Annotated in this window: 112 protein-coding genes, 1 tRNA gene and 1 pseudogene (2 of these 114 running past the window's edge); 65 read left to right on the top strand and 49 right to left on the bottom strand. The window is 67.5% G+C overall.

Features of this window, described 5'->3' with window-relative positions:
• Together ACW173_RS07150 and ACW173_RS07145 are read left to right on the top strand one after the other, a co-directional pair.
• On the top strand, positions 1–532 hold the 3' portion of the coding sequence (locus ACW173_RS07150) for an endonuclease/exonuclease/phosphatase family protein (RefSeq protein WP_492084192.1). Its footprint begins 404 nt before the window's first position; the window shows 532 of its 936 coding nt (coding positions 405–936); the start codon falls outside the window, past its left edge; its stop codon occupies positions 530–532.
• A gap of 4 nt (positions 533–536) precedes the next feature.
• Positions 537–1,043: a GFA family protein gene (locus ACW173_RS07145; protein WP_492084190.1), complete on the top strand. Its 507-nt coding sequence runs from the start codon at positions 537–539 to the stop codon at positions 1,041–1,043.
• Between the two features lie 29 nt (positions 1,044–1,072).
• Here ACW173_RS07145 and ACW173_RS07140 read toward each other — a convergent pair whose 3' ends face one another.
• The gene (locus tag ACW173_RS07140; protein ID WP_492084189.1) at positions 1,073–1,729 is read right to left on the bottom strand and encodes a trimeric intracellular cation channel family protein; all 657 of its coding nucleotides are present in this window, start codon (positions 1,727–1,729) and stop codon (positions 1,073–1,075) included.
• A 91-nt stretch (positions 1,730–1,820) separates the two neighbouring features.
• Here ACW173_RS07140 and ftsY point away from each other — a divergent pair, with 91 nt between their 5' ends.
• The 3 genes from ftsY to ACW173_RS07125 all read left to right on the top strand — a co-directional run bounded on the left by ftsY (position 1,821) and on the right by ACW173_RS07125 (position 4,066).
• The gene (gene ftsY / locus ACW173_RS07135; RefSeq protein ID WP_492084187.1) at positions 1,821–2,762 is read left to right on the top strand and encodes a signal recognition particle-docking protein FtsY; all 942 of its coding nucleotides are present in this window, start codon (positions 1,821–1,823) and stop codon (positions 2,760–2,762) included.
• Positions 2,763–2,765: 3 nt separating this feature from the next.
• Positions 2,766–3,389 (top strand): inner membrane-spanning protein YciB, encoded by a 624-nt coding sequence (locus ACW173_RS07130; RefSeq protein ID WP_492084186.1) that lies wholly within the window; start codon positions 2,766–2,768, stop codon positions 3,387–3,389.
• Positions 3,390–3,505: 116 nt separating this feature from the next.
• Positions 3,506–4,066, top strand: a complete 561-nt coding sequence (locus tag ACW173_RS07125; RefSeq protein WP_492084184.1) for a MarR family winged helix-turn-helix transcriptional regulator — start codon at positions 3,506–3,508, stop codon at positions 4,064–4,066.
• An 8-nt stretch (positions 4,067–4,074) separates the two neighbouring features.
• Here the strand turns inward: ACW173_RS07125 and ACW173_RS07120 are convergent, their stop codons facing one another.
• Positions 4,075–4,350, bottom strand: a complete 276-nt coding sequence (locus ACW173_RS07120; protein ID WP_492084183.1) for a hypothetical protein — start codon at positions 4,348–4,350, stop codon at positions 4,075–4,077.
• A 118-nt stretch (positions 4,351–4,468) separates the two neighbouring features.
• Between ACW173_RS07120 and ACW173_RS07115 the strand changes: the two genes are divergently transcribed.
• Entirely contained in the window at positions 4,469–4,861 is a 393-nt protein-coding gene (locus tag ACW173_RS07115) for a hypothetical protein (protein ID WP_492084182.1), read from the top strand.
• On the opposite strand, the gene ACW173_RS07110 is transcribed toward ACW173_RS07115, so the two are convergent.
• The 4 genes from ACW173_RS07110 to ACW173_RS07095 all read right to left on the bottom strand — a co-directional run bounded on the left by ACW173_RS07110 (position 4,858) and on the right by ACW173_RS07095 (position 7,010).
• On the bottom strand, positions 4,858–5,370 hold the full coding sequence (locus ACW173_RS07110) for a DsbE family thiol:disulfide interchange protein (RefSeq protein ID WP_492084181.1): 513 nt from the start codon (positions 5,368–5,370) through the stop codon (positions 4,858–4,860). The genes ACW173_RS07115 and ACW173_RS07110 overlap by 4 nt on opposite strands.
• A complete protein-coding gene (gene ccmD / locus ACW173_RS07105) occupies positions 5,367–5,549 on the bottom strand; it encodes a heme exporter protein CcmD (RefSeq protein ID WP_492084179.1) in 183 nt (60 codons plus the stop codon). The genes ACW173_RS07110 and ccmD overlap by 4 nt, the downstream gene beginning before the upstream one ends.
• Complete coding sequence (gene ccmC / locus ACW173_RS07100; RefSeq protein WP_492084178.1) at positions 5,546–6,289, bottom strand: heme ABC transporter permease CcmC; 744 nt, start codon at positions 6,287–6,289, stop codon at positions 5,546–5,548. The genes ccmD and ccmC overlap by 4 nt, the downstream gene beginning before the upstream one ends.
• Positions 6,290–6,416: 127 nt before the next feature.
• A complete protein-coding gene (locus ACW173_RS07095; protein WP_492084177.1) occupies positions 6,417–7,010 on the bottom strand; it encodes a Spy/CpxP family protein refolding chaperone in 594 nt (197 codons plus the stop codon).
• Positions 7,011–7,247: 237 nt separating this feature from the next.
• On the opposite strand from ACW173_RS07095, the gene ACW173_RS07090 reads away from it, so the two are divergent.
• Positions 7,248–8,141 carry a DMT family transporter gene (locus ACW173_RS07090; RefSeq protein WP_492084176.1) on the top strand — a complete coding sequence of 298 codons (894 nt, stop codon included), beginning with the start codon at positions 7,248–7,250 and terminating at the stop codon, positions 8,139–8,141.
• Here ACW173_RS07090 and ccmB read toward each other — a convergent pair.
• Positions 8,138–8,803 (bottom strand): heme exporter protein CcmB, encoded by a 666-nt coding sequence (ccmB, locus tag ACW173_RS07085; protein WP_492084174.1) that lies wholly within the window; start codon positions 8,801–8,803, stop codon positions 8,138–8,140. The genes ACW173_RS07090 and ccmB overlap by 4 nt on opposite strands.
• Positions 8,800–9,414 (bottom strand): heme ABC exporter ATP-binding protein CcmA, encoded by a 615-nt coding sequence (ccmA, locus tag ACW173_RS07080; RefSeq protein ID WP_492084173.1) that lies wholly within the window; start codon positions 9,412–9,414, stop codon positions 8,800–8,802. The genes ccmB and ccmA overlap by 4 nt, the downstream gene beginning before the upstream one ends.
• A 182-nt stretch (positions 9,415–9,596) precedes the next feature.
• Between ccmA and acnA the strand changes: the two genes are divergently transcribed.
• The 3 genes from acnA to ACW173_RS07065 all read left to right on the top strand — a co-directional run bounded on the left by acnA (position 9,597) and on the right by ACW173_RS07065 (position 14,108).
• Positions 9,597–12,287, top strand: coding sequence for an aconitate hydratase AcnA (gene acnA, locus ACW173_RS07075; protein WP_492084171.1), 2,691 nt, complete (start codon positions 9,597–9,599; stop codon positions 12,285–12,287).
• A gap of 159 nt (positions 12,288–12,446) precedes the next feature.
• Positions 12,447–13,169 carry a DUF1223 domain-containing protein gene (locus tag ACW173_RS07070; protein ID WP_492084170.1) on the top strand — a complete coding sequence of 241 codons (723 nt, stop codon included), beginning with the start codon at positions 12,447–12,449 and terminating at the stop codon, positions 13,167–13,169.
• A 579-nt stretch (positions 13,170–13,748) separates the two neighbouring features.
• Positions 13,749–14,108, top strand: coding sequence for a DUF2794 domain-containing protein (locus ACW173_RS07065; RefSeq protein WP_492084169.1), 360 nt, complete (start codon positions 13,749–13,751; stop codon positions 14,106–14,108).
• 53 nt (positions 14,109–14,161) lie between these two features.
• Here the strand turns inward: ACW173_RS07065 and ACW173_RS07060 are convergent, their stop codons facing one another.
• Together ACW173_RS07060 and ACW173_RS07055 are read right to left on the bottom strand one after the other, a co-directional pair.
• Positions 14,162–14,503 (bottom strand): hypothetical protein, encoded by a 342-nt coding sequence (locus ACW173_RS07060; RefSeq protein ID WP_492084167.1) that lies wholly within the window; start codon positions 14,501–14,503, stop codon positions 14,162–14,164.
• Positions 14,504–14,601: 98 nt separating this feature from the next.
• Entirely contained in the window at positions 14,602–15,354 is a 753-nt protein-coding gene (locus ACW173_RS07055) for a Bax inhibitor-1/YccA family protein (RefSeq protein ID WP_492084166.1), read from the bottom strand.
• A gap of 199 nt (positions 15,355–15,553) precedes the next feature.
• On the opposite strand from ACW173_RS07055, the gene ACW173_RS07050 reads away from it, so the two are divergent.
• Complete coding sequence (locus tag ACW173_RS07050; protein WP_492084165.1) at positions 15,554–16,606, top strand: aldo/keto reductase; 1,053 nt, start codon at positions 15,554–15,556, stop codon at positions 16,604–16,606.
• A gap of 14 nt (positions 16,607–16,620) precedes the next feature.
• Positions 16,621–17,160 (top strand): RNA 2',3'-cyclic phosphodiesterase, encoded by a 540-nt coding sequence (gene thpR, locus ACW173_RS07045; RefSeq protein WP_492084163.1) that lies wholly within the window; start codon positions 16,621–16,623, stop codon positions 17,158–17,160.
• 8 nt (positions 17,161–17,168) lie between these two features.
• On the opposite strand, the gene ACW173_RS07040 is transcribed toward thpR, so the two are convergent.
• Positions 17,169–17,549 carry a DUF2237 family protein gene (locus ACW173_RS07040; RefSeq protein ID WP_492084161.1) on the bottom strand — a complete coding sequence of 127 codons (381 nt, stop codon included), beginning with the start codon at positions 17,547–17,549 and terminating at the stop codon, positions 17,169–17,171.
• 90 nt (positions 17,550–17,639) lie between these two features.
• Here ACW173_RS07040 and ACW173_RS07035 point away from each other — a divergent pair, with 90 nt between their 5' ends.
• Together ACW173_RS07035 and ACW173_RS07030 are read left to right on the top strand one after the other, a co-directional pair.
• Positions 17,640–18,524 carry an HpcH/HpaI aldolase/citrate lyase family protein gene (locus ACW173_RS07035; protein ID WP_492084159.1) on the top strand — a complete coding sequence of 295 codons (885 nt, stop codon included), beginning with the start codon at positions 17,640–17,642 and terminating at the stop codon, positions 18,522–18,524.
• A gap of 20 nt (positions 18,525–18,544) precedes the next feature.
• Positions 18,545–19,525 carry a hypothetical protein gene (locus ACW173_RS07030; protein WP_492084158.1) on the top strand — a complete coding sequence of 327 codons (981 nt, stop codon included), beginning with the start codon at positions 18,545–18,547 and terminating at the stop codon, positions 19,523–19,525.
• On the opposite strand, the gene ACW173_RS07025 is transcribed toward ACW173_RS07030, so the two are convergent.
• Together ACW173_RS07025 and ACW173_RS07020 are read right to left on the bottom strand one after the other, a co-directional pair.
• Positions 19,522–19,947 carry an HIT domain-containing protein gene (locus tag ACW173_RS07025; protein WP_492084157.1) on the bottom strand — a complete coding sequence of 142 codons (426 nt, stop codon included), beginning with the start codon at positions 19,945–19,947 and terminating at the stop codon, positions 19,522–19,524. The genes ACW173_RS07030 and ACW173_RS07025 overlap by 4 nt on opposite strands.
• Positions 19,940–20,986, bottom strand: coding sequence for a MaoC family dehydratase (locus ACW173_RS07020; protein WP_492084155.1), 1,047 nt, complete (start codon positions 20,984–20,986; stop codon positions 19,940–19,942). The genes ACW173_RS07025 and ACW173_RS07020 overlap by 8 nt, the downstream gene beginning before the upstream one ends.
• A 135-nt stretch (positions 20,987–21,121) precedes the next feature.
• Here ACW173_RS07020 and mdh point away from each other — a divergent pair, with 135 nt between their 5' ends.
• The gene (mdh, locus tag ACW173_RS07015) at positions 21,122–22,084 is read left to right on the top strand and encodes a malate dehydrogenase (RefSeq protein ID WP_492084154.1); all 963 of its coding nucleotides are present in this window, start codon (positions 21,122–21,124) and stop codon (positions 22,082–22,084) included.
• A gap of 67 nt (positions 22,085–22,151) precedes the next feature.
• Here mdh and ACW173_RS07010 read toward each other — a convergent pair whose 3' ends face one another.
• On the bottom strand, positions 22,152–22,583 hold the full coding sequence (locus ACW173_RS07010; RefSeq protein ID WP_492084152.1) for a CBS domain-containing protein: 432 nt from the start codon (positions 22,581–22,583) through the stop codon (positions 22,152–22,154).
• A gap of 118 nt (positions 22,584–22,701) precedes the next feature.
• Between ACW173_RS07010 and ACW173_RS07005 the strand changes: the two genes are divergently transcribed.
• From ACW173_RS07005 to ACW173_RS06980, 6 genes are all read left to right on the top strand, one after another.
• Positions 22,702–23,208, top strand: coding sequence for a DUF1993 domain-containing protein (locus ACW173_RS07005; RefSeq protein WP_492084150.1), 507 nt, complete (start codon positions 22,702–22,704; stop codon positions 23,206–23,208).
• 342 nt (positions 23,209–23,550) lie between these two features.
• On the top strand, positions 23,551–25,080 hold the full coding sequence (ffh, locus tag ACW173_RS07000; RefSeq protein ID WP_492084149.1) for a signal recognition particle protein: 1,530 nt from the start codon (positions 23,551–23,553) through the stop codon (positions 25,078–25,080).
• A gap of 24 nt (positions 25,081–25,104) precedes the next feature.
• Positions 25,105–25,653, top strand: coding sequence for a 30S ribosomal protein S16 (gene rpsP, locus ACW173_RS06995; RefSeq protein WP_492084148.1), 549 nt, complete (start codon positions 25,105–25,107; stop codon positions 25,651–25,653).
• A gap of 113 nt (positions 25,654–25,766) precedes the next feature.
• On the top strand, positions 25,767–26,348 hold the full coding sequence (rimM, locus tag ACW173_RS06990) for a ribosome maturation factor RimM (protein ID WP_492084147.1): 582 nt from the start codon (positions 25,767–25,769) through the stop codon (positions 26,346–26,348).
• Between the two features lie 22 nt (positions 26,349–26,370).
• Positions 26,371–26,973 carry an NUDIX hydrolase gene (locus tag ACW173_RS06985; RefSeq protein ID WP_492084145.1) on the top strand — a complete coding sequence of 201 codons (603 nt, stop codon included), beginning with the start codon at positions 26,371–26,373 and terminating at the stop codon, positions 26,971–26,973.
• 55 nt (positions 26,974–27,028) lie between these two features.
• The gene (locus tag ACW173_RS06980) at positions 27,029–28,075 is read left to right on the top strand and encodes a S41 family peptidase (protein WP_492084144.1); all 1,047 of its coding nucleotides are present in this window, start codon (positions 27,029–27,031) and stop codon (positions 28,073–28,075) included.
• 55 nt (positions 28,076–28,130) lie between these two features.
• On the opposite strand, the gene ACW173_RS06975 is transcribed toward ACW173_RS06980, so the two are convergent.
• Positions 28,131–28,985, bottom strand: a complete 855-nt coding sequence (locus tag ACW173_RS06975; RefSeq protein WP_492084143.1) for an acyl-CoA thioesterase — start codon at positions 28,983–28,985, stop codon at positions 28,131–28,133.
• An 81-nt stretch (positions 28,986–29,066) separates the two neighbouring features.
• On the opposite strand from ACW173_RS06975, the gene ACW173_RS06970 reads away from it, so the two are divergent.
• A complete protein-coding gene (locus ACW173_RS06970; RefSeq protein ID WP_492084141.1) occupies positions 29,067–29,981 on the top strand; it encodes a histone deacetylase family protein in 915 nt (304 codons plus the stop codon).
• 83 nt (positions 29,982–30,064) lie between these two features.
• Here the strand turns inward: ACW173_RS06970 and ACW173_RS06965 are convergent, their stop codons facing one another.
• The 3 genes from ACW173_RS06965 to ACW173_RS06955 form a co-directional block, all read right to left on the bottom strand.
• Entirely contained in the window at positions 30,065–30,163 is a 99-nt protein-coding gene (locus tag ACW173_RS06965) for a hypothetical protein (RefSeq protein WP_492084139.1), read from the bottom strand.
• A 271-nt stretch (positions 30,164–30,434) separates the two neighbouring features.
• On the bottom strand, positions 30,435–30,854 hold the full coding sequence (locus ACW173_RS06960; RefSeq protein ID WP_492084138.1) for a PaaI family thioesterase: 420 nt from the start codon (positions 30,852–30,854) through the stop codon (positions 30,435–30,437).
• Positions 30,851–31,351, bottom strand: coding sequence for a PaaI family thioesterase (locus tag ACW173_RS06955; protein WP_492084136.1), 501 nt, complete (start codon positions 31,349–31,351; stop codon positions 30,851–30,853). The genes ACW173_RS06960 and ACW173_RS06955 overlap by 4 nt, the downstream gene beginning before the upstream one ends.
• Before the next feature lie 39 nt (positions 31,352–31,390).
• On the opposite strand from ACW173_RS06955, the gene ACW173_RS06950 reads away from it, so the two are divergent.
• A complete protein-coding gene (locus ACW173_RS06950; protein WP_492084135.1) occupies positions 31,391–32,419 on the top strand; it encodes a ligase-associated DNA damage response exonuclease in 1,029 nt (342 codons plus the stop codon).
• On the opposite strand, the gene ACW173_RS06945 is transcribed toward ACW173_RS06950, so the two are convergent.
• Positions 32,395–33,567 carry a citrate/2-methylcitrate synthase gene (locus tag ACW173_RS06945; protein WP_492084133.1) on the bottom strand — a complete coding sequence of 391 codons (1,173 nt, stop codon included), beginning with the start codon at positions 33,565–33,567 and terminating at the stop codon, positions 32,395–32,397. The genes ACW173_RS06950 and ACW173_RS06945 overlap by 25 nt on opposite strands.
• Positions 33,568–33,698: 131 nt before the next feature.
• On the opposite strand from ACW173_RS06945, the gene ACW173_RS06940 reads away from it, so the two are divergent.
• The 5 genes from ACW173_RS06940 (at position 33,699) to queG (ending at position 39,151) form a co-directional block, all read left to right on the top strand.
• Positions 33,699–34,784 (top strand): citrate synthase/methylcitrate synthase, encoded by a 1,086-nt coding sequence (locus ACW173_RS06940; RefSeq protein ID WP_492084131.1) that lies wholly within the window; start codon positions 33,699–33,701, stop codon positions 34,782–34,784.
• A gap of 31 nt (positions 34,785–34,815) precedes the next feature.
• A complete protein-coding gene (locus ACW173_RS06935; RefSeq protein ID WP_492084130.1) occupies positions 34,816–35,733 on the top strand; it encodes a cation diffusion facilitator family transporter in 918 nt (305 codons plus the stop codon).
• A 33-nt stretch (positions 35,734–35,766) separates the two neighbouring features.
• The gene (rfaE1, locus tag ACW173_RS06930; protein ID WP_492084128.1) at positions 35,767–37,218 is read left to right on the top strand and encodes a D-glycero-beta-D-manno-heptose-7-phosphate kinase; all 1,452 of its coding nucleotides are present in this window, start codon (positions 35,767–35,769) and stop codon (positions 37,216–37,218) included.
• A gap of 150 nt (positions 37,219–37,368) precedes the next feature.
• Positions 37,369–38,055 (top strand): FtsZ-binding protein FzlA, encoded by a 687-nt coding sequence (fzlA, locus tag ACW173_RS06925; protein WP_492084126.1) that lies wholly within the window; start codon positions 37,369–37,371, stop codon positions 38,053–38,055.
• Positions 38,036–39,151 carry a tRNA epoxyqueuosine(34) reductase QueG gene (gene queG, locus ACW173_RS06920; protein ID WP_492084125.1) on the top strand — a complete coding sequence of 372 codons (1,116 nt, stop codon included), beginning with the start codon at positions 38,036–38,038 and terminating at the stop codon, positions 39,149–39,151. The genes fzlA and queG overlap by 20 nt, the downstream gene beginning before the upstream one ends.
• A gap of 122 nt (positions 39,152–39,273) precedes the next feature.
• On the opposite strand, the gene ACW173_RS06915 is transcribed toward queG, so the two are convergent.
• Positions 39,274–40,149 (bottom strand): UTP--glucose-1-phosphate uridylyltransferase, encoded by an 876-nt coding sequence (locus tag ACW173_RS06915; RefSeq protein ID WP_492084123.1) that lies wholly within the window; start codon positions 40,147–40,149, stop codon positions 39,274–39,276.
• Between the two features lie 162 nt (positions 40,150–40,311).
• Here ACW173_RS06915 and bamJ point away from each other — a divergent pair, with 162 nt between their 5' ends.
• Entirely contained in the window at positions 40,312–40,809 is a 498-nt protein-coding gene (gene bamJ, locus ACW173_RS06910; protein ID WP_492084122.1) for a BamJ family beta-barrel-assembly machinery protein, read from the top strand.
• Between the two features lie 121 nt (positions 40,810–40,930).
• Here the strand turns inward: bamJ and ACW173_RS06905 are convergent, their stop codons facing one another.
• From ACW173_RS06905 to rfbC, 3 genes are all read right to left on the bottom strand, one after another.
• Entirely contained in the window at positions 40,931–42,133 is a 1,203-nt protein-coding gene (locus ACW173_RS06905) for a threonine ammonia-lyase (protein WP_492084120.1), read from the bottom strand.
• 91 nt (positions 42,134–42,224) lie between these two features.
• The gene (locus ACW173_RS06900) at positions 42,225–43,124 is read right to left on the bottom strand and encodes an alpha/beta fold hydrolase (protein ID WP_492084118.1); all 900 of its coding nucleotides are present in this window, start codon (positions 43,122–43,124) and stop codon (positions 42,225–42,227) included.
• 2 nt (positions 43,125–43,126) lie between these two features.
• Positions 43,127–43,690 carry a dTDP-4-dehydrorhamnose 3,5-epimerase gene (gene rfbC, locus ACW173_RS06895; protein ID WP_492084117.1) on the bottom strand — a complete coding sequence of 188 codons (564 nt, stop codon included), beginning with the start codon at positions 43,688–43,690 and terminating at the stop codon, positions 43,127–43,129.
• Positions 43,691–43,722: 32 nt separating this feature from the next.
• Here rfbC and ACW173_RS06890 point away from each other — a divergent pair, with 32 nt between their 5' ends.
• Positions 43,723–44,745 (top strand): glycosyltransferase family 2 protein, encoded by a 1,023-nt coding sequence (locus ACW173_RS06890; RefSeq protein ID WP_492084116.1) that lies wholly within the window; start codon positions 43,723–43,725, stop codon positions 44,743–44,745.
• Here ACW173_RS06890 and argE read toward each other — a convergent pair.
• Positions 44,742–45,917 carry an acetylornithine deacetylase gene (gene argE / locus ACW173_RS06885; protein ID WP_492084114.1) on the bottom strand — a complete coding sequence of 392 codons (1,176 nt, stop codon included), beginning with the start codon at positions 45,915–45,917 and terminating at the stop codon, positions 44,742–44,744. The two genes, ACW173_RS06890 and argE, sit on opposite strands and share 4 nt — an antisense overlap.
• A 99-nt stretch (positions 45,918–46,016) precedes the next feature.
• On the opposite strand from argE, the gene ACW173_RS06880 reads away from it, so the two are divergent.
• The 4 genes from ACW173_RS06880 (at position 46,017) to ACW173_RS06865 (ending at position 50,146) form a co-directional block, all read left to right on the top strand.
• Positions 46,017–46,652 (top strand): glutathione S-transferase N-terminal domain-containing protein, encoded by a 636-nt coding sequence (locus tag ACW173_RS06880; protein WP_492084112.1) that lies wholly within the window; start codon positions 46,017–46,019, stop codon positions 46,650–46,652.
• A gap of 90 nt (positions 46,653–46,742) precedes the next feature.
• Positions 46,743–47,585, top strand: a complete 843-nt coding sequence (gene purU, locus ACW173_RS06875) for a formyltetrahydrofolate deformylase (protein ID WP_492084110.1) — start codon at positions 46,743–46,745, stop codon at positions 47,583–47,585.
• Between the two features lie 118 nt (positions 47,586–47,703).
• Complete coding sequence (gene rfbB / locus ACW173_RS06870; protein ID WP_492084108.1) at positions 47,704–48,768, top strand: dTDP-glucose 4,6-dehydratase; 1,065 nt, start codon at positions 47,704–47,706, stop codon at positions 48,766–48,768.
• A 100-nt stretch (positions 48,769–48,868) separates the two neighbouring features.
• Entirely contained in the window at positions 48,869–50,146 is a 1,278-nt protein-coding gene (locus ACW173_RS06865) for a serine hydrolase domain-containing protein (RefSeq protein WP_492084106.1), read from the top strand.
• Here ACW173_RS06865 and ACW173_RS06860 read toward each other — a convergent pair.
• Positions 50,143–50,580 carry a COG3650 family protein gene (locus ACW173_RS06860; RefSeq protein ID WP_492084105.1) on the bottom strand — a complete coding sequence of 146 codons (438 nt, stop codon included), beginning with the start codon at positions 50,578–50,580 and terminating at the stop codon, positions 50,143–50,145. The genes ACW173_RS06865 and ACW173_RS06860 overlap by 4 nt on opposite strands.
• 159 nt (positions 50,581–50,739) lie before the next feature.
• On the opposite strand from ACW173_RS06860, the gene ACW173_RS06855 reads away from it, so the two are divergent.
• The 4 genes from ACW173_RS06855 to ACW173_RS06840 all read left to right on the top strand — a co-directional run bounded on the left by ACW173_RS06855 (position 50,740) and on the right by ACW173_RS06840 (position 54,598).
• Positions 50,740–51,879, top strand: coding sequence for a DNA cytosine methyltransferase (locus tag ACW173_RS06855; protein ID WP_492084104.1), 1,140 nt, complete (start codon positions 50,740–50,742; stop codon positions 51,877–51,879).
• A 63-nt stretch (positions 51,880–51,942) separates the two neighbouring features.
• Positions 51,943–52,929, top strand: a complete 987-nt coding sequence (gene cysK, locus ACW173_RS06850; RefSeq protein WP_492084103.1) for a cysteine synthase A — start codon at positions 51,943–51,945, stop codon at positions 52,927–52,929.
• A complete protein-coding gene (locus ACW173_RS06845) occupies positions 52,926–54,134 on the top strand; it encodes an FAD-dependent oxidoreductase (protein ID WP_492085936.1) in 1,209 nt (402 codons plus the stop codon). The genes cysK and ACW173_RS06845 overlap by 4 nt, the downstream gene beginning before the upstream one ends.
• Entirely contained in the window at positions 54,131–54,598 is a 468-nt protein-coding gene (locus ACW173_RS06840) for a very short patch repair endonuclease (RefSeq protein WP_492084102.1), read from the top strand. The genes ACW173_RS06845 and ACW173_RS06840 overlap by 4 nt, the downstream gene beginning before the upstream one ends.
• Here the strand turns inward: ACW173_RS06840 and ACW173_RS06835 are convergent.
• From ACW173_RS06835 to ACW173_RS06825, 3 genes are all read right to left on the bottom strand, one after another.
• Complete coding sequence (locus ACW173_RS06835; protein ID WP_492084101.1) at positions 54,550–56,283, bottom strand: ATP-binding protein; 1,734 nt, start codon at positions 56,281–56,283, stop codon at positions 54,550–54,552. The two genes, ACW173_RS06840 and ACW173_RS06835, sit on opposite strands and share 49 nt — an antisense overlap.
• Positions 56,284–56,466: 183 nt before the next feature.
• Positions 56,467–56,751: a DUF167 family protein gene (locus ACW173_RS06830; protein WP_492084100.1), complete on the bottom strand. Its 285-nt coding sequence runs from the start codon at positions 56,749–56,751 to the stop codon at positions 56,467–56,469.
• Positions 56,744–57,058: a YggT family protein gene (locus tag ACW173_RS06825; protein ID WP_492084099.1), complete on the bottom strand. Its 315-nt coding sequence runs from the start codon at positions 57,056–57,058 to the stop codon at positions 56,744–56,746. The genes ACW173_RS06830 and ACW173_RS06825 overlap by 8 nt, the downstream gene beginning before the upstream one ends.
• A 112-nt stretch (positions 57,059–57,170) precedes the next feature.
• Between ACW173_RS06825 and ACW173_RS06820 the strand changes: the two genes are divergently transcribed.
• The 3 genes from ACW173_RS06820 to ACW173_RS06810 all read left to right on the top strand — a co-directional run bounded on the left by ACW173_RS06820 (position 57,171) and on the right by ACW173_RS06810 (position 59,498).
• Positions 57,171–57,246, top strand: a tRNA-Ala gene (locus tag ACW173_RS06820).
• 311 nt (positions 57,247–57,557) lie between these two features.
• On the top strand, positions 57,558–59,012 hold the full coding sequence (locus ACW173_RS06815) for an EAL domain-containing protein (protein WP_492084098.1): 1,455 nt from the start codon (positions 57,558–57,560) through the stop codon (positions 59,010–59,012).
• Between the two features lie 42 nt (positions 59,013–59,054).
• The gene (locus ACW173_RS06810) at positions 59,055–59,498 is read left to right on the top strand and encodes a response regulator (RefSeq protein WP_492084097.1); all 444 of its coding nucleotides are present in this window, start codon (positions 59,055–59,057) and stop codon (positions 59,496–59,498) included.
• Position 59,499: 1 nt separating this feature from the next.
• Here ACW173_RS06810 and ACW173_RS06805 read toward each other — a convergent pair whose 3' ends face one another.
• Positions 59,500–61,047, bottom strand: coding sequence for a ShlB/FhaC/HecB family hemolysin secretion/activation protein (locus ACW173_RS06805; protein ID WP_492084096.1), 1,548 nt, complete (start codon positions 61,045–61,047; stop codon positions 59,500–59,502).
• Positions 61,048–61,248: 201 nt separating this feature from the next.
• Here ACW173_RS06805 and ACW173_RS06800 point away from each other — a divergent pair, with 201 nt between their 5' ends.
• From ACW173_RS06800 to ACW173_RS06790, 3 genes are read left to right on the top strand one after another with little or no spacing between them, the layout of a single operon-like run.
• Positions 61,249–63,135, top strand: a complete 1,887-nt coding sequence (locus tag ACW173_RS06800) for a FecR domain-containing protein (protein WP_492084095.1) — start codon at positions 61,249–61,251, stop codon at positions 63,133–63,135.
• 3 nt (positions 63,136–63,138) lie between these two features.
• Positions 63,139–65,442 carry a CHASE2 domain-containing protein gene (locus ACW173_RS06795; RefSeq protein ID WP_492084094.1) on the top strand — a complete coding sequence of 768 codons (2,304 nt, stop codon included), beginning with the start codon at positions 63,139–63,141 and terminating at the stop codon, positions 65,440–65,442.
• Between the two features lie 13 nt (positions 65,443–65,455).
• The gene (locus tag ACW173_RS06790; protein WP_492084093.1) at positions 65,456–65,848 is read left to right on the top strand and encodes a response regulator; all 393 of its coding nucleotides are present in this window, start codon (positions 65,456–65,458) and stop codon (positions 65,846–65,848) included.
• 21 nt (positions 65,849–65,869) lie between these two features.
• Here the strand turns inward: ACW173_RS06790 and traA are convergent, their stop codons facing one another.
• Positions 65,870–68,728 (bottom strand): Ti-type conjugative transfer relaxase TraA, encoded by a 2,859-nt coding sequence (gene traA / locus ACW173_RS06785; protein WP_492084092.1) that lies wholly within the window; start codon positions 68,726–68,728, stop codon positions 65,870–65,872.
• A 172-nt stretch (positions 68,729–68,900) separates the two neighbouring features.
• On the opposite strand from traA, the gene ACW173_RS06780 reads away from it, so the two are divergent.
• A complete protein-coding gene (locus tag ACW173_RS06780) occupies positions 68,901–69,167 on the top strand; it encodes a conjugal transfer protein TraD (RefSeq protein ID WP_492084091.1) in 267 nt (88 codons plus the stop codon).
• A 76-nt stretch (positions 69,168–69,243) separates the two neighbouring features.
• Positions 69,244–69,471, top strand: coding sequence for a conjugal transfer protein TraD (locus ACW173_RS06775; protein ID WP_492084090.1), 228 nt, complete (start codon positions 69,244–69,246; stop codon positions 69,469–69,471).
• 7 nt (positions 69,472–69,478) lie between these two features.
• Here ACW173_RS06775 and ACW173_RS06770 read toward each other — a convergent pair whose 3' ends face one another.
• A complete protein-coding gene (locus tag ACW173_RS06770; RefSeq protein ID WP_492084089.1) occupies positions 69,479–69,907 on the bottom strand; it encodes a helix-turn-helix domain-containing protein in 429 nt (142 codons plus the stop codon).
• A gap of 156 nt (positions 69,908–70,063) precedes the next feature.
• On the opposite strand from ACW173_RS06770, the gene ACW173_RS06765 reads away from it, so the two are divergent.
• Positions 70,064–70,312, top strand: coding sequence for a DUF7662 domain-containing protein (locus tag ACW173_RS06765; RefSeq protein WP_492084088.1), 249 nt, complete (start codon positions 70,064–70,066; stop codon positions 70,310–70,312).
• Between the two features lie 290 nt (positions 70,313–70,602).
• On the opposite strand, the gene ACW173_RS06760 is transcribed toward ACW173_RS06765, so the two are convergent.
• The 4 genes from ACW173_RS06760 to ACW173_RS06745 all read right to left on the bottom strand — a co-directional run bounded on the left by ACW173_RS06760 (position 70,603) and on the right by ACW173_RS06745 (position 72,290).
• Complete coding sequence (locus ACW173_RS06760) at positions 70,603–71,097, bottom strand: hypothetical protein (protein ID WP_492084087.1); 495 nt, start codon at positions 71,095–71,097, stop codon at positions 70,603–70,605.
• Complete coding sequence (locus ACW173_RS06755) at positions 71,090–71,428, bottom strand: sigma factor-like helix-turn-helix DNA-binding protein (protein WP_492084086.1); 339 nt, start codon at positions 71,426–71,428, stop codon at positions 71,090–71,092. Before ACW173_RS06755 ends, ACW173_RS06760 begins: the two co-directional genes overlap by 8 nt.
• Positions 71,428–71,787 carry a HEPN domain-containing protein gene (locus ACW173_RS06750; protein ID WP_492084085.1) on the bottom strand — a complete coding sequence of 120 codons (360 nt, stop codon included), beginning with the start codon at positions 71,785–71,787 and terminating at the stop codon, positions 71,428–71,430. Before ACW173_RS06750 ends, ACW173_RS06755 begins: the two co-directional genes overlap by 1 nt.
• Positions 71,788–71,882: 95 nt before the next feature.
• Complete coding sequence (locus ACW173_RS06745; RefSeq protein WP_492084084.1) at positions 71,883–72,290, bottom strand: hypothetical protein; 408 nt, start codon at positions 72,288–72,290, stop codon at positions 71,883–71,885.
• A gap of 48 nt (positions 72,291–72,338) precedes the next feature.
• Here ACW173_RS06745 and ACW173_RS06740 point away from each other — a divergent pair, with 48 nt between their 5' ends.
• Both ACW173_RS06740 and ACW173_RS06735 read left to right on the top strand, forming a co-directional pair.
• A complete protein-coding gene (locus tag ACW173_RS06740) occupies positions 72,339–72,659 on the top strand; it encodes a YlcI/YnfO family protein (protein WP_492084083.1) in 321 nt (106 codons plus the stop codon).
• Positions 72,660–72,861: 202 nt separating this feature from the next.
• A complete protein-coding gene (locus ACW173_RS06735; protein WP_492084082.1) occupies positions 72,862–73,074 on the top strand; it encodes a helix-turn-helix transcriptional regulator in 213 nt (70 codons plus the stop codon).
• Between the two features lie 119 nt (positions 73,075–73,193).
• Here ACW173_RS06735 and fixJ read toward each other — a convergent pair whose 3' ends face one another.
• Positions 73,194–73,826, bottom strand: coding sequence for a response regulator FixJ (gene fixJ, locus ACW173_RS06730; RefSeq protein ID WP_492084081.1), 633 nt, complete (start codon positions 73,824–73,826; stop codon positions 73,194–73,196).
• Positions 73,816–75,312: a PAS domain-containing sensor histidine kinase gene (locus ACW173_RS06725; protein ID WP_492084080.1), complete on the bottom strand. Its 1,497-nt coding sequence runs from the start codon at positions 75,310–75,312 to the stop codon at positions 73,816–73,818. The genes fixJ and ACW173_RS06725 overlap by 11 nt, the downstream gene beginning before the upstream one ends.
• A 127-nt stretch (positions 75,313–75,439) precedes the next feature.
• Between ACW173_RS06725 and ACW173_RS06720 the strand changes: the two genes are divergently transcribed.
• Positions 75,440–76,129 carry an alternative oxidase gene (locus tag ACW173_RS06720; protein WP_492084079.1) on the top strand — a complete coding sequence of 230 codons (690 nt, stop codon included), beginning with the start codon at positions 75,440–75,442 and terminating at the stop codon, positions 76,127–76,129.
• Positions 76,130–76,202: 73 nt separating this feature from the next.
• Positions 76,203–76,658: a response regulator transcription factor gene (locus ACW173_RS06715; protein WP_492084078.1), complete on the top strand. Its 456-nt coding sequence runs from the start codon at positions 76,203–76,205 to the stop codon at positions 76,656–76,658.
• A gap of 160 nt (positions 76,659–76,818) precedes the next feature.
• Here ACW173_RS06715 and ACW173_RS06710 read toward each other — a convergent pair whose 3' ends face one another.
• Positions 76,819–77,265 (bottom strand): YybH family protein, encoded by a 447-nt coding sequence (locus ACW173_RS06710; protein WP_492084077.1) that lies wholly within the window; start codon positions 77,263–77,265, stop codon positions 76,819–76,821.
• An 851-nt stretch (positions 77,266–78,116) separates the two neighbouring features.
• Here ACW173_RS06710 and ACW173_RS06705 point away from each other — a divergent pair.
• Together ACW173_RS06705 and ACW173_RS06700 are read left to right on the top strand one after the other, a co-directional pair.
• Positions 78,117–79,085, top strand: a complete 969-nt coding sequence (locus ACW173_RS06705) for an alpha/beta hydrolase family protein (protein ID WP_198576810.1) — start codon at positions 78,117–78,119, stop codon at positions 79,083–79,085.
• A gap of 143 nt (positions 79,086–79,228) precedes the next feature.
• Positions 79,229–80,194 (top strand): AraC family transcriptional regulator, encoded by a 966-nt coding sequence (locus ACW173_RS06700; protein ID WP_492084076.1) that lies wholly within the window; start codon positions 79,229–79,231, stop codon positions 80,192–80,194.
• A gap of 326 nt (positions 80,195–80,520) precedes the next feature.
• On the opposite strand, the gene ACW173_RS06695 is transcribed toward ACW173_RS06700, so the two are convergent.
• The 3 genes and pseudogenes from ACW173_RS06695 to ACW173_RS06685 form a co-directional block, all read right to left on the bottom strand.
• Complete coding sequence (locus ACW173_RS06695; protein ID WP_492080530.1) at positions 80,521–81,594, bottom strand: IS3 family transposase; 1,074 nt, start codon at positions 81,592–81,594, stop codon at positions 80,521–80,523.
• Positions 81,561–81,713, bottom strand: a pseudogene (locus tag ACW173_RS06690) (transposase); the annotation flags it as partial. The pseudogene ACW173_RS06690 and the gene ACW173_RS06695, both read right to left, overlap by 34 nt.
• A 56-nt stretch (positions 81,714–81,769) precedes the next feature.
• Positions 81,770–82,798 (bottom strand): tyrosine-type recombinase/integrase, encoded by a 1,029-nt coding sequence (locus tag ACW173_RS06685; protein ID WP_492084075.1) that lies wholly within the window; start codon positions 82,796–82,798, stop codon positions 81,770–81,772.
• A 415-nt stretch (positions 82,799–83,213) separates the two neighbouring features.
• Between ACW173_RS06685 and ACW173_RS06680 the strand changes: the two genes are divergently transcribed.
• Positions 83,214–84,401, top strand: coding sequence for a carbohydrate porin (locus ACW173_RS06680; RefSeq protein ID WP_492084074.1), 1,188 nt, complete (start codon positions 83,214–83,216; stop codon positions 84,399–84,401).
• Between the two features lie 22 nt (positions 84,402–84,423).
• Here the strand turns inward: ACW173_RS06680 and tkt are convergent, their stop codons facing one another.
• Positions 84,424–86,385, bottom strand: a complete 1,962-nt coding sequence (tkt, locus tag ACW173_RS06675) for a transketolase (RefSeq protein ID WP_492084073.1) — start codon at positions 86,383–86,385, stop codon at positions 84,424–84,426.
• Between the two features lie 188 nt (positions 86,386–86,573).
• Between tkt and ACW173_RS06670 the strand changes: the two genes are divergently transcribed.
• Together ACW173_RS06670 and ACW173_RS06665 are read left to right on the top strand one after the other, a co-directional pair.
• On the top strand, positions 86,574–88,613 hold the full coding sequence (locus tag ACW173_RS06670) for an NAD(+) synthase (protein ID WP_492084072.1): 2,040 nt from the start codon (positions 86,574–86,576) through the stop codon (positions 88,611–88,613).
• A 72-nt stretch (positions 88,614–88,685) separates the two neighbouring features.
• Positions 88,686–89,996, top strand: coding sequence for a mannose-1-phosphate guanylyltransferase/mannose-6-phosphate isomerase (locus ACW173_RS06665; protein WP_492084071.1), 1,311 nt, complete (start codon positions 88,686–88,688; stop codon positions 89,994–89,996).
• Here ACW173_RS06665 and ACW173_RS06660 read toward each other — a convergent pair.
• Positions 89,980–91,134 (bottom strand): AGE family epimerase/isomerase, encoded by a 1,155-nt coding sequence (locus tag ACW173_RS06660; protein WP_492084070.1) that lies wholly within the window; start codon positions 91,132–91,134, stop codon positions 89,980–89,982. The two genes, ACW173_RS06665 and ACW173_RS06660, sit on opposite strands and share 17 nt — an antisense overlap.
• 98 nt (positions 91,135–91,232) lie before the next feature.
• On the opposite strand from ACW173_RS06660, the gene ACW173_RS06655 reads away from it, so the two are divergent.
• The 6 genes from ACW173_RS06655 to ACW173_RS06630 all read left to right on the top strand — a co-directional run bounded on the left by ACW173_RS06655 (position 91,233) and on the right by ACW173_RS06630 (position 96,385).
• Complete coding sequence (locus tag ACW173_RS06655; protein ID WP_492084069.1) at positions 91,233–91,778, top strand: D-glycero-alpha-D-manno-heptose-1,7-bisphosphate 7-phosphatase; 546 nt, start codon at positions 91,233–91,235, stop codon at positions 91,776–91,778.
• The gene (rfbD, locus tag ACW173_RS06650; protein WP_492084068.1) at positions 91,775–92,638 is read left to right on the top strand and encodes a dTDP-4-dehydrorhamnose reductase; all 864 of its coding nucleotides are present in this window, start codon (positions 91,775–91,777) and stop codon (positions 92,636–92,638) included. Before ACW173_RS06655 ends, rfbD begins: the two co-directional genes overlap by 4 nt.
• Before the next feature lie 59 nt (positions 92,639–92,697).
• Complete coding sequence (gene fsa / locus ACW173_RS06645; protein WP_492084067.1) at positions 92,698–93,351, top strand: fructose-6-phosphate aldolase; 654 nt, start codon at positions 92,698–92,700, stop codon at positions 93,349–93,351.
• A 103-nt stretch (positions 93,352–93,454) separates the two neighbouring features.
• Positions 93,455–93,736: a hypothetical protein gene (locus tag ACW173_RS06640; protein WP_492084066.1), complete on the top strand. Its 282-nt coding sequence runs from the start codon at positions 93,455–93,457 to the stop codon at positions 93,734–93,736.
• 68 nt (positions 93,737–93,804) lie between these two features.
• The gene (locus ACW173_RS06635; RefSeq protein ID WP_492084065.1) at positions 93,805–95,199 is read left to right on the top strand and encodes a pyridoxal-phosphate dependent enzyme; all 1,395 of its coding nucleotides are present in this window, start codon (positions 93,805–93,807) and stop codon (positions 95,197–95,199) included.
• A 10-nt stretch (positions 95,200–95,209) separates the two neighbouring features.
• Positions 95,210–96,385, top strand: coding sequence for a trans-sulfuration enzyme family protein (locus ACW173_RS06630; protein ID WP_492084064.1), 1,176 nt, complete (start codon positions 95,210–95,212; stop codon positions 96,383–96,385).
• On the opposite strand, the gene ACW173_RS06625 is transcribed toward ACW173_RS06630, so the two are convergent.
• Positions 96,315–97,304 carry a mechanosensitive ion channel family protein gene (locus ACW173_RS06625; protein WP_492084063.1) on the bottom strand — a complete coding sequence of 330 codons (990 nt, stop codon included), beginning with the start codon at positions 97,302–97,304 and terminating at the stop codon, positions 96,315–96,317. The two genes, ACW173_RS06630 and ACW173_RS06625, sit on opposite strands and share 71 nt — an antisense overlap.
• Positions 97,305–97,448: 144 nt before the next feature.
• On the opposite strand from ACW173_RS06625, the gene ACW173_RS06620 reads away from it, so the two are divergent.
• Entirely contained in the window at positions 97,449–98,609 is a 1,161-nt protein-coding gene (locus ACW173_RS06620) for a DegT/DnrJ/EryC1/StrS family aminotransferase (protein WP_492084062.1), read from the top strand.
• Here the strand turns inward: ACW173_RS06620 and ACW173_RS06615 are convergent.
• Complete coding sequence (locus ACW173_RS06615; RefSeq protein WP_492084061.1) at positions 98,606–99,787, bottom strand: MFS transporter; 1,182 nt, start codon at positions 99,785–99,787, stop codon at positions 98,606–98,608. The genes ACW173_RS06620 and ACW173_RS06615 overlap by 4 nt on opposite strands.
• A gap of 137 nt (positions 99,788–99,924) precedes the next feature.
• Here ACW173_RS06615 and ACW173_RS06610 point away from each other — a divergent pair, with 137 nt between their 5' ends.
• Positions 99,925–101,175: a multidrug effflux MFS transporter gene (locus tag ACW173_RS06610; RefSeq protein WP_492084060.1), complete on the top strand. Its 1,251-nt coding sequence runs from the start codon at positions 99,925–99,927 to the stop codon at positions 101,173–101,175.
• Here the strand turns inward: ACW173_RS06610 and ACW173_RS06605 are convergent.
• Both ACW173_RS06605 and ACW173_RS06600 read right to left on the bottom strand, forming a co-directional pair.
• Positions 101,172–102,782 (bottom strand): cisplatin damage response ATP-dependent DNA ligase, encoded by a 1,611-nt coding sequence (locus tag ACW173_RS06605; protein ID WP_492084059.1) that lies wholly within the window; start codon positions 102,780–102,782, stop codon positions 101,172–101,174. The genes ACW173_RS06610 and ACW173_RS06605 overlap by 4 nt on opposite strands.
• A gap of 19 nt (positions 102,783–102,801) precedes the next feature.
• Positions 102,802–103,533 carry a hypothetical protein gene (locus ACW173_RS06600; RefSeq protein WP_492084058.1) on the bottom strand — a complete coding sequence of 244 codons (732 nt, stop codon included), beginning with the start codon at positions 103,531–103,533 and terminating at the stop codon, positions 102,802–102,804.
• 105 nt (positions 103,534–103,638) lie between these two features.
• On the opposite strand from ACW173_RS06600, the gene ACW173_RS06595 reads away from it, so the two are divergent.
• Positions 103,639–104,070 (top strand): PaaI family thioesterase, encoded by a 432-nt coding sequence (locus ACW173_RS06595; protein ID WP_492084057.1) that lies wholly within the window; start codon positions 103,639–103,641, stop codon positions 104,068–104,070.
• Here the strand turns inward: ACW173_RS06595 and gltB are convergent.
• Positions 104,067–108,590 carry a glutamate synthase large subunit gene (gene gltB, locus ACW173_RS06590; protein ID WP_492084056.1) on the bottom strand — a complete coding sequence of 1,508 codons (4,524 nt, stop codon included), beginning with the start codon at positions 108,588–108,590 and terminating at the stop codon, positions 104,067–104,069. The genes ACW173_RS06595 and gltB overlap by 4 nt on opposite strands.
• A 19-nt stretch (positions 108,591–108,609) precedes the next feature.
• Positions 108,610–109,346: the 3' portion of an NAD(P)-dependent oxidoreductase gene (locus ACW173_RS06585; RefSeq protein WP_492084055.1), read on the bottom strand. The gene runs 712 nt beyond the window's last position; only the last 737 of its 1,449 coding nucleotides appear in the window; the start codon falls outside the window, past its right edge — the gene reads right to left on this strand; it ends in the stop codon at positions 108,610–108,612.

Here is a 109,346-nt window from a genome sequence, read left to right as displayed (position 1 = left end):
GCACGCCTACCGCTATTGCGCGGGCCTGGACTGCCTGGCCAACAAGGGCGTGATGCTGGTGTCGATCACCGTGCCGGGTCTGCCGGTTCCGGTCGAGATCGCAGACACCCACCTCAATTCCAAGGGCGCCTCGGGCGTGCCGCGCAAGCGGGCCACGGCCGCTCATCACCTGCAGGCCGATGAACTGAAGCGCTTCATGCAGGTCGACCGCGCGCCCGGCGCGCCGCTGATCGTCGGCGGCGACTTCAACGTCATGCACTCGCCCGAACGCTTCGACCACGTGATGAGCGACTATCCGTTCGAGGTGGTCAGCCGCTGGTGTCACGAGCGGCCAGGCGTGTGCGACACGCAGATCTCCTATGACGGCGACGCTCCGTGGCTGGACACCCAGGATCTGATTGGCTTCCTCGGTGGCGACGCGGTCGCGGTGACCCCGGTCGCGGTCGAGGCCACCTTCGACGGCGCCAGCGAGCCGGTGTTGTCGGACCACGACGGCTACAAGGTGACCTTCAAACTGACGCCGAAAGGATAGGGCGATGGGCCAAGATCGAAGCGGATTGACCGGCGGCTGCCAGTGCGGCGCGGTGCGGTTCCGGGCCGAGGGCGAAATCGGTCGCTCGTCGATCTGCTGGTGCCGCATGTGCCAGAAGGCGTTCGGCGGCCCGTTCGGGGCGCTGGTGACGGTGAAGATCGCGGACCTGACGTGGACGCGGGGCGAGCGCTCGACCTTTCAGAGCTCGGACGCGATCAAGCGCGGCTTCTGCGCGGCGTGTGGGACGCCGCTGACTTACGAATACAGCGACGAAAAGATCGACCTGGCGGTGTTCGCCTTCGACGATCCGCTGGCGGTGGAGCCGGTGGTGCAGCTGGCGATCGAGAACCGGCCGGCGTGGATGGAACACCTGGCGAAGATGCCGGTGCGGTCGCCGGTGGGCGGATCCAGCGTGGCGGTGGTGTCGAGGCAGCACCCGGATCACGACACGCCCCCACCTGATCGCTTCGCGATCGTCCGCCCCCAAAGGCGGGCGGAAGGTTGGTGCTGACCTTCTTCCCCCTCCGGGGGAGGAGCGCGTCAGCGTGGAGGGGGCGAGTGATCATTCTCATCGCCTCCCATGAACCCCGGCAGGCTCCACCCGAACCTGATCGCGCAAGCCCGCAGCCCGAACGCCGCCGTGAACCCCGCGATCCCCGCCGGCCAGAACGGCGCGCCCAGGAGCTGCGACACCGCGAACACCGCCGCCCCCAGCAGCGCCGCGGTGATGTAGATCTCCCGCCGCAGCAGCAGGTTCGGCTCCTCGGCCAGCACGTCGCGGATCACGCCGCCGAAGGCGGTGGTCAGCACCCCCATGACCACGGCGCTGAACGGATGCACGCCCAGGCTCAGCGCCTTGGCCGTGCCCACGACCGCGTAGGCGGCCATCCCTAAGGCGTCCAGCCACAGCAGGGCGCGGAACCGCCAGCCGCGCTTGCCCAGCAGCCAGACCACCGTGGCGGCGGCCAGGCAGGCCAAGATGTAGCCCGGCCGCTGCACCCAGAACACCGGCGCGCCGATCAGGAGGTCGCGCAGGGTGCCGCCGCCCACCCCCGTGATCGCCGCGAAGAATCCGAAGGTGATGATGTCGTGTTTCCGTCGGGCGGCCGCGAGGGCGCCGGTTGCCCCGAAAACCGCCACGGCGGCGTAGTCGAGCCAGAAAAGCGCGGTCCCGAGGGGGTCTAGGTGCACGTCCATGCCCCCTCATGCCATGACGAGCCGGGCGTCGTGAACCATGTGGCGGTAATATCCGATTTACACTTTCGCCCGTTCCCCTAAAGGAGCGCGGATGAGCGATAAGCCCGAGCAGAAAAAAGGCTGGTTCCAGCGCCTGACGTCAGGCCTGACCCGGTCTTCCCAGCAGATGACCGACCAGGTCACCGGGGTCTTCACCAAGAAGCCCCTGGACCAGGAACAGCTGGACGCGCTGGAAGAGATGCTGATCGAAGCCGACCTTGGCCCGCAGATCGCCGCCCGCATCACCGAGGCCTTCGGCAAGGCGCGGTTTGGCAAGTCGTCGACCGACGACGAGGTCAAGGAGGCCCTGGCCGAGCTGATCGCCGCCGAGCTGGCCGATCGCCAGGGCGACTTCGACCCGCTGTCCGGGCCGCGTCCCTATGTGGTGCTGTTCATCGGCGTCAACGGCTCGGGGAAGACCACCACCCTGGGCAAGATCGCCGCCGACCTGAGCGAGAAGGGCGCCCGTGTCCTGATCGCCGCCGGCGACACCTTCCGCGCCGCCGCCGTCGAGCAGCTGAAGGTCTGGGCCGACCGGGCCGGGGCCGACTTCATGTCCAAGCCCACGGGGGCCGACGCCGCCGCCCTGGCCTATGAGGCCGTCGAGCGCGCCAAGGCCGAACACTACGACGTCGTGCTGATCGACACCGCCGGCCGCCTGCAGAACAAGCAGGGCCTGATGGACGAGTTGCTGAAGGTCATCCGCGTGGTGAAGAAGGTCGATCCCGACTATCCGCACGAGACCCTGCTGGTGCTGGACGCCACCGTGGGCCGCAACGCCCTGGCTCAAGAGAAGATCTTCGGCAACCAGGTCGGCGTGTCCGGGATTGTCATGACCAAGCTGGACGGCACCGCGCGCGGCGGGGTGCTGGTGCCGGTGGCCCGCGCCTCCGACAGCCCGATCAAGCTGATCGGGGTGGGCGAGGGGGTCGAGGACCTGCAACCCTTCGACGCCCGCGCCTTCTCGCGCTCCCTCGTCGGCCTGAAGGACTGATCCGTGAGCGAAGCGTCGCCTAAGGATAATCAAGGGACTGCCGCGAAGAAGAACGGCTGGGTTCGGACCGTCGTCGACTATGGCGCGGCCCTGGCGTTCGGCGCGGCCTATTTCATCACCAAGGACTTCCAGACCGCGACCTGGGTGCTGGTGGCCGCCTCGGCCGCGGCCCTGGCCATCGGCTTCGCGGTCGAGCGGCGCCTGGCTTTGCTGCCGCTGTTCTTCGGCGGCATGGCCCTGATTTTCGGCGCCCTGGGCCTGATCTTCCACTCCGACGTCTTCGTGAAGATCAAGGTCACGGTGATCAACCTGGCCCTGGCCGCCTTCCTGTTCGGCGGCGTGTTCGCGAAGCGTCAGCCGCTGAAGCTGATCATGGGCGAGGCCCTGCACCTGCCCGACGCGGCGTGGCGGACCCTGACCCTGCGCTACGGCGGCTATTTCGCGGTGGTCGCCTTGCTGAACGAGATCGTCCGCAATACCCAAGGCACCGACACCTGGGTGAAGTTCCGTCTCGGCCTGCTGCCCCTGGCCCTGGTGTTCGTCGCCACCCAGGTGCCGTTCATGATGAAGCATATGGCCAAGGGCGACGAGCCGACGTCGGCCGAACCGCCGGACGCCGGTTTCTAGGAAACGCCAGCTTCCAGGTATCCACCGTCCACGGACCGTTGTCGTCAAATCGACGTGTTAGGATGTTAGCGTTCGTCCGTCGGCCGAAAAAGGCCGTGCGCAATGGGGACGCGAGCATGGCCAAGAGCAAGGGCGACAAGACGGTCGGGGGTCTCCTGGAGCGCTCGCCCAGCCACCTGCTTCACCGGGTCCTGCAACTGGCGCTCGACATCTATGCCGAGGAATGTGGCGAGGCTGGGGTCACCCAGCGCCAGTTCGCCGTGCTGGCCGCCGTGGCCGAGAACGAGGGCGTCACCCAGACGGCCCTGGTCCGCGCCACCGGCATCGACCGCTCGACCCTGGCCGACATGGTCGCCCGCATGATCACCAAGGGCCATCTTGAACGTCAAAGGTCGAGCGAGGACGCCCGCGCCAACAGCGTCCGCCTGACCGAGGCCGGCCGCGAGGCGCTGGAAACCATCCGCCCGATGGTCGGCATGGCCGACGCCCGCATCCTGGCCCTGCTGAAGCCCGGCAAGCGCGAGGGTTTCCTTGACCTGCTGTCCGACATGGCCGGCGCCGAGCTGCACCCGACCGAGTCGGAGCCCAAGGCCAAGAAGCCGAAGGCGCCGAAAGCCGAGAAGGTGAAGAAAGAAAAGAAGCCCAAGAAGGACAAGGCCGCGAAGAAGGCGGCCTAGCGTCTGGCTTAGACCACGATATTCAGCAGCGAGCCCGGGCGCAGCGTTCTCTGCGGCTGGGTTTCCGGCTGCACGAACGGCTTGGCCGGCGCGGGGCGCTGTTGCGGCTGGGCCATGGTCTGCATCTGCACCGTCGATGGCGCGGCGACCGGACGGGTAGGAGCCGCATCGCCCAGGGCTTGCTGGAAGAACGCCGCGCGCGTCTGAGCCGCCGGACCCGAAGTGGGGGCGGAAGCGGGTTGTGACGGGACGGACGGCCAACCGGCGGGACGAACGTTGCTCATGACGCTGACTGTAACATGGTTAATGGAAGTTGGGCGAGTATAGTCAACGCCGCGTTAACGCGATAGCTCCGCGACCTGTGAGCGCACCCCCGTGTGCGCGCCTTCGTCTGGAGACCCCGTGAACACCCAAAAGATCGTCTTCGTGGTCGTCCTGGCGGCGGTCGGCCTGTTCATCGCCTCGATCGCGACCTCGATGCTGCCGGCCAAGCAGACCCTGCCCAACGGCTACCAGATCTCGGTGGGCGGCAAGGGCGAGACCTGGGTCCGATCGCCGGAACGTCAGGTGCTGGTGACGGACGTGACCTCGGTGTGGTCGTCGGCCGACCGGATGCTGGTCGAGCGTCATACGGTCGACGACAAGCCGCCCTTCAAGCTTCTCGATTGCGACTATCAAGTCGCCGAGGGGAAGGGCGCCCTGAAAGCGATCTCGAAGGCGGACGCGCACGCCATGATCGCCGGCATGACGCGCGAAACCGCCTCGTCCAAGACCTGCGTTCCGGTTAGGGGCTAGCGGGCCTTCTTCAGCAGGTCCTCGGCCGCGTCGGGGGTCAACGGGCCGGTGTGCTTGGCGATGATCACGCCGTCGGAGCCGACGAGATAGGTCTCGGGCACGCCGGTGACGCCGAACTCCAGCCCCGCGCGGCCGTCGCGGTCGACCAGGCGCTCGGCGAAGGGGTCGCCCAGCCGGCCCAGGAACGCCTGGGTGTTGGCTGGGGCGTCCTTGTAGGCGATGCCGACCACCTTCACGCCCTGGGCCTTCAGGGCCATCAGCTGCGGGTGCTCGACCTCGCAGGGGGCGCACCACGAGGCGAAGAAATTGACCAGGATCGGACCGTCGGCCGGTGCGCGGATCGGGGCCGCGCGGCCACTGGCCAGCTCGGGCAGCGGCGGGGTCGGCATCGGCTTGCCGACCAGGGCTTGCGGCTGCACATGCGGGTCACGCTTCAGGGCGTAGCCCGCGAACAGAGCCGCCAGAGCGATCAGCACCAACAGCGGCGTGAAGGCCAGCCAGCGCTTCATCGCCCGAAATCCTTGGGACGGGTCTCGTCCAGCTCGGCCCGCAGGCGTTCGGCCTGGCGCTTCCAGCGGCGGGCGCCGGCCACGCTGTCGGCGATCAGCCAGGCGAAGGCCACGGCCGAGATGGCGAAGGCCGGCCAGAGGTAGGCGGCGTACTTGCCGGCGTCGAAGTCGAAGCTCATCGCGCGCCCTCGGCCAGCTTCATGGACAGGCCGCGGGCCTTGCGCCGCCAGACGAGCGCGCGGATGCGGACCAGCCACAGCGCGCCGAACCCGCCCAGATAGGCCAGGCCCATCAGGATGGCGGGCCAGGCATAGACCGCCGGCAGGCCATCGCCGCGCTTGGCCATGAAGGTCGAGGAGCCCTGGTGCAGGGTGTTCCACCAGTCGACCGAGAACTTGACGATCGGCAGGTTGATCAGCCCGACCAAGGCGAGGATCGCGGCGGCGCGCGCGGCCTTCTGTTCGTCTTCCAGCGACCCGCGCAGGGCCATGTAGCCGAGATAGAACAGCAGCAGCACCAGAACCGAGGTCAGGCGCGCGTCCCACACCCACCAGGTTCCCCACATCGGCTTGCCCCACAGCGCGCCGGTGATCAGGGCGAGGGCCGTATAGACCGCGCCGATCGGGGCGCAGGCCTGGGCGGCCAGGTCGGCCAGGGCCTGGCGAAAGACCAGGGCCAGGAAACTGGCGACCCCCAGGCAGACATAGATGAAGATCGACAGCGAGGCGGCCGGGATGTGGATGAACATCATCCGCACCGTGTCGCCCTGCTGATAATCCTCGGGGACCAGGAAGGTCAGGGCCAGGCCCGCGATGGCGGCGACCGCCGACAGTCCGCCCAATAGCGGCGCGGCCCATCGCGAGAAGGCCATGAACCGCTCGGGATTGGTCAGGAAATCGAACGTGTGGCGCGCGTCCATGATCACGCTCTAGAGCGGCGCGTCGGCGCGGGCAATGGTCGTGTCGACCCTTAAGAGCAGGAAAGACTTGGGAAGAGGAGAAGACGCGGCGGTTACAGGCCCGCCGCGCCTTCACGCTCGATCGGGGTCAGCCGACCTTGCGTTGGATGATGACTTTCCGATCACCGCTCTTGAAGACGTCCGGACCGCGCGTGTCGAGGCGGTGGATGTGGAAGCCGCCGCCGTCGCGGCCGCCGTCCATGCCTAGGACGTCGAAGGTCTTCTGCTGGCTGGGGGTCAGGGCCAGGTAGAAGGCGCGGGTGGCTTCGGCGCGGGCCTTCATGGCGTCGGCGGCCTTCGTCATGTGGTCCAGGCGTTCCAGCGTGGTCGGCGGTTCGTCCTCGCGGTCGGCGCTGGCCGCTTCTTTCTTGATCGTCGTGATCTTGGGCGAGGTGGCCTCGACATAGGCCTTGAGGGCGCGGTCCTGGTCGGGGCGGAGCTGAAGCACGTCCCGCAGGCGCTGGGCGCGCTTTTCCGGATCGGGGGCGCGGAAGTGGTGGCCCATCATGGCCATGTCCGGACCCATCGCCATCAAGGCGTCCAGGGGCGGCAGCGGCGGGGCCGGGGGCGCCGGCGGGGCGGGCGGAGGCGGCGGCGCGGGGATCTGGGCCACGGCCACACTGGCGGTCAGGGCGGTGACGGCGACGCCCGCGAGCGCCAGGCGAACAAACGATTTACGCATGGTTGTGAGCTCCCTCTGGTGTTGATGGCGGAGAGCTTGGCCATCGGGATATGGCGCGAAAATGTCGAGCTTCATGAACAATGTTACAGGATTGGCGGGCAGCGGAGATGAAGCTCTCCTTGCGCTCAAGCCGACGGACGTTATGTCAGCTGCCATATCCGGGACACGTCATCCTCTAGACACCGCGCACGGGCCGCCTTGCGTCGCGTCCCCGTTCATCCCCGGCGCGGAGTTTCCATGAAATCGCTCGCTTTCGTCGCCCTGGCCGTCGCGGGGATTTCCTGGGGTCTTGGCTTTCCGACGGGCAAGCTGATCCTGACGGAGATCGACGCGGCCCACATGGTGCTGCTGCGCTTCGTGGTCGCCGCCCTGGCCGCCGCGCCGTTCGCCCTGCGCTCGCCGGAAGTCCGCGCCCTGTTCAAGTCGCCGGTCGTGCTGCTGGCCGGCGTGCTCTATGGCGTGGCCTTCATGGTCCAGTTCGAGGGCCTGGCGCATGTGTCGGTCACGGTCGCGGCGCTCCTCGTCGGCGCCATGCCGGCCCTGATCGCGGTCAGCGCCAAGCTGTTGGGCGAGAAGGTCTCGCGGATGTCGTGGGCTGGGGTCGCGGGCGCGACCCTGGGCGCGGCCCTGATCGCCGGCAAGCCGGACGGGGCGAGTTCGCCGTGGGGCGTGGCCCTGTCGATCGGGGCGCTGTTCCTGTTCCTGGCCTGGCTGTTGACTTTGAGAAGGGCGCCGCCGGCCCCGAACGCCATGGCCATCCCGGCGGTGTCGATCATCGTGGCGGCCGCGACCGTGCTGCCGATCGCCTTGGTCATGCACGGTCCGCCGAAGCTGGATCTGTCCGCGTCCGTCTGGACCGCGATCCTGGCCCAGGGTGTGCTGGCGACCCTCCTGGCCACCGCCGCCTGGCAATATGGCGCGGCCCGCGTCGGGGCGGCGAGCGCCGGGGTGTTCATCAATATCGAGCCGCTGATCGGCGCGGCCTGCGGCGTGCTGTTGTTCGGCGACCAACTGACCGCGGCGTTGCTGGCCGGCGGGCTGCTGATCATCGGCGGCAGCTTGCTGGTGGTGCTGGGAGAGAAGAAGGCGGCGCTGGGAGATGTGCGGGCGACGGTGGCGCCGGCGGCCTAATCCAGCGCGTTCCGGCACGCCGCGCCCATGGCCAGCGGCGACAGGGCCACGGCCCCCGCGCAATAGGCTAGCAGCAGCAGCAGCCCGCTCGTCCACGGCAGGCCGGCCGAATAGCCGTCCAGCGCGCCGGCCCCGAAGATCACCGGCGGCGCGAACAGCGGCAGGACGATCACCGCCACCAGAAGCCCGCCGCGCTTGGACCCCAAGGCCAGGGCCGCGCCCAGCCCGCCCAGGAAGGCGAAGGCCAGGCCGCCGGCCAGGGCGCACAGCACCAGCAGCGGCATGACCTTGAGCTCGGCGCCCAGCATCAGGGCCGCGACCGGGGCGGCCAGGGCCAGGGGCGCGCCGGTGGCCAGCCACTGGGCCAGGCACTTGGCGACGGCGACGGCCTCCAGCGGCGCGGGCCCCAGGGCCAGCAGGTCCAGGGTCCCGTCCTCGTAGTCGCGCTCGAACAGACGCTCGAGGGAGAGCAGCGCCGCCAGGGCCAGGGCCAGCCAGGCGATGCCCGGCGCGATGGCGGCCAGGCGTTCGGGCGCGCGACCCGAGGCCATCGGCAGCAGCACCACGACGCAGGCGTAGAAGGTCAGGGCCAGCAGCGGGCCGCCGCCCCGGCCCCAGGCCAGGGCCAGCTCTCGCCGCAGGAGGACGCCGAACGCCTTCATGCGCCAACCTCCACGTCTCGAGCGGGAATGGGCAGCGGGTCGTGCACCGAGGCCAGGATCATGCCGCCGCCGGCCAGATGTTCGGCCATCATCGCGCCGAACGCCGCGCGCTGGGCCGTGTCCAGCGGGGCCATCGGCTCGTCCAGCAGCCACAGCGACCGGGGACTGGCCGCCAGTCGGGCCAGGGCCAGGCGTCGGCGCTGGCCGGCCGACAGCCGGCGCACCTCCAGGTCCAGCAGGCGGTTGAGGTCGAAGCGTTTGGCCGCCGCGCGGGCGCTGTCTTCGGTCCCACCCGTCCACAGGGTCTGGAAGCGCAGTTCCTCCCAGGCGGTGCGGCTGGACTTCAGCCCGTCCTGGTGGCCCAGCAGATGCAGGTGCTCGGCCCGCGCCGTCTCGGTCTCGATCGGTCCGCTCTGGCCTTCGAACGTCACGCCGCCCTCGACCGGTCGCAGCAGACCGGCCACGGCCCGCAGCAGGCTGGTTTTCCCCGCCCCGTTGCGCCCGACCAGGGCCGCGGCCTGACCCGCCTCGAGCGTCAGATCCAGCCCCGAAAACAGCCGTCTTTCGCCCCGCGTTATCGCCAGATCCTTAATGAGAACAACTCTCAACATGCCAAGACCCCGCGCGCGACATGGACGTTGAGCGGAGGTGGCGCTAAGAAGCGCGCGGTCGCCCCCCTCCAGTCGTTCAGGGTGGTACGCGGCGCGGAGGCGGAACCTGTGCGTCCCTTCCGATTAGCGCGTGATCCCGGGAGAGGTTTTCGGGCGGCCGTGGACAGAGAAGGATCCTTAGAATGGCGTCTGTGGACAGCCTGAAAGCCCGCCGGGAAATCAAGGTCGGCAACAAGTCTTACGTCTATTACAGCCTTCGCGCCGCCGAGGAAGCCGGTCTTGCCGGAACTTCGTCGCTGCCGGTCTCGATGAAGGTGCTGCTGGAAAACCTGCTGCGCAACGAAGACGGCGTCTCGGTCAACGAGGCCGATCTGAAGGCGGTGGCCGCGTGGCTGGACAACAAGGGCTCGGTCGAGCACGAGATCAGCTTCCGTCCGGCGCGCGTGCTGATGCAGGACTTCACCGGCGTTCCCGCCGTCGTCGACCTGGCCGCGATGCGCGACGCCATGGTCGCCCTGGGCGCCAACCCGGCCAAGATCAACCCGCTGAACCCGGTCGACCTGGTGATCGACCACTCGGTGATGGTCGACAACTTCGGTAACCCGAAGGCCTATGACGACAACGTCAAGCGCGAGTACGAACGCAACATCGAGCGCTACCGCTTCCTGCGTTGGGGCTCGTCGGCGTTCAACAACTTCCGCGTCGTCCCGCCCGGCACCGGCATCTGCCACCAGGTGAACCTGGAATATCTGGCCCAGACCGTCTGGACCAACGAAGTCGACGGCGCCGAAGTCGCCTATCCCGACACCGTCGTCGGCACCGACAGCCACACGACCATGGTCAACGGCCTGGCCGTCCTGGGCTGGGGCGTCGGCGGCATCGAGGCGGAAGCGGCCATGCTGGGCCAGCCGATCCCGATGCTGATCCCGGAAGTCATCGGCTTCAAGCTCACCGGCGCCATGCCGGAAGGCGCGACCGCGACCGATCTGGTTCTGACCGTCACCCAGATGCTGCGCAAGAAGGGCGTGGTCGGCAAGTTCGTCGAATTCTACGGCGACGCCCTGGCCAACCTGACCTTGGAAGACCAGGCGACGATCGCCAACATGGCGCCGGAATACGGCGCGACCTGCGGCTTCTTCCCGATCTCGGCCTCGACCGTGGCCTATCTGAAGGGCACCGGCCGTTCGGCCGAGCGCGTCGCCCTGGTGGAAGCCTACGCCAAGGAACAAGGCCTGTGGTGGGAGCCCGGCGTCGCCGAGCCGACCTTCACCGACAGCCTGGAACTGGACCTGTCGTCGGTTCAGCCGTCGCTGGCCGGTCCGAAGCGTCCGCAGGACCGCGTCCTGCTGGCCGACGCCTCGGTCAAGTTCGCCGAGTCGCTGGCTGGTGAGTTCGGCAAGGCCGACCAGACCGACCTGCGCGCCCCGGTGGAAGGCGAGAACTTCGACGTCGGCCACGGCGACGTGGTCATCGCCGCCATCACCTCGTGCACCAACACCAGCAACCCCTCGGTCCTGATCGCCGCTGGCCTGCTGGCCAAGAACGCGGTCGCCAAGGGCCTGAAGACCAAGCCGTGGGTGAAGACCTCGCTGGCGCCTGGTTCGCAGGTGGTCACCGACTACCTGGCCAAGGCCGGCCTGACCAAGCACCTCGATGCTCTCGGCTTCAACCTCGTGGGTTATGGCTGCACCACCTGCATCGGCAATTCGGGCCCGCTGCCGGAAGCCATCAGCAAGACCATCAACGACGCCGACCTGGTGGCGTGCTCGGTTCTGTCGGGCAACCGCAACTTCGAAGGCCGCGTGAACCCGGACGTGCGCGCCAACTACCTGGCCTCGCCGCCGCTGGTGGTGGCCTACGCCCTGGCCGGCTCGCTGAAGATCGACCTGGCCACCCAGCCGCTCGGCCAGGACAAGAAGGGCAACGACGTCTTCCTGAAGGACATCTGGCCTTCGAACGAAGACATCGCCGCCCTGCAGCGCAAGGCCATCAACGAGAAGATGTTCGCCACCCGCTACGGCGACGTCTTCAAGGGCGACAAGAACTGGCAGGGCATCAAGGTGACCGGCGGCCAGACCTACGCGTGGGAAGGCGACTCGACCTACGTCCAGAACCCGCCCTACTTCCCGAACATGTCGATGACCCCCGCTCCGGTCACCGACATCGTGGAAGCCCGTATCCTGGCCGTCTTCGGTGACTCGATCACGACGGACCACATCAGCCCGGCCGGTTCGATCAAGACCAGCAGCCCGGCCGGTCAGTACCTGATCGACCAAGGCGTCGAGCCGGTGGACTTCAACGGCTACGGCGCGCGTCGCGGCAATCACCAGGTGATGATGCGCGGCACGTTCGCCAACATCCGCATCCGCAACAAGATCACGCCGGAAATCGAAGGCGGGGTGACCAAGCACTTCCCGACCGGCGAGACGATGTCGATCTACGACGCCGCGATGAAGTACCAGGCCGAAGGCCGTCCGGCGGTCGTGTTCGGCGGCAAGGAATACGGCACCGGCTCGTCGCGTGACTGGGCCGCCAAGGGCACCAAGCTCCTGGGCGTCCGCGCGGTGATCTGCGAAAGCTTCGAGCGCATCCACCGCTCGAACCTCGTCGGCATGGGCGTTCTGCCGCTGCAGTTCGTCCAGGACGGCTGGCAGAAGCTGGAGCTGACCGGCGAGGAGATCGTCTCGATCCGCGGCCTGACCGACCTGGCGCCGCGCAAGCAGCTGATCGTCGAGCTCTACCGCCCGACCGACGGCCGCATCGCCCGCTTCCCGGTGCGTTGCCGCATCGATACGCCGACCGAGCTCGAGTATTTCAAGAACGGTGGCGTTCTGAACTACGTGCTGCGCAACCTGGCCAAGTCGGCCGTCTGAGCCTCGGGTTCGGACCTGTGAGAAAAGGCGGCTGGCTCCCTTGGGGGCCGGCCGTTTTTCTTCGGGGCAGACGGTGACAACGTTTTCTCCCCATGGACTGGCGTCTTTCACGGTCTCGTGAACGGCTATCCGGGACGTTCTTGGCTTAAGTGACCCGCAATGCGTAAGGCCGTCCTCCCCCTGCTCGCCCTGGCCCTGTCCGGCGTCTTTGTTCCCGCCGCCTGGGCCGCGAAGCCTCCGGTGGTGGTCGAGCTGTTCACGGCCCAGGGCTGCTCGTCCTGCGGCAAGGCCAACCAGGTCGCGGCGGACCTGGCCAAGGAAGACGGCGTCCTCACCTTGACCTATTCGGTCGACTACTGGGACTACCTCGGCTGGAAGGACACCTTCGCCAAGACCGCCTTCGCCGACCGCCAGCGCGCCTACGCCAAGAAGTTCGCCCTGCGGGACGTACCCACGCCCCAGGTGGTGGTCGGCGGCCGCGTCCAGGCCTCGGGCGCCAAGGCCGAGGCGGCGCCCGACCTGGTCAAGACCGCCATGCGCTCGCCGATCAACGCGCCGGACATGCAGGTCATGGGCAAGACCCGCGTCGCTGTCGGCTCCGGCCCCGCCCCGCGTGGGGGCGGCGAAGTGTGGCTGGTCCGTTACGACCCGCGTGAACAGGACATCGCCGTCAAGCGCGGCGACAACAAGGGCCAGACCCTGGTCCACCGCAATGTGGTGCGCGAGCTGGTCAAGCTGGGCTCCTGGGCCGGGCGACCCAAACTCTACCGCCTGCCGACCGCCATCGGCGCCGACCCGGACCTGGAGACGGTGATCCTGGTGCAGGGCGCCAAGGGCGGCCGCATCCTGGGCGTGCTGGAAACCACCAAGACCGAGCGCTAGCCGCCGACTTTCCCAACCTTCGGCCAAAAGAAAAACCCGCGTGGCCGGAGGGGACGGGCCACGCGGGTTCCTTTTGCATGCCGACGAGAAGCGTCTCGTGACCGGGCGGGCTGGGGGGCTGGACAGGAACCCGGTCCGCTCTTCGTCGACACGTCCTTTATCGCGGCCGCATCGGGCGACGGATCGACCAAACCAAGGTCGTTTCTGGGCGGAGCGTGGCCTCTATACGGCGGCCTTCCGAAACGCGGACGGCAAAAAGCCCGCGCGGTGGGGGGAGGATCCGCGCGGGCTCATTTGGGGGAGGGGATATAGAGTTTGTCGGCTGACCGGCCCGCGATCTGGGGGGCTGGGGGGGCTGTTCAGGATCCGAGACCTTGGGATGTCCGATCAGCCGACGATGTTGTTATCAACCCGCAAACAGGCGGGCGAAGGACCGAAATAAGGTCATATCGGGGCGCACCGTGACCATGCCGTGTCATTTTCGCCGGGCGTGACCGTCGCGACACGGATCGGTTCGCGTCGGCGAAACCCTGGGCGGCGGGCTGTTCCATTCGGCCGATTTGGGCTTAGATTCACCAGATGGCCCTGGATTCCCATCCCACCGCGCCCGTCGGCGGCCCCAATGGCAGCCCCAATGGCGGCGTCGTGTTCTTCGAGCGACGCGAGCTGGACCAGCTGATGCGACTGTACGGCCGGATGGTCGCGGCTGGCGAGTGGCGCGACTACGGCATAGCGGGGCTGTCGGACCGGGCGGTGTTCTCGATCTTCCGCCACGCCGCCGAGGCCCCGCTCTATCGCGTCGAGAAGCATCCGGCCCTGGCCCGTAAGCAGGGCGCCTGGGCGGTGTTCGGCCAGGGCGGCCAGATTCTCAAGCGCGGCCATGAGCTGGCGCTGGTGCTGCGGGTGTTCGAGAAGGGCAAGTTCTCGGTGGTCGACTAAGCGCGTCAGGCGCGGTGTCAGCGGTTTCGCCGCCCGACGCGCGCCAGCCTAATCTAGAACGAGAAGCCCAGCTTGGCGCCGACGAAACGTCCATCGTTGTCGTAGCCGCGCGCCGTGCCGACGCCGCTGGTGTCCGCGCTGGGCTGGATACCGCACAGCACGCCGACCCCTCCGGAGATCGCGCCGTCCCGGCGTTCGATCGCCGTTCGGGCGACGCCCCTGGGCAGCGGGGCTGGAGCCTGGGCGTAGCGCAGCTCCACCGGCCCGACCGGCTTCAGGTTCAGGGGCGTGGAGAGGTTCGGCGGCTTGGCCATGCGCGGATAGGCGGGGATCGTCTCGGCGTGCGCGCTGGCGGCGGCCATCAGGGCGGCGGTGAGGGCGAGGGTTCGGATCATCGTCGTCTCCATGCTCGCCAATGTGGGCGCGAACCGCCCGAAGAAAAAGCCCCGGCGGTTTCCCGCCGGGGCTTCGTCGTCCGGAACTTCGGGCCGTCCTAGCGACGGGCGCCCAGGAGGCTGAGCAGGAAGCTGAACAGGTTGTAGAAGTTCAGATACAGGTTCAGCGCGCCGTAGTTGGTGGCCACGGCCATCGATTGGCGGTCGCCGCCCATCTCGTAGTAGGTCATCTTCAGACGCTGGGTGTCGTAGGCGATCAGGCCCGCGAAGATGAACACGCCCAGGATGCTGATGATGAATGACAGGCCCGGCAGGTTCAGGAACATCTGCACCAGCGAGGCCAGCACCAGGCCGATCAGGCCCATGATCAGGAAGCTGCCGAAGCCCGACAGGTCCTTCTTGGTCGTGTAGCCGACCAGGCTGAGGCCGCCGAAGGCGATGGCGGTGATCAGGAAGGTCGAGGCCACCGAGGCGCCGGTATAGGCCAGCAGCCACACGCCCGCGCCCGCGCCGATCGAGGCGACCAGCGCCCAATACAGGATGCCCGACGAACGCGACGTCGGATTACGCATGGCGAACATCGACACCAGCAGCATGGCCAGCGGCGCGAAGCGGATGATGGTGCCCAGCATGGTGAAGCCGGCCAGGCGGCCGTCGGGGGTCAGCACGTACAGCTGGCTGGCGACCGGCGTATAGGCGCTGGTCAGGAAGGCCAGGCCCGCCGACAGCAGGAGACCCAGCGCCACCTTGTTGTAGACGCCGAGCATGAAACTACGCAGGCCGGCGTCAACCGACATGTCGGCGCGATCCGCCGGGATCGAGCGCGCGTAGTCGCGGTTGAAGTCGTTCATCGAATTAAGCCCTTGAGCTAGAGCGTCCACGGTGGACGCCCGTTGAATATCGGGTGTCCTGGCCCGTCGCGCAATCCCCCTCCGCGATGCGTTCATGGTATGCGTTCGCGAAAGCGGCTGAACGCGGGCCCGCCTTGCGGCGCGACAGCGGACACCCTTAGAAAGCTTGCCGGACAAGGCAGAAGAAGGGCGCTCGCCGATGGACTACGCCAAGCTGGGTCGCACGGACGTGTCCGTCTCGCGCTGCTGCCTGGGGACCATGACCTGGGGCTCGCAGAACAGCGAGGCCGAGGCTCACGAGCAGATGGACTACGCCCTGGGGCGCGGGGTCAATTTCTGGGACACGGCCGAGATGTACGCCAGCCCGCCCAACGCCGAGACGCAAGGGCGGACCGAACGCTATATCGGCTCGTGGCTGGAGAGGACCGGCAAGCGTCACGAGGTCGTGCTGGCCTCCAAGGTGGCCGGCCAGGGCGCGGCGTTCGGCGGCCTGTCCTGGATGCGCGAGGACGGCGCGGTCACCCGCCAGACCAAGGCCCAGATCGACGAGGCCGTCGAGGGCTCGCTGCGTCGTCTGAAGACCGACTATCTGGATCTCTACCAGCTGCATTGGCCTGATCGGAAGGTGCGGGTGTTCGGCGGCCAGGCCTATAGGGACTACGACCAGGACTTCGAGGCGTTCGGCGACATCCTCGAGGCGCTGGACACTCACGTGAAGAAGGGCTCGATCCGCCATCTCGGCGTTTCCAACGAGTTCCCCTGGGGCGTCATGCGCTTCCTGGCCGAAAGCGAGACGAAAGGCCTGCCGCGCATCGCCTCGATCCAGAACGCCTACCATCTGGCCAACCGCACTTTTGAATACGGCCTGGCCGAGATCGCCATGCGCGAGCAGGTCGGCCTGCTGGCCTATTCCCCGCTGGCCCAGGGGCAGCTGACGGGCAAGTATCTGGACGGCGCCCTGCCGGCGGGCTCGCGCAAGGCGCTCTACAACCGCATGCAGCGCTATGAGGGGCCCGGCTCGCAGGAGGCGTTCCGCGCCTATGTGGACTTGGCCAAGGCCAACGGCCTGGATCCGGCCCAGCTGGCGCTGAAGTTCTGCGACACCCGCCCGTTCGTGACCGCCACCATCATCGGCGCCACGTCGATGGACCAGCTGAAGACCGCCATCGACGCCTTCGATCTGGCCTGGACCGACGACCTGGAGACGGCGGTCAACACCATCCACGCCCAGCACCCCAACCCCTGTCCGTAAATGTTATCCCGCCGATGATCCGTCTCTTCACCGCCATCGCCATTCCGCCGGACATCGGCCAGGGCCTTCTCTCGCGCCAGCACGGGATCGAGGGCGCGCGGTGGCGGCCGCTGGAGGCGTTCCACATCACCCTGCGCTTCATCGGCGACGCGCAGGAGCCCGTGGCCGCCGATCTGGACGAGGCGCTGGCGCGGATCACCGCGCCGGCCTTCGACCTGACCCTGGCCGGTGTAGGCCATTTCGGCGAGGGCCCCGACATCCACGCCGTCTGGGCCGGGGTCGAGGACAGCGCGCCGCTGCGCCGCCTGCAGAAGGCCAACGAGAGCGCCGCCCGCGCGGCCGAACTGAAGCCCGAGAGCCGGCTCTACACGCCCCACGTCACCCTGGCCTATCTGAAGCGCGCCGCCGTTCCCGAGGTCGGCGCCTGGATCCAGGCCAACAACCTGCTCCATTCGCCCAGCTTCCCTGTCGACCGTTTCGGCCTCTATTCCAGCTGGCGGACCAGCGAGGGCTCGGCCTACCGACTCGAGCAAGAATACCCGCTGGCGGGCTGATTCCGCCCTCAAGCCACCGCGTGGTCCTTCAGCACCCCCAGGGTGACGATGGCCAGCATCTCCTCGTGGGTGGCTTCCAGCACCACCTGGGGCGCCATGCCGGCGTCGAGGGCTTCCTTCCAGCGACCGGCGCACACGCACCAACGGTCGCCGGCCTTCAGGCCCGCGAAGGCCAGTTCGGGGCGCGGCGTCGAGAGATCGTTGCCCTGGGCCTTGGAGAAGGCCAGGAAATCGTCGGTCATCACCGCGCAGACGGTGTGCAGGCCCAGGTCGTGCGGACCCGTCTCACAGCAACCGTTTCGGTAGAAGCCGGTGACCGGGTCCATTGAACAGGCGGCGAGTTCGCCGCCCAAGACGTTCTTGGCGTTCTTGTCGTAACGGGTGCTCATGTGAGCGATCCTACGCTCGCTTCCCGTATTGGGAAGGCTTTTGCCGTCGCGCGGCGATGCGTAGGGTCGAAAGGCCAAGGGAGTTCTCGCATGTCAGACACGACGATTCGCCCGCGCCGCAGCGCCCTCTACATGCCGGCTTCCAACGCCAAGGCGGTCGAAAAGGCCCGCGCCCTGCCCGCCGACGTGATCATCCTGGACCTGGAGGACGCCGTCGCGCCGGAAATGAAGCCGGCGGCGCGCGAGGCCGCCGTGGCGGCGGTCAAGGCCGGCGGCTTCGGGGCGCGCGAGGTGGTGATCCGGGTCAACGGCCTCGACACCCCTTGGGGCCTGGACGACCTGCGCGCCGCCGCGCGGGCCGGCCCGGACGCGGTTCTGGTTCCCAAGGTGGACGACGCCGACGACGTGCGCCTGTACGACCAGCACCTGAATTCCGCTCCGCCGGCGACGCGGCTGTGGACCATGATCGAGACCGCCAAGGCCGCCTTCCACCTGTGGGAGATCGCCGGCGCCGTGCATGGCACCCGGCTGTCGGCCTGGGTCATGGGCGTCAACGACTTCGCCAAGGAGATGCGGGCCCGCCAGACCCCGGACCGCGCGCCGTTCTTGCCGCTGCTGACCCTGTCGGTCGCCGCCGCCCGCGTCCATGGCCTGACGATCCTGGACGGCGTGCACAACGACATCGAGGACCTTGAGGCGCTGGAGGCGGTCTGCGTCCAGGGCGTCGACTTCGGTTTCGATGGCAAGACCCTGATCCATCCCAAGCATCTGGAGATCTGCAACCGGGTGTTCTCGCCCTCGCCGGCGGACATCGCCTGGAGCCAGGCGGTGATCGCGGCCTTCAACGCGCCCGAAAATTCTGGCAAAGGCGCCTTGCGGGTGGACGGCAAGATGGCCGAACGTCTGCATTTGGCGCAGGCCGAGCGCCTGGTCGCGGTGGCGCAGGCCATCGAGACCCGGTCCGCCGGCGCCTAGGGGGTCCTAGAAGGTTTCTGATGCGGGCTATCGTTCTCTCCGTCGTCATGGTCGCCAGCCCGGCGCTGGCGCAGCTGCCGGCGACGCCCGCGCCTGCTTCGCAGGTCTCCGCTCCGGCGATCAGTGACGCGCCGGTCAGCACCGCGCCCGCTCAGCCCGCGACGGACGCTCAAGTCCCGCAGGCCATCGACCCGCTGGCCGACCTGATCTCGCAGAGCACCCAGACCACCGACGAGGAAGAAGCCGAGACCGCCAACAAGCCCGCGCCCAGGCACCGGGCGACGATCCTGCCGATCCCGCCGCCCGAGCCTGAAGCGCCGGCCGCGTCGGGGGCCGCCCTGACCACCGCCCAGGTCTACGAGATGCGGGTCAAGGGCTCGGTCGCGGCCGCGCAAAGTCTCCAGGGACCTTTGGACGGCGGCTGGCGGATCAGCGGCGCCGACGGCGGCCAGATCTATGCCTTGCAGATCGTCGACAAGGCCGGCGGCTACGGTGAGCTGGAAGGCGCCTGGCGCGACGTCCGACGGCCCGGCAGCGTCGGCTCGACCGGCCTGGTCGAAGACATGCGCCGGGACGGCGGCGACATTGTCATTCGCTTCAGCCCAAGGGGCGGCCAGTCCTCGATCCTGACCCTGCGGCCGGCCGGCTACGAGCGCTGGGCGGGCGAGCTGACCGAGAACGGCCAGGCGATGGCGGTGGTCGCCGAGCACATCCTGCCCCAGGCCCCGCCCGGCTACGAGACCGACCGGCGTGGGCCTTACGTATGGCCGGTCGCCCAGCGCGCCGCGGTCAGTCGCGCGGCTCCCGCGGCGCCCGCCTGCTCGACCAAGGGCAAGAAGGGCAAGGCCCTGAAGGCCGCCAAGGCCAAGTGCGCGGCGGCGGCGAAGAAGAGCGGCAAGGGCTCGGCCGCCAAGAAGGGCAAGGGCGGCAAGGCCAAGGCGACGCCCGCCAAACGCGGCAAGGCGACGGCCAAGAAGAGTTCGACGAAGAAAAAGCGCTAGGCCTTCAGGGCCTTGCGCGCCGCTTCGATCGGAGCCGCCAGGGCTTGGGTCGAATAGGCGCTGGCTGGGCCGTGACCCCAGACGGGACCGGGCCAGGCCGGATCGTCCTCGCGGCGGCCGACGACGTGGACGTGCAGCTGGGCGGTGACATTGCCCAGGGCGCCGACGTTCAGCTTCTTGATCGAGAGACCCAGGGCCGCGCCGACCGCCCGCACGGCGGTCCCGGCCAGGACGATCTCTTCCATCAGCTGGATCCGATGGGCGGTGTCCAGTTCCTCGATCTCGCGCAGATCGGGCTGGCGAGGGATCAGGACCAGCCAGGGATAACGGCTGTCGTCCTGCAGGCGCGCCTCGCACAGCGGCAGGTCGGCGACCTTGTGCGACGTCGCCACGAAAGCTGGATCAATTTGGAAGTCAGCCACGCTTGGGAACCGCCGCCCAATAGTCGAAGTCGAGAATGACGGCGGGATCGTAGACCCCTTCGCCGTCCTTGTCCGGGAAGTCGGCGCACGGCCGGTCCTTGGTCGCCACCAGCCGCAGGCGCAGCGCGCCGACGTCGCCGAGATCGGCCTTGTCCAGCACCTGGCTCCAGGCGAACACCGTGCCGCCGGCGAAGAACGGGGCCACGTGCCGCCCGCCGTTGATCGCCAGGATCAGGCCGGCATTCTGCAAGCCGTTGAACGACAGCGCCTTGGCGGTCGAGATCACCACCCCGCCATAGACCAGCCGGCGGCCGGACGGGTCCTTGGCGCGCTCGAACTGGTTGAAATGGACCTTGGCCGTGTTCTGCCAAAGTCGAGTAGCAAGCTGCTGCTCGGCCTCCTCCACCGCCATGCCGTCGACATGGTCGATCTTCTCGCCGACCGCATAATCCTCGAAGGCGTGCGGCGCGCCGGCCAGGGCCCAATCGTAGCCGGCGAAGTCGAGGCCTTCGGGAACCGTGAGATCGGCCGGGGCCACCGCCGCCGACAGGGTTGGAACCGACTGCTCGGCGATTTCGGCCTCATGGTCGCGTTTCCGCACCATCACCCAGCGCACGTACGACAACACCGCCTCGCCGCGTTGGTTCGTGCCGGTGGTGCGGACATAGACGACGCCGGTCTTGCGGTTGGAGTTCTCCTTCAGCCCGATCACGTCCGAGACGGCGCTCAGGGTGTCGCCCGGAAACACCGGGGCCAGGAAACGACCCTCGGCATAACCCAGATTGGCGACCGCGTTCAGGCTGATGTCCGGCACGGTCTTGCCGAACACGACGTGGAAGGCGATCAGCGGATCGACCGGCGCGGCGGAAAGGCCACAGCCGCGGGCGAACTCATCGGATGAGAACAGCGAAAAGCGGGGTCCGTACAACGCCGTGTACAGCGCGACATCACCCGCCGTGACCGTTCGAGGCGTGGCGTGGACCAGTCTCTGGCCAAGCTGGAAGTCCTCGAAGAAATGGCCCGGATCGGTCTTGCTCATCCGCCGTGGTCCTTATCGTTGTTCAGCCATCTTTGCCGCGGTGCAGCGAAACGGGAAAGAGGGCTTGAGGCCGAGCCGCGACGGGTCTAGACCGCGCCGCGACATTCCACTGTCCACAGCCTTGATGGAGACCCCATGGCTCGCGCGAAGATCGCCCTTATCGGCGCCGGCATGATCGGCGGCACCCTGGCCCACATCGCCGCTCGCGAAGAGCTGGGCGACGTGATCCTGTTCGACATCGCCGAAGGCACCCCGCAGGGTAAGGCGCTCGACATCGCCGAAGCCTCGGCCGTGTTCGGCAAGGACGTGGCCCTGAAGGGCGCCAACGACTACGCCGACATCGCCGGCGCCGACGTCTGCATCGTCACCGCCGGCGTGCCGCGCAAGCCGGGCATGAGCCGCGACGACCTGCTGGGCATCAACCTGAAGGTCATGAAGGCCGTCGGCGAAGGCATCAAGGCCCACGCCCCCAACGCCTTCGTCATCTGCATCACCAACCCGCTCGACGCGATGGTCTGGGCCCTGCAGCAGTTCTCGGGCCTGCCGAAGGAAAAGGTCATCGGCATGGCCGGCGTCCTGGACTCGGCCCGCTTCGCCTACTTCCTGGCCGAAGCCACCGGCGTGTCGGTCGAAGACATCCACGCCTGGACCCTGGGCGGTCACGGCGACGACATGGTGCCGATGGTCCGTCACTCGACGGTCGGCGGCCTGCCGCTGCCGGAACTGGTCAAGCAAGGCTGGCTGACCCAGGAGAAGCTGGACTCGATCGTCGAGCGCACCCGCAAGGGCGGCGGCGAGATCGTCGCCCTGCTGAAGACCGGCTCGGCCTTCTACGCCCCGGCGGAATCGGCGATCGCCATGGCGACGTCGTACCTGAAGGACAAGAAGCGCGTCCTGCCGTGCGCTACCTACCTGACCGGCCAGTACGGCCTGAACGGCCTGTATGTCGGCGTGCCGGTCGTCATCGGCGCCGGCGGCGCCGAGAAGATCGTCGAGTTCGAAACCAACGACGCCGAAAAGGCGATGTTCGCCGCCTCGGTCGCCTCGGTGCAGGGCCTGATGGAAGCCTGCAAGGCCATCGACAGCTCGCTGGTCTAAGCCAACCTCGATCCTGAATGACGAAGGGCGGCTCCTCGCGGGGCCGCCCTTTTTCTTTGTCCGGAGCCTAGTGCGCCGCGTCGCCCGGTTCCTGGGAAATCTCTTCCAGGGTCTTGCCGACCTGCTTGGCGCCGTAGTCCTTGGCCACGTCGCCCAGGGAGAGGATGCCGCTGAGATTGCCGGCGTTGTTCAGAACCACCAGGCGGCGGACCTGGTTGTTGGCCATCTTGGCGGTGGCGTCGGCCAGGATGTCGTCTTCCTTCACGCTCAGCACCTCGCCGTCGGACATCACGTCCGAGACGGCGCTGTCGAAGCTGCGGCCTTCGGCGACCACGCGCAGGACGATGTCGCGGTCGGTGACCACGCCCACCACCTTGCCGTCGTCGACGACGGGGACGACCCCGCTCTCGACCTTGGCCATGGTCTGGGCGACCTGGCGGATGGTGTCGGTGGGACGGGCGACCGAGACCTGGCTGGTCATGGCGTCGCTGACTTTCATGGGGAAACCTCGCGGGTTGAACTCGAGGCCTTAAAACCCGCGCCCATGCCGGACAGTTCCGCTTCCGGTCGCCGCCATGCGGTCCTATCTAGGCGCATCGTCTTCCCGGAGCTTCTTCATGTCGATCTCGATCCGTCAGGCCAGCGTGCCCGTGTTCATCCAGGGCCTGAAGGGTCTGAAGGGCGTGCTGGCCAAGGCCGCCGCCCTGGTCGAGGCCAAGAAGTGGGACCCCGACGCCCTGCTGAAGGCGCGCCTGTACCCGGACATGTTCCCGCTGATCCGCCAGGTGCAGATCGCCACCGATTTCGCCAAGGGCGCCGCCGCGCGCCTGGCTCAGGCCGAAGTGCCGGCCTGGGACGACGTCGAGACCTCGTTCGAGGACCTGATCGCCCGCATCGACCGCGCCATCGTCTTCGTGGAAGGCCTGGACGTGGCCGCCTTCGACGGCGGCGAGGCCCGCGACGTCCAGCTGGTCCGCCGCGGCGAGACCAAGACCTTCAACGGCCTGGACTATCTGCAAGGCCAGGCGATGCCGAACTTCTTCTTCCACATCACCACCGCCTACGCGATCCTGCGCCACAACGGCGTCGAGGTCGGCAAGCGCGACTTCCTGGGCACGGCGTAAGCACGCGCCACCTACATCCGTCTCCCCGGCGAAGGCCGGGGCCCAGATGGAAGAGCGTGGGGTGGGTTCCTCGAACCCAGCGCTCCTTCCAGTCAGCCCAAGCGCCTTAGGATCTGGGTCCCGGCTTTCGCCGGGAAGGCGGATTTGAAGGGTGCTTTTGACTCTTTGAGCTTTTTGAGACATAAGCCCCGGCTTCCGGCGCTTTATCAGCAGCGCCTCCACCGTCACGACCCCGGCCTGTTAGCGCAGGATCCATCCGGACGAGGACGGCGAGGACCCCCATCGACGTGATCGTCCATGGGGGCTGATCGCGTTTGGGTCTTGGTTTAACGCGGGTTTCGCATGTTCGACGGCCTTACAGAGCGACTTTCAGGCGTCTTCGATCGCCTCGGCGGTCGCGGCGTCCTGTCCGAAAAGGACATCGACGAGGCGCTGCGCGAGGTCCGCGTCGCCCTGCTCGAGGCCGACGTCGCCCTGCCGGTCGTCAAGGACTTCATCGCCAAGGCCAAGGAACTGGCCGGCGGCGAAGCGGTCATCCGTTCGGTCAAGCCGGCCGACCAGGTGGTCAAGATCGTCTATGACGGCCTGGTCGACATGCTGGGCGGGGAAGTCCCGACCGGCCTGAACCTGGCGCTGAACCCGCCGTCGGTGATCCTGATGGCCGGCCTCCAGGGCTCAGGCAAGACCACCACCACCGGCAAGCTGGCCCTGCGCCTGTCCAAGACCGAGCGCAAGAAGGTGCTGGTCGCCTCGCTCGACACCCGTCGCCCGGCCGCCATGGAGCAGCTGGCGACCCTGGCCAAGCAGGTCGAGGTCGAGAGCCTGCCGATCGTCCCGGGCCAGAGCGCCACGGACATCGCCAAGCGCGCCATGACGGCGGCCAAGCTGGGCGGCTACGACGTCCTGATCCTCGACACCGCCGGCCGCACCACGCTGGACGAGGCGATGATGAGCGAGGCGGCCGAGATCGCCCGCATCGCCAGCCCGTCCGAGACCATTCTTGTGGCGGATAGCCTCACGGGCCAGGACGCCGTGCGCACCGCCAAGGCGTTCCACGAGCGCCTGCCGCTGACCGGTTTGATCCTGACCCGCGCCGACGGCGATGGCCGTGGCGGCGCGGCGCTGTCGATGCGCCACGTCACCGGCCTGCCGATCAAGTTCCTCGGCGCTGGCGAGAAGATCGACCAGCTGGACGTGTTCGACGCTCGCCGCGTCGCCGGCCGGATCCTGGGCCAGGGCGACGTCGTCGCGCTGGTCGAGAAGGCCGCGGCCGATCTCGACCATGCCGAAGCCGAGCGCATGGCCAAGAAGCTGGCCAAGGGCAAGTTCGACCTGGACGACCTCGCCGCCCAGCTGCGCCAGATGCAGAAGATGGGCGGCATGGAAGGCATCATGGGTCTGCTGCCCGGTGTCCAGAAGGTCAAGAAGCAGATCTCCGAGAGCGGGATCGACGACAGCATCTTCCGTCGCCAGCAGGCGATCATCAGCTCGATGACCAAGGAAGAGCGCAAGAAGCCCGACATCCTGGCCGCCTCGCGCAAGCGCCGCATCGCCGCCGGGTCGGGCGTCGACGTCGCCGAGATCAATCGTCTGCTCAAGCAGCACCGCCAGATGGCCGACATGTTCAAGGCCATGTCCAAGGACGGCGGCAAGGGCCTGGCCCGCATGGCCCAGATGATGGGCGGCGGCGACATGGCGCGCATGAAAAACATGGGCGGGGGGAAAATGCCCCAGTCCGATCCCAACGCAGCGGGAGGCCCTGGCGGCATCCCGGGGCTGCCCGGTCTGCCGGGCCTCGGGGGCGGCGGCGACGCCAAGCCCAACCCTCTCTCCGGCCTGGGCCTGCCCGGCTTCAACCCGTTCAAGAAATAGAACTTTAGACCAAGGACTACCGATATGCTGAAGATCCGTCTCGCCCGTGGCGGCGCCAAGAAGCGTCCGTACTACTCGATCGTCATCGCCGACAGCCACTCGCCGCGCGATGGCCGCTTCATCGAGAAGGTCGGCACCTACAACCCGCTCCTCAAGAAGGACGACGCCAACCGCGTCACCCTGAAGGTCGAGTCGATCCAGGAGTGGCTCAAGAAGGGCGCTCAGCCGACCGACCGCGTCGCGCGCTTCCTGGCCGCTCAAGGCCTGACCACCTGGGCCCACGGCAACAACCCGGAAAAGGGCAAGCCGGGCAAGAAGGCGCAAGAGCGTCTGGCCGAGCGCGCCCAGCGCGACGAAGAGCGCAAGCAAGCCGAAATCGACGCCAAGGCCGCCGCCGAAGCCGAAAAGGCCGCCGCCGCTGAAGCCGCCGCCGCCGCCGCCGCCGAAGCCGCTGCTGCTCCGGCCGTCGAAGAAGCTCCGGCTGAAGAAGCCCCGGCCGCTGAAGCCGCCGCTGAAGAGGCTCCGGCCGCTGAAGCCGAAGCTCCGGCTGCTGAAGAAACCACCGAAGGCTAAGGGTTCCAGCGCCGTCGATCCTGGTTTGCGGACCCCCCTTTATCCTGACCCGATCAAGCTGATCGGGTCAGGAGGGGCCCCGGCCGGGTCGGCGGCGCGACTCTGTCTACGTCATGGCCAATTCTCCCGATGACCCGATGATCATGGTCGGCCGCGTGGCCGGCAGCTTCGGCGTGCGCGGCGAGGTGCGGATCGCGACCTATACTGAAGAGCCGATGAGCATCGCGGCCTTCAAGACGCTGAAGCGCCAGGACGGCTCGGTCGCCCTAACCATCGCCTCGGCGCGCAAGGCCAAGGATGGCGTCGTCTGCCGCTGTCCTGGCGTCGACACCAAGGAGGCCGCCGACGCCCTGCGCGGCCTGCGCCTGTACGTCCCCCGTTCGGCGCTGCCCGAGCCGGACGAGGACGAGTTCTACTTGACCGACCTGGTGGGCCTGACCGTCCGCCACATCGCCACCGACGTCCTGCTGGGCCGCGTGAAGAGCGTCCAGAACTTCGGCGCCGGTGACATTCTCGAGATCACTCCCGACCTGGGCGGTCCGACCTGGTACCTGCCGTTCACGCGGGCCGCTGTGCCCGAGGTCAAGATCGGCGAAGGTCTGATCCTGGCCGACCCGCCCGCCTTGGTGGGCGAACACGAAGGGCCAGAGGAGCAAAGCTCGGACGAAGACGAAGAGCTGGGCGACCGGGACTGATTTTCCGCGAAGGAACCGCACGATGTCGGACGGAAAGTGGCGCGTCACCGCCTCGCGCATCGTGCACCAGGATCGCTGGATCCACCTGCGCGCCGACGACTGCGTGACAGACGAGGGCGCGGTGGTCGCGCCGTATTACGTCCTGGAATATCGCGACTGGGTCGAGCTGGTGGCGCTGGACGCGGACAACAACGTCCTGCTGGTCCGGCAGTACCGACACGGCCTGGGCGACCTCTCCAACGAGCTGCCGGCCGGCGGCATGGACGAGGGCGAGACCGATCCGGTCGAGGCCGCTCGCCGCGAGCTTCTGGAAGAGGCGGGCTGCGCCGGGACGCTGGAGCTGATCGGCGAGACCCGGCCCAATGCCGGCACCCACTCCAACCGCGTCCACATCGTGCTGGCCCGCGACGTCGTGAAGGTCGCCGAGCCCAAGGACGACCCCCACGAGCGGATCGAACCGTTCTGGGTCTCGGCCGCGGAAGCCCTGCGCATGGCGCTGGACGGCGAGCTGACGGTCGGCATGCAGGCCGCCTCTTTGCTGCGGGGTCTGGCGAAGGCTGGCGTCGTCCAGATGGCGCTCGCGCCACATGGGGCGGATGACAAACAGGTCATGACGCAAGCTTAACTGGCGTCCGCGCCGGCCCGATGCGACGTCCCCGCTCAGTTGGAAAGGGATCCGCATGCGCCGCCTGTTGACCGTTACCGCCCTGGCCCTGTGCCTGGCCGCCCCGGCCTTCGCCGCCGAAGAACTGACGGCCAAACAGGCCGGCCAGGTGGTCGACACCCTGATCGTCGACATGAACGGTTATTTCGATCGCGCCCGCGCCGCCAAGGTCCAGGCCGCCTTGAAGGCCCAGCGCGCATCGCTGACCAGGATCCACGACCGTGAAGCCTTGGCCGCGGCGCTCAGCGCCATCACCCTGACAGTGTCTGGCGACCAGCATCTGAAGGTCTCGGTCGCGACGGCTAGCGCCAAGGCCGCCTCGATCAGCGACGTCGACCAGGCCCTGGTCGACCAGCGGCTGGCCTATGGTCTCATGGCCGCGCGGCGGCTGCCGGGCAACATTGGCTATCTGAAGCTGCGCTATTTCGAGCAGACCAAGCCGGGCGCCGACCTGATCGACGCGGCCATGGGCATGCTCCAGCATACCGACGCGCTGATCATCGACCTGCGCGAGAACACCGGCGGCGGCGGGGCGTCGGACGCGCGCCTGCTGGGCCATCTGTCGAAGACACCGCTGGTCATGGCCCAGCTGCATTGGCGCACGGCCGACGGCGGCGAAGAGATCGAGCAGCGCCGGGTCGACACGCCGCAAGCCGGACCGCTGTACGCCGAGAAGCCGGTCTTCGTGCTGACCGGTTCGCGCACCTTCTCGGCGGCGGAGGGCTTCGCCTACGACATCCAGGCCAACAAGCGCGGGGTGGTGATCGGGACGAAGACGCGCGGCGGCGGCAATCCAGCCAACCGCCCGGCCCCGCCGCTGGGCTTCGGTCTGACCGTTTTCGTGCCCAACGGCCAGGCGGTGCATCCGTTGACCGGCAAGGGCTGGGACGGCGTGGGCGTGCGGCCCGACGTCGAGACGCCGCTGGAAGGCGCCCTGACCGAGGCCTATCGCCGGGCCCTGGCCGTGGCCAAGCCGATGGTCTCGACCCCGAAGTCGGAGAAGGAGCGCGCCGACGCCATCGCCGATCCGGCGGCGGCGCTGACGGCGGACCAGAAACTCTAAGCGCGTCAGGCGAGGTGGAGCGGTTCGCCGCCCGGACGCGCGTCAAATCGAAGAGCTATTTGCGAACCCGCATCAGGCATTCCTGGGCCACGGAGGCCAGGAGCTTGCCGTCCTTGCCGAACATCTGGCCGCGCACCAGGCCCCGACCCTGCGAGGCGCTGGGGCTATCCTGGGCGAACAGGGTCCAGTCGTTGAAGTCGAACGGGTGGTGGAACCACATGGCGTGGTCGAGGCTAGCGGCTTGCAGGCCGGGCGTGGTCCAGATCAGGCCGTGCGGGCGCAGGGCGCTTTCCATGAAGGCCATGTCCGACGCATAGGCCAAAGCGGCCTGCTGCATGCGGATGTCGTCGCCCAGCGGGGCCTTGGCGCGCATCCAGACCTGCTTGGTGCCGGACTTCTTCACCGGGGCCATCGGGTTCTGCATGTCGACCCAGCGGGTGTCGACCGGACGGGGGCGCTCGGCCAAGGCCACGATCTTCGGATGGATCTGGTCGCCCAGGCTCTTCAGGAACTCGGCCTCGGTCGGCAGGCTCGCGGGATCGGGCGCGTCGGGCCGCTCGAACTGGTGCTCGAAGCCCGCTTCCGGCGTCTGGAACGAGGCGGCCAGGTTGAAGATCTGATCGCCGTGCTGGATGGCGGCCACGCGGCGGGTCGTGAAGGTGCCGCCGTCGCGGGCCCGCTCGACCTCGTAGAGCACGGGGGCGTTCACGTCGCCGGGGCGGATGAAATAGGCGTGCAGCGAGTGGCAGACCCGGTCCGGCACGGTCTTGTAGGCCGCCAGCAGGGCCTGGGCGATCACCAGCCCGCCGAAGATGCGCGGAAAGCCGTCGTTCGGGCTGACGCCCCGAAACAGGTTCACCTCGATCGGTTCGAGGTCGAGGATGTCGGCGAGGGTCTCGGTCGTCTGCATGGCGCAGTGCGATAAGCCCGCTTCGGCGCCGCCGCAAGTCGTCACCTTGCGTCAGGCGATCCGGCTCCCCATCGTGGAGCGATGTCCTCTTCGCCCCCTGTGATCCACCACCCCGCCTTTCGCGCCGAGATGCCGGCGGGGCACCGCTTTCCGATGGACAAGTTCTCGCGGCTGGCCAGCGTGCTGGAAGCCGAGGGCGTTCCGGGGCCAGACGGCTTTCACCGCCCCGAATATATCGATGTCGAGACCCTGCGGCTGGCCCATACGGAAGACTATGTCCGGGGCGTGATCGAGCTCTCTTTACCGGCCGACGTGGTCCGGCGGATCGGCATGCCCAACACCGACAGCGTCGCGACCCGGGCCCGCGCGGCGACCGGCGGCACGTTGCTGGCGGCGCGCCTGGCCCTGGAGCATGGCGTCGCCTGCAATACGGCGGGCGGCAGCCATCATGCCTCGGCCGAAAGTGGCGCGGGGTTCTGCGTGTTCAATGATGTGGCGGTGGCCGCGCGCCGGCTGTTGGCGGAAGGCCTGATCGGCAAGGCCCTGGTCGTCGATCTCGACGTCCATCAGGGCGATGGCACGGCGCGGATCTTCGAGGACGACCCCAGCGTCTTCACCTTCTCGATGCACGCCGAGAAGAACTTCCCACATCGCAAGGCCGTGAGCGATCTGGACGTCGAGCTGGCCGACGGGACGAGCGACGCGGACTATCTGGAAAAGCTGGAGACGATCCTGCCGGCGCTGCTGGGCGGCGTCCGGCCGGACATCGTCTTCTTCAATGCGGGGGTGGATCCGCACGCGGACGACAAGCTGGGCCGTCTGTCGCTGACCGATGAGGGTCTTACGCGACGAGAGGCCTATGTCCTGGGCGCTTGTCTTTCTTCTGGGACTCCCGTGGTCGGGGTCATCGGTGGCGGCTACGACGCGGATATCGATCGTCTGGCGGCCCGCCACGCCATCCTGCATCGGACAGCCAAGTCTTTGTGTTCTCGGTAGTTTGTCTTCTCGGGAGTCTTGAACGCCATCTCCGTCGGGGCGGCTCGGTGAGCGGCCCGACGGAGGTTACGCGGCGATCACGCTTACAGGCTCGAAGCGAGCGAACCGGCGATGACGACGAGCGGCAGAACCGCGAGAACGAGCGAGGCGAAGCCGGCGACGGCGTTGGTCTTCATGGTCATGATCTTGATCCCGTTTTTGCCCAGAGCGTGGCTTGCCGCGCTCTAAGTGTTTGAAATTAGAGCCCGAAGGGCTCTAGCGGCGCCGTTGTTGGCGTCCGGTGATCAGGGATATAGGCGTCGACTCCGGTTAATGCACGTTACTCATGCTTCATGACGCCGATTTAAGAAACTTTGTCGCGCCCAATCGGCATTACAGCGGATTAATGTAGTCGCTGAATTTCGTTTCGCGGGAAACTTTATCCTTTGAGACGATTATTCCGGACCCGGAGCGTTAATCCTCGCTGGGCGCGACGAGAAAGAGTCCACGCATCGTCGCGATCGGGGCCGATCGTGTCTCCTGCCAGGCCTCGACATGGACGTTGGCGATGCGGCGACCCAGCTTCTTGATGCTGGCGCGGGCATAGGTGGTCAGAGGCCGGCCCGAGCGCAGGTACTCGATCGAGACGTCGATCGTGCGCGGCTGGCGTTTCATCGGCGCGGCCACCGACAGCTGGGCCAGGGCCGTCATCTCCATGAAGGCCCCCAGCACCCCGCCATGGATGGCGGGCAGCATCGGATTGCCGACGATGTGATGGGCGAACGGCAGGATGGCGGTCATCTCATCCCCGGCCAGCTCGGCCTTGATCCCCAGGAAGCGGGCGTAGGGGATGGAGTCCAGCATCGAGACCAGACGGGTGTCGGCGTCGCTCATTGGTCGGCTCCCCCGGTCTTGGCCCGTGGTTCGCGCGGCGGCTTGAGGTTGGCGCCGGGCTTCTTGCCGGCGCTGCTATCCAGCATGAAAGTCGCTTGGGCGGTGGCCACGGGATCCTCCGGATCACGGTCGTAGGCGACGGCGCGGACAAAGGCGATCGAACGGGTCATCTTGTAGCAATGGGCGCGGGCCAGCACGTCCAGGCCCGGCTCGGCCGCGCGCATGTAGTCGATGCGAAGATCCAGCGTGGCGATCGAGGTCCAGGTCTCCATGGCCGCGTGCACGGCCTGGCCGCTGGCGTGGTCCAGCAAGGTGGTGACCACCCCGCCGGCGATGACGCCAGTCTCGGGATCGCCGATAATCTCGGGACGGTACGGGACCTTCAGGATGGCGACCGCGTCGCCGATCTCCAGGGTGGTGAAGCCCAAGGCCTTGGCCTGGGGGCTGCCCTCGTTCATCGCCGTGGCGATCATGCGGCTCTGTTCGTTGTCGCTCATGCCTGCTCCTCGTCGGGGATAGGCTTAGCGCTTCCCGCGTTGTCATATCCAGACGTGATCAAGCCCGAAGACCTTCTCTGTCCCCGACCGGACGGTCTCTACTGCCCGCCGGGAGACTTCTATATCGACCCCGTCCGCCCCGTGGACCGGGCCGTGATCACCCACGGCCATGCCGACCATGCCCGAGCCGGCCATGGCGTGGTGGCCGCCACGCCGGAAACCCTGGCGATCATGGCGACCCGCTATGGCGAGGACTTCACCGAGCGCCGCCAGGCCGCGCCCTATGGCCAGGCTTTCACCCACAATGGCGTCGAGGTGACCCTGGTCCCGGCTGGCCACGTGCTGGGCTCGGCCCAGGCGGTGGTGCGCTGGAAGGGCCTGACCATGGTGGTCTCCGGCGACTACAAGCGCCGCCGCGATCCGACCTGCGCGCGGTTCGAGCCCGTGCCGTGCGACGTCTTCATCACCGAGGCGACCTTCGGCCTGCCGGTCTTCCGCCATCCCGACGATGCCGGCGAGATCCGCGGCCTGCTGGCCTCGGTCGAGCAGTTCCCCGAGCGCGCCCATCTGGTCGGAGCCTATGCGCTGGGCAAGGCGCAGCGGGTGATCAAGCTGCTGCGCGAAGGCGGCTGGGACAAGCCGATCTTCGTCCATGGGGCGCTGGAGAAGCTGAACGCCCTGTACGAAGCGCATGGCGTCGAGCTGGGGCCGCTGGCTCCGGCGACCTCGTCAGGCCCGAAGGACGCTTTCGCCGGCCAAATCATCATCGCCCCGCCCAGCGCCGTGGCCGACCGCTGGTCGCGGCGGTTTCCCGATCCCGTCGACTGCTTCGCCTCCGGCTGGATGCGGGTGCGCGCCCGGGCCCGACAACGCGGTGTCGAGCTGCCGTTGATCCTCTCCGACCACGCCGACTGGGACGAGCTGACCGCGACCCTGAGCGAGCTGCGCCCCGGTGAGGTGTGGATCACCCACGGTCGCGAGGAGGCCCTGGAGCGCTGGTGCGAGTTGGAAGGCCTGCCGGCGCGGGCGCTGCGGCTGGTGGGTTACGACGAGGAAGAGGGCGAGTAGCCTTCCGGCGCCACCCCTACATACCGCGCTCTTGGCCGTATCAGCCGGCCCGTCTGTAGCTGCTCGATCGCATGCGCGGCCCAGCCGACGCTGCGGGCTGTCGCGAACAGAATGAACGGCGCGTCGGGCGGCAGCTTCAGGGCCCGCGCCAGTGTCACCAGCGCGAAGTCTATATTCGGCGCGAGACCCGTGGCGGCTTCCGTCGCCATGCGCAGGTCGGCCAGCAGGGCTGGGGCCTCGAACGCCGCCAGCAGCGCCGCCGCGCGCGGGTCGCCGTCCGGATAGAGCGGATGGTCGAAGCCGGGCATCGACGCGCCGCGCGCCAACCTCGCGGAGACCGCATGGCTGGCGTCGCGCCGCTCGGCCTCCTCGACGAAGGCCTCGACCCGCGCGGCCATGCCGCCGTGCAGCGGTCCCGACAGCGCCGACAATCCTGCCAGGCAGGCCGCAGACAGCGACGCTCCGGTCGAGGCCGCCACCCGGGCGGCGAAGGTCGAGGCGTTCAGTTCGTGGTCGGCCAGCAGCACCAGGGTCCGGCGGACGAGATCAGCGCCGGCCGCGTCCAGGCCCCAGGCGGCGGCGAAGCGGGCGTGGGCCGGGCCTTCTCCGGCCTGTCCGGTGGCGGCGTCGACCACGGCTTCGAGGAGGTCGGCGGCCTCCATGGCCAGCGCCAGCGGCGCGCGGCCCCGGGCCGGCGGTTCGCGGCCGGCGCGGGCGGCCAGGGTCGAGAATAGCCGGCCCCGCGCGCTGTCGGCGACTGGCGGCTCCGGACGGCGGGACGACTTCAGCGCCGCGCCATGGCCGCCGCGCAGCAGCCGGCCAACGTTCTCGAGGGTCAGGCCCTGCTCGGCGAGTTCGACGGCGTCGCGGCCGCGATACCAAAGACGGCCGCCAGCGACGGTGGTGATCGCCGAGGGAAGCACCGGCTCGCCCCAGGCGATGGCCTCGGCGGCGACGTCGGCGGCGCGGCGTCCGCGCGCCTTCTTCTGGGCCAGGGCGGCGACGTCCGAGGCGCGATAGAGACTGCGGCGCGGGTCGCGCGGATGAGCGGCGGCCTCGATCCGGCCTCGACTGACATAGGCGTAAAGAGTCTGCGGCCGGATCCCCAACCGTTCCAGAACCTGATCCGCGTCCAGCCAATCCGCCATATAGATTGATTATATTGATCAAGATTGACGATCAAGCGTGGCGGGCGTTTTTCGGCCAGCGCGATAGCCGAAAGTGGAAGTCGGTTTCGCCGGCCATCGCGCGACAACAAAGACTCGAAAGGAGACCGCAAATGTCTGATGGTCTTGAGGGCGTCATCGCCGCCCGCACTGTTCTGTCCGATGTCGATGGGGCCAAGGGCCGCCTGGTGATCCGGGGCTACGCCGTCGAGGACCTGTCGGGTCGCACCCGCTACGAGGAGGCCGCCCACCTGCTGTTCGATGGCTTCTTCGAGGACGCGCCGTCGGATCTGGCCCCGGCTCTGGGCGAGGCCCGGGTTCGCGCCTTCGCCGAGGTCGCCGCTCTCGATGAGGGCCTGGCCCGCCGCGATCCGGTCGAGGCCATGCGCGCCCTGTTGGCCAGGATGCCCGACGGCGACGACCTGCCGACCGCCCTGCTGTTGATCGCCGCTCCAGCCGTCTTCACGCCTGCCGTACTGCGCGTCGCCAAGGGCGACAGCCCGGTCGCGCCGGATCCGGCCCTGTCGCACGCCGCCGATATCCTGCGGATGACGCGCGGGACGCCGGCCACCGACGCCGAGGCGGCCGCCCTGGACGCCTATCTGGTCACGGTCTGCGACCACGGCCTGAACGCCTCGACCTTCGCCGCCCGCGTGGTGGCCTCGACCCGCGCCGGCCTGACCTCGGCGGTGCTGGCGGGGCTGTCGGCGCTGAAGGGGCCGCTGCACGGCGGCGCGCCGGGGCCGGTGATCGAGATGCTGGACGAGATCGGCACGCCCGAGAACGCCCGCCCTTGGCTGGAGAAGGCCCTGGCGCGCGGTGACCGGCTGATGGGCTTTGGGCACCGGATCTACCGCGTCCGCGATCCGCGCGCCGACGCCTTGAAGGCGGCCGTGCGCAAGCTGGCCGACGCCTCGCCCAGCCTGCCGGGCCGCGTCGCCTTCGCCGAAGCCGTCGAGCAGGCGGCGCTGGAAATCCTGCGCGAGCACAAGCCCGACCGGCCGCTGGACACCAATGTCGAGTTCTACACGGCGCTGCTGCTCGAGGCCCTGGGACTGCCGCCGGCCAGTTTCACCTGTGTCTTCGCCATGGGCCGGGTCGCCGGCTGGCTGGCGCATGCTCGCGAGCAGCTCGCGGGTGGGAGGCTGATCCGGCCGCAGTCGGTCTATGTCGGGCCGGAGGTGCGCGCCGCGGCTTAGGTTTTTGCAAGGTGTGCGGTAGATAGGGGTCATGTCCCTGCATGCTCATCCGAAGGCTGCCCGCAACGTCGCCCTGCTGTCCGTGGCGACGGCGACCGTCCTGATCATCGTCAAGGCGATCGCCTGGCGGGCCAGCGACAGCGTGGCGATCCTGGCCTCGCTGTCGGACTCGGCCCTGGACCTGGTGGCCTCGCTGATCACGCTCTACGCCGTGCGCTACGCGGCTGTTCCGCCGGACGCCGAGCACCGGTTCGGTCATGGCAAGGCGGAAGCCTTCTCCAGTCTGTTGCAGGGCGGGCTGGTCTTCGCCTCCGGCGCGCTGATCGGGCGAGAAGCGTTTCACGCCATCTTCAACCCCAGTCCGGTCCAGCACGGCCTGGCGGGCGTGATCGTGATGATCGTGTCGATCGTCCTGACCCTGGCCCTGATCACCGCCCAGAGCCGGGTGCTGAAGGCCAGCGGCTCGATCGCCATCGCCGGGGATCGCGCCCACTACGCCGCCGACCTCGGCTCGAACGCCGTGGCGCTGGTGGGGGTCGGGGCGGCGTCATGGCTCGACCTGCCCTGGGTCGACGCGGCGGCGGGCCTGCTCGTGGCGTTGTGGCTGATCTGGGGCGCGATCGGCGTGTTCCGCGAAGCCTCGGACCAATTGCTCGACCGCGAACTGCCCGAGAATGATCGCGAGCGGATCGTGGCCCTGGCCGTCGCCGACCCGCGCCTGCTGGGCGTGCACCAACTGCGCACGCGGGCCTCCGGTCCCTATATTCACATGCAGATGCACGCCGACCTGGCGTCTGACATCTCGCTGGCCGAGGCTCACGCCATCATCGTCGCCGCCGAGAACCGCCTCCTGGAGGCCTTTCCTTCGGCCGACATCATCATCCACCCCGATCCGCGCGGGCTGGCCGAGAAGCACGGCGGCGTCTTCGCCGAGAGCGTCGAGGGTTGAGTTTCCGGAGCGGGTAGGGGTACGGAACGCCTTATGGACGACACCCTCGCTAACCTCCCCCGCGCCTTCGCCGGCAAGACCGTGCTGGTCCTTGGCGACGTGATGCTGGACCGCTTCATCTATGGCGCGGTCGACCGCATTTCGCCCGAGGCGCCGGTGCCGGTGATCGCGGTCGAGAAGGAAACCGCCATGCTGGGCGGAGCGGGCAATGTCGCCCGCAACGTCGCGGCGCTGGGCGCCAAGGCGGTGCTGATCGGCCTGGTCGGCCAGGACGACGCTGGCGCGGCCCTGCGCGGCATGATCGACGCCGAGCCCGGGCTGGAGGCTGAGCTGGTCGCCGACCCCAAGCGCCGCACGACCGAGAAGGTCCGCTACATCTCCGGCTCGCACCAGATGCTGCGCGTCGACCGCGAGGACCGGGGTCCGGGCGACGCCGCCACGCTGCTGGCCGCCTTCAAGGCGCGTCTGGCCGCCGCCGACGTCGTGGTGCTGTCCGACTACGCCAAGGGCGTGCTGACCGCCGAGGTCGTGCGCGGGGCGATCGACGCCGCCCGCGCCGCCGGCAAGCCGGTGATCGTCGATCCCAAGAGCCGCGACTTCGCTCGTTATGACGGCGCCACCCTGATCAAGCCCAACCGCAAGGAGGCCGCCGAGGCCACGGGCGTCACCGACAACTCCGACGAGGCTTCGGAAGAGGCCGGCGCGGCGATCCTGGCCATGGCGCCGGGCCTGGAGGCCGCCTTGATCACCCGAGGCGGCGCGGGCATGACCCTGGCCGTGCGCGGCGAGCCGCCGGTTCATCTGCCAGCCACCGCGATCGAGGTGTTCGACGTCTCCGGCGCCGGCGACACCGTGGCCGCGACCCTGGCGCTGTCGGTGGCGGCAGGGGCCAGCCTGGCCGACGCCGCGCACCTGGCCAACCTGGCGGGCGGCCTGGTGGTCGCCAAGCTGGGCACCGACGTCGTCACCGCCGCCGAACTCATGGCCCGCGCCGGCTCGGCCCAGGGCGAGCCCGGCGAGATCAAGATCGCCGACCGTGACCAGGCCCGGGCGATCGTCGAGGGCTGGCGCGCGCGCGGCCTGAAGGTCGGCTTCACCAACGGCTGCTTTGATCTCCTGCATCCCGGCCACGTCTCGCTGCTCAGCCAGGCCAAGGCCGCCTGCGATCGGCTGATCGTCGGCCTCAACACCGACGCCTCGGTCTCCAAACTCAAGGGCCCGACCCGGCCGGTGCAGAAGGAGACCGGCCGGGCCACGGTGCTGGCTTCGCTGTCGTCGGTCGACCTGGTGGTGTTGTTCGGCGAGGACACGCCGCTGGCGTTGATCCAGGCCTTCCGCCCCGACGTGCTGGTCAAGGGCGCCGACTACACGGTCGAGACCGTGGTCGGGTCCGATGTGGTGCTGGGCTATGGCGGCAAGGTCGTGCTGGCGGAACTCAAGCAGGGCCAGAGCACGACGAACCTCATCGCCCGCATGAACAGTTGATCGTGAGCGGTTCGCCGCTCGGACGCGCGACATAAAAGCGTCAAAAGCGCCGCACAAAGGCCTGCTTTTCTTGGGTAAACCGCGTTCGGCAATCTCTTGTTAAGCAAAGCGGCGCATCGCTCTTTCGATGCAGCCTGAGCGCACCTGGGCATGAGCGTCGAACGCACCCTCCACCATTTCCCCCTGGACCCCGCGTCGCGACAGGTCCGTCTGGCGCTGGGCGAAAAGCGGCTGCCGTTCGTTGAGGTGCAGGTTCGTTACTGGGAAATGCCGCCCGAGTTCACCGCGCTGAACCCGTCGGGTCTGCCGCCGGTGCTGGTCGAGACCCGCAACCAGCGCAATCTGGTGGTCTGCGAGACGCGGGCCATTCTCGAACATATCGAAGAGACCGAGAGCGAGCCGGCGCTCCTGGGCCGCGACGCGGGCGAACGCGCCGAGGCTCGCCGCCTGCTGCAATGGTTCGACCGCAAGTTCGACAACGAGGTCAACGGCTTCCTCCTGCACGAGAAGATGGAGAAGCGGCTGCTGCGGATGGGCGCGCCGGACCTGGCCGCCCTGCGCCAGGGCCGCGAGGCGCTGCGGGCCCACCTGGGCTATATCGACGGCCTGCTGCAAACCCGCGATTGGCTGGCCGGTCGCCGCATGAGCCTGGCCGACTTCGCCGCCGCCGCGCACCTGTCGGTGATCGACTATTTCGGCGACGTGCCCTGGAAGGACTTCCAGACCGCCAAGACCTGGTACATGAAGCTGAAGTCGAGGCCGGCCTTCCGTCCGATCCTGGCCGACCGCTGGCCCGGCCTCGCGCCGGCCGCGCACTATGACGACCTCGATTTCTGACCTGTCACCTGACGCGATCAAGGACGAGATCCGCGCCGAGGCGCTGACCCTCGGGTTCTCGACCTGCGGCTTCGCCGACGCCGCGGCCGCCTGGCCCAATGGCGAGTGGCTGAAGGCCTTCGTCGAGGCCGAGCGTCATGGCGACATGGGCTGGATGGAAGAGACCCTGGAGCGGCGTTCGCATCCCACGGCCATGTGGACCGAGGCGAGGTCGGCAGTGGTGCTGGGCGTCAACTACGGTCCCGACATCGACCCGCTGGAGCAGCTGAAATCGACCAGCGACGCGGCCATCTCGGTCTACGCCCAGGGCGACGACTATCACGACGTCATCAAGAAGCGCCTGAAGCTGCTGGCCGGCTGGATGCATCGCCGGTTCGGCCAGGACGTGAAGGTCTTCGTCGACACCGCCCCGCTGATGGAAAAGCCGCTGGCCCAGCGCGCGGGCCTTGGCTGGCAGGGCAAGCACACCAACCTGGTCTCGCGTCAGTTCGGCTCGTGGCTGTTCCTGGGCAGCGTGCTGACGACCCTCGATTTGCCGCCCGACACCGCCGAGATCGACCACTGCGGCCGGTGCAGCGCCTGCCTGGACATCTGCCCGACAAACGCCTTCCCGGCCCCGCGCCAGCTGGATGCGCGGCGCTGCATCTCGTACCTGACCATCGAGCTGGCCGGCCCGATCCCGGCGGAGTTCCGGCCGGCGCTGGGCAACCGGATCTATGGCTGCGACGATTGCCTGGCGGTCTGCCCGTGGAACAAGTTCGCGTCGCTGTCGAGCGAGGCCAAGCTGCAGGCCCGCGAGGCGCTGAAGCAACCGTCCCTGGCCGAGCTGGCGGTGCTGGACGACACGGAATTCCGGGCGCTGTTCTCGAAGAACCCGATCAAGCGGATCGGCCGCGACCGCTTCGTGCGCAACGTGCTCTACGCGATCGGCAACAGCGGCGATGCAAGCCTGATGGCGGTGGTCGAGCCGCTGCTGACCGATCCGGCGCCGGTGGTGCGCGGCGCGGCGGTCTGGGCCGCGCGGCGTCTCCTGGGAGACGCCTTGGCGCTGAAGCGCGCCGAGGACGATCCCGAGGTTCTGGCCGAGTGGCAATGAAATCTGCTCCCCTTCTGGGGGAGCTGTCGCGGAGCGACTGAGGGGGCATCGCCGGCCTAACCCGAGCTGCCCCCTCCGGCCCTCTGGGCCACCTCCCCCAAAAGGGGAGGAGAATTCAAGACTTAGGCTTTCAGCGCCGCTTCCACCGCGGCCCGCGCCGCGACACCAAGGTCCGGACGCTTCAGGGCCAGGGCGACATTGGCCTTCAGCAGACCGATCTTGTCGCCGCAGTCGTGGGTGACGCCTTCGTAGACATAGGCGTGGAACGACTGCTGGGTCATCAGCTTGGCCATCGAGTCGGTCAGCTGGATCTCGTTGCCGGCGCCCTTTTCCTGGCTGGCCAGGAGTTCGAAGATCTCGGGCTGCAGGATGTAGCGGCCGGCGATCGACCAGTTCGAGGGCGCCGTGCCCTGGGCCGGCTTCTCGACCATGCCGGTCATGGTCGCCAGGCGGTCGTTCACCTCGCCCGGGGCGACGATGCCGTACTTGTGGGTCTCGCTGGCGGGCACTTCCTCGACGCCGATGACGTTGCCGCCGCCGACCTTGTCATAGACCTCGATCAGCTGGCCCAGCGCCGACGGATCGGCGTCGACGATGACGTCGGGCAGCATGACCGCGAACGGCTCGTCGCCGATGATGTCGCGGGCGCACCACACCGCGTGGCCCAGGCCCAGCGGGGCCATCTGGCGCACGAAGCTCATCTCGCCCGGACGGGGCAGCTCGTCGCGCAGCTGCTTGAGGATGTCGAGCTTGCCCTTGGCTTCCAGCTGCATTTCCAGCTCGACCTGGTGGTCGAAATAGTCCTCGATCGCGCCCTTGGAGCGGCCGGTGACGAAGACGAAGTGCTCGATGCCGGCCTTGCGGCCTTCCTCGACGATGTACGACAGGATCGGCCGATCGACGACGTTCAGCAGCTCCTTCGGCGTCGTCTTGGTGCCCGGCAGCACGCGCGTGCCGAGGCCGGCGACGGGAAGGACGGCTTTACGAACGGGTTTCATGAGCGTCTCGTCTGAGTATTGGGTGGCCGTTTCTAGAAAAGCTTTCTGACGAAAGCCACCACTGTTCCGTGAAAAGTATTCCGCGGGCCGTGCGTGTTCGTCCGGAGATGGAATCGCGGGCTCTTCGTGCTAGCTGAACAGCCTGATTGTTCGAGGTTCTTCATGCATCGTCGCGCCCTGCTTCTCACCCTCGCCGCCGCCGGCCTGACCCTGGCCGCGTGCGGTCCCAACAAGAAGGCCCAGGAGAACCTCTCGATCGCCGACGCCTTCATGGCCAAGAACGCCAAGGAGCCCGGCGTCGTCACCCTGCCCGAGGGCGTGCAGTATAAGGTGGTCCGCGAGGGGGCGAATGGCGGCATGCACCCGACCAAGGCCGACGAGGTCAAGGTCCACTACGAAGGCAAGCTGCTGGACGGCACGGTGTTCGACTCGAGCTACGAGCGCGGCGTGCCGGCCGTGTTCCCGCTGGACGGCCTGGTGCCGGCCTGGGTCATCGCCCTGCAACGCATGAAGGCCGGCGACGAGTGGATCCTCTACGTGCCGCCGGCCCTGGGTTATGGCGCGCGGGACAAGGGCCCGATCCCGGCCAACAGCGTGATGATCTTCCGCATCGAGCTGCTGGACGTGAACCGCATCGGGCCGGGCAAGCCGAAAGAGTGAGTCTGCTCCCCTTGCGGGGGAGCTGTCGCGAAAGCGACCGAGGGGGTCGTCTCGGCCTAGGCCGCGCTACCCCCTCCGGCCTTCCGGGCCACCTCCCCCAAAAGGGGGAGGAGAATTCAAATCACACCACCCGCGGCGGGTAACCGCTGTCGCGCAGGGCCTGCATGACGTCCTGGGTGTGCTGGGCGTCGCGGGTTTCGATGGTGATGTCGAACTCCGCGCCCTTGGCCGGGACGTCCAGGGCCAGGCGGTTGTGGTTGACCTCGATGATGTTGGCGCCCATGGCCCCGATCACGCTGGCCACGGTCGACAGCAGGCCCGGACGGTCGTCGCCGATGATCCGCAAGCTGGCCAGGCGCTGGGCGCGGACCAGTTCGCGGGTCAGCACCGAGGCCAGCAGGCGCGTGTCGATATTGCCGCCGCACAGGATCAGGCCGCACTTCTTGCCCCGGAAGCGTTCCGGATAGGCCAGCAGCGCCGCCAGCGAGGCCGCGCCGGCGCCCTCGGCGATGGTCTTCTCGACATTGCAGTACAGCGAGACGGCCTGTTCCAGGTGAGGCTCTTCCAGCAGCAGCACGTCGTCGATCAGCGGGCGCACCACGCCATAGGTCAGCTCGCCGACCTGCTTGACCGCCACGCCCTCGGCGATGGTCTGGCCGCCGCAGTGGGCGGCGACGCCGCGCATCTTGGCGGTGAAGGACGGGTACATGGCCGGTTCGCAGCCGATGATGCGGATGTCGGGCTTCAGCGCCTTGGCCGCCGTGGCCACGCCGCTGATCAGGCCGCCGCCGCCGATCGGCACCGGCAGGATCTCCAGGTCCGGCGCGTCTTCCAGCATTTCCAGGGCGATCGTGCCCTGGCCGGCCATGATGTCGTAGTCGTCGAACGGGTGGACGAAGGTCAGGCCCTGCTCGTCGCGCAGCTTGCGGGCGTGGGTGTTGGCGTCGTCATAGGTCTCGCCCTCGATGACTACGGTCGCGCCGAAATCGCGGGTGTGCTGCACCTTCACGAAGGGCGTGGTCTTAGGCATGACGATGGTGACGGGCACGCCCAGGCGAGCGCCATGATAGGCCAGGCCCTGCGCGTGGTTGCCGGCGCTGGCGGCGATGACGCCCTGCTTCTTCTCGGCTTCCGACAGCAGCATCAGCTTGTTCAGCGCGCCACGCTCCTTGTAGGCGGCGGTGAATTGCAGGTTCTCGAACTTCACCCACACCTCGGCGCCGGTGATCTTCGACAGCGTCTTGGAGTGGCGGCAGGGCGTGCGCTCGATCTGACCCTTCAGGCGGCCGGCGGCGGCTTGGATGGCGGCGAGGTCGAGGGTCATCGGTCAGCACTCTGTCGCGGCGAGAAACGAGCCGTGGCGGGCGTCTAACACGCCCAACCCATCAAAGCCCACCCATTTGGGCACACCCCTTTTAGGGCGCGGTCTCCAGCAGGTTTTCCATGGCCGCCCAGGCTTCTGGTTCAGTCAGCATCGGCGCGTGGCCGACGCCGGGGACCTCGGCATAGGCCATGTCGGGCGCGGCGGCCTTCATGCGCTCGGCGATGGCGGGGTCGATGAGGTCGGAGATGCCCCCGCGCACCAGCAGCAACGGACGGTCCTTCGCCAGCGCTCGAAACAGCGGATACATGTCCGGCGGGGCCAGGGCCTGCCCGCTTTCTGCCTGGGTCTTGGCCGCCGCTTCCGCCGCCGCCTTGATCGGCGCGGCGATGTCGGGGTCGTAGGCCAGGACGTAGCCGCCATCCGTCTCGTCGAACAAGCGGCGGGCGAAGACGTTCCAGTCCTCGGCCGTGTAGGCGGGGAAGGCCGCTTCGTTGATCGCCTTGGCGTAGGCGACGGCGGCGTCCCAGGTCTCGAACCGGCTGGCCATACCGGTATAGCCGGCGATGCGGGCCAGCCCGACCGGCGACAGCTCGGGGCCGACGTCGTTCAGCACGGCCGCCGCGATCGCCTGGGGCATGATCGAGGTCAGCACCATGGTGATCAGCCCGCCCATGCTGGTCCCGACGAACACCGCCCGCTCGATCCCGGCCGCCTGGAGCAGCGAGACGACGTCGGCGGCATAGGTTCCCGGATGATAGTTCATCGGGTTCGGATCACGCGCCGACAGGCCCCGGCCGCGCACGTCGACCGCCAGCACGCGGCGGCCGGTGGCGGCGATGCGCGGCGCCAGGTCTTCGAAGTCCCGCGCGTTGCGAGTCAGGCCGTGGATGCAGATCACCGGCGGCTTCCGGGCCTCGCCCACGGGCGCGTAGTCGCGAGCGTGCAGCGGCAGGCCTTCGTGCGAGGTCCAGAAGAAGTCGGTGAAGCTCATGTTCAGGCCTCGTAGACGAAGGGCGAGTCGATCTCGCTCAGCAGCGGGGCCGCGTTGTCGCGGTCGTTGGCGGTGATTTCAGACGCACCGATCGGCCAGTCGACGCCGATGGCCGGGTCGCTCCAGCGCACCGCGCCCTCGGCGGCCGGGGCGTAATAGTCGGTGACCTTGTAGAGCACCTCGCAGGCGTCGGTCAGGGTGACGTAACCGTGGGCGAAGCCCTTGGGGACCAGCAGCTGCTGGCGGTTCTCGGCCGACAGTTCGGCCCCGACCCACTGGCCGTAGGTCGGCGAGCCCTTTCGGATATCCACCGCGACGTCGAAGATCGAGCCGACCACGCAGCGCAGCAGCTTGTCCTGGGCGTGGGGCGGCTTCTGGTAGTGCAGGCCGCGCTGGATGCCGCGCGTCATGGAGCGCACATGGTTGTCCTGGACGAAAGCGGCCTTAAATCCAGCCTCCTCCAGCGCCGCCTGGCGGAAGGTCTCGGAAAACCAGCCGCGCTCATCGCCATGCCGCGCGGGCGTGATAAGCAGCACTTCGGGGATCGCCAGCGGCGTGATCTTCATGACGCGTACCTTGAGAAACGAACCCGCCACCGATGCCGTCTGAGACGACTGAACACAAGACCGACCCGGCCGTCACGGTGGTGATCGTCTCCTACCAGAGCGGTCCGACCCTGGCGCCGTGCCTGGAGCGGCTGGCGGCGCAGACCTTCCGCGACTTCGAGACCATCCTGATCGACAACGCCTCGACCGACGGCGCGCCGCGGGCGGCGGCCAAGGCCCATCCGTGGGTCGATTTTGTCGAGGCGGGCGCCAACCTGGGCTTCGCGGCCGGCAACAACCTGGCCGCCCGTCGCGCCAAGGGGCGCTGGCTGGTCCTGCTCAATCCCGACGCCTATGCCGAGCCCGAATGGCTGGCCGAACTAATGGCCGGCGCCCTCCGCCACCCGACCGTCAAGAGTTTCGCTTCGCTGCAGCTGTCGGCCGACGAGCCGGGGCTGCTGGACGGGGCCGGCGACAATGTCACCAGCGCGGGCATACCGTTCCGGGGCGGGTATCGCCGGCGCGAACCGGCGGTATTACCCGAGGGCGAGGTGTTCTCGGCTTGCGGCGCGGCGATGCTGATCGATCGCGACCTGTTCCTCGCGGTCGGCGGCTTCGACGAGCGTTATTTCTGCTACTGCGAGGATGTCGACCTGGGTTATCGCCTGCGGCTCTACGGCCAGCCGACCCTGCTGTTGCCCAAGGCCAAGGTCGCCCATGTCGGTTCGGCCAGCACCGGGGTGCGGTCGGACTTCTCGATCTTCCACGGCTCGCGCAACCGGGTCTGGACCTTCCTGAAGAACACGCCCGGCTGGCTGTTCCCGGTCACCCTGCCGTTGCACCTGGCCGTGACGGCGGGCTTGCTGCTGCTGCACTGGCGGCGCGGCGACGTCGCTCCGGCGATCCGGGGCATCAAGGCGGCGCTGAAACGCGAGGACCTCGACCAGGTCATGGCGGACCGCCGCGCGATCCAGGCCAAGCGCGAGGTCTCGCCCGGCCAGATCCTGCGAGTGATGTCGTTCGATCCGGCGGCGTTCATCGGCCGCCGCTTCGTGATCAGGAAGTGGCGCGGTTAGACCGAAAGGTCCTCGATCAGACGCCTCATGAACGCGGCCCCGCGCTCAATCTGGCTGATCTCGACATACTCATCCGGCTGGTGGGCCTGGTCGATCGAGCCGGGACCGCAGATCACGGTCGAGAAGCCCGCGCCTTGGAACTGGCCGGCCTCGGCCGCGTAGGGCACGACCCGGGCTGGGCCATTGTCGCCGGCCAGCTTGCGGGCGAAGGCCTCGGCGACGCCGTTTTCCTCGGGCGCGAAGGCGGGGGTCAGCGAGCGGCGCTCGACCTTGACCCCGCCTTCGGGAGCCTTGGCCTTGATCTCGGCGTCCATCGCCTCCGCGGCCGCGAAGAAGTCGACCAGCAGCGCCATCGGGTCCTGGCCGGCCGGCGTGCGCAAGTCGAACAGGAACTTGCACTCGCGGGCCAGGATGTTCCCGGCCGTGCCGCCATGGATCATGCCGACGGTCAGGGTCGCGCCCTTGGGTGTGAACGGCGATGCCGGGTCGGCGTCGCGCTCCAGCTTTTCGGAAAGTTCGACCAGCATGGCCATCAGCTTGATGGCCGCCGTGTTGGCCGAGACGCCCAGGTGGGTGAGGCTGGAATGGGCTTCGCGGCCGGTGACGGTGACCGTGAAGGTGGCGATGCCCTTGTGGCCGCGCACGGCGACCATGTCGGTGGGCTCGCCGACCACGACCAGGGCCGGGCGTGGAATCTCGGTGGCGATGACGGCGATCATGTCCGGCGCGCCCAGGCAGCCGACCTCCTCGTCATAGGAAAAGGCCAGATGCACCGGCTTGGACAGGGTCGCCAGGGCCAGGTCCGGCGCGGCGGCTAGGGCCAGGGCCAGGAAGCCCTTCATGTCGCAGGTCCCGCGTCCATAGAGGCGGCCGTCGCGCTCGGTCAGCACCCAGGGATCGCTGGACCACGGCTGGCCGTCGACCGGTACGACGTCAGTATGGCCGGAGAGGACGATCCCGCCCTCGACGGCCGGACCGATGGTGGCCATCAGGTTGGACTTGGTTCCGTCGGCGTTCGGCACGCGGCGGGTCGGGACGTCCAGATGGGCCAGGTACTGCTCGACCCACTGGATCAGCTCCAGGTTCGACCGGCGCGAGGTGGTGTCGAACGCCAACAGCTTGGCCAGGATGTCGATCGCGCGATCGGACAAGACTTCGGAAGAGGAAACCATGATCAGAGCCTAGACCCGTTTGTTCGCCGCCGCCTACCCGCGCGCAGCAAGATCGCGGTCCTGGGCGTTGTTGCCCTCAAAGCCCGCAGGAGAAGCGCCGTGATCGACCTTTACACCTGGACCACGCCCAACGGCCGCAAGGCGTCGATCATGCTGGAGGAGGTCGGCCTGCCCTACCGGGTCAACCCGGTGAACATCGGCAAGGACGAACAGTTCGACCCGAACTTCCTGGCCATCTCGCCCAACAACAAGATCCCGGCCATCGTCGACCACGACGCAAGCGGTGGTCCGCAAGCCGTGTTCGAAAGCGGCGCGATCCTGGTCTATCTGGCGGAAAAGACCGGCAAGCTATTGGCCCCGGAAGGTCCCGAGCGCTGGGCCGCCCTGGAATGGACCTTCTGGCAGGTCGGGGGCCTGGGTCCCATGGCCGGTCAGTACGGCTATTTCGCGATGCGCGCCGAGCAGAAGGTCCCCGCCGCCATCGAGCGCTTCGGCGACGAGGTCACGCGGCTGCTGGGCGTGCTGGACCGGCGGCTGAACGATCATCCCTGGATCGCCGGCGAGCACTATTCCATCGCCGACATCGCCAGCTACAGCTGGACCAAGGCGGTGCTGGACGCCCTGGCCAACGCCGAGCCGGAGCGCGATCCCGGTGTGCCGGCGGTCGAGAACTGGCTGATGGCCGTCGAGGCCCGCCCGGCCGTCCAGCGAGGCATGGACGTGCCCAAGGTTTAGGAAAACTCCGTGCGCCTGGGGAAAATCGGCCTCGCCTGACGCGTTCAGCCGCTTTTCTTCGGCGATACAGTTCTCTAGAGGGAGCGGATCATGATCCTGACCCTCTCCTGCCCCGACCAGCGCGGCATCGTCGCCAAGGTGTCCGCCTTCCTGTTCGAGCGCGGCTGCAACATCCTGGACGCCCAGCAGTTCGACGACCAGGAAACCGGTCAGTTCTTCATGCGTGTGGTGTTCGACGCCGACGGCGCGGACCGCGAGGCTCTGCGCGGCGAGTTCGGCGACCTGGCCGCGGCGCTGAAGATGAAGTGGACTCTGCGCGACCGCGCCGAGCGTTATCGCGTGCTGCTGCTGGCCAGCAAGTTCGACCACTGCCTGGCCGACCTGGTCTATCGCTGGCGGATCGGCGAACTGCCGATGGACATCGCCGGCGTGGTCTCCAACCACCCGGCCGAAACCTACGAACACATCGACCTGTCGGGCCTGCCCTTCCACCACATGCCGGTGACCAAGGAGACCAAGTTCGAGCAGGAAGCCGATCTCTGGAAGCTGATCCAGGAGACCAAGACCGACATCGTCGTGCTCGCCCGCTACATGCAGGTGTTGTCGGACGGCCTGTCGGCCAAGTTGCAGGGCCGCTGCATCAACATCCATCACTCGTTCCTGCCGGGCTTCAAGGGCGCCAAGCCTTATCACCAGGCTCACGCGCGCGGCGTGAAGCTGATCGGCGCCAGCGCCCACTATGTGACCGGCGACCTGGACGAGGGTCCGATCATCGAGCAGGACGTCGAGCGCATCAGCCACCGCGACACGCCGGAAGACCTGGTCCGCAAGGGCCGCGACATCGAGCGCCGCGTGCTGGCGCGGGCCCTGCGCTACCGCCTGGAAGACCGCGTGCTGCTGAACGGCCGCAAGACGGTGGTCTTCACCGACTAAGTTGCGCGTACACTAAAAACTGGATACGGACCCGGCTCATCTTTTTGACGCGCGTTCGGCGGCGAAACCGCTCACACTTTCGCCTAACGCGCTTGCTCAGCCCGAGGCTAACCAGCGCATGTCGCAGCAAAATCTCCGCGTGATGGTGACTGGCGGCTCGGGCTTCATCGGCTCGGCGGTGTGCCGTCACCTGGCCGGCCAGAACGACGTCGCGATCCTCAACTACGACAAGCTGACCTACGCCGCCTCGCCGGCCAGCCTGGCCATGCTGCGGGGCAAGGCCGACTATCAGTTCGTGCAGGGCGACGTCGCCGACTTCGAGGCGGTGTCGCGCACCATCAAGGCTTTCCGCCCGAACGTGGTCATGCACCTGGCCGCCGAGAGCCATGTCGACCGCTCGATCACCGGTCCCGGCGACTTCGTCCAGACCAACATCGTCGGTACGTATGTCATGCTGCAGGCGGCGCTGGCGCACTGGCGAACGCTGGAGGGCGGCGAGAAGGACGCCTTCCGCTTCCACCACATCTCGACCGACGAGGTGTTCGGCAGCCTGGGGGCCGACGGCCTGTTTTCCGAGACCACGCCCTACGACCCGCGCTCGCCCTATTCGGCGTCCAAGGCCTCGTCCGACCACCTGGCCCGCGCCTGGCGTCACACCTACGGGCTGCCCGTGGTGGTTTCGAACTGCTCGAACAACTACGGCCCCTATCACTTCCCCGAGAAGCTGATCCCGCTGGTCACGCTGAACGCGTTGGAGGGCAAGCCGCTGCCGGTCTATGGCAAGGGCGACAATGTCCGCGACTGGCTGCACGTCGAGGACCACGCCCGCGCCCTGCACCTGATCGCCACGAAAGGCGTTCCGGGCGAGAGCTACAATGTCGGCGGCCGCAACGAGCGGACCAACCTCCAGGTCGTCGAGACGGTCTGCGATATCCTCGACGAGCTGCGGCCGATCGCTGGCCAGAGCCGGCGGGACCTGATCACCTTCGTCACCGACCGTCCGGGCCACGACGCCCGCTACGCCATCGACGCGACCAAGCTGGAGACCGAGCTGGGCTGGCGGGCGCGGGAGACCTTCGACACGGGGCTGCGCAAGACCATCCAGTGGTACCTCGACAACGAGGCCTGGTGGGCGCCGCTGCGCGAGCGTTACGACGGCCAGCGCCTGGGTCTCAACAAGTAGACTTCTACGACCTCGACGCCCTGGAAAAAGAGCGCGCCGTCGGCGACAGTCCCTCCCCATCATGGCCAACGTTGTCATGAGAAAGCGTTGGGGAGGCCACGTGTCCAAGAAGATCATCCTCGCCGCCGTCGCGGCGACGCTGCTGGCCGTCCCGGCCGCCCCCGCCCAGGCGCGCGCGACGCCCGCCGCCCAGGCCCGCGCCCCGGTCAAGATCGATAAGAAACGCATCGACGCGGCGCTGAAGGCCATGGTCGACAGCGGCCGCGCCGTCGGCGTCTCGGCGCTCGTCTGGAAGGACGGCCAGGAGCGCTATTTCGGGACCGCAGGCATGGCCGACCGCGAAGGCGGCAAGCCGATGCGCCGCGACACCCTGGTGCAGATCTTCTCGATGACCAAGCCGGTCACCGGCGTGGCGCTGATGCAGCTGTGGGAGCAGGGCAGGTTCGGCCTGGACGATCCGCTGGCGCGCTACCTGCCCGAATTCGCCGAGATGAAGGTCATGGACGCCCAAGGCCAGACGCGTCCGGCCGCCCGGCCGATCCTCATCCGTGACATCCTGCGCCACACGGCCGGCTTCTCGTATGGCGGGACCGCCACCCCGGCCGACGCGGCCTTCACGGCGCTCGATCCTATGAACCAGGCCAACGACCTGACCGAGTTCGGCCGGCGTATCGCCAAGGCGCCGCTGCTGTTCGATCCGGGCGAGCAGTGGAGCTACAGCGCCGCCGTCGACGTCCAGGCCCTGCTGGTCGAGACACTGACGGGCCAGCCGTTCGAAGCCTATGTGAAGGCCCACATCCTCGAGCCGCTGGGCATGAAGGAAGCGGCCTGGACCCAGCCCGAAGCCGCCTTCGGCCGCCTGGCCGCCACCTACAACAAGGGTCCCGACGGCAAGCTGGCCCGCCAGAGCGATGCGGAGACCCGCCGCCTGAACTTCGATCCCGCCCGTCGCCTGACCATGGGCGGGGCCGGCATCGTGGCTCCGATCGACGACTACGCCCGCTTCTCGCGCATGCTGCTGAACGAGGGCGAACTGGACGGCGCGCGGATCCTCAAGCCCTCGACCGTGCGGCTGATGGCCACTGATCACCTGGACCCCCGCGTCACCCAGCGTCTCTGGCTTCCCAGCAAGGGCACGGTGGGCTTCGGCTTCGACTTCACGGTGCGCAAGAGCCAGCCCCAGACGGCGGCCGAGAACCGCGGCGCGATCGGCGAATTCTTCTGGGACGGCCGCGAGACCACCCTGTTCTGGGTCGACCCGGTCAACGACCTGACGGCGGTGTTTTTCGTCCAGACCTATCCGTTCGACGGCACGCTGCACCACGACTTCCGCGAGGCGGTGTACGGGGCGGACTATCTGGGCCCCAAAGGAGACTAGGGTTTCGGCTGGGCGGCCAAGTCCTGGGTTTTCGAGGCGCAGCCCCGCAGGGTTTCGCCGTCGATCCAGACCTCGGCCAGGTAGCCGTAGCGTCGATCCGACATGCCGTCCGAGCACTCGCCGGGCGTCAGGCGCAGGACCAGGCGCCGCTCGCCGGCCGTGGCGTCGAACACGCCCTGCTCACCGTCGATGCGCACGCCGGAATTGCCGGTGACCACGTCCGGCTGGTCGGGACGGGCCAGGGTCATGCCGTCGACGCGCACCTTCACGTTCCAGAACGGTTCGGTCCCGACCGCGTCGAAGTCGCCGGAATAGTCCGGACCGACGGTGATCGGCGCGTCGGCGGGCGGCGGGGCCTCCTCGGCCGAGCCCATGGGCGACTGCCCGCAGGCCGTTATCAACAGGGCGGCGGCGATCAGGACGGCGGTACGCATGTCTTTGACTATCCCCTCCAGGCGCGGTGAGGCTAGAGCCTGTCCCCTTCGGATGGAATCCATCGAAGTGGATAAACAGGCTCGTTCTTGTGAATCTAGAGCGTGGCGGGCGCCGAAACCGCTGACACTTTCGGCTGCCACGCTCTAGACTCGGCGGCGATGAATCGGAACGCTTCTCCCTCTTTCCTTGAGTTCTTCGCTGGCGGCGGCATGGCCCGCATCGGCCTGGGGAGCGGCTGGATTTGCGCCTTCGCCAACGACTTCGACGCGGTGAAGGCCGACACCTATCGCGCCAACTTCGCGGACGCCGGTTCTTCGCATGGTGGGGGGCACTTCCACGCCGGTGACGTCTTCGCTCTCAAGGCTGAAGCGATCCCGACCGCCGATCTCGCCTGGGCGTCCAGCCCCTGCCAGGACTTCAGCCTGGCCGGCGCCCGCGCGGGTCTGGCCGGCGGCAAGTCGTCGGCCTTCTTCGGCTTCTGGACCTTGATGAAGGCGATGTCGGCGGAGGGGCGCGCCCCGCCGGTGATCGTCATCGAGAACGTCGTGGGTTTGCTGACCTCGCACCACGGCGACGACTTCACCGCCCTGTGCGGCGCGCTCAGCGAGGAAGGTTACCGCTTCGGGGCGCTGGAGATCGACGCCAGCGCCTTCGTTCCGCAGTCGCGGCCCCGCGTCTTCGTGGTCGCCACCCGCCTGCCGACGGAGGGCCTGGAAGGAACCAGCGGCTTCCACAGCCGCGCCGTGCGCGAGGCCGCCGCCCGCTTGCCCGACGACCTGAAGGAACGCTGGATCTGGTGGGGCGCGCCCGCGCCGCCGGCCCGCAACACCGATCTGGCGGTCGTGCTCGAACCCGACGACGCGGTGACCTGGAACCCGCGGGAGCGCACCGACGCCCTGCTGGCCCTGATGGCCGACAGCCACCGCGAGGCGGTCGAGCGTCGGGTCAAGTCGGGCGAGCGCGCCGTCGGGGCGGTGTTCCGCCGGATGCGCGGCGGCGACCAGCGGGCCGAGGTGCGCTTCGATGGTGTCGCCGGATGCCTGCGCACGCCGCGCGGCGGCTCCTCGCGCCAGACCCTGCTGATCATCGAGAACGGCCAGGTCCGCTCGCGCCTGGTCACCCCCCGCGAGGGCGCGCGCCTGATGGGCCTGCCCGACAGCTACCGGCTGCCGCGCTCGCAGACAGCGGGCCTGCAGGTGATCGGCGACGGCGTCGCGGTCCCGGCCGTCCGCTGGCTGGCCCAAACCCTGTTGGAGCCCCTGCTCGATAGCAAAACTGCAAGCCTCGCCGCCGAATGACCTCCTGACAGCTGGGTTCCGGGGGTCTAGGGTTCCCGCAACCTAAGGCTCCAGGGTGCTCCGATGGACGACGCTTCCTCCCTCTATGACGCTTCGCGCTTCAAGCGCGCCGGTCGCGGCAAGATCTACGACTCGATCATCGATACGATCGGCGACACCCCGATCGTCCGCCTGCCGCGCCTCAACGCCGAGCTGAAGCCCAAGGGCGAGGTCGTCGCCAAGCTCGAATTCTTCAACCCGATCGGCTCGGTCAAGGATCGCATCGGCGTGGCCATGATCGAGTCGCTGGAGGCCCAGGGCCTGCTGAAGCCTGGCGCGACGATCATCGAGCCGACCTCGGGCAATACCGGCATCGCCCTGGCCTTCGTCGCGGCAGCCAAGGGTTACGAGCTGATCCTGGTCATGCCCGAGAGCATGTCGATCGAGCGCCGCAAGATGCTGCTGCTGCTCGGCGCCAAGCTGGAGCTGACTCCGGCCGAGAAGGGCATGCGCGGCGCGGTCTCGCGCGCCCAGGAACTGATCGAGGCCACGCCGGGCGCGGTGATGCCGCAGCAATTCGAGAACGGGGCCAACCCGCTGATTCACCGCGTCTCGACCGCCGAGGAGATCTGGAACGACACGGCCGGCGCCGTGGACGCCGTGGTCTCGGGCGTCGGGACCGGCGGCACGATCAGTGGCATCGGCCAGGTGCTGAAGGCGCGCAAGCCGTCTCTGAAGATGGTCGCGGTCGAGCCGGAAGCCTCGCCGGTGCTGTCGGGCGGCGCGCCCGGTCCGCACAAGATCCAGGGCATCGGCGCGGGCTTCGTGCCCGGCATCCTCGACCGTTCGGTGATCGACGACATCGTCCAGGTCAGCAATGACGACAGCTTCGCGATGGCCCGCCGCGCGGCGGCCACCGAAGGCCTGCCGATCGGCATCAGCTCGGGCGCGGCGCTGACGGCCGCCTTCGACCTGGCCCTGCGCGACGACTATGCCGGCAAGCTGATCGTGACGATCATCCCCAGCTTCGCCGAGCGTTACCTGTCAACGGCCCTGTTCGAAGGCCTCTGACCCTGCTGAAGGTCGGCGTCGTCGGGTGCGGCGTCGGCGGCATGGCCGCCGCGCTCGCCCTGGCGCGTCGCGGACACCAAGTCACCTTGCTGGAGGCCTTCGCCGCCCCGCGCCCGCTGGGCTCGGGCCTGTTGTTGCAACCCACGGGCCTGGCGGCGCTGAAGGCCCTGGGCCTGGATGAGGCGATTCGCGCCGCTGGCGCTCGCGTCGACCGTCTGGAAGGCAAGGACACGCGTGGCCGCCGGGTCATGGACCTGGACTACGGCGACTGGCGGCCCGGCGCGCATGGCGTCGGCATCCACCGGGCCGTGCTGTTCGACGCCCTGCATGACCAGCTCGCGCCAGCGGGCGTGGAGGTCGTGACCGACGCCCGCGTCGTGCGGATCGAGACCCCGGCCAAGCCCATCCTCCACGATCAGCGGGGCCGGACCTTCGGGCCGTTCGACCTGGCCATAATCGGCGACGGCTCGGCCTCGACCCTGAGGGCGGCGGTGCGGCCTGGGGCGCGGGCCCCGGTCTATCCGTGGGGCGCGGTCTGGACCAATGCGACGGACGTCGACGGGCGTTTCGCCGGGGCCCTGCGGCAGGTCTATCACCGGGCCGAGATCATGAGCGGCGTGCTGCCCGTCGGGCGCGGGGCCGCCGGCGAAACCGACCAGGTCAGCCTGTTCTGGTCCGTGCCGGTCAGGGACCTGGACGCCTTCCTGGCCGGTGACTTCGAGACCTGGCGGCGCGAGCGGCTAGAGACGCTGTGGCCCGAAGCCGCGGCCCTTTTGTTGGGGCGTCGGGCTTGGGAGGGTTTCTCCCGCGCCCTCTATCGCGACGTCTCGGTGGGACGCTGGAACCGCGAGGCCTGCGTGCTGATCGGTGACGCGGCCCACGGAACCAGCCCGCAGCTGGGACAGGGCGCGAACCTGGCCCTGGTCGACGCCGTCGAGCTGGCCGGGCGCCTGGACCGCGGCCATCGCCGGACCGCCGTCGCCGTCCGGGCCTGGCAGGGGGACCGGCGGCGGCACACTGATGTTTACCAGTTGGTCTCGAAGGCTCTGACGCCGCTCTTTCAATCCCACGGACAGTTTTGGCCGTGCATGCGGGACTGGTTCTTCACACCGATGTCGCGCTGGCCAGGCCTCAGGCAACTGGGCGTGTTGCTGCTGACCGGAACCCTGCGCCTGGGCCGCTTCCCGCCGGAGACGCGGCCGTGACGGCCCCCAAGGGTTCCGACGTCTATGACAAGGCCAAGCGTTCGGCCGTCATGGCGGCCGTGAAAAGCAAGGACACCACGCCCGAGAAGGCCTTGCGCCGCATCCTCACCGGTCTCGGCGCGCGTTACCGGCTGCATCGCAAGGACCTGCCCGGCAGCCCGGACGTGGTCATGCCGGGCCGCAAGCTGGCCTTCTTCGTCCACGGCTGTTTCTGGCACGGTCACGACTGCGCGCGGGGGTCTCGCGTGCCGAAGACCAATCGCGACTACTGGCTGGCCAAGGTGGCCCGCAATGTCGCCCGCGACGAACGCTCGATGGCGGCCCTGGCGGTGGCCGGCTGGCGCGTGGAAGTGGTCTGGGAGTGCGACCTGAAGGACGAGGCGGCCCTGACCGTGCGCCTCGAGGCGGTGCTGGATCAGGCCGCGTCGGTGACGGCCTCGACCGCGCCGCCCGCCAACGCCTGAGCCAGGGCGCCGAACAGCTCCGCCGGATCGATTGGCTTGGCCACGTGGCCGGTCATGCCGGCGGCCATGCAGGCGTCCCAGTCCTTGGGCGTGGCCGAGGCGGTGACGGCGATCACTGGGGTGTCGCGGTTGGGGCCCGAGCCGGCGCGCAGGATCCGGGTGGCCTCGCGGCCGTCCATGCCGGGCATGTAGACGTCCATCAACACCGCGTCGAAAATCTCGGCGTTCAGGAGATCGAGCGCCTCCTCGCCGGACTCGGCCAGGGTGGCGTCGACGCCGAACGGCTCCAGGACAAGTTCGATGGCCCGGCGGTTGACCACATGGTCGTCGACCACCAGCACCCGCAGGCCGGCGATCGAGCGGCCCTCGTCCTCGGCGCGCGGAGCCTCGGCGGTCTCGAATGTGGTCGTCAGGGTAAAGCGGGCGCCTTGGCCGGCGCCGCTGCTGACGGTCAGGTCGCCGCCCATCAGCCGGGCCAGATCGCGGCTGATCGCCAGGCCCAGGCCCGAGCCGCCATGCTGGCGCACGACGGAGGCGTTCAACTGGTCGAAGGGCGTGAACAGCCGCGACAGAGCCGCGTCGGGAATGCCGGGACCGGTGTCGATCACCTCGATCGACAGCAACACCTCCTCCGGCGAGGGGTTGGCGTGCAGCACGACCGTGATCTCGCCACGGTCGGTGAACTTGATGGCGTTGCTGAGCAGGTTGTTCAGCACCTGCTTCAGGCGCATGGCGTCGCCAGCCACCCAGCGGGGCAGGGACGCCGCGCCCTTGATGCGCAGCCTCAGCCCCTTGCGGGCGATTTCGGGGCGCCACAGGCGCAGGGTGTCCGACAGGGCCTGGCGCAGGTTGAAGGCCGACCGCTCGACCGTCATCCGCCCCGCTTCCAGGCGCGAGAAGTCCAGCAAGTCGTTCAGCAGGGTGCGCATCAGCCCGCCGGCGTCGGCGATCAGCTGGGCGTGAATCTTGGAGCTGGCCTCGGGGACCTCGCTGTGCAGGCGGGCCGCCCCGGCCAGGATGGCGCTGATCGGGGTGCGCAGCTCGTGGCTGATCATGGCGACGAAGGCCGACTTGGCGGCCACGGCCTCTTCGGCCTCGTGGCGACGGCGCTCGGCCTCGGCCTTGGCGTCGGCCTCGGCCCTCAGGGCCGTGTTCAGCGTGCGGCTGGCGACGGCGACCGAGACGATCATCAGCACGGCGCCGAACCACAGGACGTTGGCCAGATTGACGCCGGGATTGGCGGCCTTGGCCACGAACGGTGCGATCAGCAGGTAGAGGGCGTGCGGGGCGGCGGCCATCAAGGTCGCCGAGCGGTTGCCGGCATTGACGACCACCACGTTCAGCAGGGCTCCGGCCAGCAGCATGCCGCCAAGGGTGGGAGCGAAGCGGACGTGCGAGGCGAAAAGCGGAATGGACAGCGCGCCGAACGCCGCCGAGGTGACGAACGGCGCGACGACGGCGGCCTGGCGCCGCCAGGTCGCCGTGGACTCCGAAGGACGTCGCACCCAGTTCTCGAAGGCGTAGCAGACGGTGTAGCCCAGCGCCCACACCCAGCCCCAGACCGGACGCAGATAGACCTGCAGCAGCAGGGCGATGGCCAGGGTGGCGCCCATGCGCAGATAGGTGTTCGCACGCCGCGAAGCGGCGGCGCGAGCCACGTCCTTCTGCACCCTGGTCCCGATCATGGACGCCCTTGCCCCTGAGACCCCCCGGTCTCCACCGCGACCAGGCTAGTCGCGATATCCTAGTAGGAGATGAAAGAACGCCGTCTCGTCAATGGGTTGGGCCGAGATTGGAATGAGCATGTCGTGCGCCGCGGCGTCTTCGCGCGTCTCGTCTGGCAAGGATTTGCCCTTTTGCGCCCTGACCTAGGGGCGCGCGCCAAAGGCCTTGGCCAGATCGTCGGCGGTGACGCCGTCCAGCTCCAGGCGCTTGAGACGGGCCGTGTCGCCCGCCGCGATACGGATGGCCGAGCGTGGAATTTTCAGGGTCTTGGCCAGGAAGGCCAGCAGGGCCGCATTGGCCGCGCCGTCGACTGGCGGGCTGGCCACGCGGACCTTCAGATAGGGTCGGCCGTCCGCGTCGCTGGCCCAACCGTCGACCGCGTCGCGGCCGCCACGGGGCGTGAGGCGAACGGCCAGGACCTCAGCCAAGAACGTTCAGCAAGGTGTTCTGAAGCGCCGGCAGGATGAAGATCTGCAGGCCACGCAGCAGCAGCAGCACGATGATCGGGCTGATGTCGACGCCGCCGATCGACGGGATGATCCGCCGGAAAGGCGCTAGAATCGGGTCGGTGACGCGATCCAGGAAGGTGGCGATGTTGTAGACGAACTGGTTGCGACGGTTGATCACGTCGAACGCGAACAGCCAGCTGAGGATCGCCGAGATGATGATGGCCCACCACAGCAGGTCCAGCAGCGCGTTGAGAATGAAGAAGACGAGATTGATGATGGGGGCCATGGGTTTCCGTCCGGACGCTTCAGCTTCTTGCCGCGCCTGGAGGTTGCTGGCAAGGCGCGGTGAGAACCCCGCTTGACGAGCGCGCCCAAGGGCCGTATCTCCGCCGCTCCTTGGGGCCGTAGCTCAGATGGTAGAGCGCCTCGTTCGCAATGAGGAGGTCAGGGGTTCGATTCCCCTCGGCTCCACCAAGGATCCCCTTTAAGTCATTGTAATCGCACGCTTATCGGGAGTGGGCGCTGGGCCGTGCCCACATTTTTCCCCACACAATGTTTGGGCTGGGGCGGCACAAGGTGGCGCGTGGCGAGCTCCCTTAGGACCGCGCCAGATTAGCCAGCCAACTTCACAATGAGACCCCATTCGCGCAAAAATCTTCCAAAGTGCCGTGAGCGGTCCGTGACAATATGACGCCCGCAAAAGACGTCATTTCGTACGGCCAAGCTTACAGACGGCCACTGGTCTGTAACAATTAATCCGAAATTAGAGCCTGCAAGATCATCTCATGATCATGGACGCGCTCACGTCGCAAACTTCAGTATCTGAAGCTGAAGCCTTTGACATCGAGGCGGGCTGGTCACGCTTGGCCGCTGGCGAGCGGGGCTTGCGCGCGCCTGGCGGCACAGCGGCGGATCGCGCGTTCAATCAAATAGCCGCTCAGCTGGAGGCGTCGGCGATCAGTGCGACAGGCGCTGTAAGCGTCAGGGACTTTACCGACGACACTTGCGGCTATGTCGCCGCAATGTCGATCAGGGGCCTAAGCCACCTGCGCCGTGAGCTGGGGTCTTCCGTCGCCGAGCGCATCATCGCTCAAACGACCGAACGGCTAAAAGCGCTGCTGCCAGAATCGCGCCTCGGGCGCGTCGGCCGGGCGGGCTTGGAGTTTGGCTTTAGCGCCGCTGATGAAGCTGACGCCGCTGCGGCGCTGGCCAGGCTCGAAGTCGCCTTTGAGCAGCGGTTGCACGTCGACGGTCAGGTGTTTGATCTCGAGGTCGTCATCGGGTTCGCCAGCCGCGCGCGGCACGGTGAATATGCGGCCGACTGCGCCGCCGACGCGTTGATAGAGGCCCAAGGCAAGGGGCGCGGGGTTCTGGTCTACCGAGAGGCTGACCTTCAGCAGGCTGCCAAGACCAGCGCAATGTTGCGCGACCTGCGCGCGGCTCTGGCGGACGACGCCCTGTCGCTCGTCTATCAGCCCAAGCTGCATGTCGCCTCCCAATCGGTTCTGTCCGTCGAGGCCCTGCTGCGGTGGCGTCATTCCTCGAAAGGCTGGATCTCGCCAGAGGTCTTCATCGGTTTGGCGGAGGAAACCGGCTTGATCGCCGACATCACCCGATGGGTGGTGCGCAAAGCCCTCTCGGATCAGGCCTGGCTTGCCGGTTCAGGGAACCCGGTCACTGTCTATCTGAACCTTTCTGGCCGCCTCCTCGCGGATGTTTCGTTCTGCGCATGGATCCTGGAGACGGTACGCCAGTTCGATGGCTGCGCTCTAGGCCTGGAGATCACCGAGACCGCGGTGATCGATGACCCCGAGCGTGCTCTGGCGAACCTGCAATTACTGGTGGGCGCCGGGCTGAAGATCGCTATCGACGACTACGGCTCAGGCCTGTCATCGCTCTCTTATCTAAAGCAGATGCCCGCCCACGAGTTGAAGATCGACAAGATGTTCATCTCGACGCTGACGTCTAGCCACCGCGATCCGCTATTGGTCCGCTCGACGATCGACGTCGCCCATGCGCTAGGCATGGAGGTGACAGCGGAAGGGGTCGAGACGGCCGGTGTGCTGGCTCTGCTTCGTGTGATGGGATGCGATCACATTCAGGGCTACTTCGTCTCCAAACCGCTGGAGCTTTCAGCGCTCGCCAACCTGTTGGGTGACAAAGACTTCGGCACGGCGTTCGCTCGCCAAGCCTCGCCGTTCAAGCTGCCAAGGGCGTCCACACAAGGTATGGCCGGATAAGTCCTGGCAATACTGTCGGAAAGTCGACAGTATCATAAGGGATTGTCCAAGCTCGCGTTTCAGTCGATGAACGCAGCAGCCAGTATTGGGAGTTTGGGATTGCGGATTTTGTTCGTCGAAGACGACGCCATGAACCGCCGAGTGGTTCGGGACATGTTGTCGGTCGCGGGCTTAGATTTGGCCGAGGCCCCGGAAGCCGAGACCGGTCTTCGCATGATCGAAAACAACGACTACGACCTGATCCTGATGGACCTGCGCATGCCTGGCATGGACGGTCTTACCGCCATTCGCGCTATTCGCGCGCGCGACGATGCCAAGGCCAATCTGCCGATCGTCGTCGTGACTGCGGACATGGCCTCGGATATCCGTCACCAATGCCTGACCGCAGGCGCCGACGACGTCATGATGAAGCCGGTCGCGATGGAAAACCTGTTCGACACGATTGGGAGAGCCATCGCCGAACGCGGCGACCAGACGCTAATCTAGGCTAGAACGACGCAGAGATCGCGGCGAAGACGCGCCAGTCTTTGTCGCCTGTCTCGTACGGGGTGCGGGTCAAGGGTTTGGCTGCCTCGATGCGTGCGGTGATCTTGTTGTTCACAGTTACCCGCAGACCGCCGCCGGCTGACGAGAAGGCCGCCGAGCGCAGGCTGTAGACTGAGGGTGTGTTCCACGCCTTGGCGCCATCGACGAAGGCGTAGGCTTGAACGAAGCTGACCGGCCCGGCCTTCTTCGGCGCGACGCCATAGCGCAGCTCGGCCATCGCCCCGACGCCGCTGTCACCCGAGATCTCCGCGTAATTGTAAGCCCGACCATACGGTAGGCCGCCGGGAGCGAATTCCTCCGACAACAGCAGGTGGTTGGGGCTCCATTGGGCGTCGGTTGAGATGTAAATTCCCATCCGCTTGCCCAGGTCGCGATAGTGGCTGGCGCCGACATTGACCTTCCAGAAGCCGCCATCGGCATCGAAACGCGAGTGGCTGCGGCTGGGGGTGCGGGTCGCGCCAAGAACCTGGAGTCCACGCGAAACCTGGGCATATCCGCTAACCGAAGTGCGGTTCGTGCCGCTGTCCGCCTGGATCGAGGCCCGCACGACCCGCAGATCGTCACTGTAGGCCCCACCGTTGCGGTAGGACTGTTCGACGTGCCGGCCGTCGAGCGCGACCGCAGCCCAGACAGCTCTTTTGCGGTCGCGGACGATCGGATGAGCCAGGCGCAAGCTGACAGCCTGGCTCTCGGTGCCGACGGTATTGTTCTGAGGAGCGCTGCCTTGGCGCGACCGAGAGGCCGAAGCGCCGACACGCAGGCGTGTTTCGCCCGCCAGCGGCGCTCCGTAGGCCAAGTCGGCCTGGACGTACTCGCCTGGATCGTTGGGTACGGTCATTACCGACAGCGCCAGCTGGTCACCCGCCGCGACGACACCGTTGCGGGCTAGGCGGACGTTGGCCTGCACCGGCCCCAGCGATCGCGCGCCACGGTTATCGACGTAGATGCTGCCGGTCCAGCGCTTGAGGCCGGCGACGACGACCAGCTTATGGCGGGCCGGATCGTCGAGATTGGGCTCGATGCGCGAACTGGGGCGCACCCCTGGAAGATCGCGCGCCAGGGTTAGGCGGCGCTCCAGGTCTGCCAGGCGCAGGGGGCGTCGGCCCGCTACGCCGTCGAGCAAGACCTCAACAGCAGGAGCCGCGTCGCCCGTGACTTCGATCTGGTCGATGTAGCCTTCGTAGACTCGGATACGGGCGTGACCGCCCGGGACCTGCGGCGGCACGACAGCGCGCGACAGGAAATAACCGTCGGCGCGATACTTGTCAGTGATGGCCTGGGCGATCTTGACCAGGTCTTCCATGGCCACTTCACGGGCCAGATAGTCGGAATACAGCGGAGCGAGCTGCTTCAGCGGATAGGCGCCAACCCCGTCGATGGTCAGGCCTGTCAGGACGAAACGCTCGCTGGACTGGGCTTGAGGGCGCGACTGCTGCTGGGCAAGGGCCGGCGTTGAAATGCTCAGCGCTGAAAGAATAGTCGCGAGCAAGCAGGCGCATAACCTGGCAAAAGCTATGTCGACTAGCAGACGCTTAGAATTCGATCCGAGATGTCCCACAACGAAGACAGTGGCAGAGATAGATAAATCCACTGTTAAGCGCGCTTCGAAACTACGGAAGTTAGGAGAGATTTAGCTTCGTGGGTTTATGTCTGACCAACTACATCGATTGGCATGTATAGAGGTACTACCATGGGTCTGACCCGTATGGCCGTCGCGGTTTCGGCGATTGCGCTGAGCGCTACGGGCGCCTTCGCGGCGGACTGGAAGCTCGTCGAGGTCGCTGGCGTCGTCCGTGTGGCAGCCCCTGGTAAGGCTCCGTCGCCCGCCGTCGCCGATCAGGTCCTACCGGTCGGGAGCACGGTCACGACGGCCGCAGGCGGCCGCGCGGCCCTATTCAATGGCAAGCAGCGCATCACCCTTGGCCCCAACAGCCGCATGTCGGTAGCGCCAGAGTCGAACGACGGTATGACCCGCGTCATGCAGGATCTGGGGTCGATCCTGTTCCAAGTCGACAAAAAGCCTTCGCAGCACTTCCGCGTCGAGACCCCACTGCTAGCCGCCGTCGTGAAGGGCACCACCTTTACCGTCAACGTCGAGATGGGCGCCGACTCCGTCCACGTCGCCGAGGGCTTGGTCGAGGTTCACGCCAACCAGGGCAGCGCGACGCGCGATGTGGGAGCTGGGGCGACAGGCGTGGTGTCCAAGGCGGCGCCCGAGCAGCTCAACGTCGAAACGCCGCGCGCGAGTGTCGATGCACCCCTTCCCGCACAGACCGTGTCGTTGGACTACGGTGCGGTCTCGGGGGGGCTCGTCGAGGGTCCGGGGACAGCTAGTGCGGGCGTGGCTGCGCCTATGGCGCCGCCGGCGAACATGGTCGCCTCCGCTGCTGGCGAAGGCCCGACCTCATCAGGCGGCGCGACCCCGGCTGCTTCCGTGCCGATCGCCCACGTCAGCCTCGCGGCAAGCGGCGACATCGCCAGCCCAGCCGCTGGCGCAGACGGTTTGGGACGCCCTGGGACGACAACGGAAAACCTGGGCCATACCGGCGGCACTACCGGATCGAACACCGGTGCGAGCGCCGGCAACGGTAACGGCGACAGCGGCTCCAACAACAACGGCCAGGGTGACGGTAATTCCGGGAACAACGGTCAAGGTCAGGTCAGCGGCAACGGCGGTAGCAGCGGCAGCGGCAGCGGCAACGGGACCACGGGCTCGAACGAGAACGGCCAGGGCAACGGCAATTCCGGGAACAGCGGGAACGGCAACTCGGGAAATAATGGCCAAGGCCAAGGCCAAGGCCAAGGCCAAGGCCAAGGCCAAGGCAACGGCAACGCCGGTGGCAATGGCAACGGAAACTCAGGCTCGAACGGCAACGGTCAGGGCAACGGCAATTCCGCGGACAGCGGGAACGGCAACTCGGGGAACAATGGCCAAGGCCAGGGCAACGGCAACGCCGGCGGCAATGGCAACGGAAACTCAGGCTCGAACGGCGACGGTCAGGGTAACGGCAATTCCGGGAACACCGGCAACGGCAACTCGGGGAACAATGGCCAAGGCCAGGGCAACGGCAACGCCGGCGGCAATGGCAACGGGAACTCAGGCTCGAACGGGAATGGTCAGGGGAACGGCAGTTCCGGTGATACCGGCAACGGCAACTCCGGCAACTCCGGCAACTCCGGGAACAGCGGCCAGGGCCAGGGCCAGGGCAATGGCAACGCCGGCGGCAATGTCAACGGAAACTCAGGCTCGAACGGCAACGGTCAAGGCAACGGCAGTTCCGGTGACACCGGCAACGGCAACTCCGGGAACAGCGGCCAGGGCCAAGGTAACGGCAACGCCGGCGGCAATGGCAGCGGGACCTCAGGCTCGAACGGAAACGGCCAAGGCAACGGCAATTCGGGTGACACCGGGAACGGCAACTCCGGGAACAACGGCCAAGGCCAGGGCAACGCTGGCGGGAACGGCAACGGAAATGCGGGCTCGACCGACAATGGTCAGGGCAACGGCAACTCCGGCAACAACGGAAACGGAAACAGCGGATCTACGGGCAACGGCAACGGCAAACCCAAGGGTTAAGTCTTGATCGAGATTAAAACGATCCTTGGCACGCGTCTGCGGTCGGCCATTGGCGTGGCGCTGGTTACGGCGTGCGCGGCGCTTGCCGCTCAGGTCGGGGCCCTGCATCCGCTGGACGACGCTCTTTCGCAGTGGCGCTTCCAGTTGCTCAAGCGGCCGCCCAGCGCCACGCTGACCGTCGTCGAAATCGACGCCGAGAGCCTGCGCGCCGCCGGAACCTGGCCCTGGGGCCGGGACCGGTTCGCGCGGGTAATCGACAATCTGAACGGCGCCGGCGCCAAGGTGGTCGGACTCGACGTCGATTTCAGCGCCCGCTCTTCGACCGCCGCCGACGAGGCGCTTGCCGCGACCGTTCGGCGCTGGCCCGGCCAGGTCATCATGCCCACCTTCGTCCAGGCCGGGCGCGGCCCCGATGGCCGCACCATCAGCACCCGCCCGTTAGACGCCCTGACCGAGGATGTCGTGCTGGCCAGCGTCAACGTTCCGATCGACGCCGATGGGCGTGTGCGGCGCTATAAGCTGGGATTTGACACCCCCGCCGGCCCGCGTCCCTCGATGGCGGCAACGCTGCTGGGCCGCTCTCCGGACTCGGGCGAATTCCTGATCGACTACGGCTTCAACGCCAACGCCGTGCCCAGGCTCAGTTTCAAGGACGTCTACGCCGGCAAGTTCGATCCGAATTTGGTCCGTGGCCGCAACGTCCTAATCGGCTCGACGGCCATCGAACTGGGCGACCAGTTCGCTACGCCTAAGGGCGGGATCATGCAGGGCGTGTATGTCCACGCCCTGGCTTATGAAAGCCTTCTCGTTGGCCGCGCACTACAGGCGCCGGGCCTGCTACTGCTGGTCATCTGCGCGGCCCTGGTGGCGTTCTTCTTGCGCCCTAGAGACAGCGCGAACTATGGCGCGGCGCTACGCCGCCATCTGTTTGTGGCCGGGGCGGTAATCATTCTGCCCGCGGTGCTCCAGGCGTGGACCCCGGTTTCCTTCAGCCCCGGCGTCCTGATCCTGACCCAGGTTTTGAGCCTGGCCTGGCTGGTGCGCGCTGAACTCAAGCGCCGCGCCGAAGCGGTGGTGCAGGCGCGCGAAGCTCATCTGCGACAGCTGGCTGATCACATGCGCGAAAGCCGCGATAGCATCCAGGCCGCCCACGACGAACTGGCCGTTGCTAACGTCGCGCTGGACAACGCGCTCAAGGCGCGCACCGACTTTCTGGCTATGACCAGCCACGAGATCCGCACGCCGCTCAACGGTGTTATGGGCATGACACAGGTGGTCCTGGCCGATCCGACCCTGCCTGCCGAGGTTCGCGAAAAGATCCGTCTGGTCCACGCTAGCGGTGAGACCATGCTGGCCCTGGTGGAGGACCTGCTGGACGTCGCCAAGATGGAGAGCGGGACCATCGACATCGAGAAGGCGCCGATGGACCTGGGCCGCCTGTTCGACGAGACGCTTGCAGTCTGGACCGACAAGGCCCTGGAGAAGGGCCTGCGCCTGACCGGGGACCGCGCCCAAGCGCCGGCCCTGATCGACGAGGACGCCGGCCGCCTTCGCCAGATCCTGTTCAACTTGCTGGCCAACGCCATTAAATTCACTGACGCGGGTGAGATCTCGCTGACCAGCGCTGTCGAGCGATCGGAGTCCGGCCACGCTCTGGTGTTCACCGTCGCCGACACCGGCATCGGCATCGCGCTGGAACACTTCGAGCGGATCTTCGAACCCTTCACCCAGGTCGACGCCAGCACGACGCGTAAGTACGGTGGCACGGGGTTGGGCCTGCCGATCTGCCGTCGACTGGCCACTGCGATGGGCGGCACTTTGCAGGTCGAAAGCGAGTTGGGCGTCGGCTCTCGCTTTATTGTCCGGCTGCCTCTGACCGAAATCGTGGTGGCCGACGGAGGGACGGCCACGGCGCTGCAGGACGCCACCGTGCTGCTCGTCGAGGCCAACCCCTTGGCGCGAGGCGTCCTGAAGGCCGCGCTCTCGGCCCAGGTTGCCCACCTCGAGATCGTCGCGACGCTTGGAGAGGCCCGCCAAGTCATCGCCGGCCGCGCCTGTGATCTGGTGCTCCTCGAAGGCAAGACCCTTTCCGAGGCCCAGCGCGAGGCCGCTGAGGTGTTGGCGGATTTCGCCGGCGAGGCGGGAGCGGCACGGATCGCCGTGCTGTGGGCCGGTGAAGCTGAGGAGGCGGGATCACTGCGAGCCGTCGGCGCGGATCTCGTCGTCCAAAAGCCGATCGCGGCGGGTGAATTGCCCGATCGCCTGCGGGAATTGTTCGCGGCCGATGTCGTCGCCGACGCAGCTTAAAGGAAAGTCTAAGATGCGTGTGCTCTTCGTGGACGACAACGCGATGAACCGGCTAGTCGTGAAGAGCATGCTGTCGGCCGCAGAGGTCGAGATGGTCGAAGCCGAGACCGCTGAAGTCGGCCTGGCGTTAATCGAGGCCCAGCCCTTTGACATCGTCCTGATGGATTTCCGTATGCCCGGCATGGATGGCTTAACGGCCATCCGCGCAATCCGGGCGCGATCGGACGCCAAGGCGCATCTGCCCATCCTGATGGTCACGGCTGATAATGGGCTTGATCTACGCGCGCGAGCCCTGGCAGCGGGAGCGGACGACCTCTTGCGCAAGCCCGTCCAGATGCAACCTCTTTTCGATTCAATCGCGATGGCGATGGCGAAGGGTTCGCGCGGTGAGGAATTGGTTATCTAGCGCCTCAGCCGAGGTTTGGTCTTAAAGACCGAGTCCGCGGCCTCTTCCCAAACCGAGATATTGCGACAACCCCTCACCAACGCCGCGGCCCAGCTCGGCTGGAAGGCCCAACTCAACGCGCCGCGTTCGAAGCAGCGACTCCATCTGTGGGTCCCGCTCCAGGCTCTTGGCCATAGCGCCCATGCGATCCTTGATCTGACGGGCGCCCGTCATGTCGCCTTCGAAGTGCAGTGCTGATCGCTGACGCTCCAGACTCTGCCAACGCTCGACGAATCGATCTGCCCGCAAACGTGGATCGGCCCGAATCTCGGCCTCAAGCTGAAGAACTCGGATCGCCCGCTGTGTCCGCCCGGAAGCGATCTCGCCGGCCAGACCAGGCTCTCGCATGTAGGCCCGCTCCAGATCCTTGGCGGCGTGAAGGCCGACCTCGCCCATAGCCTCGCGGGCATCCACCAGCGCCTGCCGCTGGGGCGCCGGCACCGGCAAGCCGCGGTCGTTCATCCGCAAGACGTCGGCCGCGGCGCGGGCGTGACGCTCGATCGTGCTTTGCTGGTCGAACTGGCCGATCTCCCGCGCCAGCGTCACCGGCTGACGCGGCGGGCTGATCGGCTTGAAGCCTTCGAACATCCCGTGCTCGCGTTGCGGCGGTTCTTTCGGCCGCATCGACGCCGGCACATGGATGTCGCGCCGCTCCGCAAAATCGCTGGCCATGTCCTTGGCCCGCTCGCGCGACAAGGCGCGGGTCAGCTTGCCGAGATCCTCGAACTCGTCGCGGCCGTAGTGGAGCTGCACGCTGTCGCGGTGACGCGAGAGGGCGACATAGGCGCCGTGACGATCCATCCCCGGCGTCGCGAGCACATGCGCGCGATCGACGGTGACGCCCTGGCTCTTGTGGATGGTGGCGGCATAGCCGTGATCGACCTGGGCGTAGTCCTTCAGGTCGAAGACGACCGATCGCCCCGCGTCGAGGCGCACGGTCATCTGGCCGGCCGATACCCCCTCGATCTCTCCGAGCATGCCGTTCTTCACCCCTAGCCCGCGATCGTTCTTCAGGAACATCAGTCGATCGCCCGTCGCGAACGACCGCTCGCCGCGCTCGGCCTTCACCGTCACGTCCTCGCCCAAGGCGCCGGCCTCACGCAGCCGCTCGCGAGCCGTCAGATTGAGCTCGCGTACCTCGTCGTTGGTGTGGGTGAGGATGATCCGGGTCTTGTCCGGCTCGGCCATGCGCTCGCGGTCCCAGCGCTCGACCAGGTCCTCGCGCGCCTGGTCGCGGGTCTTGGCGGCATGGACCATGCCTCGCGCGTCGTAGGCGCCCAGCGCCTCACCCGTGCGACCGGTCGCCAGATGTCGGGTGGCGTCGCGCTGCCATTCCTCATGCTGCCGGCGAACCTGGGTGATCTCGACGTGGGAATGACGCTCGGCGATCGACCGAAAGGCCGCGCCGGCCTCGATGGCCTGGAGCTGCTCCGGATCGCCGACCAACACCACCTTGGCCCCGGCCCTCTCGGCCGCTGACAACAACCGCTCCATCTGCCGCGAGCCGATCATGCCGGCCTCGTCGATCACCAGCACATCGCGAGCGTCAAGCAACTCGCGGTCTTTCGCCCACTGGTGTTCAAGGCTGGCGATGGTGCGCGAGGCAATGCCGGAACCGCCCTCCAGATTCTCGGCGGCAATGCCCGACAGGGCTAGACCCTGGACGCGAAAGCCGGCGCCTTCCCAAGCCTCGCGGGCGACGCCCAGAAGCGCCGACTTGCCCGTGCCCGCATAGCCGACAACGACGCCAAGATCCCGGCCCTCGGTGACATGCTCGAACGCCGCTTTCTGCTCGCCCGAAAGAACGAGACCGCGCTGCGCGGCGCGCGCCAGGGCGCGCCGTTTCTGCGACGCGCTGACGTCGTGCGTTTGACGCTCCGCCATCACTTCGCTCGCCCGATGCAGCCGACCCTCGACGGCAATCATGTCGCGGCTGGTGAAGCGGTCCTCGCCGCGTCCGTCCTGCCCCAGCGCCACCAACTCGGGCGAGGTTCGCACCGCGCTCATGGCCCGGTCGAACTGATCCTTGCCGTCCGATTGGCGGTGAATGAACTTCGCCAGATCCTGCTGCGTGAACGTCGCCTGCTGGTAGGTGATGGCGTCCAGGGCGATCCGTGGATCGGCGATGATCTTTTCGCCGTTCTCGCGAGCGATGCGGTGATGATCTTCGAGCCGCTCGGTCTCGACACCCTCGCCGGCCATGCGCCCGGCGGCCGGACCGATCTTGTGCTGCGGCTCAAGGTCGATGCCCTGGGCTTCCAGGCTGCGATGATCGATCCGCGCGTCGATGTCGAGCTGGGCGAGCCGCTCGTTGACGTGATCGGCCCAGGCCTCGCGCCAGTGCTCGACCAGCTCGGTGCGGTTCCAGTCGCGCACCTTGGCGCCGAAGCCCTCCTCGCCGACCTCGCGCATACTGAGCATGACGTGGGCGTGGGGCTTGGCCAGGCCGTCCGGACCGATGTCCCAATGCACATTGAGATCGGCGACCATGCCATGATCGACCATCTCGCGCTGGACGAAGTCGCGGGTCAGTTCGATGCCCTGTGCCTGGTCCATCTCGCGGGGAATGGCGAACTCGACCTCGCGGGAGAGCTGGGCGTCCTTGCGCTTTTCGCCGGCCTCGACGGCGTTCCACAGCATGGCCCGGTCGGAGAGCTGCTCGGGCGCGCCGTCCGGCAGCATGATCTCGGAGTGGGCGACGCCGGACTTGTTGGTGAAGTCGTGATCGCGATCCAGTCGCTCATCGTGCAGCCGGCTAGCGGAGCGATAGGCAGCCGAGGCCACGGCGCTGGCGCCGGTGGCGCGGCTGATGACTTTGACGCTGAAGTGGTAGATCGCCATGGCGACAGACCACCTACGCCCTCAAGCGCACGTCGGCACGACGTATAAGCGCGCCCTCCCAAGAAAGAATCTCGGGAGGGACCGGGGCGTCTCAGTGTGTTCCGGCGACCTTACAGCATTCCCGGCTCGACTTCTTTACGATCAGCGCATCATCGTAACCTGGAGACTTGGGATGCGCAAACCACGTGACTTCGACGCCGAACTGAAGAGCCTCGAAGACAAGGCCAAGACCCTGAAGGATCGCAAGGTCAGACAGCTTGGCGAGCTGGTCATCGCCACCGGCGCCGACGCCCTCGACATCGACACCCTGGCCGGCGGACTGCTGGATCTCGCCGACGCCGGGAACGCCGCGCGCAAGGAGGGTTGGAGGAAGCGCGGCGCTGGGTTCTTTCGCGGCGGGTCGAGCGCCCCTGCGTCTCGCGCTGGCGGCGACCAATGACGCCGAGCGCCGAGCGAAAGCGGCGCGCTATCGCCTGGAAGCCCAGCGGTCCAGGCGCGATACGCGGGCGTGGGTGGTGAGGCGGCGCGAGCGTACCCGCCATCTGATCGAGCTTGGCGGCCTGGTCCAGAAGTCTGGCCTCGTCGAACTCACCCGCGATGATCGCGCCGCGCTCTACGGGGCCTTCACCTTCCTGGCGACCATGTTGAAGGCCGACGACGCCGAGCACACCCTGGCGCTCTGGCGGCGCGGTGGAAAGCGGGCGTTCGAGGCCGAAGCACGCTCTTCGCCAGAGATCCGTTGAGAGATCGTCAGGCCTTGTCGGCGCTCTCGTCGTCGGCCATGGCGCGTACGAGATCGAGGACCTGCCGACGGACGCGGCCCCGGCCGATCTTCGGGAACATCTCAGCCAACTCCAGGCCTTCGGGTGTGTTGAGGAACTCCGTGACGACGCGCTCGGCAGCGGCGCCGACTTCGTCGACTTCGTCGGTCATCGGGTCAGCCAGGCCGTCGAAGAAGAACGACACCGGTACCTGAAGCGTCTTGGCGATCTCGTAGAGCTTGCTAGCGCTGACGCGGTTGGCGCCGCGCTCGTATTTCTGCACCTGCTGGAAGGTTAGCTTCAGCGCATCGGCCAGCGTCTCCTGGCTGACGCCCAGCATCTTGCGGCGCATGCGCACGCGGCCCCCGACGTGGATATCGACGATATTGGGCGTGCGGGCTTCAGGGCTATCGGTCACGAAAGTCTCCATGGCCGGATCGCTGCCAACGCCGCCGATCCGGGAAAACGCTTGCGGCGCACAAACTCCCCGAAGCGTGGCTTTTCAAGGTCGTTCTCCATTCGCGCTAGTCGCGTGTGGATTCGACGTGTCCGGATCAATCGGCGATGCTGGGGGATGTCCAAGTACGATCCCCTGTCGGGCCATCTGCGTCGCCAGCGTCAAGACGAACTCGAACTGACCTTCACCGAGATCGAGCGCATCCTCGGCGCCATGCTTCCCAAGGGCGCGGCCCGTCAACAGTGGTGGGCGAACACTACCGACCCTCACACGAGCCATGTACAGCGCAAGTCCTGGGGAGGCGCCGGCTATGAAGCCTTTCTCATCGCCGGCAAGGAGCGTGTCCGCTTCAAACGCGTGCGCTGACGAGGCGGCTTGGCTGGGCCTGCCCGGCTGGTCACTGGGTTTGCTGCCGTCGCCGACACTCGCTCGGAGACAAGACGCCCTGGATCGCTTGGTGGAACAAGGGCCGGACGGGCTGGCGCGCGTCAAGGGGACGCCCTGCGGGCGTCTCGCGGAGCGACGGCGAAGCCGCCCTTGACCCGCACCATCCCGCCCGGCAGAGGCTCTCCAAGCGCTCCAGGGCGAGCACCGACCTTTCAGGTCCTGGCTCCCGCAGGTTGGGGTGGGCAAGACGGCTGCCGGAGGGGGCGGGGTTAGCGTTGGCAAACGAGCGCCCCGCAGTATGGGCAGCGCGCGGTGCGCAGCTCCTCCATCGTCGCCTTGAAGAGGTCGTAGCCGTCGCCCTGCTGATGGACCATGACCCGCAGCGCCACCTCCAGCTTGGCGACGACCCCGTGCATGTCGCTGGCGCGCACCGCAGGAAGAGCCTCTAGCCACGTTGCCCTCTGCTCGAACAGCGGCTCCAGCTGTTTGTCGATGGTGTCCATCTCCTGCGTCGGCGACAGCGCCACCCGTTCGTCGGGCGTCATCCGCTCCCAGCGCTTCTCCCGCACAAGGATGCTCTCCAAGTCCGACCAGCGCAGGCCTAGGCGGTCAATCTCCGCGTCAAGCGCCATCCACTCGGCGCAGCGCGCCGCGGCCGGGTCCGGTACTGCGCCGCCGCCCGCGCCCGCAACCACCGGCGCAACGCTGGCGGCGCCGATCACGACACGCCGCGATAGGGCGAATGGTCCCTTGTCGTCAGACATTGGGAGGCTCCGCTTTGGAAAGTTTGATTGGAGGCCGGACGCGCTCGATCAGGTCGACCGTGCGCGAGATCTCAAAGAGCGCGTCGGCCAAGTTCGTCTGGACGTCGGCAACGGAGAGACCGAGGTGACGGGCGATCAGTGCGTAGTCGAGCGCCTTGATGTGGTTGAGCAGGAAAACATCTCGTGTCTCGCGGCGAAGCCGAAAGACTGCATAGGACATGACCTGTTGGGTGTTATGCGGATCGAAGGACCGGCCACGCCAGAGGCCAGGATGTCGCCAGCGCCACCACTGGCTGACGACAATCGGCCACGGCAGAGCAAGGCGTGCCATCACGATTCCCCGTCTCGACCGGCATCCGCCCCAGCGCTCTCAACGACGGCGTCGATGAGCGCGCGGACAGTCGTGCAGGCCTCCACCCAGCAGACCGACCCGATGGTCTCTGCCGGCATCCCTGAGATGGCGTGGACCCTGTAGTACGGGCTCAGGAGCGCCGCCAACTCAGGGAGCTTGGCGGGACCGTCGGTAAAGCCAGCGCGGCGCGCGAACCGGAGCGCTTTGACGAGATCGTGCCGGAGATAGACCCGGTTCCAGTCATCGGTGATCCCTCGGTCCAGCAAGTACGCCTTCAGCGCTAGCTCGATGGCGATGGCCAGGAAGTAGCGGGCGCCCTCGGGGTGTCGTGTCAGCACCGCCTCTGCCCCTTGTTGAAACCCAGCGGCGTTGCGGCGGAACGTCGCCGCCAAAGAGCGGTCGATGTCGCCGCGTCGCCGGGGAACGCGGCGAGTCACTTTTCACCGGCGAAAATGGCAAGTTCACGGACGGCGCGGGCGATCAGGCCATGCGCCTCGGAGTGGTCCTCCACGAAGATCAGGCGCGCCGCTACCGAAAGGTTGGCGATAACGGCCTCGACGCTTTTCGCTGGCGTCGGTCGCATAGCTTTGAGGAGAGCGTGTCCCTCGACCTCCAGCACATCGAGCCGCGCGTCAATCTCGGCGAGCCTGGCGCCTTCGGGGATTTCGGCCTGCTGGGCGGGCGTGAGTTTGTACCAACTGCGGTGCGTGATCAGCCAGCCTTCCAGCGTGCCCCACTCAAGTTGGAAGTGGCGCTGTTCACCATCGACAGCGAGCCATCGACGACAGACTTCGATGGATGGATCTGCCGAAGCTCGAACTTGACCTGGGCTGGGCGCCAACGGTGCCGCCGTTACTCCTGCGAGCATGCTTCGGCGAGAGAACTTGGTATGCCCTCTTTCGCCAAACTGATCAGTTCGAGAACACCGAACGTGCATCGTTGCCTCCATAACCGATATCGCTTATACATAAGCGATATCGGTTATGTCAATTTTCCGACGATGGCTGTTGTGATTGGGTTGGAAGGCTCTGCGTCACCCGATAGGCATGAGCCTATGGGACGCCCCGCGCTTGGATTGAAGCAGACGACAGTGAGGTTGCCGGTGGAAACCGTGCGCCGCATCGAGACGCTGCTGGGCCCTCACCAACTTGCTGCCTTCATTCGCGAAGCCGTCGAGAACGAACTGCGGCGGCGCGAGGGGCGCAGCTAGTCCGACGCCCAGGACGAAATTAGTGGCGCCAGAGTGCAGCCAACGTCACGGAGGTCCGATCTCACCTTCGCTAGAGGTGCCTAGGGCCTGTCTTTGTTTCCCAGAGTACGATCTCGCCCCGCGAGGCCTTGCCGCCAGCGGCGAGCAATCCAATTCTGCCCCATCGAATGCCTTCAGATCCCAGTCTGTGGAGCTTGAAACGATGGCCGATCCCGACCGCATTGTCCGCCTCAAGACCGTGCTCGCACGCACGGGCCTGAGCCGCTCGACCCTCTATCGGAAGATCGGGGAGGGAACCTTTCCTCGCCAAATCCCAATCAGTGTCCACGGCGCGGGATGGCACGAGTCCGCGATCAATCGGTGGATCGCGGATCCTGGCGGCTACCGTCCAGAACCAGGCGAGCACTCTTCATGACTCTTCGCTGACCTTGGGAAGGTCCGCTTGGTGGAAGGCCGGGATGAGGTGACCGGCGCCGTCCCGGCAGCGGTTGAACCTGGCGCCGAGCCGCCGAAATCGCCCGCACCAAAAGGCCGCTAACGGTTTATTCCGGCCAGCAGAGCCTTGCGCACCATCTCCGACAGGCTCTTGGCCTGCAGCTTGGTCATGACGTTGGCGCGGTAGATCTCGACCGTGCGAGGGCTGATGCCGAGGTCGATCGCTATGGTTTTGTTGGCGTGGCCTTCGACCAGGCCGTTCAGCACGTCGCGCTCGCGAGGCGACAGCGAGGCGATCATCCGTTGGGCTTCGTGGGTCGCCTGGTCGGCTTCGTGGCGCGCGTGGCCAGCTTCGAGGGCCGTGCTTAGCGCCGCGAGCAGCACCTCGTCGTCGAACGGCTTCTCGATGAAGTCCGAGACGCCCGCCTTCATCGCCTCAATGGCCAGGGCGACGTCGGCGTGGCCGGTCATCACGATCACCGGATCGTCCCAGCCCTGGCCGCGCAGTCGCCGCACCAGTTCCAGCCCGTTGATCTCAGGCATCCGCACGTCGGTCAGCAGGCAGCCCGAGCCCGCCGGTGGCAGTTCGTCCAGGAACGCCTGGGCCGACTCGAACAGCCGGTAGGCGATGCGGTTGACCTGAAGCAGGAACCCCAGGGAATCCCGCATGGCGGCGTCGTCGTCGACGACGTGCACGACTCCATTGCTATGCGCGCCCCTGCTATGCGCCATGATCCGCTTCCGCCGTCTTGAGAGTGAATTTGAAGGTCGCGCCGCCGCCGGGCGTGTCCTCGGCCCACAGATGGCCGCCGTGGGCTTCGATAATGGTCCGCGAGATCGACAGGCCTACGCCCATGCCGGTGCGCTTGGTTGTCATGAAGGGCGCGAAGAGCTGGTCGCGGATCTCCGGCGCGATACCGGGGCCTGTGTCGCTGACGCTAACCAGCGCGTCCTCGCCCGAGCGGCCGATCGAGACGGTCAATTGCCGGCGTTCGCAGCCCTCTAGGGCGTCCAGGGCGTTGCGCACCAAGTTCACAACCACCTGCTGCACCTGCACCCGGTCGACCAGTACATCCTCGTCGGCGCCGTAGTCGAAGCGGACATCCACCCCGATCTGTCGCGCCCCGACCAAAGCGAGGGCGGCGGCCTCCTCGACCAGGCGCTGCAAGCTCTCGACCGCGCGCTCGGTCTCGCCACGGGCCACGAAGTCGCGCAGGCGGCGGATGATGTCCCCAGCCCTCAGAGCCTGATCATTGGCCCGACCTAGTGCGTCGCGCAACAACTCTCGATCCAGATCTTCGTTGTCGGCGAGACGCCGCGCGCCCTTCAGATAGTTGGCGATAGCCGAAAGTGGTTGATTGATCTCGTGAGCCAGGGCCGAGGCCATCTCGCCCATTGAGGTCAGGCGCGCAATGTGGACCAGTTCGCCCTGTAGCTCTTGAAGACGCGCCTGGGTGCGCTGGGTCTCGGTCAGGTCGCGGACGAAGCCGGTGAACAGCCTTCCGCTCGTCGTCTGGATCTCGCCCACGGCCAGCTCCATCGGAAAGGTCGAACCATCCTTGCGCTCGCCGATGACCACTCGGCCCAGGCCGATGATCCGGCGCTCGCCGGTCTGATAGTAACGCGCCAGGTAGCCGTCGTGCGCCGACCTGTAAGGCTCGGGCATCAAGAGGCTGACATTGCTGCCCAGCACCTCTTCCGGTGTCCAGCCGAACAGTCGCTGGGCTGTGGCGCTGAAGGCGCGCATCAGACCCTTCTCGTCGATCAGCACCATGGCTTCGGGAACGGTGTCTAGGATCGAGGCCAGGTGTGCTTCGCGCATCCGCAAGTCCTCGGTGACAGCCGCTGCGCGCCGCCGCTCGCGGAAGAACCGCTCCCCGCCGATGCTGATGCTGAGCCCGACGACGGCATAGAGCGCCGCCCCGACATAGTCGCCGGTCTCGAGCGGCCGCCTGAACGCGGTCAGAACCACGAACAGCAGGGTCGTGACCAAGATCGCAGCCAATCCGCCCCTCAGCCCACGCAGGGCTGCCGCCGCGACGATGGCCGGGAAGAAGAAAAGATAGAGACCGCGCTCGCTCAGCACCGGCTCGAAGGCCATGCGCAAGCACAGGCCTGCGCCAGCGATGCCCAACACAAGGGCGATCGTCAGGATCGTCTCCCGCTGGTCAGTGGCCAGCAGGCGTTCGTCCGGCAGTGTCATGGAGGTCCGAAGCATGGGTGCGACGCAAACCCTAGGGGATTTTCCCTAGGGATCGACCAGAATTTTCCGGTCCACGGTCGAAGCGTAGAACCCTCCTCGAGACGGCGACACGAGGTCGCCAGCACAAAGAGGGGTTAAGGCCATGACCGGTCCCGCCATCGATCTCAGCATTCACCACAAGCCGGCGGGCGTGTCGGACACCGTCGCCTTCGGCTTCGTCAAGGCGCTGCGCTTCTGCGCAGACACCTTCTTCGCCAAGCGCTACGGCCACCGCGCCGTCGTGCTTGAGACCGTCGCCGCCGTGCCCGGCATGGTCGGCGCCACGCTGAACCACCTGAAGTGCCTACGCCGCATGGAAAGCGACAAGGGCTGGATCAAGACCCTGATGGACGAAGCCGAGAACGAGCGCATGCACCTGATGACGTTCATCGAGGTGGCCAAGCCGACCCTGTTCGAGCGTTTCGTCGTCGTGGCCGCCCAGTGGGTGTTCTACCTGTTCTTCTTCGGCCTCTATCTGGTCAGCTCCAAGACCGCTCACCGCGTGGTCGGCTATTTCGAGGAAGAAGCGGTGATCAGCTACACTCACTACCTCGCCGAGATCGACGAGGGCCGCAGCGCCGATGTGCCGGCCCCGCAGATCGCGCTCGACTACTGGAACCTGCCCGCCGACGCCACGCTTCGCGACGTCGTCGAGGTGGTCCGGGCGGACGAAGCGCACCACCGCGACGTCAACCACGGCTTCGCCAACGAGCTAGCTGGCATGCCGGCGGGCGAGATCGCCCCGTGCCCCCCGCACGTGGTCCTCGAGCCCAACTGGAAGACGGCCGCCTGAGGCCTCTTCCAAACGCCGACCAACGGCCGGACCCCCGCGGGTCCGGTCTTCTTTTCCCGGAGCGGCCGCGGCCATGACGGCGCAATTCCGACCCTTGGTCCTCGTGCTCGAACGCGATCCAGCGGTGGCGGCCTCTTTGGTCTTCGCCCTCCGGCTGGAAGGGTTCGACGTCGAGGTTCACGCCGCGCCCGAGGCGATCGAACAGGCCATTTGCACGCAGCCAGCTTGCCTGTTCGTCGACGCCGACCATCCGGCTGTCTCGCCAGCCGACCTGCTGTCGCGCGCCCGAGCCAGGGGCTTCACGGGTCCAGCGATCTTCACCGCCACCCACCCGACTCGCCGCCTCGGCGCCGACATCCGCGCCAGCGGCGCGCATCTGCTAGAGAAGCCTTGGAGTGGTGACGGCGTCGTCGCCGAAGTACGGAACGCGATCACCCGCCGGCAAACGGAACCGGTCGGCGCGAACGGTTCAGCGACCCATGCGTCGGAGCTGAGCGTCGCATTCCCGCTACCGCGCCAACTGCAGTAACTGGCGCGACCTAGCCTGCCATTTCGGACGCCTGGATCGGCAGGGTTGGGGCGCCGCCTGCATGGTCGCGGCGCGCGCTTGCCGGATTCCGGTGCCTTGCTAGAGTCGGTTATTGGCGCGACCTCACCAGCGGTGGCAGCAGGTATCGTCAGCACCGGGGCTATCTCGCAGGCGACTCCTTGGTCAGCTGACCGGCGGCAATTTTCCATTCGCCGGCCCTGTCCGCCGAGGCCACCAGGATCAGGGCTCGCTGAAGGCCCGGGACAGGCTGGCCGTTCATGAGAAAGTCCATGTGAAAGAATACGGTCGCGACGTCTGGACGAACGAGATGGGCCTCAGGCTTGTCCTTCAAAACGATCGTCGTCTTGGCCGCCCAGCCGCCGACGTGGACCTTGGCGAACTCCGAGACAATAGCCGCGCGGCCCTCGGTGCGTTCCTCGGCGACCGGCACCCAGACGGCGTCCTGCGTGTACAGCGCCTCGAAGGCCTTGGGATCGTGCGCGTTCCAGGCGGCGACGAACCGGTCGGCCAGGGTTTCGGGCCCGGCGGCGCGCGCCAGGGTTGGGACGAGCAGCAGGGCGGCGGTCAGGGCGGCGGTGCGACGCATGGCTTACTCCCTTGGATCCAGCGCATAGAACACCAAGTCCACGACACTGCACACCACCACTTCCACTCTGGAGCGCCATGGATGTCAGTCGCTGGCGCTGAGCGCGGCCAAAGCAAAGGTGTGCCGGGAATCCCTTCGACCTTTGTGCGAACGTTCAGTTTCCGCGAGGCGTGCCGACCGTCAGCTCATGGCGCGTCGTCGCCGTAGAGGCTCCCCATCGTCGCCCCAAATGGGGCATCATCCGATCGGGTTTCTCATGACCGTCGCTCTTCGGCGAAGTTCCGCGGCGACTTCACGCGCTAGCTCGGGTCCACCTTCGAATGTGTCAGCCCCTTTTTCGCACTCTGCCGCTATTCGGTCGAAGTGGTCCGGTGCCGACGGAGCCATCTCCTCAAGGATTTCCCTGATGACGAAGGCCGCATCCGAGGAGAGGTGAAACGGTAAGTCAGCATTGATGGGGTGGGTCATAGCTACCGAACGTGCTGCCTCGCCTAACAGAGAAAACCCTGTCATTTGCGGTTCAAGAGATGGCGCCGCGCCCCGAGCAGATGGTCAACTTAGCCGTTCGGTCGCTGCGGCTGTCCCCTGGCGCGAAACGTCCAGTTTCTGGCCGGATGCCAACGGCAGAAAATGGCGCGACGCGGCCGGCGGCGCGGACTTTCGATCGGGAGGGCGGGGAGTCCTCAAACCGTGCACGCCGACACTGCTAAGTCCAATAACGAGTTGGCGCGGTCCGCTAGTCGAATGGCGCGCTTGGTGAATGTTCAAATTCTCCGCTGCCCTAACTTCCCCTCATCGGCGCCGGCGATCTCCATGATTGCCGAGGCGCTCTAATCCTGGAGAAGGCAGCCATGAACAACCTCATTAAGGACGCACGTCACATCCCGGTCGACGACACCGGGACCACGGTGTCGTTCAGCCCGATTACCCTGGACGCGCCCGGCCGGGGCCTGCCGCTCGAGCTGCGGATCACCGGCCCCGTTTCGGGCGACGCCCTGCCCATCGTGCTGCTCTCGCACGGCCATGGCCCTTCGAACTACATCCCCTCGAAGGATGGCTACGGCCCGCTGGTCAACTTCTACGCCGAGCGCGGCTTTGTCGTGATCCAGCCCACCCACCTGAACTCCAAGGTTGCCGGCCTTCCGGCCGGCGCCGCGGGCGGGCCGCTGTTCTGGCGCTCGCGAGTCGAGGACATGAGCCTGATCCTGGACCGCCTGGACAAGATCGAGGCGCTGGCGCCGGCCTTCAAGGGGCGGCTGGATCGCGCCAAGGTCGCGGTTGTCGGCCATTCTATGGGCGGACAGACCGCCGGCATGCTGCTGGGAGCCCGGCTCACCGATCCGACGGACCCGGAGGCCCAGGACGTCAACCTGCTGGAGGCGCGTATTAAGGTTGGCGTACTGCTCACCGCGCCTGGCAATGGTGGCGACAGCCTGAGCGAGATGGCGCGCACCAACTACGGCTTCTTCAATCCCGACTTTTCCCACATGACCACCAGGAACCTGGTCGTCGTCGGCAGTGACGACGCCTCGGCCCACCTTACGGTCCGGGGGCCGGCTTGGCATGCCGACCCCTACTACGGCAGCCCTGGTGCCGAGGCGCTGATGACAGTCCTCGGTGCCAAGCACGGCCTGGGCGGCATTTCCGGCTACGACGCCAGGGAGACCGACGACGAGGATCCCGACCGCCTGGAGGTCGTCCTGCGCATGACATGGGCCTATCTACGCTCGGCCTTCGATGGCGACGACCGCGCCTGGGCGGCCGCGCGCGACGCGTTGCACAGCCAAGCCTCTTCCCAAGCGCGAGTCGACCTGCGCTAGCGAAGCCGTGCGTTCCTGGCCATTCTCGCGTGGATGGCCAGGACCGGCGCAAGCGCGGAAAAGGAGCTACGCACATGACGTCGCCAGTGATGGACAGAGGCCGGTTTCCGCCGACGCTTTGGCGAGCGGTGCGGAGCGCGGGTTTGGAACCGCCCAAGATCCTGCGCGCGGCAGGGCTTCCATCGACCCTGCACCTCGACGCCGCCGCGACCCTCTCGACAGCACAACTGTTCGCGATCTGGAGGGCGCTCGAGACCATTGCGGACGATCCCGCCGTCGCGCTGCGGCTGCTTGACGGCGCCGATCGCTGCGGACACCAGCCCGCCTTCATTTCTGCGCTCTACGCGTCCGACTTTCGGGACGCCATCCAGCGTATCGAGCGCTTCAAGCGGATGGGCGCCTGCGAGGTGTTCAGGACCGAGGAGGCGAATGGGCGCTGGACGATCATCAAGGAATGGCCGTTCGCCACGGAGGCAGAACCGGCGGTCTCCGTCGATCTGAGCTTCATGTTCCTACTGGAGCTGGGTCGACGAGGAACCGGCAGGCGAATTTCACCGGCGCGAATTGAATGCCAGCGAGATGGCCCGGCGAACCGCGAACTCGAGGATTACTACGGCGCGCCCTTGGTGTTCGCGGCCCCGCGAAACGCGATGATCTTTCATGCCGAAGATCTGGCCGCGCCGTTCCCCGGACACAGTCCCGAGTTTCTCGATCTCGTCACGCCGGGTCTCGCAGCCGCCTTCGCGGAGATTCATGAGGGCCACACGATCGCCGACCGCGTGAAGTCGGTTCTCAAGCGCTCGCTTGCCAGCGGCCGTCCTGAGGTTGCGCACGTCGCGCGAGATTTAGGGATGAGCGAACGCACGCTGCAAAGACGGATAACCGATGAGGCCACGACATTTAGAGCGCTGCTCTCGGATGCGCGACGCGAGCTAAGTCAACAGCTGCTCGCCGATCCCGCCATTCACATCGACGAGGTGACTTACCTGCTCGGGTATCAGGACACCACGTCGTTCTATCGGGCTTTCAAGGACTGGGCGGGCGTTTCGCCGGGCGAGTGGCGTTCAGGACTTGGAACGGAATCCCAGACCTCCGAGGTGCTGCACTGAACGTCCGTTTGCTGGAGGGGAGCCAACGTCTGGTTATGGCGCGTCCCGGTCACTGGTGATGGCCGCGCCGGCCACGCCGGAAGGCCCGATCGCAATCTTAATTTGCCTAAGTAGAGAGGTGGAGCGTCGCGAAGAGAGCTAGGTGCCTCGCTCGTATCTGTTCGCTCGCGAACCATTAAGGTTCAGGCACCATGGAGATAGTCGGCCCAAGCGCTCATCAGCTTGCGCCTTTTGTCGAAGAAATCGGTCCGGCGATAGGCGGCTTCGACCCGATCTGGCACTTTGTGTGCGAGCGCTTTATCGGCCACTGACGTGACCCCCATTTCTCATCCAGCCATAACGAGAGTCCTGGGTTGATTTGAGCCTTGGTGTTGGTGGGTGGCAAGAGGCCGGCGCGCGGAGCTATCAGCCTGCGCAGCGTGCCGGCCGGTCTCTCCGCAGAAGGCGCTGGCGTACTCCCTGGGCGTCATCCAGCCGAGCTTGGAGTGCGGCCGGCGCTCGTTGTAGTCGCGCCGCCAGGTCTCCAGTACGGCGCGGGCGTGCGGCAAGGACCGGAACAGGGTCTCGTTCAGCAGTTCGTCGCGTAGCCGGCCGTTGAAGCTTTCGTTGTAGCCGTTCTGCTGGGGCTTGCCCGGTGCGATGTAATGCCAGCCCACGCCGCTGTCGTCGGTCCAGGCCAGGATGGCGTTGGAGGTGTATTCGGTCCCATTATCGCTGACGATTGTGTCGGGCCGCCGCCCGCGCTGGGCGATGATGGCATCGAGCTCGCGCGCCACTCGCCGGCCTGACAGCGAGGTGTCGGCCACCAGGGCCAGACACTCGCGCGTGCAGTTGTCGATCACCGTCAGGATCCGGAAGCGGCGGCCGTCGGTCATCTGGTCGGAGACGAAGTCCAGGCTCCAGCGCTGGTTGGGCGTCAGCGGGACCTCCAGAGGCCGCCGCGTGCCGATCGCCCGCTTGCGCCCGCCGCGCCGGCGCACGGTCAGCTTCTCCTCGCGATAGAGCCGCTGGATCCGCTTCTTGTTGACGACATGGCCCTCGCGTTTGAGCAGCACGTGCAGCCGGCGATAGCCGAACCGGCGGCGTTCCTGGGCCAGGGCCTTCAGCCGCTCGCGCAGCACGCCGTCGTCGGTCCGCGTGGCCGCGTAGCGCACGCTCGTCCGATCCACGCCCAGAACCCGGCACGCCCGCCGCTCGCTCATCTCGTAGGCCGACCCCAGATAGGCGGCGGCCTCCCGATGCGCGGCGGGCGTCACCACTTTTTTCCCAGCAGATCCTTCAGCGCGACGTTGTCGAGCATCGCCTCGGCCAGCATCCGCTTGAGCTTGGCGTTCTCGTCTTCCAGCGCCTTGAGCCGCCGCGCCTCCGACACGTCCAGCCCGCCATACTTGGCCTTCCACTTGTAGAAGGTCGGCGAGCTGAGCCCATGCTTGCGGCACAGGTCCGCCACCGGCACGCCCGCCTCCTGCTCGCGCAGGATTCCGATGATCTGTTCTTCCGTGAACCGTGATCGCTTCATTCGTCCGTCCCTTTCCTGGGGCGGACTCTAGTTATTTCTGGAGGAGTTTCAGGGGGTCACGTCACCACCTCCTTGGGAAAGTCTGTCTGCTCTGACGACCAATCGGTGAAAGCACTTCGAAACCCGTGAACGGTCACGTCATCGATCTTCATGTCGCGAAGAACCTTCGACATTGTCATGTCGCTGATCGGTTTCACGCCATTGGAGGAAAACAGAAGCTCATCGGTCTCAACGCGATTTTCGTACATGCGCCGTAAGAGGGCGATGGCTGGCCCTGGAAGAGGAATGGCATGTGCCACTCGCATCTTCATGCGTTCGGCGGGAATGGACCAAATTCCTTTATCAAGATCGAACTCGCTCCAGACGGCCATTCTTGTCTCGTTTGAACGGGTCGCCGTGTAGATGGTCAGCCGCAACGCGTCGCGGCCGAGCGATGGTGGCAATGAGGTGATCGCCTGCATAAACGCCGGCACGTCGGCGTATGCCATCGCAGCATAGTGTCCGCTGACCTTGGCTTGGCGTGGCAGGCCCTTCCGAACGGAGCGCAGGGACACCTCTTTGCTGATCCAGCCTTTGATGTGCGCGAAATCCAGGACGGCGTTGATACGCTGAAGCACCTTGTTCGCGGTGTCCGGCACGGTCAGCCAGATCGGCTCGAGTACGTCCCGGACTGCGAGCGCATCGACTTTGTCGACGGCGCGAGAACCGATCATAGGAAAGACGTGGCGCTCAAAGCTCGAGATCCAGATCTTCGTACGACTATCTTTCCACCCCGCCTTCAGCGTCTCGTAACAGGCTCGCGCCGCTGCCTCAAAAGACGGTGTAACTTGACGAGCGGCGCGTCGTTCTGCCGAAGGGTCAATCCCGCTGCGAACTTTGCGCCGCATGTCAGAGGCGGCAATCCTCGCGTCGAGGAGCGACACGTCACGTACTGAGCCCAGGCCCAGATCACGCCTCACGCCTTGGAATTGGATGCGGAGGATCCACGACCGAGAACCACTCGGCTGGACCTCCAAGTACAACCCGCGGCCGTCGCTGTGACGTCCCGCCGTCGCGTGCTTCACCTTCAACGCCGTGAGCGCCAAGTTAGAACTCCCTAAAATCGGAGCGCTAAATTTCCCCACATCAACCCCACACTTTTCGGCGGGATTGTGCGGAACAGAATGAGAATACCTGAAACATTGCGCTGTCGCAAGGTATTGAATTATCGATAGAATCGGACGTCCTGGGACGGGGTGGTTATAAGTCCTCAAGATCCTCGGCTCCACCAAGGACCTTCCAGACCCGCGCAACTGAACGTTTCGCCCGGCGCGAGCTCGGTCTCGCACGTTCATGCCCTTTCCTCGCGCGTCAGCGTCATCTCGTCGCGGGGCCATGAATTTCCCGGCGCGAGGTCTGAACTGCGACGACGCGCCACAGTCCTGATTTACCGGATGGCGCCGCGCCGTGCGCGAGGTTCGCGCCTTGCCTGACCGAATGTCGGGTCAGCGGGGGGCTAGAATGCGCCAATCCAAGTCTAATGGGGCCAAGGCCGGCCGGATCGCGGCGGGATCCTTCTTGATCACCGCGGCGCTGCTGGCGACCGACGCCCACGCGGAGCCGGCCTTGACGCTGGGCGGCAGCTATACGGCCGACGTGACCGGCACGGTCAGCGGCGGCCTGGCCAAGCGCGGCCGCGTGCTGGATGATCTCCAGATCTCCGCCGATCTTGACCTGGACAAGGCCTTCGGCTGGAAGGGCGCCGCCGTCCACGCCCTGCTGCTCAACAACAGCGGCGCCATGCCCAACGAAGACGCCGGCTCGCTGCAGGGCGTCGACAACATCGAGGTCAGCCGCCAACGGACCCGTCTGTTCGAAGCCTGGATCGAACAGGGATTCGCCGACAAGGGTTCTGTCCGCGCGGGCCTCTACGATCTCAACAGCGAGTTCTATTCCAACGACAGCGCCGGGATGCTGCTGGCCCCGGCGTTTGGCATCGGCTCGGAACTGGCGGCCACGGGGCCGAACGGTCCCTCGATCTTCCCCTCCACCGCCCTGGCCATTCGCGCCCGCTGGACGCCGAATGAACACGCCTACGCGCAAGCCGCCGTGCTGAACGCCAAGGCCGGGGTGCTGGGCGATCCCGGCGGTGTCCAGACCTCGTTCGACAACGGCGTGCTGATCATCGCCGAGGCCGGCTGGCATGGCCGCGGCAAGGTGGCCGTCGGGACCTGGCGCTACAGCGACAAGCAGGACGACATCCGCGTCGTCACCAGCGCCGGCGATCCAGCGCATGTCACGGCCAACGGGGCCTATGTCCTGCTGGAGCGCCGACTGACCGCCGAGGGCGATGACGCTGTCCGCGAGACCACCGCCTTCGCGCGCCTGGGCGTTTCGGACGGCGACACCACCGCCTTCAAGGGCGGCTGGCAGGCCGGCGTGCTGGTCGAGCATGTCTTCGAGAGCCGCCCCGACAGCGCCTTCTCGGTCGGCGTCAACCAGGCGTTCCTGTCGCGCAAGTTCCGCGACAACGCCTTCGACGCGGGCCAGCGCCTCCAGCGCTCGGAGAGCGCGATCGAGGTGACCTATTCGGATAAGATCGGGCCGGTGACGATCCAGCCCGACCTGCAATATGTGAAGGACCCCGGGGCCGGCGGCGGCGTCGGCCATGCCCTGGTGGCGATCCTGCGGGTGGGCGTGGAGTTCTAGAACTCCACGCCGCCACAGCGCTTTACGCGCCGGCCGCTTCCGCGACGGCTTCGGCGGTGATGCCGAATTCCTTGTAGAGGCGCTCGAACGGGGCCGAGGCGCCGAAGCTCTTCATGCCGACGAACTTGCCGTTCTCGCCGATGAAACGCTCCCAGCCCATGCGGATGCCGGCTTCGACGGCAACACGGACTGGCGCCGTCCCAATAACGGAAGCCTGGTAGGCGGCGTCCTGCTTGTCGAACAGTTCCCAGCAGGGGGTCGAGACGACGCGGGTCGGCTTGCCCTTGGCCTGCAGGATGTCGCGCGCGGCGACGGCGACGCCGACCTCGGTGCCCGAGGCGAAGATCGTGACCTGGGCTTCACCGCCCTCGGCGGCCAGCAGTTCGTAGGCGCCCTTGGCCGACAGATCGCCGCCGGCCGTGCGCACGTGCGGGGTCTTCTGGCGCGACAGGGTCATGACCGACGGGGTGCGGGCGCTTTGCAGGGCGACCTTCCAGCACTCGGCGGCTTCCACCGCGTCGGCCGGACGGAACACCAGCAGGTTGGGGATGGCGCGCAAGCTGGCGACCTGTTCCACCGGCTGGTGGGTCGGGCCGTCCTCGCCCAGGCCGATGGAGTCGTGGGTCATCACGTGGATGACGCGCGCTTCCATCAGGGCGCCCAGGCGGATGGCGGCGCGGCTGTAGTCGGCGAAGGCTAGGAAGGTGCCCGAATAGGGGATCACGCCGCCGTGCAGCGACATGCCGTTCATGGCCGCGGCCATGCCGAACTCGCGCACGCCATAGTGGACGTAGCGGCCGGTGTATTCCGGGGCGTCGAACGCGCCCATGCCCTTGACCAGGGTGTTGTTCGAGCCGGTCAGGTCGGCCGAGCCGCCGATCATTTCCGGGATGGCCGGGATCAGCTGGTCCAGGGCCGAGCCCGAGTGAACGCGGGTAGCGTTGACCGGCTTGGTCTCGACGGCCTTGGCGATGTGGGCGTCCAGGGCTTCGAAAGCGCTGGCGGGCAGTTCGCCGGCCATGGCGCGCTTGAACTCGCTGGCGTTGATCGAGGCGGCCAGCTTGGCTTCCCAGGCCTTGCGGACCTTGGCGCCGCGACGGCCGACGCTTTTCCAGGCCGTGGCGATGTCGCCCGGCACGGTGAACGGCTCGGCGTCCCAGCCCATGGCGACGCGGGCGTCGCGGATCTGGTCGTCGAACAGGGTGTAGCCGTGGCTGTGGGGGTCGCCTTCCTTGGGACCCGCGCCCTTCGAGATCAGCGTCTTGCACGCGATCATGGTCGGGCGGTCCTGCTTGGTCGCCCAGCGCAGGGCGGCGGCGATCTTGCCGTGGTCATGGCCGTCGACGACCTTCACGGCCCAGCCGGCGGCCTTGAAGCGGGCGACCTGGTCGCCGGTCTCGGCGATGGTGGCCTCGCCGTCGATGGTGGTGTTGTTGTCGTCGAACAGCACGGTCAGCTTCTTCAGGCGCAGGCGGCCGGCGATGCTGATGGCTTCGTGGCTGACGCCTTCCATCAGGCAGCCGTCGCCGGCGATCACCCAGGTGCGGTGGTCGACGAGGTCAGAGCCGAAGCGGCCGGCCAGGTGAGCCTCGGCCATGGCCATGCCGACGGCGGTGGCCAGGCCCTGGCCCAGCGGGCCGGTGGTGGTCTCGACGCCGGGGGTGTGGTGCACTTCCGGGTGGCCGGGGGTCAGCGACCCCCACTGACGGAAGTTCTCGATCTCCTTCATCGTCACGGCCTTGAAGCCGGTCAGGTGAAGCAGGGAATAAAGCAGCATCGAGCCGTGGCCGGCCGACAGCACGAAGCGGTCGCGGTCGTGCCAGTTCGGCTGCGAGGCGTCGAACTTCAGGAACTTGCCCCACAGCACGGTCGCCACGTCGGCCATGCCCATCGGCATGCCCTGGTGGCCGGACTTGGCCTTGTGCACGGCGTCCATGGAAAGGACGCGGATCGCGTCGGCCATCTTGATGGGCGAAACGGGCATGAGGGCTTCCGTCTTTTCTATGTTTTGCGGGGCTGCGCGAGGGGCGCACTCGCATGGGAGGCCCCGGGGGTCAACCCACGCGGGGCTTCTGCCGACATGCTGAGGACGCTATGCAACATCATCCGGTGACGTTATAGCTGGATGCAGACTTATGCTCAGTTTCAGCATAACCCAGAAAGGCCGGTTCCTTGGGTAGTCCGTCGTTCTTCTCGCCCTATCGCCACGGCTTCATCCGGGTGGCCACCGCCGTGCCGAAGGTGAAGCTGGCCGATCCGGCCGTGAACGCCCAGAGCGTCCTGACCCTGGCCCGCGAGGCGCATGACGCCGGCGTGGCGGTGATCGTGTTTCCCGAGCTGGGCCTGACCGGCTACACGATCGACGACCTGCTGCAGCAGGAGGTCTTGCTGAACGCCGTCGAGGCGGCGATCGCGACCTTGGCGGCGGAAAGCAAGGCGCTGGCCCCGCTGATCGTGGTCGGCGCGCCGCTGCGCGACGGCGGTCGGCTCTACAACACCGCCGTGGCGATCCAGGGCGGCCAGGTGCTGGGCGTCGTGCCCAAGAGCTTCCTGCCCAACTACCGCGAGTTCTACGAGCGCCGCTGGTTCACGCCGGGCGCGGGGATCGCCGGTAAGAGCCTTGACTTGGCCGGCCAGGCCGTGCCGTTCGGGACCGATGTGCTGCTTCGGGCCAGCGGCCCGACATCCTTCACAGTAGGCGTCGAGATTTGCGAGGACGTCTGGACGCCCAACCCGCCCAGCACCGCCCAGGCGCTGGCGGGGGCCGAGATCCTGCTGAACCTGTCGGCCAGCAACATCACCATCGGCAAGTCCGAGACCCGTCGCCTGCTGTGCGCCAGCCAGTCGTCGCGGATGATCGCGGCCTATGTCTATTCGGCGGCCGGGGCGGGCGAGAGCTCGACGGATCTCGCCTGGGACGGCCATGTCGACATCCACGAGATGGGGACGCTGCTGGCCGAAAGCCCGCGCTTCTCGACCGGTCCGGCCTGGACCTATGCCGACATCGACATCGAGCGGATTCGCCAGGAGCGGATGCGGGTCGGCAGCTTCGGCGACAGCATGGCCCTGGCCCCGCCAAAGGTCCCGTTCCGCGTCGCGCCGTTCGTGTTCGAGGCCCCGGCCGGCGACCTGCCCCTGGCCCGGCCGATCGAACGTTTCCCGTTCACGCCCTCGGATCCCGCCAAGCTGCGCGAGAACTGCTACGAGGCCTACAATATCCAGGTCCAGGGCCTGGCCCGGCGGCTCGAGGCTTCGGGCCTGACGAAGTTGGTGATCGGCATCTCCGGCGGTCTCGATTCGACCCAGGCGCTGCTGGTGGCGGCCAAGGCGGTCGACCAGCTGGACCTGCCGCGCGGCAACATCCTGGCCTACACCCTGCCGGGCTTCGCCACCTCGGATCGGACCAAGGACAATGCCTGGGCGCTGATGCGAGCGATCGGCGTGACCGCCGCCGAGCTCGACATCCGTCCGGCCGCGACCCAGATGCTGAAGGACCTCGACCACCCGTTCGGGCGCGGCGAGCCGGTCTATGACGTGACTTTCGAGAACGTGCAGGCGGGCCTGCGCACGGACTATTTGTTCCGCCTGGCCAACCACAACGCGGCGCTGGTCGTAGGGACGGGCGATCTGTCGGAACTGGCCCTGGGCTGGTGCACCTACGGCGTCGGCGACCACATGAGCCACTACAACCCCAACTGCGGGGCGCCCAAGACGCTGATCCAGCACCTGATCCGCTTCGTGGCCCATTCCGGCGACGTCGACGCGGCCACGACGGCGCTGCTGGAGGACATCCTGGCCACCGAGATCTCGCCGGAGCTGGTGCCGGGCGAGGTCACGCAGGCCACCGAGAGCTTTGTCGGTCCCTATGCCCTGCAGGACTTCAATCTCTATTACATGACCCGCTACGGCATGGCGCCGTCCAAGATCGCCTTCCTGGCCTGGAGCGCCTGGCACGATGTCGCCAAGGGCGGCTGGCCAGTCGGCCTGCCCGACAGCGGCCGCCGCGCCTACGACCTGGCCGAGATCCGCAAGTGGCTGGAGCTGTTCCTCAAGCGGTTCTTCGCCAACCAGTTCAAGCGCTCGGCCGTGCCGAACGGGCCCAAGATCTCGTCTGGCGGAGCGCTGTCGCCGCGTGGCGACTGGCGGATGCCGTCGGACGCCAAGCCCGACGCCTGGCTGGCGGAGCTGAACGCGAACGTTCCAGGCCAATAAAGCCTTCGCTCCCGGCGCGCTTCACGATATCCCCACGGCCAAGCAGGGGTGCTTGTCAGTCTGAGGTTACTCTTGGCCGCGATCTATCCGGTTATCCTTTGCGGCGGTTCGGGCACGCGCCTGTGGCCCGCCTCCCGCAGCGACCAGCCCAAGCAGTTCCTGAAGCTGGTCGGCGACCGTTCCAGCTTCCAGGAGACGGTGCTACGGGTGAAGGACATCCCTGGCGTCGCCGAGATCGTCGTGGTCACGGGCGAGGCGATGGTCGGGTTCGTCGCCGAACAGACCGCCGAGATCGAGACCTGGGTCACCATCCTGGTCGAGCCCGAGGCCCGTGACAGCGCTCCAGCCGTGGCCGCCGCCGCCGCCTATGTGGAGGGCCAGGACCCCGATGGCGTGGTGTTGATGCTGGCCGCCGACCACCACATCGCCGAGCCCGAGATCTTCGGCGAGGCGGCCGTCATCGCCGCCAAGGCCGCCGAGAACGACCTGATCGTCACCTTCGGCGTGCAGCCGACCGTGCCCGCCACGGGCTTTGGTTATATTCGCCCTGGCGCGCCGCTGCTGGACGGCTCGGTGCGCGCGGTGGCCGCCTTTGTCGAGAAGCCCGACCGCGAGACCGCCGAGCGCTACCTGCTGGAAGGCTATCTCTGGAACAGCGGCAACTTCGCCTTCAAGGCCAGCACTCTGCTGGGCGAGTTCGAGGCCTTCGAGCCTTCCGTGGCGCGGGCCGCGAAGGCTTGCATCGCCAAGCTGGAGCTTGAAGCCGGCATTGGTCGCCTCGACCGCGAGGCCTTCGCCGGCGCGGCCAAGATCAGTCTGGACTACGCGGTGATGGAGCGGACGACCAAGGCGGCCGTGGCGCCGGCGTCGTTCGCCTGGTCGGACCTGGGCGCCTGGGACGCGATCTGGGAGGCCTCGGATCGCGACCACGCGGGTAACGCCAGCGATGGCGACGTCGACCTGCACCAGGCCACGAACGTGCTCGTCCGCACGACCGGCCCTTATGTCGGGGTGATCGGCGTCAGCGACATCGTCGTCATCGCGGAGCCGGACGCGGTGCTGGTCTGCCATCGCAAGGACAGCCAGGCGGTGAAGATCCTGGTCGATGGCCTCAAGGCCAAGGGCCGGTCGATCGCCTCGCGCAAGAGCGCCTCGCCGGATGGGACCGAGACCCTGGTCAGCACCGACGGTTTCGACGTCGAGCTGCGTCGCGCTCCGGCCGGCGAGACGGTGATCCTGCCGGTCTCGACCGTGCAGCTGCTGGAAGGCGTGCTGGAGATGGACGGCGACGTCCACGCGGCCGGCGCGATCATCCCGCTGGACACCGAGACCCGCGCTCGCGCCATCGGCGCCGCCACGCTCCTCGTCACGAAGCCGCGCTGACCGCCCGGTCCAGCTCCACGATCGCGCAGACGATATGGTAGAACGAGCTGGCGGGCGCCGGCTCGTCGATGAAGTCGCCGTTGGGCTGCAGCTTGTCGCGCCAGACGCCGGGGATGGGCGTGCGCAGATAGGCCATCAGGCCCTCGGCGCCGGCCGCCGCCATGGCCCACCAGCGCGGTTCGCCGGTGATCTCGGCCGCCAGCGCCGCGGCCTTGATCCGCTCGGTCTGCGGCCACAGGCGGGCGTTGGCGTCGGCGACCGAGAAGTCGTCGAGCAGGGCGTTGATCGCCACGCCGTTCTCCAGGTCGATCCCGTGGGTTTCTCCGGCCTCGATCATGCGCAGGGCCGCGGCCGTGGCGTCGGCGCGGCCCTTCAGCTTGCCCCAGCGCAGCAGGAGCCAACCCCACTCGAACTGGTGGCCCGGCTCGCAGATGCGGCCCTCGCGCCCGGGGGCAGGGTTCCAGTCCAGGTCGAAGAACTCGCGCAGCATGCCGCTCTCGGGCTGGATGAACTTCGCCAGGGTCAGTTCGGCGATCTCATCGGCCAGGGCGCGCCAGACCGGATCGTTGTCGATCTCCGACCAAGCCAGACAGGCTTCCAGCAGGTGCATGTGCTCGTTGGAGCCCTGCGGCGGGCTGGGCGGATCGGTCAGGTAGAAACCGCCCCGCGGATGCTTGCGCGTGGCGACCAGCGTCGCGCGCACCTGCGTGGCCAGTGCGCGCATTGCATCGGCTCGCTCGGGCGCGACGCGCGCCACATTGGCGGCGGCGAACATCGAGAAGGCCTGGTCATAGAGGGTGGCGGTGTCGTCCAGGCTGGCGCCGTCAGCCGCGACCAGGGTTCGGAACAGGCCGTCGGGACGGCGGTAGGCCGACAGGTAGAAGGAGAGGCCGTGCTCGACGGCTTCGCGCCATGGACCCGTCCAGCCGAGCGCTCCCGCGACGGAGTACGAATAGATCTGGCGCGGCAGGACCCGACCCCGACGCGGACCCTCGACGGGCTTGCCTTCCAGGCTGAGTTTTTCGAAGAAGCCGCCGGCCGGATCGGCCCCGACCCGCCACCACAGTGGATAGGCCGCCTCGGTCGCCCAGGTCTTGAGGCGGTCGCGCAGGCGGGCGGCGTCGGCGAAGGCGGTCATCGGATGCTCCAGGAACCTGGCTCTTCTAAAGCGCAATCGATGTCGAGGCCAAGACGGAGCCTTGGCGATTTGGCGTTACTCGCGGTAGTGCTCAGGCCATGACCGACGCTGCCGCTCTTCCTCCCCTGAAGGCCGTGTTTCTCGATCGAGACGGCGTGCTCAACATCGACCACGGCTATGTCTCCGATCCGGCCAAGCTGAACTGGATCGACGGCGCCCGCGAGGCGGTGGCGGCGATGACCCAGGCGGGGCTAAAGGTCCTGGTGGTCACAAACCAGTCGGGCATCGGCCGGGGCTATTTCGACGAGATCGCGCTGGAGCGCTTCCACGGCGCCATGCAGGATCAGCTGGCCGAACTGGGCGGTCGCGTCGACGCCTTCTACCACTGCCCGTTCCACGAGCTGGCGGCGGTGCCGGCTTTTCGCGTCGCCGACCATCCGGACCGCAAGCCCAATCCCGGCATGGTGCTGCGCGGCCTGGCCGACTGGAACCTGACGCCGGAAGAGGCCGTGATCATCGGCGACCGCCACATCGACGTCGAGGCCGGCAACCGCGCGGGCATGCCGGGCTATCTGTTCAAGGGCGGCAGCCTGCGGACCTTCATCGGTCAGGTGCTGGGCGATCGGGTTCCGGCTCTGAAATGAGGATTCTGCAGTTCGGCCAGACCGGCCAGGTCGCCACCGCCGTGCAGGCCGCAGCGCGTGATCGTGTCGAACTCGTCGCCCTGTCGCGCGCCGACTGCGACCTGGAGAACCCCGAGGCCATCCGCGCCGCGATCCTGGCCGCCGATTGCGATCTGGTGCTGAACACCGCCGCCTTCACCCATGTCGATCCGGCCGAGGCCCGGCCCGACGAGGCCTTCGCGGTCAACGCCGACGCGCCGGGCGTCATGGCCGCCGCCTGCGCCGAGCGCGGCCTGCCCTTCGTGCATCTGTCGACCGACGCGGTGTTCGACGGTCTGACCGACCGTCCTTACGTCGAGATCGACGAGGCCAAGCCGATCAACGTGTACGGCCGCTCCAAGTTGGCCGGCGAAGCGGCCGTGCTGGCCCATCCCAAGGCGGTGGTGCTGAGGATCTCGTGGGTGTTCTCCCGCTACGGTCGCAACTATGTCAGCTTCATGCTGAAGCTGGCTCGCGAGCGCGAGGAGCTGAAGGTGGTGGCCGACCAGTTCGGCACGCCGACCGACGGCGAAGCCCTGGCCGATTTCCTGGTCGCGACCGCGCCGCGCTGGGCCGCCGCGCCGGCCGGCGACCCAGTCTTCGGCCTGTTCCACTTCGCCAATGCCGGCGAGACCAGCCGCTTGGACTTCGCCCGGGCCGCGATCGACCGCGATCCTCGGAGCCGCGCCCGCGTCGAGCCCACCACCCAGGCCGCCTTCGCCGAGCCGGCTCCACGTCCGCCGCGCACGCCGCTCGACACCGGCAAGCTGCAAGCCGTGTTCGGTTTCACGCCCGAGCCCTGGCGGGCGGCGGTCGCGCGGACGGCCGACAGACTGGTATGACGCCGCCGCTCGGGCTAAACCGGCGCAACTTCCGAACATAAAGAGCAGCGCGAGCGACCATGCAGATCTTCCTCGACAGCACCGACACCAAGGTCATCGCCGACCTGGCCTCGACCGGCCTGATCGACGGCGTCACCACCAACCCGACCCTGATCGCCAAGTCGGGCCGGCCGATGCTGGAAGTGATCGCCGAGATCTGTGACATCGTCCCCGGCCCGATCAGCGCCGAGGTGGCCGCCACCACCGCCGACGCCATGATCGCCGAAGGCAAGAAGCTGTCCGCCATCGCCCCGAACGTGGTGGTGAAGATCCCGTTGACCCGCGACGGCCTGATCGCCTGCGCCGCCTTCGCCGACGAAGAGATCAAGACCAACGTCACCCTGTGCTTCTCGCCGACCCAGGCCCTGCTGGCCGCCAAGTCGGGCGCGACCTACATCTCGCCGTTCATCGGCCGCCTGGACGACTACGGCTTCGACGGCATGGACCTGATCCGCGACATCCGCGCGATCTACGACAACTATGGCTACGAGACCGAGATCCTGGCCGCCTCGGTGCGCAACGCCGCCCACGTCAAGGAAGCCGCGATCATCGGCGCCGACGTGGTCACCATCCCGCCGGCGGTGTTCGGCGAGCTCTACAAGCACCCGCTGACCGACAAGGGCCTGGAGCAGTTCCTGAAGGACTGGGCGTCGACCGGCCAGTCGATCCTGTAACGGTTATTTCGTAAGCGGTTCAGCGTTCCGGGCGGGCAGCCGCTCGCCTGGAAGGCGATCAAGTGATCACAGTTTATTTCGCAGGAGCGAACTTGGTTCGCAAATGCGTTCTCGCGCGTTAAAGCTGGTCCGTCCACAGAGGGCCACGCCTATGGCTTTGACGACCGCTGAGACAGAAGTTCGCCTGGCCGGCCCCGAAGAGGCCGACCGCTTCTCGCGATTCCTGCACGGTTTCCTGTCGGCCAACGGCTTTCCGTTCGTGATCGTCCACGACACGCCCGAGTTCCTGGGTCAGCTGCGCAAGGTCGTGTTCGAGGACGTCTGCCTCAGCCGCAAGTTCGCCGCGGAGTGGCTGAACCAGCGTGGAACGGCCGGGACGGCCTAGGGCTTCCCTTCTTTCCCAAACAGCACCTATCTAGGGGAAATCGTTTCACCCGCCAGCGGAGCTGCGCCATGAACGACCCCAAATCCGGCCTTCCCAGCATCGCCGGCTCCGCGCTGGACCTGATCGGCCGAACGCCGATGATGGAGGTCAAGAACCTCGACACCGGCCCCTGCCGGCTCTTCCTCAAGCTCGAAAACCAGAACCCCGGCGGCTCGATCAAGGACCGCGTCGCCCGCGCGATGATCGAGGCGGCGGAAGCCGACGGCCGGCTGAAGCCCGGCGGGACGATCATCGAGGCCACCGCCGGCAACACCGGCCTGGGCCTGGCCCAGGTGGCCAGCCTCAAGGGCTACAAGCTGATCCTGATCGTCCCCGACAAGATGGCGCGGGAGAAGATCCTGCACCTGCGGGCCATGGGCGTGGACGTGCGCCTGACCCGCAGCGACGTCGGCAAGGGCCATCCGGAATACTATCAGGACATGGCCCAGAGCCTGGCCCAGTCGATCCCCGGCGCCCTCTACGCCAACCAGTTCGAGAACCCGGCCAATCCGCTGGCCCACGAGACGGGCACGGGTCCCGAGATCCTGGCCCAGATGGACGGCGACATCGACGCCATCGTCGTCGGCGTCGGCTCGGGCGGCACCCTGACCGGCGTCGGCCGCTACATGAAGGCCCACTCGCCCAAGACCCAGATGGTGCTGGCCGATCCCGAAGGCTCGATCCTGCGCGACTATGTCGAGACCGGGACCTTCGGCGAGGCCGGATCCTGGATCGTCGAGGGCATCGGCGAGGACTTCATCCCCGACAACGCCCAGATGGACCTGGTCTCCAAGGCCTATTCGATCAGCGACCGCGAGAGCGTCGACACCGCCCGCCTGCTGCTGAAGAAGGAAGGCATACTGGCCGGCTCGTCCTCGGGCTGCCTGCTGGCGGCGGCGCTAAAATACTGCCGCGAGCAGACAGAGCCCAAGCGGGTGGTGACACTGGTCTGCGACACGGGCTCGAAATACCTGACCAAGATGTTCAACGACTTCTGGCTGGCGGCCCACGGCTTCGATGGCCGCGAGCTGCACGGTGACCTGCGCGACCTGATCGCCAAGCGCTACGCCGACGGCGGGGTGATCGCCATCGGGCCGGACGACACGCTGCTGACCGCCTACAACCGCATGCGCTCGTCCGACATCAGCCAGCTGCCGGTGGTCGATCATGGCAAGCTGGTCGGCATCCTCGACGAAAGTGACGTCCTGGCCGCGGTCGAGGCGGGCGACGAGGCGCCGCGCTTCAAGACCCTGGTCGGCGCGGCCATGACCAAGGCCGTCAACACCTTGCAGGCCCAGCAGTCTGTCGACGACCTGCCCGACGTGTTCGATCGTGACGAGGTGGCTCTCGTGGTGGACGGTGAAGAATTTCTGGGTGTCATCACCCGGGTTGATTTGATCAATCACCTGCGCCTGAGCGCCTGAAGGACCACGCATGACCGACATCCCCGGCAAGAACCGCCTGGACTTCGCCACGCGGACCATCCACGGCGGCCAGTATCCCGACCCGACCACGGGCGCGGTGATGGTCCCGATCTACGCCACCTCGACCTACGCCCAGACCAGCCCCGGCGAGCACAAGGGCTTCGAGTACAGCCGCAGCCACAACCCGACCCGCTTCGCCTTCGAGCGCTGCATCGCCGACCTGGAGAGCGGGACGGCGGGCTTCGCCTTCGCCTCTGGCCTGGCGGCGGCCTCGACGATCTTGGAAACATTGGACAGCGGCGCGCACGTGATCGCCAGCGACGACCTCTATGGCGGCTCGTTCCGGCTGTTCGACAAGGTGCGAAAACGCTCGGCCGGCCTGACTTTCAGCTTCGTCGACATGGCGGACCTGGCGGCTGTCGAGGCGGCGATCACGCCGGCGACGAAGATGATCTGGGTCGAGACTCCGACCAATCCGATGTTGCGGCTGGCCGACCTCGCCGCCATCGCCGCGCTCGCGAAAAAGCGCGGCCTGATCACCGTCGCCGACAACACCTTCGCCAGCCCGTACATCCAGCGGCCGCTGGAGCTGGGCTTCGATATCGTCATGCACTCGGCGACCAAGTATCTGAACGGCCACTCGGACGTGGTCGCCGGCGTGGCGGTGGTCGGCGACAACGCCGCGCTGGCCGACCAGATGAAGTTCCTGCAGAACGCCGTCGGCGGCGTGCTGGGACCGTTCGACAGCTTCCTGGCCCTTCGTGGCGTCAAGACCCTGGCCCTGCGCATGCAGCGCGCCTGCGACAACGCCCTGGAGATCGCCCGCTGGCTGGAGGCGCATCCGGCCATCGAGCGGGTGATCTATCCGGGCCTGGAAAGCCATCCGCAGCACGACCTGGCCAGGCGTCAGATGACCGGCGGCTTCGGCGGCGTCATCTCGGCCGACGTGAAGGGCGGCTTGGGTCCGGCGCGGAAGATGCTGGAGCGTACGCGCCTGTTCACCCTGGCCGAAAGCCTGGGCGGGGTGGAAAGCCTGATCGAGCATCCGGCGATCATGACGCACGCCTCGATCCCCGCCGATCAGCGGGCGGCGCTGGGTATTTCCGACGGGCTGATCAGGCTTTCGGTGGGGATTGAGTCTTGTCGGGATCTGATTTCCGACCTCGACGCGGCACTGGCAGTTTGAACAGGTGATGGTGCTCGCCCTCGCCCGGCATGACGGGGGAGGGGTCCTTGGCCGTGGTCGGCCGCGGCGGCGGTAGATCCGTGCGCGCCGGGTCTTCGGCCAGCAGGTGGGCCGACAACATCAGGTCGGTCTTGACCGGGCCAAAGTCGGCCGCCGCCGTCCAGACGCGGATCGCGGCCTGGGCGAAGGCTTCCGACAGGTCGGTGACCTCGATCATCACCGCCGGATCCTTGCGGATCCTCGGATCGCTCTCGGCCCGCTCGCGCAGGCGCTTGAGCACGGCGACCAGGTCGACCTTCAGCGGCACCTTGAACAGCACGTCGGCCCGCCGGTTGCGGTGGGTCGAGTAGTTGAGGATCACGTCGCCGAACACCTTGCTGTTGGGAATGATCACCTTGACGTTGTCGGGCGTGGCGATCTCGGTGAACAGCAGGTCCAGCGACCTGACCGTGCCGTTGCGGGTCGAGGTCTCGATGACGTCGCCGACACGATAGGGGCGAAACAGCAGGATCATCACCCCGGCCGCCACGTTCGACAGCGCGCCTTGCAGCGCGAGGCCGATGGCCAGGGAAGCCGCGCCCAGCACGGCGATGATCGAGGTCGCCTGCACGCCCAGTTGCTGCAGCACCGCCACCAGACCGATCGCGACGATGGCGTAGCGGGCCAGCGAGGCGCTGAAGCTTTCCAGGGTCGGATCCGGCGCGCTGCGGTGAACCCGGGCCAAGGTCCGACGCATGAACCGGGCGGCCAGGCCCGCCAGCCAGAAGGTGACGACCAGGATCACCGCGGCGACCACGAGATTCACCGCCAGCTTGCCCAGCCAGTCCAGGAGATGTCCGAGCATGGTCTCGTCGGCCTTGACGTTGGCGAGCGACGGCAAGGACGTATCCGCCGGGATGATGCTGGGCTTGGTCTGCATGGAGTTCTCGATAGGCGCCCCCGCCATGTCTGGTCAACGGCAAGGCGACCCCACGGTTCCGCTTCATGGTTTCTTGCGTGTGGAAACAGTCGGTTACATCAATTGGCTCGAAATCGTCATGAACGCTGACTAATAGGCCGCGCCATGAGCATGCCTTTCATCGACCTCGCCGCGCAGCAGCGCCGGATCCGCGACAAGATCGACGCCGCTATCGCCAAGGTGCTGGACAGCGGCGCCTATGTCATGGGCCCGCAGGTCCGAGAGTTCGAGGCCAAGCTCGCCGAATTCGGTCAGGCCAGGCTGGCCTTGTCCTGCGCCAACGGCACCGACGCCATCGCCCTACCGCTGATGGCCTGGGGCGTGGGCCGGGGCGACGCGGTGTTCTGCCCGTCGTTCACCTTCGCCGCGACGCCGGAAGTCGTGCCGTGGGTCGACGCGACCCCGGTGTTCGTCGACGTGCTGCCCGAGACCTACAACCTAGACCCCGCCAAGCTGGACGCCGCCATCGCGGCCGTGAAGGCCGAGGGCCGGCTGACCCCTAAGGTGGTGATCGCCGTCGACCTGTTCGGCCAGCCCGCCGACTATCCGGCCATCAAGGCCATCTGCGAGCGCGAAGGCCTGAAGCTGATCGCCGACAGCGCCCAGGGCTTCGGCTGTACGCTGAACGGCCATCACCCGCTGCACTGGGCCGACGTGGCCACCACCAGCTTCTTCCCGGCCAAGCCGTTGGGCTGCTACGGCGACGGCGGCGCGGTGCTGACCAACGATCAGACGCTGTGGGACCTGATGGACAGCTACCGCGTCCACGGCAAGGCGGTAGGGCCGGACCTGGAAGGCAAGACCTTCGACCACGACCCGAAATATCTAAACACCCGCATCGGCATGAACTCGCGTCTCGACACCATCCAGGCGGCGATCCTGCTCGAGAAGCTGGCGATCTTCCAGGAAGAGATCGACCTGCGTCAGGTCGTGGCCAATCGTTACGCCGAGGGCCTGAAGGGCGCGGTGCTGGCGACCCCGGCGGTGATCGACGGTGGCGTCTCGGTCTGGGCCCAGTACGTGATCGAGCACGAAAACCGTGACGGCCTGGCCGCGCACCTGAAGACGCAAGGCGTCCCGACAGCGGTCTACTATCCCGTCCCGATGCACGTGCAGGCGCCCTACGCCCACTTCCCGCGTGGCGAGGGCGGTCTGCCGGTGACCGAAGCCAAGGCCGAGACGGTGCTGGCCTTGCCGATGCACCCCTATCTGGGCGAGGCCGACCAGCGGAAGATCATCGACGCGATCCGCGCCTTTAACGGCTAGGCGGACGCGAGGCGACGGCGGCGGAGCAGGTTCACCGCCTGCAGCGCCGTCGCCGCGGCGGTCAGCGCCACGCCCATCGCGCAGACGCCGGTCCAGCCGGCCGATTTCCACAGCATTACCGCGACGGCCGAGCCGGCCGCGCCGCCCACGAACATGCCGCCCATGAAGACGGTGTTCAGCCGGGCGCGGGCCTCGGGCTTCAGGGCGTAGACGATGTGCTGGTTGGAGACGAGGACGCTCTGGATCGCGAAGTCCAGCAGGATCACCCCGACGACCAGGCCCGGCGCGCCCGGCCAGAAACCCAGGATCAGCCATGAAACCAGGGCCAGAGCCGCGCCAGCCGCGATGATCGGGCGTGGGCCACGCTTGTCGGCGATGCGTCCGGCGATGGGCGCGGCCAGGATTCCGACGGCGCCGATCACCCCGAACAGGCCGGCGATGTCCGAGCCCAGGCGGTAGCTCTGCAGGTGCAGGGCCAGGATCGTCCAGAACGAGGTGAAGGTCGCGAACAACAGGGCCTGGGTGGCCACGGCCAGGCGCAGCGAGCCGAACTGGCTCCACAGCCGGCCCAGCGAGATCATCAGCGTGACATAGGACAGGCCGCCCTGCGGATGGCTGCGCGGCAGCTTGGCGTACATCCAGCCACCGGCCGCCAGGGCCACCGGCGCGGCCAGCCAGAACATCGCCCGCCAGCCGGCATGGGCGGCGACGAAGCCGGCCAGGGTCCGGCTCAAAAGGATGCCGCACAGCAGGCCGGCCATCACCGTCCCCACCGTCGCGCCACGCTTCTCGGGCGAAGCCAGGTGAGCGGCGAACGGCACGATCTGCTGAGCGACCGTCGCGGCCGCGCCCAGCAGCAGCGAGCTGACGATCATCAGGCCTGGCGTCGGGGCCAGGGCGGTGGCGATCAGCGCCAGCGAGAGGGCCAGGAACTGGAAGGCGATCAGCTTGCGCCGCTCGATCAGGTCGCCCAACGGCACCAGCAGGAACAGGCCCGCAGCGTAGCCGGCTTGCGTCGCGGTCGGGATCAGGGCCGTCGCGCCGCCGGGCATGTCGCGCAGCATCAGGCCCAGGGTCGGCTGGCTGTAATAGATGTTGGCGACGGCGATGCCGGTGGCGGCGGCCATCGCCAGGGTCAAGCCTCGGTTCAACGCACCGGGCGGGGTACTGTGGGTCATGGGGCGGCTATATAGGCGTTTCCGGCCCAGATGCGATCATCCTGAGGTTGGCGCATCGTCGCACGGGTCCTATATGGCCGGCGTACGCGTCTCGTGTCTGGGGCGTTCTTCCCCCAATCAGGGCCGCGAGAAATCCCATGTCCGACACCAAGCCGTCGCCGCATCCCGGCATGGGCTTTGGCCAGTTCGTCGCGTTGATCGCGGCGATGATGGCGACCAACGCTCTCGCCATCGACTCCATGCTGCCGGCCCTGCCGCACATCGGCGAGGCGCTGGGCGTGCACGACCCCAACGCCCGTCAGTGGGTGATCACCTCATACCTGCTCGGTTTCGGTGTCGCGCAGCTGGCCTATGGCTCGCTGGCCGATCGTTATGGCCGCAAGCCGGTGCTGATGGTTGGCCTGACGCTCTATACGATCTTCGCCGCCCTCTGCGCCTTCTCGACCTCGTTCGAGATGTTGCTGGCCGCGCGGTTCCTGACCGGCCTGGGCGCGGCCTCGACGCGGGTGCTGTCGGTGTCGATCGTCCGCGACTGCTATGCCGGCCGCCAGATGGCGCGGGTGATGTCGCTGGCCTTCATCGTCTTCCTGGCCACGCCGATCATCGCCCCCTCGCTGGGCATGGCGGTGATGATGGTCGCCTCGTGGCGCTGGATCTTCGGCATCCTGTCGATCTTCGGCCTGGTCGTCATCGCCTGGGCGGCGATCAAGCTGCCCGAGACCCAGCATCCGGAAGACCGCATCCCGATCTCGGTGGCGGGCGTCAGCTCGGCCTTCAAGACCGCCCTGACCGACCGCATCGCCATGGGCTACACCCTGGCCGCGACCCTGGTGCTGGCCGGCCTGTTCGGTTTCCTGAACTCGGCTCAGCAGGTCTTCGCCGAGGTCCTGCACGCCGGCGACATCTTCCCGCTGATCTTCGCCGGCATCGCCGGGACCATGGCCGTCTCGTCGCTGCTGAACGCCCGCATCGTCGACAGACTGGGCATGCGCAAGGTCTCGCACTGGGCGCTGATCGGCTTCATCGTCATCGCCGCGCTGCACGCCGCGATCGCCCTGAGCGGCCACGAGACCCTGGTGAGCTTCGCCCTGATGCAGGCGGCCATGATGTTCTGCTTCGGCCTGGTGATGTCGAACTTCGGGGCCATCGCCATGGAGCCGTTGGGCCACGTGGCCGGGGCCGCCGCCTCGATCCAGGGCTTCATCACCACGGTGGGCGGGGCGCTGTTCGGGTTCCTGATCGGCCAGCTTTATGACGGCACCACCGTGCCGCTGACCATCGGCTTCGTGGGTTTCGGCCTGGCGGGTTTCCTGATGGTGCTGGCCACCGAGAAGGGCAAGCTGTTCCAGGCCGGCGCCTCGGCTCCAGCCCCGGCGGCCGCGCACTAGTCGAGCATCGCTTCCAGGGTCTTGAGCTCATCGGCCTCCCGCGAGGGCTTGTCCCAGCGGATGCGGTTGATGCGCGGAAACCGCATGGCCACGCCCGACTTGTGCCGGGTCGAGCGTTGCAGGCCCTCGAAGGCGACCTCGAACACCAGGCCAAACTCCAGGTCGGCCCGCACCGAACGCACCGGGCCGAACCGTTCGATCGTGTGGTCGCGGACGAACTTGTCGATCAGCTTCAGCTCCTCGTCGGTGAAGCCGAAATAGGCCTTGCCGACCGGGGTCAGCGCGCGGCGGCCTTCCTCGTCCTCGCGCCAGACGCCGAAGGTGTAGTCGGAATAGAAGCTGGACCGCTTGCCGTGGCCGCGCTGAGCGTACATCAGCACCGCGTCGATCAAATGCGGGTCGCGCTTCCACTTGAACCACGGACCCTTGGGCCGACCCGGTTCGTAGACGCTGTCGCGGCGCTTTAGCATCAGCCCTTCCGACAGCCGCGCGTCGCCCTCGGGCGGGTCGAGCCGCAGGGCCGCCAGCTCCTCCCAGGTCGCGAACGGCTGCAGCGGCGACAGGTCGATACGCGAGGTCGACAGCCGCGCCACGAACGCCTCCAGCCGCGCCCGGCGCTCGACGAAGGGCAGGCCGCGAACGTCCTCCTCACCGTCCAGCATCAGGTCGTAGGCGCGGATGCCGGCCGGAAAGTTCGCCAGCTGCTTGCCGTCGACCGTCTTGCGGTTCAGCCGCTGCTGGAGGTCGCCGAACGGGGCCAGGGCGCCGTCGCGCAGCACCAGGAGCTCGCCATCGATGGCGCCCTCGAAGTCCAGCGCCTCGACCACGTCCGGGAAGCTGGCGGAGATATCGTCGCCGGTGCGGGTGTAGAGCCGTCGCTCGCCGCGCTCGGACACCGCCTGGACACGGATGCCGTCCCACTTCCATTCGGCCACGTAGGCCGCCGGATCCAGCTTGGCGAAGTCGACCGCCTCGTCGATCGGCTGGGCCAGCATTACCGGCCGGAAGCGCCCCGGGGCGTCGGGCGAAGGGCGTTCGGAGCGGCCTTCCAACCAGGCGAAAAGATCGCCATAGGGCGGCTCCATCGCATGCCAGACCTCCTCGATCTCGCCGATCTCGACCCCGCCGAAATTGGCGCAGGCCTGCTTGGCCAGGCGCGACGACACCCCCACCCGCAGGCCGCCGGTCATCAGCTTCAGCAGCGCCCAGCGGCCGTCGGGGTCCAGGGCGTCCAGCCAGCCCTCGATCAGCCGCTGGACCTCGGCGCGCGAGGCCGAGTGCAGCGCTTCTATGACTTCGGAGAGCTCCGGCGGCCGGTTGGCCCCGGGCTTGGCCGGCCAGACCAAGGCGACGGTCTCGGCCAGGTCGCCGACATAGTCGTAGGACCAGGCGAACAGCTGAGCGTCCATCCGCGCCTCGACCGCCTTGCGGATGAAGGCGGGCTTCGCCGCGTTGAACGACAAGGCCCCGGTCAGGGCCGCCAGGGCGTAGCCGCGATCGGGGTCCGGCGTCTGGCGCAGATGGTCCGCGATCAGGGTCAGCTTGGCGTTGCGCGACGCGGTCAGGGACAGCCGGTCGAGCAGGTGAGCGAAGGCGCGCATGGACATGGAACGCGGCCGCTCGTGTTTAGCTCGCCCGGGCTTCGTCCAGCTGGCCCAGGATCATGATTTTCTGCCAGATCTTGCGGCCCAGGTCCGAGGCCAGGGTCTCGATGTCGTTGACGGCAGCGACGATGACGGGATCGTCGCTCTCGCCGGCGTAGAGGGCGGCCAGCTTGGCGGTCAGGGCCAGCATCTCGGCGCAGTAGTCGAGATAGCGCGACAGCTGGAAATTGGTCATTTCGCGCTTGGGCGAATGGCGGGTGGCCGGACCCAGCACCACGGTTGGGTCCTTGGTCAACTGGTGCATGTCGATGACGTGGCAGAACGAGCGCAGCTCGTGCAGGGCCTTCTGGACCCGCTGCTGCTTCCAGCGCCGCTCCAGCGAGGCCAGGAACCAGGCGGCCGCGCCGGACAGCAGGGCCAGGTTCGCCGCCGACTCCAGGCCCTGGGCCAGGCCGAAACCCTCGCGGGCGCGCACGACCGCGCTCCAGTCCAGTCGCCAGGCCAGGGCGACCTCCAGGCCGATGCCGGCCACCAGGATCAGGGCCACCAGCAGGCGCAGAAACAGATAGGGCCGGGCGATCCGGCGGGCGCGGTCGGCCGTTCGATGCGCCGTGTCGCTGAGGCGTCCGCAGACCTCCGCCAGGCCCGAGGCCGGAAAACGGTCGGCCACGCGGGCGTAGAGGTTGTCGAGCGTCTCGACGACCTTGTCCGCGTCCAGTTTCTGACGGTCTCTCTTTAGGCGATCCTTGGCCATGCCGCGTCATAGCGCAGGTTCATGACCGCTCGCGCAAGAGGGCGAACGCTGTTAGATTAAAACGATCGTTTGAATTGGCGCTTAAGGCCACAAGGAAGGGCGACCATGGATCAGATTCCTGAAGGCTTCGAACCGCACGTCCGCAAGAGCCCGGTCACCGACCCGTGGGAGCCGCTCTATGCGCGCAAGGCCGAGGACCGGCTGGTGCTGGCGACCCGGATCCGCGAGGCGCACTGCAATTCGCGGAGCATGCCGCACGGCGGCTTCCTGGCGGCCCTGGCCGACAATGCGATGGGGCTGTCGCTGGGCGTCAATCTGGCGACCGCGCGCCAGCCGGCTGGCGGGCTCGTGACCGTGTCACTGACCCTCGACTATTTGGGCTCGGCCAAGCTTGGCCAATGGCTCGAGTTCGACACCGACTTCATCAAGCTGGGCCGGTCGATCTGCTTCGCCGAGGCGACGGTGCGCGCGGACGGGGTTCCCGTCGCGCGCGCCCGTGCAACCTTCAAGCTGCTCGAGGCCAAAGCGGCCGCTTAAGCCCGCTCGTGCACCGCTTCCTCGGCCGCGAGCGGCTGGGGCAGGCGGCTGATCATTTCCTTCGGGCAGACCTGCCAGAACTGGTCCCGCACGCGGTCCCAGTCGCGCAGCAGGGTGGCGGCGAAGACCGAGTCCGTCTCGCGGGCGTGCTCGGCGATCAGCGAGCGCAGCACGCCTTCCCAATAGGGCGAGGCCAGGCGCCGCACGACGATGCTTTCCGGGTTGATGTTGTCCTGGAAGCGGTCGTGCTGGTCGAGCACGAAGGCCATGCCGCCGGTCATGCCCGCGCCGAAGTTGCCGCCCGTCGGGCCCAGGATCACCACCTGGCCGCCGGTCATGTACTCGCAGCCATTGGCGCCGCAGCCCTCGACCACCGTGGTGGCGCCCGAGTTGCGGACCGCGAAACGCTCACCCGCCTGGCCCGCCGCGAACAGCCGGCCCGAGGTGGCGCCGAACAGCACGGTGTTGCCGATCAGAGCGTTGGTCTCGGGCGCGGCCAGGCCGCGCGCCGGCTTGATCACGATGGTCGCGCCCGACAGGCCCTTGCCGACATAGTCGTTGGCCTCGCCGGTCAGTTCGATGCGCAGACCCTGGACCGCGAAGGCGCCCAGGCTCTGGCCGGCCGAGCCCTTGAGCTGGACGGTCAGGTGGCCGGCGGGCAGGCCCTTCATGCCGAACTTGCGCACGATGTGGCTGGACGTGCGCGTGCCGATGGTGCGGGCGGTGCTGCGGACCGTGTAGGTCAGCTGCATCTTCTCGCCGCGTTCCAGCAGCGGGGCGGCGTCGCGGACGATCTGGGCGTCCAGGGTGTCCGGAACAGCGTTGCGGCCGACGACGGTGTTGTACGGCTTGTTGGCGCCCGGATCGGCGCGGACCAGCAGCGGGTTGAGGTCGAGGTCATCAAGGTGCTCGCCGCCGCGCGACACCTGCGCCAGCAGGTCGGTGCGGCCGACGATTTCCTGCAGGCTCTTGAAGCCCAGGCCGGCCAGGATCTCGCGGACTTCTTCAGCCACGAAGGTGAAGAGGTTGATGACCTTGTCAGGCGTGCCGGTGAACTTGGCGCGCAGGGCCTCGTCCTGGGTGCAGACGCCCACGGGGCAGGTATTGGAGTGGCACTGGCGCACCATGATGCAGCCCATGGCCACCAGCGAGGCGGTGCCGATGCCGAACTCCTCGGCGCCCATCATCGCGGCGATGACGACGTCGCGGCCCGTGCGCATGCCGCCATCGGCCCGCAGGACGATGGAGTGGCGCAGGTTGTTCAGGGTCAGGACCTGGTTGGCCTCCGACAGGCCCATCTCCCACGGACCGCCGGCGTACTTCACCGAGGTCTGGGGCGAGGCGCCCGTGCCGCCAACGCCGCCGGCGACCAGGATCACGTCCGCCTTGGCCTTGGCCACGCCAGCGGCGATGGCGCCGATGCCGGTGGCCGCGACCAGCTTCACCGTGACCCGGGCGATCGGGTTGATCTGCTTCAGGTCATAGATGAGCTGGGCCAGGTCCTCGATCGAGTAGATGTCGTGGTGCGGCGGCGGGCTGATCAGCATCACGCCGGGCGTCGCGTGGCGCAGGCGGGCGATCATCTCGGTGACCTTGAAGCCAGGCAGCTGGCCGCCCTCGCCGGGCTTGGCGCCCTGGGCGACCTTGATCTCCAGCTCGACGCACTGGTTCAGATATTCGGCGGTGACGCCGAAGCGGCCCGAGGCGACCTGCTTGATGGCGCTGTTGGGGTTGTCGCCGTTGGGCAGCGGCTTGTAGCGCGCGCTGTCCTCGCCGCCCTCGCCCGAGACCGACTTGGCCCCGATGCGGTTCATGGCGATGTTCAGAGCCCCGTGGGCCTCGGGACCGAGCGCGCCAAGGCTCATGCCGGGCGTGACGAAACGCTTGCGGATCTCGTTGACGCTCTCGACCTCGTCCGTGGCGATCGGGTTGCGGTCCGAGCGCCAGTCCAGCAGGTCGCGCAGCTGGATCGGCTTCTGGGTGCGCAGGCCGTTGGACCAGCGGCGATAGAGCTCGTAGTCACCCGTATCGCAGGCGCTCTGCAGGGTGTGCATCAGCCGCGCCTCGAACGCGTGGGCCTCGCCCGAGCGGCGCGACTTGTACAGGCCGCCGACCGGCAGGGTGATGGCGTTCAGGCTCCAGGCCTTGCGGTGCAGCTCGACCGTCTTGCTCTCGATGCCGGCCAGGCCGATGCCCGAGATGCGCGAGGGCATGCCGGGGAAGAACTCGGCGGCCAGGGCGCGCGACAGGCCGACGGCTTCGAAGTTGTAGCCGCCGCGGTACGAGGAGATGATGCTGATGCCCATCTTGGAGATGATCTTCAGCAGACCGCCCTCGATGGCCGTCTTGAAGTTGATGCAGACGTCGCGCAGCGACTTGTCGCCGATCAAGCCGCGCTCCAGGCGATCCTGGAAGCTTTCCTGGGCCAGGTAGGCGTTGACCGCCGTGGCCCCGACGCCGACCAGCACCGCGAAATAGTGGGTGTCCAGGCATTCGGCCGAGCGGACGATGATCGACACGTAAGAGCGCAGGCCCTTGGCGACCAAGTGGGCGTGGACGCCGCCCGTGGCCAGGATCATCGGCAGACCAACGCGGTCCTCGGCCGAAGCCTCGTCGGTCAGGACGATGGCCCCGCAGCCGCGCAGCACGGCGTCCTCGGCCTCGGCGCGGATGCGATCGAGGTTGGCGCGCAGCGCGTCGCCGGCCCGGGCTTCGGCGGCGGGCAGGGGCATGGTGCAGTCGATGACCGCGACATTCTTCTCGCCCAGCAGGCCGTGGACGCGCTCGTACATGCCGGTGGTCAGCACGGGGCTTTCCAGCACATACACATCCGCTTGCGCGGCGTCCTGGGCCAGGATGTTGCCCAGGTTCTTGAAGCGGGTCTTCAGGCTCATCACGCCGGTCTCCCGCAGGGGGTCGATCGGCGGGTTGGTCACCTGGCTGAAGTTCTGGCGGAAATAGTGGCTGAGCGGACGGTACTTCTCCGACAGCACCGCCAGCGGGGTGTCGTCGCCCATCGAGCCGACGGCTTCCTTGCCGTCCTCGACCATGGGCGCGAGGATCATCTCCAGGTCTTCCAGCGAATAGCCGGCGGCGGCCTGGCGGCGCGTCAGTTCCTCCCGGCCGAACTTGCGCGGCTCGGGGCCGGGGCCGATCTCCTTCTCGAGATCGACCATGTTGCCCAGCCATTCGGTATAGGGATGGCGTCCGGCCAGTTCGTCGATGATCTCGTCCTCGCCGTACAGGCGGCCCTCGGCCAGGTCGATGGCCAGCATGCGGCCGGGCGAGATGGCCAGCTTGCGGGTGATGCGGCTTTCCTCGACGCCGCACATGCCCGCTTCCGAGCCCATGATCACCAGGCCGTCGTCGGTATAGGCCACGCGCAGCGGGCGCAGGCCCGAGCGGTCCTTGCCGGCCACGACCCAGCGGCCGTCGGTGGCGCACAGGGCGGCCGGACCGTCCCACGGCTCCATCACGGCGTTGCAGTACGAATAGAGCGCCTTGTGCGACTCCTTCATCTTCGGATTGGCGGCTTCCGGCACCAGCAGGGCCTTGGCCATCGGCGCGTCACGGCCGGCGCGCACCAGCACCTCGAAGGTGTTGTCCAGGTTGGCGCTGTCGGAGGCGCCCGGCTGGATCACCGGCTTCACGTCGTCCCCGAACTCGCCGAAGGCCTGGGCGGCCATCTTGATCTCGTGGGACTTCATCCAGTTGATGTTGCCCTTGATCGTGTTGATCTCGCCATTGTGGGCGAGCATCCGGAAGGGCTGGGCCAGGCGCCATTGCGGGAAGGTGTTGGTCGAATAGCGCTGGTGGAAGATCGCCACGGCGGCGGCGAAGCGCTCGTCCTTCAGGTCGGGATAGAACTCGTCGATATGCTCGGCGAGGAACATGCCCTTGTAGATCAGCGACTTGGCTGACAGCGAGCAGATGTAGAAGTCGGTGATGTTCTGGCCATGCACGCGCTTTTCGATGCGCTTGCGGCACAGGAACAGGGCGCGCTCCAGCGGCTCGCCTTCCAGGCCGGCCGGCGGGGCCAGCATGATCTGCTCGATTTCCGGACGGGTGGCGTTGGCCTTCTCGCCGATCACCGACGTGTCGACCGGCACCTGGCGCCAGCCATAGATGTAAAAGCCAAAGCGCAGGGCTTCGGCTTCGACGATCGTGCGGCAGGCTTCCTGGGCGCCCAGGTCGGTGCGCGGCAGGAAGATCTGGCCGACGGCGATCGAGCCCGAGCGCAGGGCGTGTCCCGTGCGGCGCACCTGGTCGATGAAGAAATCCTGCGGAACGCTGACAAGCACGCCGGCGCCGTCGCCGGTCTTGCCGTCGGCGTCGACCGCGCCCCGATGCCACAGGGCCTTCAAGGCCTTGATCGCCAGTTCGACGACCTCGCGGCGCGGCTGGCCGTCGATGGCGCAGACCAGGCCCACGCCGCAGGCGTCGCGCTCGGTGGTCGGGTCGTAGGCGTGACCGTCGATCAGCGCCTGGCGGTTCTTCAGATAGAGGTCCATCTCGCTCATGGTCTCGCGGTCCTCTCTCTTATTCCGCCGCGATCAGCGCGGGCGCGCCGACCTTGGCCTGCAGGTAGCGGTGGATGGCGTCGGCGGCGTCGCGGCCGTCCTTGATCGCCCAGACGACGAGCGAAGCGCCGCGCACGATGTCGCCGGCGGCGAACACGCCGTCGAGATTGGTCATCTGGTTGCGGACGTCGGCCTTTACGGTGCCCCAGCGGGTGACCTTCAGGTCCGGCGCCGACCAGTCCCGCGGCAGGTTCTCGGGCTCGAAGCCCAGGGCCTTGACCACCAGCTGGGCCGGACGGTCGAAGTCGCCGCCGGGGATTTCCTCGGGGCTCTGGCGGCCCGAGGCGTCCGGGGCGCCCAGGCGCATGCGGATGGCGCGCACGCCCGAGACGGCCTCGGCCTCGCCCGACAGGGCGCGCGGGGCGGCCAGCCATTCGAAGGTCACGCCTTCTTCCTCGGCGTTCGACACTTCGCGCATCGAGCCCGGCATGTTGGCCTTGTCGCGGCGATAGAGGCAGGTGACCGAGTTGGCGCCCTGACGGACGGCGGTGCGGACGCAGTCCATGGCGGTGTCGCCGCCGCCGACCACAACCACGTCCTTGCCCTCGGCGTTCAGCTCGCCGGACTCGATTTCCGGCACGGTGTCGCCGAGATCCTGGCGGTTGGAGGCGATCAGATAGTTCAGCGCGGGCACGACGCCCTTGCTGCCACCGCCCGGCACGGCCAGGTCGCGCGCGGCATAGACGCCGACGGCGA

Source organism: Caulobacter sp. ALps2, assembly GCF_058681635.1.
Note: the sequence above shows the minus strand (reverse complement) of the source record. Positions and strands in the feature narration are given on the sequence as shown.

What these genes read in the sequence shown, in the direction of transcription:
- ACW173_RS07145 (WP_492084190.1), top strand. Translation starts at nt 537, where the DNA reads ATGGGCCAAGATCGAAGCGGATTGACCGGCGGCTGCCAGTGCGGCGCG.
- ACW173_RS07140 (WP_492084189.1), bottom strand. Translation starts at nt 1,729, where the DNA reads ATGGACGTGCACCTAGACCCCCTCGGGACCGCGCTTTTCTGGCTCGAC.
- ftsY (WP_492084187.1), top strand. Translation starts at nt 1,821, where the DNA reads ATGAGCGATAAGCCCGAGCAGAAAAAAGGCTGGTTCCAGCGCCTGACG.
- ACW173_RS07125 (WP_492084184.1), top strand. Translation starts at nt 3,506, where the DNA reads ATGGCCAAGAGCAAGGGCGACAAGACGGTCGGGGGTCTCCTGGAGCGC.
- ACW173_RS07120 (WP_492084183.1), bottom strand. Translation starts at nt 4,350, where the DNA reads ATGAGCAACGTTCGTCCCGCCGGTTGGCCGTCCGTCCCGTCACAACCC.
- ACW173_RS07110 (WP_492084181.1), bottom strand. Translation starts at nt 5,370, where the DNA reads ATGAAGCGCTGGCTGGCCTTCACGCCGCTGTTGGTGCTGATCGCTCTG.
- ccmD (WP_492084179.1), bottom strand. Translation starts at nt 5,549, where the DNA reads ATGAGCTTCGACTTCGACGCCGGCAAGTACGCCGCCTACCTCTGGCCG.
- ccmC (WP_492084178.1), bottom strand. Translation starts at nt 6,289, where the DNA reads ATGGACGCGCGCCACACGTTCGATTTCCTGACCAATCCCGAGCGGTTC.
- ACW173_RS07095 (WP_492084177.1), bottom strand. Translation starts at nt 7,010, where the DNA reads ATGCGTAAATCGTTTGTTCGCCTGGCGCTCGCGGGCGTCGCCGTCACC.
- ACW173_RS07090 (WP_492084176.1), top strand. Translation starts at nt 7,248, where the DNA reads ATGAAATCGCTCGCTTTCGTCGCCCTGGCCGTCGCGGGGATTTCCTGG.
- ccmB (WP_492084174.1), bottom strand. Translation starts at nt 8,803, where the DNA reads ATGAAGGCGTTCGGCGTCCTCCTGCGGCGAGAGCTGGCCCTGGCCTGG.
- ccmA (WP_492084173.1), bottom strand. Translation starts at nt 9,414, where the DNA reads ATGTTGAGAGTTGTTCTCATTAAGGATCTGGCGATAACGCGGGGCGAA.
- acnA (WP_492084171.1), top strand. Translation starts at nt 9,597, where the DNA reads ATGGCGTCTGTGGACAGCCTGAAAGCCCGCCGGGAAATCAAGGTCGGC.
- ACW173_RS07070 (WP_492084170.1), top strand. Translation starts at nt 12,447, where the DNA reads ATGCGTAAGGCCGTCCTCCCCCTGCTCGCCCTGGCCCTGTCCGGCGTC.
- ACW173_RS07065 (WP_492084169.1), top strand. Translation starts at nt 13,749, where the DNA reads ATGGCCCTGGATTCCCATCCCACCGCGCCCGTCGGCGGCCCCAATGGC.
- ACW173_RS07060 (WP_492084167.1), bottom strand. Translation starts at nt 14,503, where the DNA reads ATGATCCGAACCCTCGCCCTCACCGCCGCCCTGATGGCCGCCGCCAGC.
- ACW173_RS07055 (WP_492084166.1), bottom strand. Translation starts at nt 15,354, where the DNA reads ATGAACGACTTCAACCGCGACTACGCGCGCTCGATCCCGGCGGATCGC.
- ACW173_RS07050 (WP_492084165.1), top strand. Translation starts at nt 15,554, where the DNA reads ATGGACTACGCCAAGCTGGGTCGCACGGACGTGTCCGTCTCGCGCTGC.
- thpR (WP_492084163.1), top strand. Translation starts at nt 16,621, where the DNA reads ATGATCCGTCTCTTCACCGCCATCGCCATTCCGCCGGACATCGGCCAG.
- ACW173_RS07040 (WP_492084161.1), bottom strand. Translation starts at nt 17,549, where the DNA reads ATGAGCACCCGTTACGACAAGAACGCCAAGAACGTCTTGGGCGGCGAA.
- ACW173_RS07035 (WP_492084159.1), top strand. Translation starts at nt 17,640, where the DNA reads ATGTCAGACACGACGATTCGCCCGCGCCGCAGCGCCCTCTACATGCCG.
- ACW173_RS07030 (WP_492084158.1), top strand. Translation starts at nt 18,545, where the DNA reads ATGCGGGCTATCGTTCTCTCCGTCGTCATGGTCGCCAGCCCGGCGCTG.
- ACW173_RS07020 (WP_492084155.1), bottom strand. Translation starts at nt 20,986, where the DNA reads ATGAGCAAGACCGATCCGGGCCATTTCTTCGAGGACTTCCAGCTTGGC.
- mdh (WP_492084154.1), top strand. Translation starts at nt 21,122, where the DNA reads ATGGCTCGCGCGAAGATCGCCCTTATCGGCGCCGGCATGATCGGCGGC.
- ACW173_RS07010 (WP_492084152.1), bottom strand. Translation starts at nt 22,583, where the DNA reads ATGAAAGTCAGCGACGCCATGACCAGCCAGGTCTCGGTCGCCCGTCCC.
- ACW173_RS07005 (WP_492084150.1), top strand. Translation starts at nt 22,702, where the DNA reads ATGTCGATCTCGATCCGTCAGGCCAGCGTGCCCGTGTTCATCCAGGGC.
- ffh (WP_492084149.1), top strand. Translation starts at nt 23,551, where the DNA reads ATGTTCGACGGCCTTACAGAGCGACTTTCAGGCGTCTTCGATCGCCTC.
- rpsP (WP_492084148.1), top strand. Translation starts at nt 25,105, where the DNA reads ATGCTGAAGATCCGTCTCGCCCGTGGCGGCGCCAAGAAGCGTCCGTAC.
- rimM (WP_492084147.1), top strand. Translation starts at nt 25,767, where the DNA reads ATGGCCAATTCTCCCGATGACCCGATGATCATGGTCGGCCGCGTGGCC.
- ACW173_RS06985 (WP_492084145.1), top strand. Translation starts at nt 26,371, where the DNA reads ATGTCGGACGGAAAGTGGCGCGTCACCGCCTCGCGCATCGTGCACCAG.
- ACW173_RS06980 (WP_492084144.1), top strand. Translation starts at nt 27,029, where the DNA reads ATGCGCCGCCTGTTGACCGTTACCGCCCTGGCCCTGTGCCTGGCCGCC.
- ACW173_RS06975 (WP_492084143.1), bottom strand. Translation starts at nt 28,985, where the DNA reads ATGCAGACGACCGAGACCCTCGCCGACATCCTCGACCTCGAACCGATC.
- ACW173_RS06970 (WP_492084141.1), top strand. Translation starts at nt 29,067, where the DNA reads ATGTCCTCTTCGCCCCCTGTGATCCACCACCCCGCCTTTCGCGCCGAG.
- ACW173_RS06965 (WP_492084139.1), bottom strand. Translation starts at nt 30,163, where the DNA reads ATGACCATGAAGACCAACGCCGTCGCCGGCTTCGCCTCGCTCGTTCTC.
- ACW173_RS06960 (WP_492084138.1), bottom strand. Translation starts at nt 30,854, where the DNA reads ATGAGCGACGCCGACACCCGTCTGGTCTCGATGCTGGACTCCATCCCC.
- ACW173_RS06955 (WP_492084136.1), bottom strand. Translation starts at nt 31,351, where the DNA reads ATGAGCGACAACGAACAGAGCCGCATGATCGCCACGGCGATGAACGAG.
- ACW173_RS06945 (WP_492084133.1), bottom strand. Translation starts at nt 33,567, where the DNA reads ATGGCGGATTGGCTGGACGCGGATCAGGTTCTGGAACGGTTGGGGATC.
- ACW173_RS06940 (WP_492084131.1), top strand. Translation starts at nt 33,699, where the DNA reads ATGTCTGATGGTCTTGAGGGCGTCATCGCCGCCCGCACTGTTCTGTCC.
- ACW173_RS06935 (WP_492084130.1), top strand. Translation starts at nt 34,816, where the DNA reads ATGTCCCTGCATGCTCATCCGAAGGCTGCCCGCAACGTCGCCCTGCTG.
- rfaE1 (WP_492084128.1), top strand. Translation starts at nt 35,767, where the DNA reads ATGGACGACACCCTCGCTAACCTCCCCCGCGCCTTCGCCGGCAAGACC.
- fzlA (WP_492084126.1), top strand. Translation starts at nt 37,369, where the DNA reads ATGAGCGTCGAACGCACCCTCCACCATTTCCCCCTGGACCCCGCGTCG.
- queG (WP_492084125.1), top strand. Translation starts at nt 38,036, where the DNA reads ATGACGACCTCGATTTCTGACCTGTCACCTGACGCGATCAAGGACGAG.
- ACW173_RS06915 (WP_492084123.1), bottom strand. Translation starts at nt 40,149, where the DNA reads ATGAAACCCGTTCGTAAAGCCGTCCTTCCCGTCGCCGGCCTCGGCACG.
- bamJ (WP_492084122.1), top strand. Translation starts at nt 40,312, where the DNA reads ATGCATCGTCGCGCCCTGCTTCTCACCCTCGCCGCCGCCGGCCTGACC.
- ACW173_RS06905 (WP_492084120.1), bottom strand. Translation starts at nt 42,133, where the DNA reads ATGACCCTCGACCTCGCCGCCATCCAAGCCGCCGCCGGCCGCCTGAAG.
- ACW173_RS06900 (WP_492084118.1), bottom strand. Translation starts at nt 43,124, where the DNA reads ATGAGCTTCACCGACTTCTTCTGGACCTCGCACGAAGGCCTGCCGCTG.
- rfbC (WP_492084117.1), bottom strand. Translation starts at nt 43,690, where the DNA reads ATGAAGATCACGCCGCTGGCGATCCCCGAAGTGCTGCTTATCACGCCC.
- ACW173_RS06890 (WP_492084116.1), top strand. Translation starts at nt 43,723, where the DNA reads ATGCCGTCTGAGACGACTGAACACAAGACCGACCCGGCCGTCACGGTG.
- argE (WP_492084114.1), bottom strand. Translation starts at nt 45,917, where the DNA reads ATGGTTTCCTCTTCCGAAGTCTTGTCCGATCGCGCGATCGACATCCTG.
- purU (WP_492084110.1), top strand. Translation starts at nt 46,743, where the DNA reads ATGATCCTGACCCTCTCCTGCCCCGACCAGCGCGGCATCGTCGCCAAG.
- rfbB (WP_492084108.1), top strand. Translation starts at nt 47,704, where the DNA reads ATGTCGCAGCAAAATCTCCGCGTGATGGTGACTGGCGGCTCGGGCTTC.
- ACW173_RS06860 (WP_492084105.1), bottom strand. Translation starts at nt 50,580, where the DNA reads ATGCGTACCGCCGTCCTGATCGCCGCCGCCCTGTTGATAACGGCCTGC.
- ACW173_RS06855 (WP_492084104.1), top strand. Translation starts at nt 50,740, where the DNA reads ATGAATCGGAACGCTTCTCCCTCTTTCCTTGAGTTCTTCGCTGGCGGC.
- cysK (WP_492084103.1), top strand. Translation starts at nt 51,943, where the DNA reads ATGGACGACGCTTCCTCCCTCTATGACGCTTCGCGCTTCAAGCGCGCC.
- ACW173_RS06835 (WP_492084101.1), bottom strand. Translation starts at nt 56,283, where the DNA reads ATGATCGGGACCAGGGTGCAGAAGGACGTGGCTCGCGCCGCCGCTTCG.
- ACW173_RS06825 (WP_492084099.1), bottom strand. Translation starts at nt 57,058, where the DNA reads ATGGCCCCCATCATCAATCTCGTCTTCTTCATTCTCAACGCGCTGCTG.
- ACW173_RS06815 (WP_492084098.1), top strand. Translation starts at nt 57,558, where the DNA reads ATGATCATGGACGCGCTCACGTCGCAAACTTCAGTATCTGAAGCTGAA.
- ACW173_RS06800 (WP_492084095.1), top strand. Translation starts at nt 61,249, where the DNA reads ATGGGTCTGACCCGTATGGCCGTCGCGGTTTCGGCGATTGCGCTGAGC.
- ACW173_RS06790 (WP_492084093.1), top strand. Translation starts at nt 65,456, where the DNA reads ATGCGTGTGCTCTTCGTGGACGACAACGCGATGAACCGGCTAGTCGTG.
- traA (WP_492084092.1), bottom strand. Translation starts at nt 68,728, where the DNA reads ATGGCGATCTACCACTTCAGCGTCAAAGTCATCAGCCGCGCCACCGGC.
- ACW173_RS06780 (WP_492084091.1), top strand. Translation starts at nt 68,901, where the DNA reads ATGCGCAAACCACGTGACTTCGACGCCGAACTGAAGAGCCTCGAAGAC.
- ACW173_RS06765 (WP_492084088.1), top strand. Translation starts at nt 70,064, where the DNA reads ATGTCCAAGTACGATCCCCTGTCGGGCCATCTGCGTCGCCAGCGTCAA.
- ACW173_RS06760 (WP_492084087.1), bottom strand. Translation starts at nt 71,097, where the DNA reads ATGTCTGACGACAAGGGACCATTCGCCCTATCGCGGCGTGTCGTGATC.
- ACW173_RS06755 (WP_492084086.1), bottom strand. Translation starts at nt 71,428, where the DNA reads ATGGCACGCCTTGCTCTGCCGTGGCCGATTGTCGTCAGCCAGTGGTGG.
- ACW173_RS06740 (WP_492084083.1), top strand. Translation starts at nt 72,339, where the DNA reads ATGCCCTCTTTCGCCAAACTGATCAGTTCGAGAACACCGAACGTGCAT.
- ACW173_RS06735 (WP_492084082.1), top strand. Translation starts at nt 72,862, where the DNA reads ATGGCCGATCCCGACCGCATTGTCCGCCTCAAGACCGTGCTCGCACGC.
- fixJ (WP_492084081.1), bottom strand. Translation starts at nt 73,826, where the DNA reads ATGGCGCATAGCAGGGGCGCGCATAGCAATGGAGTCGTGCACGTCGTC.
- ACW173_RS06725 (WP_492084080.1), bottom strand. Translation starts at nt 75,312, where the DNA reads ATGCTTCGGACCTCCATGACACTGCCGGACGAACGCCTGCTGGCCACT.
- ACW173_RS06720 (WP_492084079.1), top strand. Translation starts at nt 75,440, where the DNA reads ATGACCGGTCCCGCCATCGATCTCAGCATTCACCACAAGCCGGCGGGC.
- ACW173_RS06715 (WP_492084078.1), top strand. Translation starts at nt 76,203, where the DNA reads ATGACGGCGCAATTCCGACCCTTGGTCCTCGTGCTCGAACGCGATCCA.
- ACW173_RS06710 (WP_492084077.1), bottom strand. Translation starts at nt 77,265, where the DNA reads ATGCGTCGCACCGCCGCCCTGACCGCCGCCCTGCTGCTCGTCCCAACC.
- ACW173_RS06705 (WP_198576810.1), top strand. Translation starts at nt 78,117, where the DNA reads ATGAACAACCTCATTAAGGACGCACGTCACATCCCGGTCGACGACACC.
- ACW173_RS06680 (WP_492084074.1), top strand. Translation starts at nt 83,214, where the DNA reads ATGCGCCAATCCAAGTCTAATGGGGCCAAGGCCGGCCGGATCGCGGCG.
- tkt (WP_492084073.1), bottom strand. Translation starts at nt 86,385, where the DNA reads ATGCCCGTTTCGCCCATCAAGATGGCCGACGCGATCCGCGTCCTTTCC.
- ACW173_RS06660 (WP_492084070.1), bottom strand. Translation starts at nt 91,134, where the DNA reads ATGACCGCCTTCGCCGACGCCGCCCGCCTGCGCGACCGCCTCAAGACC.
- ACW173_RS06655 (WP_492084069.1), top strand. Translation starts at nt 91,233, where the DNA reads ATGACCGACGCTGCCGCTCTTCCTCCCCTGAAGGCCGTGTTTCTCGAT.
- rfbD (WP_492084068.1), top strand. Translation starts at nt 91,775, where the DNA reads ATGAGGATTCTGCAGTTCGGCCAGACCGGCCAGGTCGCCACCGCCGTG.
- fsa (WP_492084067.1), top strand. Translation starts at nt 92,698, where the DNA reads ATGCAGATCTTCCTCGACAGCACCGACACCAAGGTCATCGCCGACCTG.
- ACW173_RS06640 (WP_492084066.1), top strand. Translation starts at nt 93,455, where the DNA reads ATGCGTTCTCGCGCGTTAAAGCTGGTCCGTCCACAGAGGGCCACGCCT.
- ACW173_RS06635 (WP_492084065.1), top strand. Translation starts at nt 93,805, where the DNA reads ATGAACGACCCCAAATCCGGCCTTCCCAGCATCGCCGGCTCCGCGCTG.
- ACW173_RS06630 (WP_492084064.1), top strand. Translation starts at nt 95,210, where the DNA reads ATGACCGACATCCCCGGCAAGAACCGCCTGGACTTCGCCACGCGGACC.
- ACW173_RS06625 (WP_492084063.1), bottom strand. Translation starts at nt 97,304, where the DNA reads ATGCAGACCAAGCCCAGCATCATCCCGGCGGATACGTCCTTGCCGTCG.
- ACW173_RS06620 (WP_492084062.1), top strand. Translation starts at nt 97,449, where the DNA reads ATGAGCATGCCTTTCATCGACCTCGCCGCGCAGCAGCGCCGGATCCGC.
- ACW173_RS06615 (WP_492084061.1), bottom strand. Translation starts at nt 99,787, where the DNA reads ATGACCCACAGTACCCCGCCCGGTGCGTTGAACCGAGGCTTGACCCTG.
- ACW173_RS06610 (WP_492084060.1), top strand. Translation starts at nt 99,925, where the DNA reads ATGTCCGACACCAAGCCGTCGCCGCATCCCGGCATGGGCTTTGGCCAG.
- ACW173_RS06605 (WP_492084059.1), bottom strand. Translation starts at nt 102,782, where the DNA reads ATGTCCATGCGCGCCTTCGCTCACCTGCTCGACCGGCTGTCCCTGACC.
- ACW173_RS06600 (WP_492084058.1), bottom strand. Translation starts at nt 103,533, where the DNA reads ATGGCCAAGGATCGCCTAAAGAGAGACCGTCAGAAACTGGACGCGGAC.
- ACW173_RS06595 (WP_492084057.1), top strand. Translation starts at nt 103,639, where the DNA reads ATGGATCAGATTCCTGAAGGCTTCGAACCGCACGTCCGCAAGAGCCCG.
- gltB (WP_492084056.1), bottom strand. Translation starts at nt 108,590, where the DNA reads ATGAGCGAGATGGACCTCTATCTGAAGAACCGCCAGGCGCTGATCGAC.